General features: G+C 70.5%; 113 protein-coding genes and 1 pseudogene (2 of these 114 only partly in view). 54 read left to right on the forward strand and 60 right to left on the reverse strand.

Annotated features, from left to right (window positions below; genetic code table 11):
- The 4 genes from JNX00_RS18095 to JNX00_RS18110 form a co-directional block, all read left to right on the forward strand.
- Positions 1-825: the 3' end of a TRAP transporter large permease subunit gene (locus JNX00_RS18095; protein ID WP_204743080.1), read on the forward strand. Its footprint begins 1,179 nt before the window's first position; the window shows 825 of its 2,004 coding nt (coding positions 1,180-2,004); its start codon lies beyond the left edge, outside the window; the stop codon is at positions 823-825.
- A gap of 133 nt (positions 826-958) precedes the next feature.
- The gene (locus JNX00_RS18100; protein WP_204743081.1) at positions 959-1,840 is read left to right on the forward strand and encodes a PPK2 family polyphosphate kinase; all 882 of its coding nucleotides are present in this window, start codon (positions 959-961) and stop codon (positions 1,838-1,840) included.
- 22 nt (positions 1,841-1,862) lie between these two features.
- Complete coding sequence (gene icmF / locus JNX00_RS18105) at positions 1,863-5,156, forward strand: fused isobutyryl-CoA mutase/GTPase IcmF (RefSeq protein WP_204743082.1); 3,294 nt, start codon at positions 1,863-1,865, stop codon at positions 5,154-5,156.
- A gap of 13 nt (positions 5,157-5,169) precedes the next feature.
- Positions 5,170-6,063 (forward strand): diacylglycerol kinase family protein, encoded by an 894-nt coding sequence (locus JNX00_RS18110; protein ID WP_204743083.1) that lies wholly within the window; start codon positions 5,170-5,172, stop codon positions 6,061-6,063.
- Here JNX00_RS18110 and JNX00_RS18115 read toward each other — a convergent pair whose 3' ends face one another.
- Positions 6,064-7,338 carry a right-handed parallel beta-helix repeat-containing protein gene (locus JNX00_RS18115; protein WP_139146898.1) on the reverse strand — a complete coding sequence of 425 codons (1,275 nt, stop codon included), beginning with the start codon at positions 7,336-7,338 and terminating at the stop codon, positions 6,064-6,066.
- 125 nt (positions 7,339-7,463) lie between these two features.
- On the opposite strand from JNX00_RS18115, the gene rocF reads away from it, so the two are divergent.
- Positions 7,464-8,399, forward strand: coding sequence for an arginase (gene rocF / locus JNX00_RS18120; RefSeq protein WP_204743084.1), 936 nt, complete (start codon positions 7,464-7,466; stop codon positions 8,397-8,399).
- Between the two features lie 81 nt (positions 8,400-8,480).
- Here rocF and JNX00_RS18125 read toward each other — a convergent pair whose 3' ends face one another.
- Both JNX00_RS18125 and JNX00_RS18130 read right to left on the reverse strand, forming a co-directional pair.
- Positions 8,481-8,780 carry an antibiotic biosynthesis monooxygenase family protein gene (locus JNX00_RS18125; protein WP_070397117.1) on the reverse strand — a complete coding sequence of 100 codons (300 nt, stop codon included), beginning with the start codon at positions 8,778-8,780 and terminating at the stop codon, positions 8,481-8,483.
- Entirely contained in the window at positions 8,725-10,455 is a 1,731-nt protein-coding gene (locus JNX00_RS18130; protein WP_239478175.1) for a GMC family oxidoreductase N-terminal domain-containing protein, read from the reverse strand. Before JNX00_RS18130 ends, JNX00_RS18125 begins: the two co-directional genes overlap by 56 nt.
- Before the next feature lie 162 nt (positions 10,456-10,617).
- Here JNX00_RS18130 and JNX00_RS18135 point away from each other — a divergent pair, with 162 nt between their 5' ends.
- A complete protein-coding gene (locus JNX00_RS18135; RefSeq protein WP_204743085.1) occupies positions 10,618-11,475 on the forward strand; it encodes a 3-hydroxybutyryl-CoA dehydrogenase in 858 nt (285 codons plus the stop codon).
- A gap of 50 nt (positions 11,476-11,525) precedes the next feature.
- A complete protein-coding gene (gene gorA / locus JNX00_RS18140; RefSeq protein ID WP_204743086.1) occupies positions 11,526-12,929 on the forward strand; it encodes a glutathione-disulfide reductase in 1,404 nt (467 codons plus the stop codon).
- Between the two features lie 34 nt (positions 12,930-12,963).
- Here gorA and JNX00_RS18145 read toward each other — a convergent pair whose 3' ends face one another.
- The gene (locus JNX00_RS18145; protein ID WP_239478176.1) at positions 12,964-14,214 is read right to left on the reverse strand and encodes an MgtC/SapB family protein; all 1,251 of its coding nucleotides are present in this window, start codon (positions 14,212-14,214) and stop codon (positions 12,964-12,966) included.
- A 38-nt stretch (positions 14,215-14,252) separates the two neighbouring features.
- Between JNX00_RS18145 and JNX00_RS18150 the strand changes: the two genes are divergently transcribed.
- Genes JNX00_RS18150 through JNX00_RS18160 form a run of 3 tightly spaced genes read left to right on the forward strand, consistent with a single transcriptional unit; the run spans position 14,253 to position 18,518 of the window.
- Positions 14,253-15,761 carry an AMP nucleosidase gene (locus JNX00_RS18150; protein ID WP_070397113.1) on the forward strand — a complete coding sequence of 503 codons (1,509 nt, stop codon included), beginning with the start codon at positions 14,253-14,255 and terminating at the stop codon, positions 15,759-15,761.
- Positions 15,762-15,772: 11 nt separating this feature from the next.
- Positions 15,773-18,046 (forward strand): molybdopterin cofactor-binding domain-containing protein, encoded by a 2,274-nt coding sequence (locus tag JNX00_RS18155; RefSeq protein WP_204743088.1) that lies wholly within the window; start codon positions 15,773-15,775, stop codon positions 18,044-18,046.
- 10 nt (positions 18,047-18,056) lie between these two features.
- Complete coding sequence (locus JNX00_RS18160; protein ID WP_204743089.1) at positions 18,057-18,518, forward strand: (2Fe-2S)-binding protein; 462 nt, start codon at positions 18,057-18,059, stop codon at positions 18,516-18,518.
- Between the two features lies 1 nt (position 18,519).
- Here JNX00_RS18160 and purT read toward each other — a convergent pair whose 3' ends face one another.
- Both purT and asd read right to left on the reverse strand, forming a co-directional pair.
- Positions 18,520-19,725 (reverse strand): formate-dependent phosphoribosylglycinamide formyltransferase, encoded by a 1,206-nt coding sequence (gene purT, locus JNX00_RS18165; RefSeq protein WP_070397110.1) that lies wholly within the window; start codon positions 19,723-19,725, stop codon positions 18,520-18,522.
- A gap of 25 nt (positions 19,726-19,750) precedes the next feature.
- Positions 19,751-20,602 (reverse strand): archaetidylserine decarboxylase, encoded by an 852-nt coding sequence (gene asd, locus JNX00_RS18170; RefSeq protein ID WP_204743090.1) that lies wholly within the window; start codon positions 20,600-20,602, stop codon positions 19,751-19,753.
- A gap of 52 nt (positions 20,603-20,654) precedes the next feature.
- Here asd and JNX00_RS18175 point away from each other — a divergent pair, with 52 nt between their 5' ends.
- The 4 genes from JNX00_RS18175 to JNX00_RS18185 all read left to right on the forward strand — a co-directional run bounded on the left by JNX00_RS18175 (position 20,655) and on the right by JNX00_RS18185 (position 23,537).
- Positions 20,655-21,599: an ATP-binding cassette domain-containing protein gene (locus JNX00_RS18175; protein WP_204743091.1), complete on the forward strand. Its 945-nt coding sequence runs from the start codon at positions 20,655-20,657 to the stop codon at positions 21,597-21,599.
- Entirely contained in the window at positions 21,599-22,426 is an 828-nt protein-coding gene (locus JNX00_RS18180) for an ABC transporter permease (protein ID WP_070397107.1), read from the forward strand. Before JNX00_RS18175 ends, JNX00_RS18180 begins: the two co-directional genes overlap by 1 nt.
- A 186-nt stretch (positions 22,427-22,612) precedes the next feature.
- A complete protein-coding gene (locus tag JNX00_RS22515) occupies positions 22,613-22,741 on the forward strand; it encodes a hypothetical protein (protein WP_275564513.1) in 129 nt (42 codons plus the stop codon).
- Positions 22,742-22,751: 10 nt separating this feature from the next.
- Complete coding sequence (locus tag JNX00_RS18185; RefSeq protein ID WP_204743092.1) at positions 22,752-23,537, forward strand: hypothetical protein; 786 nt, start codon at positions 22,752-22,754, stop codon at positions 23,535-23,537.
- A gap of 26 nt (positions 23,538-23,563) precedes the next feature.
- Here JNX00_RS18185 and JNX00_RS18190 read toward each other — a convergent pair whose 3' ends face one another.
- From JNX00_RS18190 to JNX00_RS18205, 4 genes are all read right to left on the reverse strand, one after another.
- Complete coding sequence (locus JNX00_RS18190; RefSeq protein WP_204743093.1) at positions 23,564-23,821, reverse strand: hypothetical protein; 258 nt, start codon at positions 23,819-23,821, stop codon at positions 23,564-23,566.
- 270 nt (positions 23,822-24,091) lie between these two features.
- Positions 24,092-25,216 (reverse strand): YbdK family carboxylate-amine ligase, encoded by a 1,125-nt coding sequence (locus JNX00_RS18195; RefSeq protein WP_070397104.1) that lies wholly within the window; start codon positions 25,214-25,216, stop codon positions 24,092-24,094.
- A gap of 3 nt (positions 25,217-25,219) precedes the next feature.
- Entirely contained in the window at positions 25,220-26,410 is a 1,191-nt protein-coding gene (locus JNX00_RS18200) for a cation:proton antiporter (protein WP_204743094.1), read from the reverse strand.
- Between the two features lie 123 nt (positions 26,411-26,533).
- Positions 26,534-27,418 carry an SAM-dependent methyltransferase gene (locus JNX00_RS18205; protein ID WP_204743095.1) on the reverse strand — a complete coding sequence of 295 codons (885 nt, stop codon included), beginning with the start codon at positions 27,416-27,418 and terminating at the stop codon, positions 26,534-26,536.
- A gap of 47 nt (positions 27,419-27,465) precedes the next feature.
- Between JNX00_RS18205 and JNX00_RS18210 the strand changes: the two genes are divergently transcribed.
- The 3 genes from JNX00_RS18210 (at position 27,466) to JNX00_RS18220 (ending at position 29,584) form a co-directional block, all read left to right on the forward strand.
- Positions 27,466-28,500 (forward strand): serine/threonine protein kinase, encoded by a 1,035-nt coding sequence (locus tag JNX00_RS18210; RefSeq protein ID WP_204743096.1) that lies wholly within the window; start codon positions 27,466-27,468, stop codon positions 28,498-28,500.
- Positions 28,501-28,648: 148 nt separating this feature from the next.
- Positions 28,649-29,098 (forward strand): MarR family transcriptional regulator, encoded by a 450-nt coding sequence (locus JNX00_RS18215; RefSeq protein ID WP_204743097.1) that lies wholly within the window; start codon positions 28,649-28,651, stop codon positions 29,096-29,098.
- Between the two features lie 57 nt (positions 29,099-29,155).
- A complete protein-coding gene (locus tag JNX00_RS18220; RefSeq protein WP_070397100.1) occupies positions 29,156-29,584 on the forward strand; it encodes an organic hydroperoxide resistance protein in 429 nt (142 codons plus the stop codon).
- A 73-nt stretch (positions 29,585-29,657) separates the two neighbouring features.
- Here JNX00_RS18220 and JNX00_RS22520 read toward each other — a convergent pair.
- The 6 genes and pseudogenes from JNX00_RS22520 to JNX00_RS18250 all read right to left on the reverse strand — a co-directional run.
- Positions 29,658-29,993, reverse strand: a pseudogene (locus JNX00_RS22520) (hypothetical protein); the annotation flags it as partial.
- Between the two features lie 52 nt (positions 29,994-30,045).
- On the reverse strand, positions 30,046-31,908 hold the full coding sequence (gene htpG, locus JNX00_RS18230) for a molecular chaperone HtpG (RefSeq protein WP_070397098.1): 1,863 nt from the start codon (positions 31,906-31,908) through the stop codon (positions 30,046-30,048).
- A 105-nt stretch (positions 31,909-32,013) separates the two neighbouring features.
- Positions 32,014-33,255, reverse strand: a complete 1,242-nt coding sequence (locus JNX00_RS18235; RefSeq protein ID WP_204743098.1) for an alpha/beta hydrolase — start codon at positions 33,253-33,255, stop codon at positions 32,014-32,016.
- 52 nt (positions 33,256-33,307) lie between these two features.
- Positions 33,308-34,336, reverse strand: a complete 1,029-nt coding sequence (locus JNX00_RS18240; RefSeq protein ID WP_239478177.1) for a pseudouridine synthase — start codon at positions 34,334-34,336, stop codon at positions 33,308-33,310.
- Between the two features lie 79 nt (positions 34,337-34,415).
- Positions 34,416-34,814 carry a hypothetical protein gene (locus tag JNX00_RS18245; protein ID WP_070397096.1) on the reverse strand — a complete coding sequence of 133 codons (399 nt, stop codon included), beginning with the start codon at positions 34,812-34,814 and terminating at the stop codon, positions 34,416-34,418.
- Positions 34,815-34,942: 128 nt separating this feature from the next.
- The gene (locus JNX00_RS18250) at positions 34,943-35,662 is read right to left on the reverse strand and encodes a Crp/Fnr family transcriptional regulator (protein ID WP_204743099.1); all 720 of its coding nucleotides are present in this window, start codon (positions 35,660-35,662) and stop codon (positions 34,943-34,945) included.
- Between the two features lie 138 nt (positions 35,663-35,800).
- Between JNX00_RS18250 and JNX00_RS18255 the strand changes: the two genes are divergently transcribed.
- The 9 genes from JNX00_RS18255 to JNX00_RS18295 all read left to right on the forward strand — a co-directional run bounded on the left by JNX00_RS18255 (position 35,801) and on the right by JNX00_RS18295 (position 46,510).
- Complete coding sequence (locus JNX00_RS18255) at positions 35,801-37,747, forward strand: AMP-binding protein (protein WP_204743100.1); 1,947 nt, start codon at positions 35,801-35,803, stop codon at positions 37,745-37,747.
- A gap of 11 nt (positions 37,748-37,758) precedes the next feature.
- Positions 37,759-38,616, forward strand: coding sequence for an ABC transporter ATP-binding protein (locus tag JNX00_RS18260; RefSeq protein ID WP_070401343.1), 858 nt, complete (start codon positions 37,759-37,761; stop codon positions 38,614-38,616).
- Between the two features lie 16 nt (positions 38,617-38,632).
- A complete protein-coding gene (locus JNX00_RS18265; RefSeq protein WP_070401342.1) occupies positions 38,633-39,562 on the forward strand; it encodes a branched-chain amino acid ABC transporter permease in 930 nt (309 codons plus the stop codon).
- Positions 39,563-39,572: 10 nt separating this feature from the next.
- A complete protein-coding gene (locus tag JNX00_RS18270; protein WP_070400678.1) occupies positions 39,573-40,649 on the forward strand; it encodes a branched-chain amino acid ABC transporter permease in 1,077 nt (358 codons plus the stop codon).
- Positions 40,650-40,712: 63 nt separating this feature from the next.
- Positions 40,713-42,044 (forward strand): ABC transporter substrate-binding protein, encoded by a 1,332-nt coding sequence (locus JNX00_RS18275; RefSeq protein WP_070400679.1) that lies wholly within the window; start codon positions 40,713-40,715, stop codon positions 42,042-42,044.
- An 82-nt stretch (positions 42,045-42,126) separates the two neighbouring features.
- Complete coding sequence (locus JNX00_RS18280) at positions 42,127-42,939, forward strand: ABC transporter ATP-binding protein (RefSeq protein WP_070400680.1); 813 nt, start codon at positions 42,127-42,129, stop codon at positions 42,937-42,939.
- Positions 42,939-44,195 (forward strand): AMP-binding protein, encoded by a 1,257-nt coding sequence (locus JNX00_RS18285; RefSeq protein WP_070400681.1) that lies wholly within the window; start codon positions 42,939-42,941, stop codon positions 44,193-44,195. The genes JNX00_RS18280 and JNX00_RS18285 overlap by 1 nt, the downstream gene beginning before the upstream one ends.
- Positions 44,196-44,309: 114 nt before the next feature.
- A complete protein-coding gene (locus tag JNX00_RS18290) occupies positions 44,310-45,296 on the forward strand; it encodes a tripartite tricarboxylate transporter substrate-binding protein (protein ID WP_070400682.1) in 987 nt (328 codons plus the stop codon).
- A gap of 224 nt (positions 45,297-45,520) precedes the next feature.
- Complete coding sequence (locus JNX00_RS18295) at positions 45,521-46,510, forward strand: tripartite tricarboxylate transporter substrate binding protein (protein ID WP_070400683.1); 990 nt, start codon at positions 45,521-45,523, stop codon at positions 46,508-46,510.
- A gap of 15 nt (positions 46,511-46,525) precedes the next feature.
- Here JNX00_RS18295 and JNX00_RS18300 read toward each other — a convergent pair whose 3' ends face one another.
- Entirely contained in the window at positions 46,526-46,852 is a 327-nt protein-coding gene (locus JNX00_RS18300) for a DUF1840 domain-containing protein (RefSeq protein ID WP_070400684.1), read from the reverse strand.
- A gap of 135 nt (positions 46,853-46,987) precedes the next feature.
- Between JNX00_RS18300 and JNX00_RS18305 the strand changes: the two genes are divergently transcribed.
- The 6 genes from JNX00_RS18305 to JNX00_RS18330 are packed head-to-tail and all read left to right on the forward strand — an operon-like array spanning position 46,988 to position 53,955.
- Entirely contained in the window at positions 46,988-49,351 is a 2,364-nt protein-coding gene (locus tag JNX00_RS18305) for a bifunctional salicylyl-CoA 5-hydroxylase/oxidoreductase (protein WP_070400685.1), read from the forward strand.
- A gap of 14 nt (positions 49,352-49,365) precedes the next feature.
- The gene (locus tag JNX00_RS18310) at positions 49,366-49,854 is read left to right on the forward strand and encodes a MarR family transcriptional regulator (protein WP_070400745.1); all 489 of its coding nucleotides are present in this window, start codon (positions 49,366-49,368) and stop codon (positions 49,852-49,854) included.
- Complete coding sequence (locus JNX00_RS18315) at positions 49,851-50,702, forward strand: enoyl-CoA hydratase family protein (protein ID WP_204743101.1); 852 nt, start codon at positions 49,851-49,853, stop codon at positions 50,700-50,702. Before JNX00_RS18310 ends, JNX00_RS18315 begins: the two co-directional genes overlap by 4 nt.
- Before the next feature lie 4 nt (positions 50,703-50,706).
- Positions 50,707-51,903, forward strand: coding sequence for an acyl-CoA dehydrogenase family protein (locus JNX00_RS18320; RefSeq protein WP_175442881.1), 1,197 nt, complete (start codon positions 50,707-50,709; stop codon positions 51,901-51,903).
- A 14-nt stretch (positions 51,904-51,917) separates the two neighbouring features.
- Positions 51,918-53,537: an AMP-binding protein gene (locus JNX00_RS18325; RefSeq protein WP_070400687.1), complete on the forward strand. Its 1,620-nt coding sequence runs from the start codon at positions 51,918-51,920 to the stop codon at positions 53,535-53,537.
- A 4-nt stretch (positions 53,538-53,541) separates the two neighbouring features.
- A complete protein-coding gene (locus JNX00_RS18330; protein ID WP_070400688.1) occupies positions 53,542-53,955 on the forward strand; it encodes a RidA family protein in 414 nt (137 codons plus the stop codon).
- A gap of 14 nt (positions 53,956-53,969) precedes the next feature.
- On the opposite strand, the gene JNX00_RS18335 is transcribed toward JNX00_RS18330, so the two are convergent.
- The 4 genes from JNX00_RS18335 to JNX00_RS18350 form a co-directional block, all read right to left on the reverse strand.
- A complete protein-coding gene (locus JNX00_RS18335; protein ID WP_204743102.1) occupies positions 53,970-55,148 on the reverse strand; it encodes an ATP-binding protein in 1,179 nt (392 codons plus the stop codon).
- Between the two features lie 133 nt (positions 55,149-55,281).
- Positions 55,282-56,445 (reverse strand): ABC transporter substrate-binding protein, encoded by a 1,164-nt coding sequence (locus JNX00_RS18340; protein WP_070400690.1) that lies wholly within the window; start codon positions 56,443-56,445, stop codon positions 55,282-55,284.
- A 151-nt stretch (positions 56,446-56,596) separates the two neighbouring features.
- Complete coding sequence (locus JNX00_RS18345; protein WP_239478178.1) at positions 56,597-58,738, reverse strand: TonB-dependent receptor; 2,142 nt, start codon at positions 58,736-58,738, stop codon at positions 56,597-56,599.
- Entirely contained in the window at positions 58,735-58,890 is a 156-nt protein-coding gene (locus tag JNX00_RS18350; protein WP_175442883.1) for a hypothetical protein, read from the reverse strand. Before JNX00_RS18350 ends, JNX00_RS18345 begins: the two co-directional genes overlap by 4 nt.
- Positions 58,891-59,194: 304 nt before the next feature.
- Between JNX00_RS18350 and thiD the strand changes: the two genes are divergently transcribed.
- Together thiD and JNX00_RS18360 are read left to right on the forward strand one after the other, a co-directional pair.
- Positions 59,195-60,001 (forward strand): bifunctional hydroxymethylpyrimidine kinase/phosphomethylpyrimidine kinase, encoded by an 807-nt coding sequence (gene thiD, locus JNX00_RS18355; protein ID WP_070400692.1) that lies wholly within the window; start codon positions 59,195-59,197, stop codon positions 59,999-60,001.
- An 84-nt stretch (positions 60,002-60,085) separates the two neighbouring features.
- Positions 60,086-60,586, forward strand: a complete 501-nt coding sequence (locus JNX00_RS18360; RefSeq protein ID WP_070400693.1) for a Dps family protein — start codon at positions 60,086-60,088, stop codon at positions 60,584-60,586.
- On the opposite strand, the gene JNX00_RS18365 is transcribed toward JNX00_RS18360, so the two are convergent.
- The gene (locus JNX00_RS18365) at positions 60,534-61,478 is read right to left on the reverse strand and encodes a DMT family transporter (RefSeq protein ID WP_083293307.1); all 945 of its coding nucleotides are present in this window, start codon (positions 61,476-61,478) and stop codon (positions 60,534-60,536) included. The genes JNX00_RS18360 and JNX00_RS18365 overlap by 53 nt on opposite strands.
- A 74-nt stretch (positions 61,479-61,552) precedes the next feature.
- Between JNX00_RS18365 and JNX00_RS18370 the strand changes: the two genes are divergently transcribed.
- From JNX00_RS18370 to JNX00_RS18440, 15 genes are all read left to right on the forward strand, one after another.
- Positions 61,553-62,416, forward strand: coding sequence for a LysR substrate-binding domain-containing protein (locus tag JNX00_RS18370; protein ID WP_070400695.1), 864 nt, complete (start codon positions 61,553-61,555; stop codon positions 62,414-62,416).
- A gap of 64 nt (positions 62,417-62,480) precedes the next feature.
- Positions 62,481-64,445, forward strand: coding sequence for an alkaline phosphatase family protein (locus JNX00_RS18375; protein WP_204743103.1), 1,965 nt, complete (start codon positions 62,481-62,483; stop codon positions 64,443-64,445).
- 94 nt (positions 64,446-64,539) lie between these two features.
- Complete coding sequence (locus tag JNX00_RS18380) at positions 64,540-64,896, forward strand: hypothetical protein (protein ID WP_116959933.1); 357 nt, start codon at positions 64,540-64,542, stop codon at positions 64,894-64,896.
- A gap of 109 nt (positions 64,897-65,005) precedes the next feature.
- The gene (locus tag JNX00_RS18385; protein WP_204743104.1) at positions 65,006-65,758 is read left to right on the forward strand and encodes a hypothetical protein; all 753 of its coding nucleotides are present in this window, start codon (positions 65,006-65,008) and stop codon (positions 65,756-65,758) included.
- 144 nt (positions 65,759-65,902) lie between these two features.
- The gene (locus tag JNX00_RS18390; protein WP_139147112.1) at positions 65,903-66,589 is read left to right on the forward strand and encodes a hypothetical protein; all 687 of its coding nucleotides are present in this window, start codon (positions 65,903-65,905) and stop codon (positions 66,587-66,589) included.
- 25 nt (positions 66,590-66,614) lie between these two features.
- Positions 66,615-67,244, forward strand: a complete 630-nt coding sequence (locus JNX00_RS18395) for a hypothetical protein (protein WP_204743105.1) — start codon at positions 66,615-66,617, stop codon at positions 67,242-67,244.
- A 191-nt stretch (positions 67,245-67,435) separates the two neighbouring features.
- A complete protein-coding gene (locus JNX00_RS18400; protein WP_204743106.1) occupies positions 67,436-67,744 on the forward strand; it encodes a flagellar hook-basal body complex protein FliE in 309 nt (102 codons plus the stop codon).
- A gap of 7 nt (positions 67,745-67,751) precedes the next feature.
- Positions 67,752-68,621, forward strand: coding sequence for a FliM/FliN family flagellar motor C-terminal domain-containing protein (locus tag JNX00_RS18405; protein WP_070400702.1), 870 nt, complete (start codon positions 67,752-67,754; stop codon positions 68,619-68,621).
- Between the two features lie 2 nt (positions 68,622-68,623).
- Positions 68,624-69,019 carry a FliM/FliN family flagellar motor switch protein gene (locus tag JNX00_RS18410; RefSeq protein ID WP_204743107.1) on the forward strand — a complete coding sequence of 132 codons (396 nt, stop codon included), beginning with the start codon at positions 68,624-68,626 and terminating at the stop codon, positions 69,017-69,019.
- Between the two features lie 5 nt (positions 69,020-69,024).
- Positions 69,025-69,819 (forward strand): flagellar type III secretion system pore protein FliP, encoded by a 795-nt coding sequence (fliP, locus tag JNX00_RS18415; protein ID WP_204745097.1) that lies wholly within the window; start codon positions 69,025-69,027, stop codon positions 69,817-69,819.
- A gap of 10 nt (positions 69,820-69,829) precedes the next feature.
- Positions 69,830-70,099 carry a flagellar biosynthesis protein FliQ gene (fliQ, locus tag JNX00_RS18420; RefSeq protein WP_070400704.1) on the forward strand — a complete coding sequence of 90 codons (270 nt, stop codon included), beginning with the start codon at positions 69,830-69,832 and terminating at the stop codon, positions 70,097-70,099.
- A gap of 15 nt (positions 70,100-70,114) precedes the next feature.
- Positions 70,115-70,885, forward strand: coding sequence for a flagellar biosynthetic protein FliR (fliR, locus tag JNX00_RS18425; protein ID WP_204743108.1), 771 nt, complete (start codon positions 70,115-70,117; stop codon positions 70,883-70,885).
- Between the two features lie 3 nt (positions 70,886-70,888).
- Positions 70,889-72,028 (forward strand): flagellar type III secretion system protein FlhB, encoded by a 1,140-nt coding sequence (locus tag JNX00_RS18430; protein WP_204743109.1) that lies wholly within the window; start codon positions 70,889-70,891, stop codon positions 72,026-72,028.
- The gene (locus tag JNX00_RS18435; RefSeq protein ID WP_204743110.1) at positions 72,025-74,112 is read left to right on the forward strand and encodes a flagellar biosynthesis protein FlhA; all 2,088 of its coding nucleotides are present in this window, start codon (positions 72,025-72,027) and stop codon (positions 74,110-74,112) included. The genes JNX00_RS18430 and JNX00_RS18435 overlap by 4 nt, the downstream gene beginning before the upstream one ends.
- A 45-nt stretch (positions 74,113-74,157) precedes the next feature.
- The gene (locus JNX00_RS18440; RefSeq protein ID WP_204743111.1) at positions 74,158-75,711 is read left to right on the forward strand and encodes a methyl-accepting chemotaxis protein; all 1,554 of its coding nucleotides are present in this window, start codon (positions 74,158-74,160) and stop codon (positions 75,709-75,711) included.
- Between the two features lie 75 nt (positions 75,712-75,786).
- Here the strand turns inward: JNX00_RS18440 and JNX00_RS18445 are convergent, their stop codons facing one another.
- From JNX00_RS18445 to flgB, 14 genes are all read right to left on the reverse strand, one after another.
- Entirely contained in the window at positions 75,787-76,785 is a 999-nt protein-coding gene (locus JNX00_RS18445; protein ID WP_204743112.1) for a hypothetical protein, read from the reverse strand.
- A gap of 123 nt (positions 76,786-76,908) precedes the next feature.
- The gene (locus JNX00_RS18450; RefSeq protein WP_204743113.1) at positions 76,909-77,802 is read right to left on the reverse strand and encodes a flagellin; all 894 of its coding nucleotides are present in this window, start codon (positions 77,800-77,802) and stop codon (positions 76,909-76,911) included.
- 123 nt (positions 77,803-77,925) lie between these two features.
- A complete protein-coding gene (locus JNX00_RS18455) occupies positions 77,926-78,987 on the reverse strand; it encodes a hypothetical protein (RefSeq protein ID WP_204743114.1) in 1,062 nt (353 codons plus the stop codon).
- Positions 78,988-79,006: 19 nt separating this feature from the next.
- Entirely contained in the window at positions 79,007-79,918 is a 912-nt protein-coding gene (locus JNX00_RS18460; RefSeq protein WP_204743115.1) for a flagellar hook-associated protein 3, read from the reverse strand.
- A 16-nt stretch (positions 79,919-79,934) separates the two neighbouring features.
- Positions 79,935-81,308 (reverse strand): flagellar hook-associated protein FlgK, encoded by a 1,374-nt coding sequence (flgK, locus tag JNX00_RS18465; protein ID WP_204743116.1) that lies wholly within the window; start codon positions 81,306-81,308, stop codon positions 79,935-79,937.
- On the reverse strand, positions 81,305-81,685 hold the full coding sequence (locus tag JNX00_RS18470; protein ID WP_204743117.1) for a rod-binding protein: 381 nt from the start codon (positions 81,683-81,685) through the stop codon (positions 81,305-81,307). Before JNX00_RS18470 ends, flgK begins: the two co-directional genes overlap by 4 nt.
- A gap of 105 nt (positions 81,686-81,790) precedes the next feature.
- Positions 81,791-82,936 (reverse strand): flagellar basal body P-ring protein FlgI, encoded by a 1,146-nt coding sequence (locus JNX00_RS18475; RefSeq protein WP_204743118.1) that lies wholly within the window; start codon positions 82,934-82,936, stop codon positions 81,791-81,793.
- A gap of 13 nt (positions 82,937-82,949) precedes the next feature.
- The gene (gene flgH, locus JNX00_RS18480) at positions 82,950-83,603 is read right to left on the reverse strand and encodes a flagellar basal body L-ring protein FlgH (RefSeq protein WP_204743119.1); all 654 of its coding nucleotides are present in this window, start codon (positions 83,601-83,603) and stop codon (positions 82,950-82,952) included.
- Positions 83,603-84,391, reverse strand: coding sequence for a flagellar basal-body rod protein FlgG (gene flgG / locus JNX00_RS18485; protein ID WP_204743121.1), 789 nt, complete (start codon positions 84,389-84,391; stop codon positions 83,603-83,605). Before flgG ends, flgH begins: the two co-directional genes overlap by 1 nt.
- A gap of 34 nt (positions 84,392-84,425) precedes the next feature.
- Positions 84,426-85,157 carry a flagellar basal-body rod protein FlgF gene (gene flgF, locus JNX00_RS18490; RefSeq protein WP_204743123.1) on the reverse strand — a complete coding sequence of 244 codons (732 nt, stop codon included), beginning with the start codon at positions 85,155-85,157 and terminating at the stop codon, positions 84,426-84,428.
- 12 nt (positions 85,158-85,169) lie between these two features.
- A complete protein-coding gene (locus JNX00_RS18495) occupies positions 85,170-86,363 on the reverse strand; it encodes a flagellar hook-basal body complex protein (RefSeq protein WP_204743125.1) in 1,194 nt (397 codons plus the stop codon).
- An 11-nt stretch (positions 86,364-86,374) separates the two neighbouring features.
- The gene (locus JNX00_RS18500; RefSeq protein WP_204743127.1) at positions 86,375-87,052 is read right to left on the reverse strand and encodes a flagellar hook capping FlgD N-terminal domain-containing protein; all 678 of its coding nucleotides are present in this window, start codon (positions 87,050-87,052) and stop codon (positions 86,375-86,377) included.
- Between the two features lie 2 nt (positions 87,053-87,054).
- On the reverse strand, positions 87,055-87,465 hold the full coding sequence (gene flgC / locus JNX00_RS18505; protein ID WP_204743129.1) for a flagellar basal body rod protein FlgC: 411 nt from the start codon (positions 87,463-87,465) through the stop codon (positions 87,055-87,057).
- Positions 87,466-87,467: 2 nt separating this feature from the next.
- A complete protein-coding gene (gene flgB, locus JNX00_RS18510) occupies positions 87,468-87,833 on the reverse strand; it encodes a flagellar basal body rod protein FlgB (protein ID WP_204743131.1) in 366 nt (121 codons plus the stop codon).
- A 241-nt stretch (positions 87,834-88,074) separates the two neighbouring features.
- Here flgB and flgA point away from each other — a divergent pair, with 241 nt between their 5' ends.
- Positions 88,075-88,521: a flagellar basal body P-ring formation chaperone FlgA gene (gene flgA, locus JNX00_RS18515; protein ID WP_204743134.1), complete on the forward strand. Its 447-nt coding sequence runs from the start codon at positions 88,075-88,077 to the stop codon at positions 88,519-88,521.
- Positions 88,522-88,525: 4 nt separating this feature from the next.
- Here the strand turns inward: flgA and JNX00_RS18520 are convergent, their stop codons facing one another.
- The 16 genes from JNX00_RS18520 to fliF form a co-directional block, all read right to left on the reverse strand.
- Complete coding sequence (locus JNX00_RS18520) at positions 88,526-89,284, reverse strand: glucosaminidase domain-containing protein (RefSeq protein ID WP_204743136.1); 759 nt, start codon at positions 89,282-89,284, stop codon at positions 88,526-88,528.
- Positions 89,271-89,699, reverse strand: coding sequence for a flagellar export chaperone FlgN (flgN, locus tag JNX00_RS18525; RefSeq protein WP_204743137.1), 429 nt, complete (start codon positions 89,697-89,699; stop codon positions 89,271-89,273). Before flgN ends, JNX00_RS18520 begins: the two co-directional genes overlap by 14 nt.
- Positions 89,696-89,965: a flagellar biosynthesis anti-sigma factor FlgM gene (locus tag JNX00_RS18530; RefSeq protein ID WP_204743139.1), complete on the reverse strand. Its 270-nt coding sequence runs from the start codon at positions 89,963-89,965 to the stop codon at positions 89,696-89,698. The genes flgN and JNX00_RS18530 overlap by 4 nt, the downstream gene beginning before the upstream one ends.
- Before the next feature lie 44 nt (positions 89,966-90,009).
- A complete protein-coding gene (locus tag JNX00_RS18535; RefSeq protein ID WP_204743142.1) occupies positions 90,010-91,035 on the reverse strand; it encodes a flagellar motor protein MotB in 1,026 nt (341 codons plus the stop codon).
- Positions 91,028-91,900 (reverse strand): flagellar motor stator protein MotA, encoded by an 873-nt coding sequence (gene motA, locus JNX00_RS18540; RefSeq protein ID WP_116959889.1) that lies wholly within the window; start codon positions 91,898-91,900, stop codon positions 91,028-91,030. The genes JNX00_RS18535 and motA overlap by 8 nt, the downstream gene beginning before the upstream one ends.
- 28 nt (positions 91,901-91,928) lie before the next feature.
- Entirely contained in the window at positions 91,929-92,621 is a 693-nt protein-coding gene (gene fliA, locus JNX00_RS18545; protein WP_204743144.1) for an RNA polymerase sigma factor FliA, read from the reverse strand.
- A 32-nt stretch (positions 92,622-92,653) separates the two neighbouring features.
- Complete coding sequence (locus JNX00_RS18550; RefSeq protein WP_204743146.1) at positions 92,654-93,103, reverse strand: flagellar basal body protein; 450 nt, start codon at positions 93,101-93,103, stop codon at positions 92,654-92,656.
- Positions 93,104-93,126: 23 nt separating this feature from the next.
- Positions 93,127-94,191 (reverse strand): flagellar hook-length control protein FliK, encoded by a 1,065-nt coding sequence (locus JNX00_RS18555; RefSeq protein ID WP_204743148.1) that lies wholly within the window; start codon positions 94,189-94,191, stop codon positions 93,127-93,129.
- 13 nt (positions 94,192-94,204) lie between these two features.
- Positions 94,205-94,504 (reverse strand): hypothetical protein, encoded by a 300-nt coding sequence (locus tag JNX00_RS18560; RefSeq protein WP_204743149.1) that lies wholly within the window; start codon positions 94,502-94,504, stop codon positions 94,205-94,207.
- Positions 94,491-94,877 (reverse strand): flagellar export chaperone FliS, encoded by a 387-nt coding sequence (fliS, locus tag JNX00_RS18565; protein WP_204743151.1) that lies wholly within the window; start codon positions 94,875-94,877, stop codon positions 94,491-94,493. The genes JNX00_RS18560 and fliS overlap by 14 nt, the downstream gene beginning before the upstream one ends.
- Positions 94,878-94,908: 31 nt before the next feature.
- Positions 94,909-96,267, reverse strand: a complete 1,359-nt coding sequence (fliD, locus tag JNX00_RS18570; RefSeq protein ID WP_204743153.1) for a flagellar filament capping protein FliD — start codon at positions 96,265-96,267, stop codon at positions 94,909-94,911.
- Positions 96,268-96,375: 108 nt separating this feature from the next.
- Complete coding sequence (gene fliJ / locus JNX00_RS18575) at positions 96,376-96,819, reverse strand: flagellar export protein FliJ (RefSeq protein WP_204743155.1); 444 nt, start codon at positions 96,817-96,819, stop codon at positions 96,376-96,378.
- Positions 96,816-98,123, reverse strand: coding sequence for a flagellar protein export ATPase FliI (fliI, locus tag JNX00_RS18580; protein WP_116959881.1), 1,308 nt, complete (start codon positions 98,121-98,123; stop codon positions 96,816-96,818). The genes fliJ and fliI overlap by 4 nt, the downstream gene beginning before the upstream one ends.
- Positions 98,120-98,848 (reverse strand): flagellar assembly protein FliH, encoded by a 729-nt coding sequence (gene fliH / locus JNX00_RS18585; RefSeq protein ID WP_204743157.1) that lies wholly within the window; start codon positions 98,846-98,848, stop codon positions 98,120-98,122. The genes fliI and fliH overlap by 4 nt, the downstream gene beginning before the upstream one ends.
- Positions 98,845-99,828, reverse strand: a complete 984-nt coding sequence (locus tag JNX00_RS18590; protein WP_337179167.1) for a FliG C-terminal domain-containing protein — start codon at positions 99,826-99,828, stop codon at positions 98,845-98,847. The genes fliH and JNX00_RS18590 overlap by 4 nt, the downstream gene beginning before the upstream one ends.
- Positions 99,829-99,850: 22 nt before the next feature.
- Positions 99,851-101,545, reverse strand: coding sequence for a flagellar basal-body MS-ring/collar protein FliF (gene fliF, locus JNX00_RS18595; protein WP_204743161.1), 1,695 nt, complete (start codon positions 101,543-101,545; stop codon positions 99,851-99,853).
- Between the two features lie 322 nt (positions 101,546-101,867).
- Between fliF and JNX00_RS18600 the strand changes: the two genes are divergently transcribed.
- Positions 101,868-102,194 (forward strand): hypothetical protein, encoded by a 327-nt coding sequence (locus tag JNX00_RS18600; protein WP_204743163.1) that lies wholly within the window; start codon positions 101,868-101,870, stop codon positions 102,192-102,194.
- A gap of 32 nt (positions 102,195-102,226) precedes the next feature.
- On the opposite strand, the gene JNX00_RS18605 is transcribed toward JNX00_RS18600, so the two are convergent.
- The 8 genes from JNX00_RS18605 to JNX00_RS18640 are packed head-to-tail and all read right to left on the reverse strand — an operon-like array spanning position 102,227 to position 108,954.
- Positions 102,227-102,907: a hypothetical protein gene (locus JNX00_RS18605; RefSeq protein WP_204743165.1), complete on the reverse strand. Its 681-nt coding sequence runs from the start codon at positions 102,905-102,907 to the stop codon at positions 102,227-102,229.
- A 16-nt stretch (positions 102,908-102,923) separates the two neighbouring features.
- Positions 102,924-103,616 carry an EthD family reductase gene (locus JNX00_RS18610; protein ID WP_204743167.1) on the reverse strand — a complete coding sequence of 231 codons (693 nt, stop codon included), beginning with the start codon at positions 103,614-103,616 and terminating at the stop codon, positions 102,924-102,926.
- Between the two features lie 12 nt (positions 103,617-103,628).
- Positions 103,629-104,678, reverse strand: coding sequence for an SDR family oxidoreductase (locus tag JNX00_RS18615; protein ID WP_204743169.1), 1,050 nt, complete (start codon positions 104,676-104,678; stop codon positions 103,629-103,631).
- A gap of 2 nt (positions 104,679-104,680) precedes the next feature.
- Positions 104,681-105,187, reverse strand: coding sequence for a nuclear transport factor 2 family protein (locus JNX00_RS18620; RefSeq protein ID WP_204743171.1), 507 nt, complete (start codon positions 105,185-105,187; stop codon positions 104,681-104,683).
- On the reverse strand, positions 105,187-106,047 hold the full coding sequence (locus tag JNX00_RS18625) for an IclR family transcriptional regulator (protein ID WP_204743173.1): 861 nt from the start codon (positions 106,045-106,047) through the stop codon (positions 105,187-105,189). Before JNX00_RS18625 ends, JNX00_RS18620 begins: the two co-directional genes overlap by 1 nt.
- A gap of 54 nt (positions 106,048-106,101) precedes the next feature.
- Positions 106,102-107,382, reverse strand: a complete 1,281-nt coding sequence (locus tag JNX00_RS18630) for a TRAP transporter large permease subunit (RefSeq protein ID WP_204743175.1) — start codon at positions 107,380-107,382, stop codon at positions 106,102-106,104.
- Positions 107,379-107,927 carry a TRAP transporter small permease gene (locus JNX00_RS18635; RefSeq protein ID WP_204743177.1) on the reverse strand — a complete coding sequence of 183 codons (549 nt, stop codon included), beginning with the start codon at positions 107,925-107,927 and terminating at the stop codon, positions 107,379-107,381. Before JNX00_RS18635 ends, JNX00_RS18630 begins: the two co-directional genes overlap by 4 nt.
- A gap of 16 nt (positions 107,928-107,943) precedes the next feature.
- Complete coding sequence (locus tag JNX00_RS18640) at positions 107,944-108,954, reverse strand: TRAP transporter substrate-binding protein (protein WP_204743179.1); 1,011 nt, start codon at positions 108,952-108,954, stop codon at positions 107,944-107,946.
- 216 nt (positions 108,955-109,170) lie between these two features.
- Between JNX00_RS18640 and JNX00_RS18645 the strand changes: the two genes are divergently transcribed.
- The 3 genes in view from JNX00_RS18645 to JNX00_RS18655 are tightly spaced (at most 36 nt apart) and all read left to right on the forward strand, a layout consistent with a single transcriptional unit that may run on beyond the window.
- Positions 109,171-110,001: an SDR family oxidoreductase gene (locus JNX00_RS18645; protein ID WP_204743181.1), complete on the forward strand. Its 831-nt coding sequence runs from the start codon at positions 109,171-109,173 to the stop codon at positions 109,999-110,001.
- 36 nt (positions 110,002-110,037) lie between these two features.
- The gene (locus JNX00_RS18650) at positions 110,038-110,436 is read left to right on the forward strand and encodes a cupin domain-containing protein (RefSeq protein ID WP_204743183.1); all 399 of its coding nucleotides are present in this window, start codon (positions 110,038-110,040) and stop codon (positions 110,434-110,436) included.
- Positions 110,433-110,809 carry the beginning of an FAD-dependent oxidoreductase gene (locus JNX00_RS18655; protein ID WP_204743185.1) on the forward strand. 1,342 nt of this gene lie beyond the right edge of the window, so only the first 377 of its 1,719 coding nucleotides appear in the window; it begins with the start codon at positions 110,433-110,435; the stop codon falls past the right edge of the window. Before JNX00_RS18650 ends, JNX00_RS18655 begins: the two co-directional genes overlap by 4 nt.

The raw sequence follows: 110,809 nt of genomic DNA on the forward strand, positions 1-110,809 counted from the left end.
GGCCTCGCCGAGCCTTCGGCGACGCCGGCTGGCGCGGCTGACGGCACCTCGGGCGCCGACGCCGCTCAGGGCGGCGCGGGCAGTGGCTACTGGATCGGCGTGGCCGTGGGAGCGCTCGCGCTCGCCGTGTTCTACGCGCTGTTCAGCTACGCCAGGGTCGAGATCTTCAAGATGCTGCTCGCCAGCTTCTTCCCGCTGATGGTGCTCATCCTGGCCGTTCTCGGCTCCATCGTGTTCGGCCTGGCGACGCCCACCGAAGCGGCCGCTGTCGGCGCCTTCGGCGGTGTTCTCCTGGCGGCCGCCTATCGGCAGCTCACTTTCAGCGTGGTCAAGGAAAGCGTCTTCCTCACGGCCAAGACGAGTGCGATGGTGTGCTGGCTGTTCGTGGGCTCGGCCATCTTCTCGGCCGCCTTCGCGCTGCTGGGCGGACAGGAGCTGGTCGAGCAATGGGTGCTGGGCATGAACCTGTCCAAGACAGAGTTCCTGATCCTGTCGCAGGTGATCATCTTCATCCTGGGCTGGCCGCTCGAATGGACCGAGATCATCGTGATCTTCATGCCCATCTTCATCCCGCTGCTGGACAACTTCGGTGTCGACCCGCTGTTCTTCGGCCTTCTGGTGGCGCTGAACCTGCAGACCGCCTTCCTGAGCCCACCGGTGGCCATGAGCGCGTTCTACCTGAAGGGCGTCGCGCCGAAGCACGTGACGCTGAATCAGATCTTCGCCGGCATGATTCCCTTCATGGGCATACAGATCATCGCCATCGTTCTGCTGTATCTGTTCCCCGGGATCGGCCTGTGGCTGCCCTCGGTGCTCTACAACTGACCACCGCTCATCCCGCACAGGGGCGCTTCGGCGCCCCTTTTTTTCTGGTTTGCCGCTACCATTGACGTTTACGTTAACGTCAATTCGACCAAGCCCGGTTAGGATACCCGTCGCGCCCCCGCCAAGACCCGCCATGCCCAGCCCCAGCGACCTCCGTCTGCCCTTCCCCGCGTCGGTGCTGCGCGCGCCCAAGGGCTCGGCCTGGCACCGCTGGCAGATCGACCCGGAGACCGCGCGGCCCCAGGTCTCGCTCAAGTCGCTCGATCCCGCCGAGAAGCCCTTTTCGGGCGGTGACAAGGCCGCCGACAAGGCCGCGGTGGAACGGCTGGCCGACGAGATCGACCAGTTGCAGAACGTGTTCCACCCCGACGCGCGCTACAAGCTGCTGGTGGTGCTGCAGGGCACCGACACCGCCGGCAAGGACGGCACCGTGCGCGGCGTGTTCGGCCGCACCAGCCCGCTGGGCGTGCGCACCGTGGGCTGGAAGGCGCCCAGCGAGGCCGAGCGCGCGCACGACTACCTCTGGCGCATCCACCAAGCCATGCCCGGCAACGGCGAGATCGTGGTCTTCAACCGCAGCCACTACGAGGACGTGCTGGTGCCCGTGGTCAATGGCTGGATCGACAAGGCCCAGACCCAGCAGCGCTACGCGCACATCAACGACTTCGAGCGCCTGCTGGCCGAGACCGGCACCGTGGTGCTGAAATTCATGCTGCACATCGGCTTCGACGAACAGCGCCAGCGCCTGCAGGACCGCATCGACGACCCCGAGAAGCACTGGAAGTTCAGCCTGGGCGACCTCGAGGTGCGCAAGCAGTGGGGCGCGTACCAGAAGGCCTACGAGGACTTTCTGGAAGTCACCAGCACGCCCTGGGCGCCCTGGACCGTGGTGCCCGCCAACAGCAAGACCCACCGCAACCTGATGGTCGCCACCATCGTGCGCGACACCCTGCAGCGACTGGCGCTGCGCTTCCCGCCCGACGACCCCGCGCTGAAAAATCTGCGCGTCGAATGAATCCACCCCAGAGAGACGAGCCATGACCCAGCTGAGCGCCGACTACCAGGCCCTGACCCAGTACCGCCCCAAGCACAAGGTGCGCTTCGTCACCGCGGCCAGCCTGTTCGACGGGCACGACGCGGCCATCAACATCATGCGGCGCATCCTGCAGGGCATGGGCGCCGAGGTGATCCACCTCGGACACAACCGCAGCGTGGACGAGGTGGTCACCGCCGCGCTGCAGGAAGACGTGCAGGGCATCGCCATCAGCAGCTACCAGGGCGGACACGTCGAGTACTTCAAGTACATGGTGGACCTGCTCAAGCAGCGCGGCGGCGCGCACATCCAGGTCTTCGGCGGTGGCGGCGGCGTGATCGTGCCGAGCGAAATCCAGGAACTGCAGGCCTACGGCGTGGCGCGCATCTACAGCCCCGAGGACGGCCAGCGCATGGGCCTGCAGGGCATGATCGGCGAGATGGTCATGCGCTGCGACCACGACCTCTCATCGCACGCGCCCAAAGCCTTGAAGGCCATCCAGGGCCATGGCGAGATGCACTGGCGCGCGCTGGCCCAGCTCATCACCGTGATCGAGAACGGCCAGGCCGATGCCGCGCTGGTGCAGGCCGTGCGCGAGGCCGCCGCGCAGGTGAAGGCGCCGGTGCTCGGCATCACGGGCACCGGCGGCGCGGGCAAGTCCTCGCTCACCGACGAACTCATCCGCCGCCTGCGCCTGGACCAGGGCGACGCCGCGCGCGCGGCCGTCATCAGCATCGACCCCTCGCGGCGCAAGAGCGGCGGCGCTCTGCTGGGCGACCGCATCCGCATGAACGCCATCGCGCCGTGGCAGAACGGTCCACGCGTCTTCATGCGCTCCCTGGCCACGCGCGACTTCGGCAGCGAGATCAGCGCCGCCCTGCCCGACGTGATCGCCGCCTGCAAGGCCGCGGGCTTCGACCTCGTGATCGTGGAGACCTCAGGCATCGGCCAGGGCGACGCGGCCATCGTGCCGCACGTGGATGTGCCGCTGTACGTGATGACGCCCGAGTTCGGCGCCGCCAGCCAGCTCGAGAAGATCGACATGCTGGACTTCGCCGAGTTCGTGGCCATCAACAAGTTCGACCGCAAGGGCGCGGCCGATGCCTTGCGCGACGTCGCCAAGCAGGTGCAGCGCAACAAGGAGGCCTGGGGCAAACGAGCGGACGAGATGCCCGTCTTCGGCACCATGGCCGCGCGCTTCAACGACGACGGCGTGACCGCGCTGTACCAGGCGCTCAAGCCCCGCCTGGCCGGGCTGGGCCTGGCGCTGAAGGAGGGCAGCCTGCCCGTGGTGGACGTGCGCCACAGCACCAACCAGACCCCCGTGGTGCCGCCCGCGCGCACGCGCTACCTGGCCGAGATCGCCGACACCGTGCGCGGCTACAAGAAGTCCGTGCGCGAACAGGCGCGCCTGGCACGCGAGATCCAGCAGCTGCAGGCCACGGCGGGCATGCTGCGCAAGGACAAGCCCGAGCGCGCCCGCGCCGCCGAAGCGGTGATCGACCTGGCCCAGGTGCGCGAACTCGACCAGGACCCGGGCGCGCGCAAGCTGCTGGCGCAGTGGCCCGACATGCAGAAGGCCTACGCGGGCGACGAGTACGTGGTGAAGATCCGCGACAAGGAGATCCGCACGGCGCTCACCACCAAAAGCCTGTCGGGCACAGTGATTCGCAAGGTCGCGCTGCCGCCTTACGAAGACCACGGCGAACTGCTCAAGTGGCTGATGCTGGAGAACGTGCCCGGCAGCTTCCCCTACACCGCCGGCACCTTCGCCTTCAAGCGCGAAGGGGAGGACCCCACGCGCATGTTCGCCGGCGAGGGCGACCCCTTCCGCACCAACCGGCGCTTCCGGCTGCTGTCCGAAGGCATGCCGGCCAAGCGCCTGTCCACCGCCTTCGACTCGGTCACGCTCTACGGCAACGACCCCGACCCGCGCCCGGACATCTACGGCAAGGTCGGCAACTCGGGCGTGAGCATCGCCACGCTGGACGACATGAAGGTGCTCTACGGCGGCTTCGACCTCTGCCACCCGGCCACCTCCGTGTCCATGACCATCAACGGCCCGGCCCCCACCATCCTGGCCATGTTCATGAACACGGCGATCGACCAGAACCTGGAGAAGTTCCAGGCCGACAACGGCCGCGAGCCCACCGCCACCGAGGCCGCCAAGATCCGCGAATGGGTGCTGGCCAATGTGCGCGGCACGGTGCAGGCCGACATCCTGAAGGAAGACCAGGGCCAGAACACCTGCATCTTCAGCACCGAGTTCAGCCTCAAGGTCATGGGCGACATCGCCAGCTACTTCGTGCACCACGACGTGCGCAACTTCTACTCGGTGTCCATCAGCGGCTACCACATCGCCGAGGCCGGGGCCAACCCGATCAGCCAGCTCGCCTTCACGCTATCGAACGGCTTCACCTTCGTGGAGGCCTACCTCGCGCGCGGCATGCACATCGACGACTTCGCGCCCAACCTGAGCTTCTTCTTCAGCAACGGCATGGACCCCGAGTACACCGTGATGGGCCGCGTGGCGAGGCGCATCTGGGCCGTGGCCATGCGCGACAAGTACGGCGCCAACGAGCGCAGCCAGAAGCTCAAGTACCACATCCAGACCAGCGGGCGCAGCCTGCACGCGCAGGAAATCCAGTTCAACGACATCCGCACCACCCTGCAGGCGCTGATCGCCATCTACGACAACTGCAACAGCCTGCACACCAACGCGTTCGACGAGGCCATCACCACGCCCACCGAAGACTCGGTGCGCCGCGCCATGGCGATCCAGCTCATCATCAACCGCGAGTGGGGTCTGGCCAAGAACGAGAACCCCAGCCAGGGCAGCTTCATCATCGAGGAGCTGACCGAACTGGTGGAGGAGGCGGTGCTGGCCGAGTTCGAGCGCATCGCCGAGCGCGGCGGCGTGCTCGGGGCCATGGAGACCGGCTACCAGCGCGGCCGCATCCAGGACGAGTCGATGCACTACGAGATGCTCAAGCACACCGGCGAGCTGCCCATCATCGGCGTGAACACCTTCCGCAACCCGCACGGCGACCCGATCCCGCAGTCGCTGGAGCTGGCGCGCTCCACCGAAGACGAAAAGCAAAGCCAGCTCAAGCGCTTGCAGGACTTCCACGCGCGCCACGCGGCCGAGTCGCCCGCGATGCTGGCGCGCCTCAAGCGCGCCGTGATCGAGAACAGCAACGTGTTCGAGGTGCTGATGGACGCGGTGCGCTGCTGTTCGCTGGGTCAGATCACCAACGCGCTGTTCGAGGTGGGCGGCCAGTACCGGCGCAACATGTGACGGCGCCGCCTCCGTGCGCGCCGTCCTCTTCAACCCCGCCGCCCGCGCCGGTCGGGCCTCGGCCCTGCTGCCCGGGCTGCGCCGCGCCCTGCCCGCCGACGTGGCCCTGCACGTGCCCGACAGCGCCGAGGCGGCGCTCGCCGTGCTGCACGCCCTGCCCCCCGGCAGCCGCGTGGTGGCCGTGGGCGGCGATGGCACCCTGCACCGCTGGCTGCCCGCGCTCATCGCGCGCGACCACGAGCTGGGCCTGGTGCCCCTGGGCAGCGGCAACGACGTGGCGCGCGCGCTCGGCCTGGGGCGGGAGGCGCCGCTGGCCTGGCTGTCGCACGCGCTCAACGCCCCGCCCAGCTTCATGGACCTCGGCCTGGCCCTCTGGCACGACGGCCAGGGCCGCCCGCACGAGACACCTTTCATCTCCAGCCTGAGCGCGGGCTTCGACGCCGCCGTGGCGCGCCGTGCCATCGACGGCCCGCCCCACCTGCGCGGCCTGCCGCGTTACCTCTGGGCCACGCTGCGCGAGCTCGCGGCCCTGCGCACCTGGGCGCTGGACATCACCGTGGACGGCGAGCACCTGCACAGCGGCCCCGCCCTGTTCGCGGCCAGCCTGAACACGCCCAGCTTCGGTGGCGGCATGCCCGCCACGCCGGGCGCGCGCACGCACGACGGCCTGCTCAACCTGTTGCTGGCCGGGCCTTTCACACGCGGCGGCGCGCTGCGCATGCTGCCGCGCCTGCTGCGCGGCCGCCACCTGGGCCACCCCCGCATCCACACCCAGGCCTTCGAGGCCCTGCTGATCCTGGCCCGGGGCGACCTGCCGCTGGCCGCCGATGGCGAATGGCTGGGCTTGGCCCGCTCCGTCCAGGTGGTGGTGCGACCCTCGGCGCTGCGCGTGGTGCGCAAGGGCTGATCAGGGCGCCGACTGCAGGGCCCCGGCCACCCGGCTTGCGCCGGTGATGGCGCGCAGCACGAAGGGGCTGGGCGTGTCGTTCACATAGGCCGCGTCCGGCACGCCCGACAGGCCGATGCGGGCCTGCAGCGTGGCGTTGGGCCAGAAGTTCGGCGCACCCACGTTGCTGGCGCCGGGGATGTTGGCCGCCGTGTCGAAGACGTTCTGGCTCTGGCCCACGCTGCCGCTGGAGAAGCCGCCGGCGATCAGCGTGGGGCTGCCCGTGCCCGCGAACAGGTTGGCGGTGAGGCTCACGGTGCTGGCGCCGCTGGCCACGTACAGGTAGCCGCCGCCCGATCGCGTGCTCACCAGGGTGTTGTGCACCAGCTGCAGCGAGCGCGAGGGGTTGGTGTAGCCCTCGAAGCCATAGGCGACGAGGTAGGCGTTGTCGGCGTTCGGGCCCTTCTGCATGAGGTTGCCGCGCAGGACGACCTGGCCACCGTTCGGGAAGTCGGTCTGGTAGCTGGCGGTGCCGCTGGGGCCATCCATGAAGTAGCTGTTCTCGATCAGGTTGTCGCGCGCGCGGCTCTTCAGGTTGTGCCCGATGCGGGCCTGGCGGAAGAAGCTGGCGCGCACCACCAGGCGGTCGATCTGGTTGACGTAGAGGTTGTGCGTGTAGCCGTCGCCGCGCCCGTTGCCCGCGAACTCGGTGTAGCTGATATCGATGCTGCCGTTGCCCGGGTTGGCCAGCAGGCCGTTCTCGTTGTCGTAGAAGCCGCTGTTGAGGATGCGCAAGGTGCCGCTGGTGTGCTCGGCGCGGATGCCGGCGCCGTTCTGGTCGGGCACGGTGGCGTTGTGGAAGGAAATGCCGTCCACCGTGACGTTGGCGCCACCGATGACCCAGATGCCCTTGCCGCGCGCGTTCTGGCCGTCGGCGTACATGCGCGCGGGGCCGCCCGCGCCGCAGATGGTCAGGTTGCCGGCCGTCCATTGCGCGACGGCGGCCGAGCCGCGGTAGTCGCCCGCGCTGATGCGGATGGTGTCGCCCGACTGGGCGGCGGCCGCGGCGGCGGCGGGCGAGGCATAGGTTTTGCCAGGGCCCACCTCAAGCACGCGGCCGGCCGGGCTGGCGCAGGCATTGCCCAGGCCAGGGCCCGCGCCCGGGGGCAAAGGCGTCACGCTGGAGGGCGGCAGAGGAGAAGACGGGGACTGGCCGGGGCCATCGGAGCCACCGCCACCGCCGCAAGCGGCCAGGCCGGCGAGCAGCGCGGGAATGCACAAGAGACGAAGGAGCATACGGGCGCGGGGCCGGGCGGTGGCCCGGCGCAGGAGATGGGACGGGGGAGTATCCGGTGTCGGATGGCCCCCTGCGCCCCGCGCAGGGTAGCGATTCGTAACAGTCGCGCGGAGAATGCCGAGCCATGCAAGCCCCCATCACGCTCATCGGCGCGCCCACCGACATCGGCGCTGGCGCGCGCGGCGCGTCCATGGGCCCCGAGGCCCTGCGCGTGGCCGGCCTCGTGGCCGTTCTGCAGGCCCAGGGCCTCAGGGTGCACGACCGCGGCAACCTGTCCGGCCCGGCCAACCCCTGGCGTCCGCCACAAGGCGGCTACCGTCACATCGAGGAGGTGGCGGCCTGGAACCAGAGCCTGCACGGCGCCGTGCTGGACGAGCTGCGCGCCGGCCACCTGCCCATCGTGCTGGGCGGCGACCACTGCCTGGGCCTGGGCTCTATCAGCGCGGTGGCCCGGCATTGCCGCGAAAGACACAAAAAGTTGCGTGTGCTGTGGCTGGACGCGCACGCCGACTTCAACACCGCCGGCCTCACGCCCAGCGGCAACCTGCACGGCATGCCGGTGGCCCTGCTGTGTGGCCTGGGCCCGCCCGAACTCACGGGCATCGGCGGCCACACGCCCGCGATCCGCCCGCAGGACATCCGCCAGATCGGCATCCGCAGCGTGGACGCGGGCGAGAAACGCCTGGTGCACGAGCACGGGCTGGAGGTGTTCGACATGCGCACCATCGACGAGATGGGCATGCGCCGCACCATGGAGCTGGCGCTGGCCGGCGTCGACGGCGACACCCACCTGCACGTGAGTTTTGACGTCGATTTCCTGGACCCGGAGATCGCGCCCGGCGTGGGCACCACGGTGCGCGGCGGCCCCACCTACCGCGAGGCGCAGCTGTGCATGGAAATGATCGCGGACACCGGCCGGCTGGCCTCGCTCGACGTGATGGAGCTGAACCCGGCGCTGGACGTGCGCAACCGCACGGCCGAACTGGCGGTGGATCTCGTGGAAAGCCTGTTCGGCAAGTCCACCCTCATGAGAAAGCAAGCACCGGCGCGCGTGACTTGATCGAGGATGCCGCGGAACCGGCTCTGCCGGGCCGCGGCATCGCCCCCTGGGGGGAGACGCGCGCAGCGCGGCGCAGGGGGGTCAACTCTTGCCCACCAGCTCCAGGTGCTCCACCACCGGCGGCTGCGCGAAGAACGGCCCGACGATGGCGCGCCATTCGGCGAAGGCCGGCGAGCCGCGGAAGCCTACGGTGTGGTCCTCCAGCGTGTCCCAGTAGATCATCAGCAGGTAGCGGCCCGGGCTTTCGATGCTGCGGTTGACCTTGAAGCCCTGGAAGCCCTTGGCCGTCGAGATGACGGTGCTCGCGCCGCGCAGGATGGCTTCCTCAAACGCCGAGGCCTTTGAGGGGTCGATGCGGATGTCCGCGTGTTCCAGGATCATGGGCTGTCTCCGTTGTTGACTCGGCCGCGGCGCGGCGCGCGGCGCGGATCATATCCACCGCCTTCTCGGCGATCATGATCACGGGGGCATTGGTGTTGCCGCTGACGATGCGCGGCATCACCGAGGCGTCGACCACGCGCAGGCCGCGCACGCCGTGCACGCGCAGCTGCGGGTCCACCACGGCGCCCTCGCCCGGTCCCCCGCTCGACCCACCCATCGGCCCCATCCGACAGGTGCCCACGGGGTGGTAAATGGTGTCGGCGTGGCCGCGCACGAACTGTTCGATCTGCGCCTCGCTCCGTGCATCGGCCGAGGCCCGCGACTCCACACCGCCGAAGCGAGCCAGCGCGGGCTGGTTCAGCAGTTGCCGCATGCGCTGGAAGCCGCGCACCAGGCGTGCGGTGTCGTCCGGGTCGCTCAGGAAGGCCGGGTCGATCAGCGGCATCACCTGCGGGTCGCGGCTGGCCAGGCGCAGCGTGCCCCGGCTCTTGGGGCGCAACAGGCACACATGGCACGAGTAGCCGTGACCGAACACCGTCTTGCGCCCATGGTCCACCAGCTTGCCGATGACGAAGTGCAGCTGCAGGTCGGGAATGGCCTCGTCGGGCGAGCTGCGGATGAAGCCGCCCGCCTCGGCGAAGTTGGTCGTGAGCAAGCCGGTGCGCGTGCGCCGCCACTCGACGATGCCGCGCAGCGCCGCCAGCGCGCCCCGCAGCGACAGGCCGAACAGCTCGGTCGCGCGCGGCGCGCTGACCACCTGCACCACGTCCACGTGGTCGTGCAGGTGGGCGCCCACGTCGGGCAGGTGGTGCGCCACGCGGATGCCCCGTTCGCGCAGGTGATCGCCCGGCCCGATGCCCGAGAGCATGAGCAGCTGCGGCGAGCCGAAGGCGCCGGCGCTGAGCACCACCTCGCCACCGTCGCGGCAGCGCGCCAACTGCAGGGGGCCGCGCCCGCCGCTGGCACGGTACTCCACGGCCACGGCGCGCGGCGACTGGCCGGCCTCCTCGTCCAGCACCACGCGGCAGACCAGCGCGTCGGTGATGACCGTGAGGTTGGGCCGGCCCAGGTGCGGCGTGAGATAGGCCTTGGCCGCGCTGAAGCGCTCGCCGTGCTGGTGCGTGACCTGGTAGTGGCCGATGCCTTCCTGTTCGGCGCCGTTGAAGTCGGCGTTGATCGGGTAGCCCGCCTCGCGCCCGGCCGCGATGAAGTGCGGCACGAAGGGGTTGGGGCTGGTGAGGTCGCGCACGTTCAGCGGGCCGCCGGTGCCGTGGAAGGGGTCGGCGCCGCGCTCGTTGTGCTCGGCGCGCTTGAAGATCGGCAGCACGTCGGACCAGGCCCAGCCCGGGTTGCCCGCGGCGGCCCAGGCGTCGTAGTCGCTGGGGTGGCCGCGCGCGTAGATCATGGCATTCACCGAACTGGAGCCGCCCAGCACCTTGCCGCGCGGCTGGTAGCCGCGCCGCCCGTTCAGGCCGGGCTGGGGCACGGTCTCGTAGCACCAGTTGGCCTGCCCGTTCTTGGCCAGCACCGCCAGCCCGGCGGGGCAGTGGATGAGCACGCTGCGGTCGGGCGGCCCGGCCTCGATGAGGGCCACGCGCAGAGCCGGGTCCTCGCTGAGCCGGCCGGCCAGCACGCAGCCGGCCGATCCGCCGCCCACGATGATCACGTCGTACATGCTGTCTCCTGCATTGCCGCCGGGACCCGGGTGGGTACGCGACAATCGGCGGCCAAGGTAGCAGGCGCCCCCTTCGCGGTGTAGGCAGGCCTGCCTAGCCAAGACGCCCGCGCCACGCGGGTTTCCCCTGATCCCCACCCCTTTCTCTCCGAGGTTCTTCGCATGAGCAGCAACAGCATCCAGACGGTCGGCATCATCGGCTCGGGCACCATGGGCAACGGCATCGCCCAGGCCTGCGCCACCAGCGGCATCCGCGTGGTGATGGTCGACATCGCGCAGGCCGCGCTGGACAAAGGCCTGGCCACCGTGGCCGCCAGCCTGGACCGGCTGATCAAGAAGGAGAAGCTGACGGCCGAAGGCAAGGCCCAGGCGCTGTCGCTCATCCGGGCCAGCACGAACTACGAGGACCTCAAGGGCGCGCAGCTCGTGATCGAGGCCGCCACCGAGAACGAAGGCCTCAAGCTCAAGATCCTGCAGCAGCTCGACGCGCTGCTCGCGCCCGAGGTGATCGTCGCCACCAACACCAGTTCGATCAGCATCACCCAACTGGCCGCCGCCACGAAGCGCGCCGACCGCTTCATCGGCATGCACTTCTTCAACCCCGTGCCCATGATGGCGCTGGTGGAGATCATCCGCGGCCTGCAGACCAGCGACGCCACGCACGCCACGGTGAAGGCCCTGGCCGAGGCCCTGGGCAAAACGCCCATCACGGTGAAGAACGCGCCGGGCTTCGTGGTCAACCGCATCCTGGTGCCCATGATCAACGAAGCCTTCTTCGTGCTGGCCGAAGGACTGGCCACAGCCGAGGACATCGACGCCGGCATGAAGCTGGGCACCAACCAGCCCATCGGTCCGTTGGCGCTGGCCGACATGATCGGCCTGGACGTGTGCCTGGCGGTCATGAACGTCTACGTCGAGGAATACAACGACAGCAAGTACCGCCCCTGCCCGCTGCTCAAGGAAATGGTGGCCGCGGGCTACCTGGGGCGCAAGACGGGGCGCGGGGTGTACACGTACTGACGATGGCCCGGCGCGCGCCGGGCCTTTGATGGCGGCCTACCATCACCCCCATGAGCGCATACGACTTCGATCTCTTCGTCATTGGCGGTGGCAGCGGCGGCGTGCGCGCCGCCCGCATGGCCGCGCAGCGCGGCCAGCGCGTGGCCCTGGCCGAGGTGCTGGGCACCGACGGCCTGGGCGGCACCTGCGTCAACGTGGGCTGCATACCCAAGAAGCTGTACAGCTACGCCGCGCACTACCACGAAGCCTTCGAGGAAGCGGCCGGCTTCGGCTGGCGCGTCGGAGAAGCCCATTTCGACTGGGCCACGCTGAAGGCCAACCGGGCCAAGGAGATCGCGCGCCTGAACGGCGTCTACGCCAACCTGCTCAGCGGCTCCGGCGTCACGCGGCTCGACGGCTTCGCGCGCCTGGCCGGCGACCATGAGATCGAACTCGCCACGCTGCACGCCGACGGCTCACCGGGCCACCAGCGCTTCAGCGCCGCCCACATCCTGATCGCCACCGGCGGCACGCCCCACGTGCCGCACTTCAGCGGGCGCGAGCACGTGATCACCAGCAACGAGGTGTTCGACCTCGACCCCTTCCCGCGGCGCCTGCTCATCGTCGGCGGCGGCTACATCGCCTGCGAGTTCGCCTCCATCTTCAACGGCCTGGGCGCGCGGGTGACGCAGCTCTACCGCGGCGAGCAGGTGCTGCGCGGCTTCGACGACGAGATCCGCCACTTCGCGGCGGGCGAGATGGCCAAGGCCGGCGTGGACCTGCGCCTCAACGCCGGCGTGGTGGACATCCGCAAGACCCCCGACGGCCTGGTGGTGCGCTGCGAGGACGGCAATACCTTCACCGTGGACGCCGCGCTCTACGCCACCGGCCGGGTCCCCAACACCCAGGGGCTCGGGCTGGACACCGCGGGCGTGGCCCAGGGCGCCAAGGGCGAGGTGCTCGTCAACGGGCGCTACCAGACCAACGTGCCGCACATCCGCGCCATCGGCGACGTGACCGACCGCGTACAGCTCACGCCCGTGGCGCTGGGCGAGGCCATGGTGGTGGTGGACGACATCTGCGGCCCCGCGCCCGGCAAGGCCGCGCGCGAGATGAGCTACGACTTCGTGCCCACCGCCGTCTTCACGCACCCCAGCATCGGCACCGTGGGCCTCACAGAAGCCCAGGCGCGCGAGCGCTTTGGCGATGTCACCGTCTTCCGCAGCGAATTCAAGGCCTTGAAGCACACCCTGTCGGGCCGCACCGAGCGCACGCTGATGAAGCTGGTGGTGGACACCCAGAGCGACCGCGTGGTCGGCCTGCACATGGTCGGCGCCGAAGCGGGCGAGATCGTGCAGGGCTTCGCCGTCGCGCTCAAGGCCGGCGCCACCAAGGCGGTGTTCGACAGCACCATCGGCATCCACCCGACGGCGGCCGAGGAGTTCGTCACCATGCGCGAGCCGGTGCGCCGCTGAGCGGACGGCGGGACTCGCGTCCCCCTCGGCCCCCTCAGCCCCACCAGGCCAGCAGGGCCACGCCCAGCAGCGTGTGCAGCCACAGCCCCGGCGCCAGCCAGCGCAGGTAGGCCCAGCCGCCCGATGCGAACGCAGTGACCGACTTGCTGCCCGCGTGCACCAGCAGCACCAGCATCAACGCGCGCCGAGACCCTTCAGCGGGCGCCGCGTCGCTGAACACCGCCGCCACCGAGGCGTGCAGATCGGCCAGGGCGCCCACCACGGCGCCGGCCATCAAGCCCGCCTGGCCCAGCCAGGTCTGCAGACCGTGCACCAGGGCCTGCACGGCCGCCAGCAGCACCGCCACGGCCAGCGCGCCACCCAGGCTGAACATGCGGTCGTCGCGCGCGCTCGGTAAGGCCTCGGTGCGCGGGGTGGCGCCCGTCACCACCACGTCCTTGACCTCGCCACGCACGAGCCACCAGCCCCAGGCCAGCGCCAGCGTGGCGGCCACCAGCACAGGCAGCCACAGCACCGGCAGCCAGGCCGGGCGCACGGCGGCCGCCACCAGCAGCAGCTGCAACTGCGTCGACACGCAAGACAGCAGGCCACCGCCGGCCATGGCGCGCGCGGGGGCGCTGCCCTCGCGCGCCGCCAGGCCCATGCTGGCGATGGTGGCGGTGCTCGACACGAAGCCCGAGGCCAGCGCCGACAGCGCCACCGCGTGCCGCGTGGCCAGCAACCGGCGCGCCAGGTGGGCCGCCGACTGCAGGGTCAGCAGCAGGGCCAGCAAGGTGCCGATGGTGCGCGGGTTGAGCGCCTCGCCCCACAGCGGCCGATCGGGCAGCAGGGGCAGGCCCAACAGCACCAGCGCCACCAGCAATAGGCCGTCGCGCAGCTCGGCCGCCCGCAGCCAGTGGTTGACGAAACGGTGGGCGCGATCGCGCACCGCCAGCACCACGGTCAAGCCCACGGCCAGGCCCGCCGCCAGCGCGGCGCTGTGCGCGCTCAACACGCCGACCAGGTAGGTCAGCAGCAAGGCCACTTCGGTGGTCACGCCGGGGTCCTCGGAACGGTCCTTCAGGTAGGCCACCAGGCCCAGGCCCGCGACGAAGGCCGCGCCCGCCACCACAATGCCGCTGAGCCCGGTGAGCGCCGCGGCGGCGCCCGTGACGCAGGTGAGCGCAAAACTGCGCAGGCCGGCCAGGGCGCGCGTCGGCCCCGCGCCCTTGCGCCGCTCGCGCTCGATGCCCACCAGCAGGCCGCAGCCCAGCGCCACGGCCAGGGTGGCGGCCGCGTGGGACAAATCGGGGGAGTTCAGGCCGTTCACTTCACAATAGCCGCATGCAAAAAACGCCCGAATTTACCGCCCCCCAGCGCTTCGACGACCCGGACGCCGCGCTGGACCAGGTGCGCCGCATCTACCAGCACAGCGTCGAGTTCCTGCGCCAGGCCTTGCACGACTACGTCGGCGGCGCCGATTTCCACGGCGTGCGCGTGCGCGCCTGCTACCCCTACGCGCGGCTGGTGAGCCACAGCAACCTGCGCCTGGGCGAAGGCGCCGACGAACTCGGCCGCCAGCGCCTGAGCTACGGCTTCGTGGCCGGCCCGGGCCGCTACGAAACCACCCTCACCCGCCCCGACCTGTACGGCGACTACTACCGCGAGCAGTTCCGCCTGCTGCTGGCCAACCACGGCGGCGAGATCGAGATCGGCACCAGCACCCAGCCCATCCCGATCCATTTCTCGTTCGCCGAGCACGACCATGTGGAGGGCCAGATGGGCGCCACGCGGCGCGCCTTCATGCGCGACGTCTTCGACCTGCCCGACCTCACGGCCATGGACGACGGCATCGCCAACGGTACGCACCAGCCCGGCCCGGGCGAGGCACAGCCGCTGGCGCTGTTCACCGCACCGCGCGTGGACTACTCGCTGCAGCGCATGCGCCACTACACCGGCACCTCGCCCGACTGGTTCCAGAACTTCGTGCTGTTCACCAACTACCAGTTCTACATCGACGAATTCATCAAGCTCGGCCACGCCGAGATGGACAAGCCCGACAGCCCGTACGTGGCCTTCGTCGAGCCGGGCAACGTGGTCACGCGGCGCAAGGGCCTGCAGGCGCGGCCCGGCGACGAGCTGGGCCACGCGCCGCCGCGCCTGCCGCAGATGCCCGGCTACCACCTGGTGCGCGAGGACCGCAGCGGCATCACGATGGTCAACATCGGCGTCGGCCCGGCCAACGCCAAGAACATCACCGACCACATCGCCGTGCTGCGACCGCACGCCTGGCTGATGCTGGGCCATTGCGCCGGCCTGCGCACCACGCAGCAGCTGGGCGACTACGTGCTGGCCCACGCCTACGTGCGCGAGGACCACGTGCTCGATGAAGAGTTGCCGCTGTGGGTGCCCATTCCCGCGCTGGCCGAGATCCAGCTCGCGCTGGAGGCCGCGGTGGCCGACGTGACCGGCGTGCCGCCGGCCGAGCTCAAGCGCATCATGCGCACGGGCACGGTGGCCAGCACCGACAACCGCAACTGGGAACTGCTGCCCGACAACATGCCGCAGCGGCGCTTTTCGCAGTCGCGTGCGGTGGCGCTGGACATGGAATCGGCCACCATCGCGGCCAACGGCTTTCGCTTCCGCGTGCCCTACGGCACCCTGCTGTGCGTGAGCGACAAGCCGCTGCACGGCGAGATCAAGCTGCCCGGCATGGCCAACCACTTCTACCGCGAGCGCGTGGACCAGCACCTGCGCATCGGCATCCGCGCGGTGGAGCTGCTGCGCGCGGGCGGCGTGGACCAACTGCACAGCCGCAAGCTCAGGAGCTTCGCGGAGGTGGCCTTCCAGTAAGGAGAAGCCGCATGGCGAGCACCCGACGCAAGTTCGTCCTCGGCACCCTGGGCATCGCCGGCGCCCTGGTGGTGGGCTGGGGCCTGATGCCACCGCGCCAGCGCCTCACCACGGCGCAGCCGCTGCCCACGGCCGAGGGCGAGGTGGCCTTCAACGGCTGGGTCCGGATCGCGCGCGACGGCACGGTCACCGTGGCGCTGGCCAAGAGCGAGATGGGCCAGGGCGTGGTCACCTCGTTGTGCATGCTGCTGGCCGAGGAGCTGGACGCCGACTGGTCGCGCGTGCGCTGGCAGCAGTCCCCCATCGACGGCATCTACAACAACATCGCCAGCGTGGTCGATGGCCTGCCGGTGCACCCCGACACCGACAACCTCGCCGTCGACGCCGTGCGCTGGCTCACCGCCAAGGCCATGCGCGAGATCGGCGTGATGATGACCGGCGGCTCGTCCAGCGTGAAGGACCTGTGGCTGCCCATGCGCCAGGCCGGCGCGTCCGCGCGCCAGATGCTGGTGGCCGCCGCCGCCGCGCAATGGGGCGTTGCCGCGGCCGACTGCGGCACCGAGAACGGCGAGGTGATCGCGCCCGACGGCCGCCGCCTGGGCTACGGCGCCCTGGCCGCCGCGGCGGCTCAGCTGGCGCTGCCGCGCGACCCGCCACTCAAGGCACCCGAGCGCTTCAAGCGCATCGGCCAGCCCACGCGCCGCCTGGACACGCCCGCCAAGATCGATGGCAGCGCGCGCTTCGGCATCGACGCCCTGCCCGATGGCCTTCTGTACGCCAGCGTGCGCCTGTGCCCCACCCTGGGCGGTCGCGCGCACAGCCACGACGACGCCGCGGCGCGCGCGGTGCGCGGCGTCAAGGCCGTGCTGGCCGTGGAACCCCTGCGCGGCGGTACCGGCGGCGTGGCGGTGATCGCCGACCACCCCTGGCGCGCCCGCCAGGCGGCCGACAAGCTGGACGTGAACTGGGACCACGGCGCGCTCGCCAGCTTCTCCAGCGCGCAGGCCATCGAGGGTTTCGCCGCCGCCGCGCGCACCGAAAGGGGCTTCGCCTTCTACGAAACCGGCGAGGTGGACGCCGCGCTCGCGGGCGCCACGACGCGCATCGAGGCCGAGTACCGCGCGCCCTACCTGGCCCATGAGGCCCTGGAGCCCATCAACTGCACCGTGCTGTTCGAGGGCAACAAGGCCACGGTGTGGGTGTCCACCCAGGTGCCCGGGCTGGCGCGCCAGGCCGCGGCCGGGGCCCTGGGCCTGCCCGACGAGGCCGTGGCCGTGCAGGTGCTGATGCTGGGCGGCGGCTTCGGCCGCCGGCTGGAGGTGGACTTCATCGCCCAGGCCGCCGCCATCGCCAAGGCGGTGCCGGGGCATCCGGTGCAGACGATGTGGAGCCGCGAGCAGGACATCCGCCACGACCTGTACCGCCCGGCCTGCGCGGCGCGCTTCGAGGCCGGCTTCGACGCCGACCAGCGGCTCGTCGCCTGGAAGAACACCAGCGCGGGCCAGGCCATCGTGCCGCAGGTGCTCACGCGCGCCTTCGGCCTGCCCGGCGGCGGGCCCGACAAGACCACCAGCGAGGGCGCCTTCGACCAGGCCTACGAATGGCCGGCCGCGCGCATCGCGCACGTCAAGGTGGACGCGCCGCTGCAGGTCGGCTTCTGGCGCTCCGTGGGGCATTCGCACCAGGCCTTCTTCAAGGAGGGCTTCGTCGACGAGTGCGCGCACGCGGCGGGCCAGGACCCGCTGGCCTTTCGCGAATCGCTGTTGCGCCGGCACCCGAAACAGCTGGCCGTGCTGCGGGCCGCCGCCCACGCCGCGGGCTGGGGCACGCCCTCGCCGCCCGCGCCGGACGGCGCCAAGACCGCGCGCGGGCTGGCGCTGCACGATTCTTTCGGCTCCACGGTCGCGCAGGTGGCCGAGGTCTCGCTCGGCCCCGACAAGGCCATCCGCGTGCACCGCGTGTGGTGCGCCATCGATTGCGGCTTCGCCGTCAACCCGGCCGGCATCCGCCAGCAGCTGGAGGGCGGCGTGGTGTTCGGCCTGTCGGCCGCGCTGCACGGCGGCGTGGAGATCGTCGACGGCCAGGTGCAACAGAGCAACTTCCACGACCAGCCCATCCTGCGCCTGAACGAGGCGCCGCGCGTGGACTGCCTGATCCTGCCGGGCGACGGCCACCCCGAGGGTGTGGGCGAGCCCGGTGTGCCGCCGATCGCGCCCGCCGTGGCCAACGCGCTGTTCGCGCTCACCGGGCAGCGCCTGCGCAGCCTGCCCCTGACACTTGCCTGAGGAACCGACCATGACCACCACGCTCAAGGTCAACGGCCGCGAGGTCAGCGTCGATGCCGACGCCGACACGCCGCTGCTGTGGGTGCTGCGCGCCGACCTGAAACTCACCGGCACCAAGTTCGGCTGCGGCATGGCCCTGTGCGGCGCCTGCACGGTGCACGCCGACGGGCAGCCCATCCGCGCCTGCGTCACGCCGGTCTCCGCGGTCGCGGGGCAGGCCATCACCACCATCGAAGGCATCACCGGCCCCGAGATCGCCGCCCTGCGCGCGGTCTGGACGGCGGTGGACGTGGTGCAGTGTGGTTACTGCCAGGGCGGCCAGCTCATGAGCGCCTGCGCGCTGCTCAAGAGCAACCCCCGGCCCGACGAGGCCGCCATCGACGCGGCCATGAGCGGCAACCTGTGCCGCTGCGGCACCTACCAGCGCATCAAGGAAGCGGTGGCGCTCGCGGCGCAGCAGGTCAAGGGCTGAGTCAGGCGGCCCGGTGCGGCTTCACCGTCGAGGCCGCGAGCTTGGCGTTCTCGCGCGCGCGCTGCACGTCGGCCTCGCGCGCCAGCGCGACACCCATGCGCCGCTTCTGAAAGCTCTCGGGCTTGCCGAACAGGCGCAGCTCGGTGCCCGGCACGCGCAAGGCCTCGTCCACGCCGTCGAAGGCGATGCCCTGGGCCTCCACGCCGCCGTAGATGACGGCGCTGGCGCCCGGGCTCTTGAGCGCGGTGTCCACCGGCAACCCCAGGATGGCGCGCGCGTGCAGCTCGAACTCGTTCTGCCACTGCGTGACCATGGTCACCATACCGGTGTCGTGCGGGCGTGGGCTGACCTCGCTGAACCACACCTGGTCGCCGGCCACGAACAGCTCCACGCCGAACAGGCCCTGGCCGCCCAGGTTGTCGGTGATGGCCTTGGCGATCTCGCGGCTCTTGCGCAGGGCCTCGGCGCTCATGGGGTGCGGCTGCCAGCTCTCGACGTAGTCGCCGCCCACCTGCACATGCCCGATGGGCTCGCAGAAATGCGTCTCGGCCTGGCCGCCAGCGCCCAGCGCGCGCACCGTGAGCAGGGTGATCTCGTAGTCGAAGCGGATGAAACCCTCGACGATGACCCGCCCGTGGCTCACCCGGCCGCCGGCCATGGCGAAGTCCCAGGCCTTCTGCACGTCGGCAGGGCCGTCGATCTTGCTCTGGCCCTTGCCGCTGCTGCTCATCACGGGCTTGACGATGCAGGGGTAGCCGATGCCGCTGTCGATGGCCGCCTGCAGCTCCTGCAGCGAATCGCAGAACTGGTAGGGGCTGGTCGGCAGGCGCAGCGTCTCGGCCGCCAGGCGGCGGATGCCCTCGCGGTCCATGGTGAGCCGGGCGGCGCGCGCGGTGGGGATCACGCGCACCACGCCCGCGGCCTCGAGTTCCTGCAGCATGGGCGTGGCGATGGCCTCGATCTCGGGCACCACCAGGTGCGGGCGCTCGCGCTCGATCAGCGCCTTGAGCTGGGCCGGGTCGCTCATGGCGATGGTGTGCGCGCGGTGCGCCACCTGATGGCCGGGCGCGTTCTCGTAGCGGTCGACCGCGATGGTCTCCACGCCCAGGCGCTGCAGGGCGATCAGCACCTCCTTGCCGAGTTCGCCGCTGCCCAGCAGCATGACTTTGGTGGCCGAGGGCGACAGCGGCGTGCCGAGCGTGGTCATGGTGATGTCCTGAGAAAAGAAGAATTCAGCGGGCGGCGCCCATGGCCTCGCCCAGGCGCACGGGCCGCGCGGCGGTCCAGTCGGGGCTGAAGGCGATGGTGTCCGGCGGCCACAGCAGCACCACCGTGGAGCCGAGCAGGAAGCGGCCCATCTCGGCGCCTTTGTCCAGCCGCAGCGGCGTGTCGTCGTAGCGCCATTCGCGCACGGTGCCCGGACGCGGCGGGTTGACCACCCCATGCCAGGTGGTGGCCATGCTGCCCACGATGGTGGCGCCCACCAGCACCAGCGCGAAGGGCACGGTGCGCTCGCCCACGGGCATATCGAACAGGCAGACCACGCGCTCGTTGCGCGCGAACAGGCCCGGCACGCCCGCGGCCGTGGCCGGGTTCACCGAGAACAGTTCGCCCGGCACGTGCAGCATGCGCCGCAGCGTGGCCGCCGCCGGCATGTGGATGCGGTGGTAGTCGCGCGGGCTCAGGTAGATGGTGGCGAAGCTGCCACCCTGGAAGGCCTGGGCCAGCGCCGCGTCGCCGCCCAGCAGCGCGCGCGTGTCGTAGTGGTGGCCCTTGGCCTGGAAGATGCGGTCGCCTTCGATGCGGCCCAGTTGGCTGATCGCCCCGTCCACCGGGCAGACGAAGGCCGCGTCGGCCAGCGGGCGCGCGCCGGGTTTCAGGGCACGCGTGAAGAACGCGTTGAAGGTGTCGTAGGCGGTGGGATCGGGGTTCGCCGCCTCGGCCATGTTCACCTGGTAGCGCGCGATGAAGTGGCGGATGGCCCACTGGGTGAGCGCGCCGGCGCGCGCGCCGGCGAAGGCGCCCGCCAGGCGGGTGAGCGCCCCCTTGGGCAAAAGGTATTGGAGTTGGACGGCCAGCGACATGGGTGGCGGATTGTAAAAGTGGAACCCGTGGGGGTTTGAGGCGGCAGGCACAATGCCTCGGATGAGCACACCCCTGTTCGAAGCCGCCGAGCTGGTCAAACGCTACGGCGAGAACACGGTGGTCAACGGCGTGAGCTTCGCCATCCACCCTGGCGAATGCCTTGGCGTGATCGGCCCCAACGGCGCCGGCAAGACCACCACCATCCGCATGTGTCTGGGCCTCACCGCGCCGGATAGCGGGCGCATCCACGCCTTTGGCAAGGACATGCCGCGCGACGCCATGGCCATCAAGGCGCAGCTCGGCGTGGTGGCCCAGATGGACACGCTGGACCCGGACTTCAACTGCGCGGAGAACCTGCTGGTCTATGGCCGCTACTTCGGCCTGAAGGACGCCGTCATCCGTGAGCGCATCCCGCGCCTGCTGGAGTTCGCCGCGCTCACGCACAAGGCCACGGCCCGTCCGGGCGAACTGTCGGGCGGCATGAAGCGCCGGCTGAGCCTGGCGCGCGCGCTGGTGAACGACCCGCGCCTGCTGATGCTCGACGAGCCCACCACCGGCCTGGACCCGCAGGCCCGCCACCTGATGTGGGAGCGCCTGCAGGTGCTGCTGCAGCAGGGCAAGAGCATCCTGCTCACCACGCACTTCATGGACGAGGCCGAACGCCTGTGCTCGCGCCTGCTGGTGCTGGACCACGGCCGCAAGATCGCTGAAGGCCGGCCGCGCGCGCTCATCGCCGAGCACCTGGAGCCCGACGTGGTGGAGGTCTACGGCCCCGGCGCGCTGGACCTCGCCCAGCGCGAGGAACACGCCCCGCTGCGCGCCCTGGCCGCGCGCGTGGAGGTGAGCGGCGAGACCGTGTTCTTCTACACCGCGCAGGCGCAGCCGCTGCTGGCCGCGCTGGGCGAGCACCACCAGCTGCGCACGCTGCACCGGCCCGCCAACCTCGAGGACCTGTTCCTCAAGCTCACCGGACGACAAATCAGGGAAGACGGCTGATGACCACGACCACCCTCACCCCCATGAATCCCTGGGCCCCGCCGCGCCTGTCCTGGCGCTGGTGGCCGGTGTTCCTGCGCAACCTGCTGGTCTGGCGCAAGCTGGCCCTGCCCAGCGTGGTGGCCAACATCGCCGAACCGCTGATCTGGCTGGTGGCCTTCGGCTATGGCCTGGGCGCGCTGGTGGGCACGGTGAACATGGGCACGCCCGGCGGCTCCGTGGCCGTGCCCTACATCCTGTTCCTGGCCAGCGGCAGCATCTGCATGAGCGCCATGAACGCGGCCACCTTCGAGGCGCTGTACTCGGCCTTCTCGCGCATGCACGTGCAAAAGACCTGGGACGGCATCATGAACGCGCCCGTGCGCCTCGACGACGTGGTGCTGGCCGAGATGCTGTGGGCCGGCTTCAAGTCGCTGTTCACCGTGTCCGTGATCCTGCTGGTGATGCTGGGCCTGGGCATCACGCACTCGCCCAAGCTGCTGGTGGCCTGGCCGGTGCTGGGCCTTGTGGGCATCACCTTCTCTTGCATCGCGCTGGTGTTCAACGCGCTGGCCAAGGGCTACGACTTCTTCAGTTACTACTTCACGCTGGTGATCACGCCCATGATGTTCCTCTCGGGCGTGTTCTTCCCGCGCGAGCAGCTGCCGGCGCCGGTGCTGCTGTTCTCCGACCTGTTGCCGCTGACGCACGCGGTGCAGCTGGTGCGCCCGCTGTTCCTGGACCAATGGCCCACGGACGCGGCGCTGCACCTGCTCGTCCTGGTGGTCTACGCCATCGGAACGTTCTGGCTCGCGCTGGCCCTCACGCGCAAGCGCTTCGCGCGCTGAGGGCACAGCCCGGGGGCCCGTGGCCCAACGCCGGCATCGCCCGCCGGCCTGCTGGCCGGCACGCTTCGGCCCTGACCGGCACCGCATCGTCCCGCTGACCTACGCCTTGGCGCATAGGCCTTTTCGGGCCGAACCGAAGCGAGGGTGTCGCCACCCATGGGGGCTTCACTTCCTTTGGAGTCCTCCATGCCAGGTTCTTGCCCGTTTGGAACGCAATCGATCAACGGACGCTGCACGGGCGAGCTGCAGCTGCCCGGCCACCGCGAATCCGTGGGCCTGCCATGGGCCGGCAACGGCCACCTCAGCCGAGCCTGAGCCAGGTCCCATGCGACACCTTCGTGCAGTCCTCGGCGCCTGGGCCCTGATCGGCCTGGTCGCCTGCGGGGGCAACGGCGCCATCGACGGCGCGGCCGCCCCCGACTCGCCACCCGCGCCGTCCACCGGCGCGGCGCCCGTGCACGCACTGGCCGGCGCCTGGACGGACAGCCGCGGCGGCGGCCAGCTCTTCGTCGCCGCCGACGGCCAGGCCTATGGCCTGCTGCGCGGCAGCGACACGAACCGCCTCCTGCGCGGCACGCTCACGGCCCAGCACGGCCTGGTGTCGCCCAGTGGCTTCGACGCGGTGGATATGCAGTTGCCCGACGCGCTCCAGCGCTGGTCCTTGACGGGCAGCTACCAGCCCCAGTCGCAGCTGCTGCTGGCATCGGACAGCGGGGCGCCGGTGGTGAGCGCCGTGTACGACCCGCGCTCCGCGCATGGCGCCGACCTGGCGGCGCTCGCGGGCACCTATGAGGTCACCCTCTACGGCAATGGTCGGCCCACCATCACCTACTTGGCGACCCTGGGCGACAGCGGCGGCATCGATCTGGCCGGCTGGCAAGACGGCCAGGAGCAGTGCCGGCTCCGTGGTGCGCTGACGGCGGCCTCACCGGCCGTCAACATTCTGAATGCCCGCCTGCTCGCTACCGGGGCGGGCTGCCAGTTCCCCGATGGCACGGGCATTCAGGGGCTGGCGCAATACGACGCCGACCACGCCCTGCTGGTCCTGTTCGGCATGAGCGGGAGCGGCGACGGGGCCCTCGTGCTCTACGCGAACCGGATCAGGGCCTGAGCGCGGGCACGCCCTGGGCCTTGGGGTCAATGGACCTGGTGCAGCCCCGGCTGGGCATCGAGGTAGGCCTCGGAGCCGCTGTCCATGAACGCTTCCTGGTCGATCGCGGCGTCGAACTCGCGGGTCGTGGTGTCGAACAGCTTGGGGATCAGCGGCTTGTCCAGCGGGCGGCAGACTCGGCCGCGCAGGCCACGCAGCGGCTGGCTGCTCTCCATGGCGTTGATCACGGCCTCCGGGTCCAGCATCAGGACGAAGGGGTTGGTGCGGTTGGCGAACGAGTTCATGGCGGGCTTCCTGAGAGATACAGATGAGACAGCGGGCGTGTCCTTGGAAACAAACTGTATCGATGCCCTCCCGGGGCGTTAAGTCGGCGCCTCACCATCCCGCGTGTAGGAAGTTCCCCGACAGCTGTCGGGAATCCCCCCGCAGGCAATTCGTGATGCACATCACGCACCGGGCCATGAGCGGTCGCCCTTTGCGCCTGAGCGGCGCTCCACCCGGCGCCCCACCGTGCGGCCCGTCACGGTTTCCCGGCGCGGTCGGCCGGGCGCCATTCAAGGCCCGTGGCGCAGCGCCTCCACGCTGGCGCGCACCACCGCCTCCACGCTGCGGCTGTCCCGGTAGCGGTTGCGCAGGAAGCTCGCGTGGTTGCCGGCGTGGGCGGCCGTGCGCTCGATTTCGTCGAGCGCGGCCAGGCTGTTGAGCGCCAGCGCGTGCGGCGTGAGCTCGCGCAGCGTGGCCAGCACGTCCTCGCGGATGCTGATCTGCTCGCGTGTCTTGGGGTTGACCATCATGCCGTCGAGGCCGAAACGGCAGGCCTGGAAACGGTTGTAGGTGTAGACGAGGTAGTCGTCTTCCTCGGGTGGTGGCTCGTTGCGCTCCAGCAGGTGGCGGCACAGGGCCTGCAGGTAGCAGGCCAGCGCGGCCGCGCGCTCCACCGTCAGGGGCGTGTCGCACACGCGCAGTTCGATGGTCCCGTACTCGGGCTTGGGCCGGATGTCCCAGTAAAAGTCCTTCATGGACTTGACCACGCCCGTGCTCTCCATCTTGGTGAAGTAGACGTTGGCGAACTCGTCCCACTTGAGCACGAAGGGCGCGCGCCCGCTCAGGGGGAAGGCGAACACCGAATTCAGGCGCGCCGAATCGAACAGCGTGTCCACGCCCTGGGAGAACGGCGAGGACGCCGACAGCGCGATGAAGTGCGGCACGTAGCGGTTGAGCGAATGCAGCAGGAACAGCGCCTCGTCGGGCGAGGCGCAGCCGATGTGCACATGCTGACCGAACACGGTGAACTGCTTGGCGAGGTAGCCGTACAGGCCCGAGAGCTGGTGGAAGCGTGGCTTGGAGAAGATGCGCTGCTCAAACCAGCGCTGGAAGGGGTGGGTGCCGCCGCCCGCCAGCTCGATGTTGAGCCGGTCGCCCGCGGCCACCAGCGTGTCGCGGATCTGCTGCAGCTGCTGCAGCAAGGGCCCGTGCTGGGTGTGGATGCCGGTGGCGATCTCGATCATGCTCTGCGTCATCTCGGGCGTGACCACGCCCGGGAAGGGCTTGCGCGCGAGCAGGTCCAGCAGGTCGTTGGCGCTGCTGGAGAGGTCGTGGTCGTAGCTGTTGACGAGCTGCAGCTCCAGCTCCACGCCCATGGTCAGCGAGTCGGAGGCCTTGAAGGTTTCCAATGGCATGGCTTATTCCTTCGTGACGTGGGTCTCGCGCGCGGCCATCAGGGCGCGCTGCGTGACGATGGGGCCCAGCAATTCCTGCAGCAGCATCATGCCGGCCATGGCCGCGAGCACCTGCACCGCGGGCTCGAAGCCATAGAGCCGCGTTTCTTCGATGAGCAGGATCGCGAAGGCCGACATGGGCGTGAGCGCCAGGCCCGTGAGCAGGCCCTTGCGCTCGGAAATGCCCGACAGCCGCGCCGCCGAGACGTTGCAGAACACCTTGACGGCGGTGCGGACCAGGATCAGGGCCAGGCCCATGATGAAGGTGGTGGGCACGTCGGTCCAGGTCAGCAGCGAGGCGATGTAGACGAACAGGAACACTGAGAGCAAGTCGCCCGCGGTGCCGAAGTCGCGCTGCGCGCTGGTGAGGTGCACGCGACGCTCGCGCGCCACGATGCCGAAGGTCAGCGCCGCCAGCAGCGGCGACAGCTTGAGCCCGTAGGCGGCGGTGGTCAGCAGCAGCACGGCCAGCGCAAACACCACGGTCACGCCGTGCCCGTGCGTATTGCGCAGCCGCAGCAGCCAGGGAATGGCCACGCCCAGCACCGCGCCCACGGCAATCGACGTGCCCACCACGTGGATGCTGCCGAAGGCCGCGAGCGCGAAATCGCCCGAGGTGGACAGCGTCCAGTAACCCACCACGAGCTTGAGCGCCAGCACCGCCATCAGGCAGTTGATGGCGCACAGGTGCAGCACGCGCTCGGTGGCCTGGCCCGAACTGCGCAGCTCGTGCGCCACGCGCAACACGCCCGCGGGCGAGGCCGCCATCGACACCGCGGCGATGATGAGGCGCTGGTCGGTGGGCAGCGCGAACCAGCCGGTGGCCCAGTACACCGCGCCGAAGGTGGCCAGCGATTCGACCACCCCCAGCAGCAGCACCCAGAAGTTGTGGCGGAACCAGCGCAGGTTGATGCGGTAACCGAGTTCGAACAGCACCAGCGACAGCGCCACCGTGGCCAGGAAGGGCAGGCCCGCGATGTCGGGCGTGAGGCCGGGCAGGTTGATCAGGCTGGCCAGCAGGCCCACGGCCACATAGCTGGTCACGCGCGGCAGTTGCCAGCGCTCATTGAGCCACTCGGCGAGGAACCAGGCCAGCAGCAGCACCAGGGGCCAGGCGATGGCCTGCAGCAGGAAGGCGATGTCGGAAGGAATCACGGAAAGGCTCTCCTCGGTGACGCCGTCGGACCGGCGCCGGCGCGGGCCGGTCGTCGTCGGGCGCCGTGACCCCGAGTGGGGGCCATCGGTTCATGGACTGGCGGCCCGTGGGGCCGCCGCGGCTCAGACCGCGAATCGGGTCTGCATGGCTTGCAGGCCGAACTGATCAAGCACCTGCAGCAATCGCTGGCGCGCGCGCTCCTGGCGGCCGTGGCGATCGTCGGCCATTCTACGGGCCAGGATGAGTTCGTTTTTCATGGAATGCTCCCATCCGACGAGCTCGGTGACGGTCACGTCGTAGCCATGCGCTTCCAGGCGCAGGCAACGCAACACGTTGGTGATCTGGCTGCCGAACTCGCGCGTGTGCAGCGGGTGGCGCCACAGCTCCGCCAGCGGCGTCTGTTTGAGCGCGAAGGCCTTGTGCTGGCGCATCACGCCCGCCACCTCGGCCTGGCAACAGGGCACCAGCACCAGATACTGCGCTTCGCGCGCCAAAGCGAAATCGATCGCGTCGTCGGTGGCTGTGTCACAGGCGTGCAGCGCCGTCACCACGTCCACGCGCGCGGGCAACTCGCTGTGTTGCATGGCCTGCTGCACCGTCGCGGCCAGGAAGCGCATGCGCTCGAAGCCCAGGCGTTGCGCCAGCACCTGCGAGCGCTCCACCAGCTCCGCGCGCGCCTCCACGCCGATGACTGAGCCCTGGCCGCGCGGCTTGAGCACCAGGTCGTACAGGATGAAGCCCAGGTAGGACTTGCCCGCGCCATGGTCGGCCAGCACCACGTCGCCGCGCTCGGCCAGCACCTGCGCCAGCAGGGGCTCAATGAACTGCACCAGGTGGTAGACCTGCTTGAGTTTGCGCCGCGTGTCCTGGTTCAGCCGCCCCTCGCGCGTGAGGATGTGCAACTCCTTGAGCAGCTCGATCGACTGCTCCGGCCGCAGCTCGGGCAGTTGCGCGTGAAGGTCTTGCGCCGGCTTGGGCCGCGCGGCGGAACGGGAAACGGAAGGCATGCGGCGATGATAGGTGAGCGCCGCGAACCGACCCTGGACAATCGCGCATGACCATGCCGACCCCGCACCCCTTCGACACCCTCACCCCCGACGCCGTGCTCGACGCGCTCGATGCCGTCGGCCTGCGCGGCGATGGCCGCCTGACCACGCTCAACAGCTTCGAGAACCGCGTCTACCAGGCGCACCTGGAGCGGCCGGTGGACGGCCACGAGGTGGTGGTGCTCAAGTTCTACCGGCCGGGCCGCTGGAGCGACGCGCAGATCGCCGAGGAGCACGCCTTCGCGGCCGAGCTGGCCGCCGCCGAGGTACCGGCCGTGGCGCCGCTGGCCGCCGACGGCGCCACCCTGCACCACCACGCGGGCTTCGCCTGGGGCGCCTGGCCACGCCGCGGCGGGCGCCGGCCCGAGCTCGACGACCTCGAGGTGCTGGAGTGGATCGGCCGCTTCCTCGCGCGGCTGCACACCGTGGGCGCCGCGCGCCCTTTCGCGCACCGACCCGCGCTCGACAGCGCCAGCTTCGCGCGCGAGCCACGCGACTGGCTGCTGGAGCACGAAATGATCGCCCCCGAGGTGCGGCGCGAATGGTGCGCCGCGCTCGACGAGGCGCTCACGCTCATCGAGGCCCATCCCGTGCTGCGCGCCGGCGGCGACAGCGACCCGCAGGGCATCGCACGCCTGCGCCTGCACGGCGACTGCCACCCGGGCAACGTGCTCTGGACACCCGAAGGCCTGCCCGGCGCGGGCCCGCACTTCGTGGACCTGGACGACGCCCGCCTGGGCCCGGCCGTGCAGGACCTGTGGATGCTGCTGTCCGGCGACCGGCGCCAGCAGACCCTGCAGCTGTCCGCCCTGCTCGACGGCTACGAGCAGTTCCGCCCCTTCGACCGGCGCGAACTGGCGCTCATCGAGGCCCTGCGCACCCTGCGGCTGGTGCACTACAACGCCTGGATCGCGCGCCGCTGGGACGACCCGGCCTTCCCGATCAACTTCCCCTGGTTCGGCGGCCGCGACCACTGGCGCGGCCAGGTCGACCTGCTGCGCGAACAGATCGAGGCCATGCAGCAAGCGCCGCTGCAGGCCTGATGCCGGCCCCGCCGGGGCACACCCTCAGGGGTTAACACCAAAGCACTCGCATAAGCTCGGCCGCGCCGCGCGCGAAAGGCCCTGCTCTGGCAGTTGTCTTTTACTCAATTGAATTGCACACAATCTAAATTCAACCCACACTCTCGCCATGGCATCGACGCCCCCCTCCACCAGCGACCTGCTCAAGCTCGACCACCAGCTGTGTTTCGCGCTGTACTCGGCTTCGCTGGCCATGACCAAGCTGTACAAGCCCTGGCTGGACGAGCTGGGCCTGACCTACCCGCAGTACCTGGCCATGCTGGCGCTGTGGGAAGAGGACAGCCTGAGCGTCTCCGCCCTAGGCGAGCGCCTCACCCTCGATTCCGGCACGCTCACCCCGCTGCTCAAGCGCCTGGAAGCCATCGGCCTGGTCGCCCGGCTGCGCGACACGCAGGACGAACGTCGCGTGCTGGTTCGCCTCACCACCGCCGGCCGCCGGCTCAAGGCCCGCGCCGCGCGCATCCCCTCGTGCGTGCTGCAGGCCGCGCAATGCACCGTGCAGGAAGCCATCGCCCTCACGCGCGACGTGCGGCAGCTGCGCGACCGGCTCAGCGCCTGACCCCACCCCCCATCCATTCCACCCGCTGTCACCAGCACCCACCCAGGAGAAACCACCATGCCCACCACGCTCGACAAAGTCGTCTACACCGCGCGCGCCCACACCACCGGTGGCCGCGAAGGCACGTCCCGCTCCGACGATGGCCTGCTCGAGGTCAAGCTCGCGCCGCCCAAGGCCATGGGCGGCGCCGGCAACGGCACCAACCCCGAGCAGATGTTCGCCGCGGGCTATTCGGCCTGCTTCATGGGCGCCATGAAGCACGTGGCGGGCATGAAGAAGATCGCCGTGCCGGCCAACGCCGCCATCGACGCCGAGGTCGACATCGGCCCCATTCCGCAGGGCTTCGGCATCGCCGTGCGCATGACCATCCACCTGCCCGGCATGGACCGCGCCGTGGCCGAGGACCTGGTGAACACCGCGCACCAGGTCTGCCCCTACTCCAACGCCACGCGCGGCAACATCCCGGTCACGCTGACCGTGGCGTGAGCCCGTCCCCGCACCCATGAAAAAACCCGCCGGGCCCGGCGGGTTTTTTGTGGGCGCGCCAACCTCAGCGGTTGGGCCTGTTCGGGTCGTAGATCGTGGTGCCCGTGCCCACGCCGACACCCGCGCGCACGCCGCTGTTGCCGATCTCGGTGCTGGCGCCCACGCCCACGCCCGCGTTCACGCGGCCGCCCTGGTCCACGCCGACACCCACACCCACCGGCCCCACGCCCGCGCCCACGCCCAGGCTCACGCCGCTGTTGCTGGCACCCACACCGATGGTCACCGGCCCCACGGGGATGCCGAAACCCACGCCCACGCTGGCGCAGCCCCCCAGCAGGGCGGCAAGGGACAAGGCGGCAAGCGTGCGGGAGAGGCGGACGGTCACGGTGGGCTTTCGATCGGGAGACATGCGATTGTGAACCCGGCGCCGGCGCAAAGTGCCCCGCCCCGGCACCCGTTCGTCACACCAGCAGGGCATTGACGCGCCGAACGTAGGCCGCCGGGTCTTCGGGCAGGCCGCCCTCGGCCAGCAGGGCCTGGTCGAACAGCACGTGCGCGAGGTCGTCGAAACGCTCGTTGCCCTCCAGCTTCTTCACCAGCGGGTGGCCCGCGTTCACCTCCAGGATGGGCTTGACCTCGGGCGCCTTCTGGCCCGCCTGCTTGAGCAGGCGCGCGAGCTGCATGGAGTAGTCACCGTCCTCCACCACCAGACACGCCGGCGAATCCACCAGGCGCGAGGTCGCGCGCACGTCTTTCACGCGGTCCTTGAGCGCTTCCTTGAGCTTCTCCAGCACGGGCTTGAAACCTTCGGCGGCGGCTTCGGCGGCCTGCTTCTCGGCCTCGTCCTGCAGGTCGCCCAGGTCCACCGCGCCCTTGGCCACGCTCTGCAGCGGCGTGCCGTCGAACTCGGGCAGGAAAGACAGCGCCCACTCGTCCACGCGATCGGCCATCAGCAGCACCTCGATGCCCTTCTGGCGGAACACCTCCAGCTGCGGGCTGTTGCGCGCGGCGGCGATGGAGTCGGCGGTGATGTAGTAGATGGCCTTCTGGCCTTCTTTCATGCGCGACTTGTAGTCGGCCAGCGAGCCCGGCTCGGCCTGCGTGCTGCTGGCAAAGCGCAGCAGCTTGGCCAGCTTGTCGCGGTTGGTGAAGTCCTCGCCCAGGCCCTCCTTGAGCACGGCGCCGAACTCGGCGTAGAACGCCGCGTACTTCTCCGCATCCTTGCTCAGCTCGTCGAGCATGCCCAGCACGCGGCGGGTATTGCCCTCGCGGATGGCTTTCACGTCGCGGCTTTCCTGCAGCAGCTCGCGGCTCACGTTGAGCGGCAGGTCGCTCGAATCGACCACGCCCTTGACCCAGCGCAGGTAAGCGGGCATCAGCGCCTCGGCCTCGTCCATGATGAAGACGCGCCGCACGTAAAGCTTGATGCCGGCCTTGCGGTCGCGGTTCCACAGGTCCTGCGGCGCCTTGGCCGGCAGGTAGAGCAGCTGCGTGTACTCGGTGCTGCCCTCCACGCGGTGGTGGCTCCAGCTCAACGGGGCCTCGCTGTCGTAGCTCAGGTTCTTGTAGAACTCGACGTACTGCTCATCGGTGATGTCCTTCTTCGGCCGCGCCCACAGCGCGTTGGCCGAGTTCACCGTGGTCCATTCGTCCTTGAGGCGGTACTCGCCTTTTTCGGCGTCCCACTCCTCTTCCTGCATGCGGATGGGCAAGCTGATGTGGTCGCTGTACTTGCCGACGATGGACTTGAGCTTCCAGTGGTTGAGGTACTCCGTCTTGTCCTCGCGCAGGTGCAGGATCACGCTGGTGCCGCGCGCGGCGCGCTCGATGGCCTCGACCTCGAAGTCGCCGCTGCCGCCACTGGTCCAGCGAACGCCCTCGCTGGCCGGCAGGCCCGCTCGCCGGCTCTCCACGACGATCTTGTCGGCCACGATGAAGCCCGAATAGAAGCCCACGCCGAACTGGCCGATGAGCTGGGCGTCGGACTTCTGATCGCCCGTGAGCCGGCTCATGAAGTCGCGCGTGCCGCTTTTGGCGATGGTGCCCAGGTGGTCGATCGCCTCCGGCGCGCTCATGCCGATGCCGTTGTCGGTGATGGTGAGGGTGCGCGCGTCCTTGTCGAAGGCGATGCGGACCTCCAGCTCGGGCGCGTCCTCGTACAGGGCGCTGTTGTTCAGCGCCTCGAAGCGCAGCTTGTCGCAGGCATCGGAGGCGTTCGAGACCAGCTCGCGCAGGAAGATGTCGGGATTGGAGTACAGCGAGTGCGTGACGAGGTGCAGCAGCTGGGCCACCTCGGCCTGGAAGGAATGGGTCTGTTTGCTCATGGCGGGAATGATGAGGGAAACGGAAAACGCTCGCCGGCAGCGCACCGGCGCGCACCGAGCGCCGCGCAACTGGGGGCGGTGGAAGGGCTTTTCAAGCCCCCCGTCTCAAGCGGCCGACAACGCTGGCGCGGCGCTCAGCCACTGCCGCAGCTGCTCGGCCACCGGCGGGCTGGACAACAGGTCGAGGTGCCCGGTGCGGTACACCACGCGCAGGCTGCCGCGCGCGAAGGCCAGGCGGCGCGCGGGCTCGTCGTGTTCACCCAGGGCGCTGCGCAGGGGAACCAGGCCGTCGCCCACCAGGCGCTCCGCCAGCAGGCCCCGGCGCGGTGCCAGGCAGGCCGCCACGCCAAAGCAGGCCACGCCGTCGGGCAAAGGCAGCGGTTCATCCATGCGCCCCTCATCCGGGTGCCGCAGGTGGCCATACCGCAGGTCGACGATGCCCGCGCTGCGCAGGCGACCCAGTCGCGCCAGCGGAGCGGAAAACGGCGAGGAGCCGAGCAGCAGATCCGCGCCGTGTCCCGCCCGCTCCAGAGGGGCACCGTGGTGCGGTGTCCCCAGGAACACCAGGTGCTTGAGCAGGTCGGGCCAGCGGTATCCCGCGCGGCGTGCCTCGTGCACCGCGCTTCGCGCCACCAGTCCGCCCATGCTGTGGCCCACGATGGTGATGCCCTGCACGGGCAGCGGCCACAGGGTCAGCACGCGTTCCAGCTGGTGCGCCAGTTCGCGGCCGTTGGCCGCGATGCGCAGGCCGCTGTTGTAGCGCAGGCGCAAAGGGGTGGCCCGCAGCGCCTCGCTCAGCACCTCGGTGTGGTCATGTCCGCCGCGCCGCCATTGCGTGTCGTTCATGCACAGGCCGTGCACCATCAGCAGCAGGTGGGGCCTGGCCCCCTGCAGCGCCCGATCGAACCGTTCGGCCTGCCGCGTGGGCAACACCCGCTCGCCCTGGCGCCACTCCATCGGCTGGGCGAGCGCGTTGCCCATGGCCGCGAGGCGGTCCCCGAGCACCCCGTTGATCGCCGCCACCACGGCCTCACGACCGGGCGAGTCCTGCCCGGCCTCGGTGGGGTCGTCAAACAAGGGCAGAACGCTGTGCAACACACCGTCGATGCCTGCGCCCACGCCGTGCGCGACCCCACGAATGGCCCCATAGACTCGCCCGGTGAGGCCGCCGGCACGCTCCGGCGCCTCGCCCGCCGGCAGGCCAATGCGTTGGCGCACGGCCTGGTGCACGCCCTCGGCAATGCCGACCACGCCGAGCGTGGCCTGCGTGGCCAGCTGGGCGGCGGCCCGCAGATCGCTGGGACGCAGGTGCCGCTGGCGGGGGGTTGGCGGTGGGGAGGCGGCCATGCCCCATTGTGGACAGGCCCCGGGGCGCACACCGGCCGGGGGACCGGCGGCGTCAGAACACTTCGTCGGGAAGCAGGTAGCGCCACTGCCCCTGGGGCAGCTGGCCCAGGGCCACGCGGCCGATGCGCACTCGCTTGAGGCCCACCACGTGCAGGCCCACCGCCTCGCACATGCGGCGGATCTGGCGCTTCTTGCCCTCGGTGAGCACAAAGCGCAGCTGCTCGGGGTTGAGCCAGTCCACGCCCGCGGGCCTGAGCGGCTGGCCATCGAGCGACAGGCCGTGGCGCAGCCGCGCCAGCCGTTCGGCGGGGAACACGGCCTGCACGTCCTGCTCGACCACGCCCGGCCCTTTCGGCCCGTGCGGCGCCCACACCACGCGCACCAGGTACTCCTTCTCCACCTCGCTGTCCTCGCCGATAAGGGCGCGGGCGACCCGCCCGTCCTGCGTGAGCACGAGCAGGCCGGTGGAGTCGATGTCGAGCCGGCCGGCCGGCGCCAGGCCCTTGAGCTGCGCGGGCGAGAAGCGGCGCGGGCTGCGGTCGTCCTTCCAGTGGGTCCTGGCGTTCAGCAGCACGACGGCGGCCTCGTGGCCGTCCTCGGGCTGGCCGCTCACATAGCCCACGGGCTTGTGCAGCAGGATGGTGACGCGCTCGCCCTGGGCCCTTTGCGCGGCGGGCAGCACCTCGATGCGGGCGCCGGGCCCCACCGCCTGTCCTATGGCGGCCACGGCGCCGTCCACGCTGACCCAGCCATTGGCGATCCACTCGTCGGCCTCGCGGCGCGAGCACAGGCCCAGCTCGGCCAGGCGCTTGTTGAGGCGCGTGCCGTCGCGGGGCGTGGCGGGCGCAGGAGGTGGGGCGGCGTCGCGGCGGGGCGCCTTGCCGGGCTCGCTGGCCCGGGGGGCCGTGGCGGTGGCCGCGGGCTGCACGGGCAGTTCGGGCCGCTGCGCGCTGCTCAGGGGGCGGGCGCGGGCCGGGCCGGGGGGCCGCACCGGCGGGCGGCGGGGCGCGCGCGGATCGGCCGGGGGCTTGGGAGCCGCGGGCTTGAGCTTGAGCGTTCGCTTGGGGGGATCGGATGCCATGGCAGCGATTGTCGCCAACCCCACCACCGACAAAAAAAGAAATCGCCCCGAAGGGCGATCTCCGTCGTCCGAGCCGCGGTCAGGCCTTGCCCTTGGCGGCCTTCAGGGCCCGTTCGTGCTCGGCCTTCGCGTCGGCCTTGCACACCTTCTGGGCGTCGCCGGTCTGGTCTTCGCACTTCTCCTTGGCGATGTCGTAGGCGCTGTCGGCCTTCGCCTTCTCGAGCTTGCGGGCGTTGTCCGGCGAAGCCTTGTACTGCTGCTCCAGGGCCGCCTTGTCGACGCGCTCCGTGCCCTTGGCTTCTTCCTGGCACACGTCCTTGGCGTTGTCCTTCATGGCATCACAGGCCTTCTTCGCGGTCTTGTAGTTCATCTCGATGCGCTCCTTGGCCGCGTCGTACTCCGCCTTGCTCATGGTCTGGGCGGTGGCGAAGGCGGACACGGCGCACAGGGCGACGGCGGTGGCGATTTTGACGTTCATGGCTGACCTCCTTGGGGTTGGGATGCGCCATGTTCCGCCGGAGCGCGGGCGCGCGGCGTAGGAAAGGTGCGCCGCGGCGTGTAGGAGAAGGACGGCCCCGGCCACGCCGGCCCGCGGCCGGGAAGCGCTCAGCCCAGATCGCCCGAGCGCAATGCCTGGAGGTCCAGCACGCGCAGCCCCCCGTACTCGATGCGGATCCACCCCTTCGCCTGCAGCGCGCCCAGGGCCTCGTTCACGCGCTGGCGCGACAGGCCCACCAGGTAGGCCAGTTCCTGCTGCGTGATGCGCAGGATGCCACCCACGTTGGGCGACAGCAGCGGGTGGAACAGGGCCGCCAGGTTGCGCGCCACGCGCAGGTCGGGACTGCCCAGGCGGTCCACCTCGCGCGCGGCGATGAACTGGCCCAGGCGCTCGTTGAGCTGGTGCATCACGAAGCGGTTGAAACCGATGGAATGGTCCAGCAACCAGTCAAAGGTCTCCACCGACAGGCCCGCGATCAGGCTCTTGCGCAAGGCCTGGATGTTGTAGCGGTACTGCTCGTGCTTGAGCACCGTGCCCTCGCCAAACCAGCCGCCGGGCGCCACCCCCGTGAAGGTGATCGCGGGGCCGCTGGAATCGTCGTTCGTCATCTTGAGCAGACCATCGACGAGGCCGAACCAGTAGGTCACTGGCCGCCCGATGCGGCAGACGTAGTCGCCGGCCTCGGCCTCCACCACCTGCAGCGCGTCCAGCGCGCGCTCGCGCGCCTCGCCCTGCAAGGGCGGCAACCAGGGAATGCCGGCGAGCTCGGCCTCGGTGGGGCGGCGTGCGCGCTCGCGGATGGCGCTGCGGCGGGCGGCAAGGTACATGGGGAAAGTCCTAGCAGGGTAGACCCTCAATTGTCGTCACACAGACAACATAACGTCAAACCCGGGCCTACCATGCGTTCCATACCCCCGCCCGGTGCCGCCAGCGAGCGCCCGCGTCGGGACCACAGGAGACGAGGCATGCAGACGACTTTTCCGCGGATGCTGCGGGACCACGCGACGCAGCGGCCCGACGCGCCCGCGATGCGAGAGAAGGCGTACGGGATCTGGCAGACGACGAGCTGGGGCGAGATGCTGCGGCTGGTGAGGTGTCTGGCGTGTGGTCTGCACGAGGCGGGCTTGAGGCGTGGGGAGCACCTGGTGGTGATCGGGGCGAACCGGCCGAGGCTGTACGCGACGATGCTGGCGGCGCAGTCGCTGGGGGCGATCGCGGTGCCGCTGTACCAGGACGCGGTGGCTGGGGAGTGCGTCTTTCCGATCAACAACGCCGAGGTGCGGTTGTGCGTGGTGGAAGACCAGGAGCAGGTGGACAAGATGCTGGAGATCCGGGGGCAGTGCCCGCAGCTCGAGCGCATCTGGTACGACGATGCGCGCGGGCTGAGGAACTACGAGCAGGCGGGGCTGCAAAGCCTGGACGCGCTGGTGGGCGCGGGCGAGGCGTTCGATCGGGCGCACCCTGGGTTCTTCGACGAGCAGGTCGAGCAGGGCCAGCCCGATGACGTGGCGGCGATGTTCTTCACCAGCGGCACGACGGGCAACCCCAAGGGGGTGGTGCACCTGCACCGCGGCCTGCTCGACCGCGCGGGGGCGGGCGCGCGCTTTGACAAGCTGGGCCCGAGCGACGAGGTGCTGGCCTACCTGCCGCCGGCGTGGATCGGGCAGAACATCTTCTCCTACGCGCAGTGGCTGGTCAGCGGCTACGTGGTCAACTGCCCGGAGAGCAGCGCCACGGTCAGCATCGACATGAAGGAGGTGGGGCCGACCTACTACTTCGCCCCGCCCCGGGTCTTCGAGGGCCTGCTGACCAGCGTGATGATCCGCATGGAAGACGCGGGCGCGCTCAAGCGCTGGCTCTTTCACAGCGCCATGGGGCTGGCGCGCCGCGTGGGCCCGGACCTCATGGACGGCAAGCCGGTGGGCGCGTGGGACCGGCTGAAGTACCGCCTAGGCGACTGGCTGGTCTACGGCCCGCTGCGCAACAACCTGGGCCTAAGCCGCGTGCGCGTGGCCTACACCGCGGGCGAGGCCATCGGGCCGGACCTCTTCAGCTTCTACCGCAGCATCGGGGTGAACCTGAAGCAGCTCTACGGCTCCACGGAGACGGCCGTCTTCGTGTGCCTGCAGCCCGACCACGAGGCCAGGGCCGACACGGTGGGGGTGCCCTGCGAGGGGGTGCAGATCAAGCTCAGCGAGACGGGCGAGATCCTGGTGCGCTCGCCCGGGCTGCTCAAGGAGTACCACAAGAACCCGCAGGCCACGGCCGAGGTGCTGGACGCCGAGGGCTGGTACCACACCAGCGACGCGGGCTTCATCGACGCGGCGGGGCACCTGAAGATCATCGACCGGGTCAAGGACGTGGGGCGCCTGAGCGGTGGCGCGCACGACGGCGCCATGTTCGCGCCCAAGTACGTGGAGAACAAGCTCAAGTTCTTCTCGCACATCAAGGAGGCGGTGGCCTTTGGCGACGGGCGAGATCGCGTGTGCGTGATGGTCAACATCGACTTCGAGGCCGTGGGCAACTGGGCCGAGCGGCGCAACTTGCCGTACACGGGCTACACCGACCTGGCGGCCAAGCCCGAGGTCTACGAGCTCATCGCGCAGTGCGTGGAGCAGGTCAACGCCGACCTCAGCCGAGACGAGCGGCTGGCGGGCAGCCAGATCAGCCGCTTCTTGGTGCTGCACAAGGAGCTCGACGCCGACGACGGCGAGCTCACGCGCACGAACAAGGTGCGCCGCGGCTTCATTGGCGAGAAGTACCAGGCGCTGGTGGAGGCGCTGTACGCGGGCAAGCGCGAGCAGTTCATCCAGACGCAGGTCAAGTTCGAGGACGGTCGCACGGGCTCGGTCAGCGCCACGCTGCAGATCCGAGACGCCAAGACCTTCGCCCCGGTGAAGGAGGCGGCATGAGGCAGATCGACATGGACCAAACGGGCGAGTCGGGCAGCGCCGGGGGCGCGGCCGCCAGCGCGGGCGCCAAGAAGATCGGCGAGGTGATCCTGGATGTGAAGAACATCAGCCTGCGCTTTGGCGGGGTCAAGGCGCTGACCGACATCAGCTTTGACGTGCGAGAGCACGAGGTGCGCGCCATCATCGGGCCCAACGGCGCGGGCAAGAGCTCCATGCTCAACTGCATCAACGGGGTGTACCAGCCGCAGGAGGGCTCGATCAGCTTTCGTGGCCAGACCTTCCGGCACATGAACAGTCGCCAGGTGGCCGAGATGGGGATCGCGCGCACCTTCCAGAACCTGGCGCTGTTCAAGGGCATGAGCGTGATCGACAACCTCATGAGCGGGCGCAACCTGCGCGTCAAGAGCGGCTTGCTCGCGCAGGCGTTTCGCCACCCGTTCGCGGGCCTGAAGTGGCTGGGCTCGGCGCAGCAGGAGGAGGAGCAGCACCGCGCCTTCGTCGAGAACATCATCGACTTCCTGGAGATCCAGGCCTACCGCAAGACGCCGGTGGGCACGCTCCCCTACGGGCTGCAAAAGCGCGTGGACCTGGGCCGCGCGCTGGCCATGCAGCCGCAGGTGCTGCTGCTCGATGAGCCCATGGCGGGCATGAACCTGGAGGAGAAGCAGGACATGAGCCGCTTCATCCTGGACGTCAACGACGAGTTCGGCACCACCATCGTGCTGATCGAGCACGACATGGGGGTGGTGATGGACATCTCCGATCGCGTGGTGGTGCTCGACTACGGAAAGAAGATCGGCGACGGCACCCCCGAAGAGGTGCGCGGCAACGAGGAGGTCATCCGCGCCTACCTCGGCACGAGCCACTGATGGAGCAGATGTAGCCATGGCCTTCTTCCTCGAATCGCTCTTCGGCGGCCTCATGGCCGGCATGCTGTACTCCCTGGTGGCGCTGGGCTTCGTGCTGATCTTCAAGGCCTCGGGGGTGTTCAACTTCGCGCAGGGCGCGATGGTGCTGTTCGCCGCGCTGGCGATGGCGCGCTTCTCGACCTGGGTGCCGCAGTGGATCGGCATCGAAAGCCTCATCCTGGCCAACGCCATCGCCTTCGTGCTGGCCGCCGCGCTGATGTGGGTGGTGGCCTGGCTGATCGAGCGCCTGGTGCTGCGCCACCTGGTCAACCAGGAGGGCGTGACGCTGCTCATGGCCACCCTGGGCATCACCTACTTCCTCGACGGCCTGGGCCAGACCCTGTTCGGCTCGAACATCTACGCCATCAACGTGGGCATGCCCAAGGACCCGGTCTTCCTCATGGAGAGCACCTTCCCCGGCGGCGTGCTCATCAACCTCGAAGACGTCTACGCCGCCTGCATCGCCGCGCTGCTGGTGGGCGCGCTCAGCCTGTTCTTCCAGAAGACCAGCACCGGGCGCGCGCTGCGCGCCGTGGCCGACGACCACCAGGCCGCCCAGTCCATCGGCATCGCGCTCAACCGCATCTGGGTCATCGTGTGGTTCGTCGCCGGCGTCACCGCCCTGGTCGCCGGCATCATCTGGGGCTCCAAGCTGGGCGTGCAGTTCTCGCTCACCACCCTGGCGCTGCGCGCGCTGCCCGTGGTCATCCTCGGCGGGCTGACCTCCGTGCCCGGCGCCATCATCGGCGGACTCATCATCGGCGTGGGCGAGAAGCTCTCCGAGGTCTACCTCGGCCCCTTCGTCGGCGGCGGCATCGAGATCTGGTTCGCCTACGTGCTCGCCCTCGTCTTCCTTCTCTTCCGACCCCAAGGGTTGTTCGGCGAGAAGATCATCGATCGCGTCTGAGGAGCTGACCATGTTCTATCGCGAAAACGGTCAGTTCAAGACCTCCTACCGCGCCGACCAGCAGATCTTCCCCATCGACCAGGACCGGTGGCTCGTGCTGGCCCTCATCGCACTGGCCTTCGTGGCGGTGCCGCTGCTGGCCAGCGACTACATGATGCGCGCGATCCTGATCCCCTTCCTGATCATGTCGCTGGCCGCGCTGGGCGTGAACATCCTGGTGGGCTACTGCGGCCAGATCTCGCTGGGCTCGGGCGCCTTCATGGCGGTGGGCGCCTACATGGCCTACAACTTCTTCGTGCGCATCCCCGGCATGCCGTTGGTGCCCGCCCTGCTGCTGGGCGGCCTGTGCGCCACGGTGTTCGGCGTGCTGTTCGGCCTGCCCAGCCTGCGCGTCAAGGGCCTGTACCTCGCTGTCGCCACGCTGGCCGCTCAGTTCTTCGCCGACTGGATGTTCCTGCGCGTGAAGTGGTTCGTGAACGACTCGCCCTCGGGTTCGGTGTCGGTCAACCACCTGCAGATCTTCGGCCTGCCGATCGAAAGCGCGGTGAGCAAGTACCTGTTCTGCCTGGCGGTGCTGGTCGTGCTGGCGCTGCTGGCCAAGAATCTGGTGCGCAGCGCCATCGGCCGCGAGTGGATGGCCATCCGCGACATGGACGTGGCCGCCGCGGTCATCGGCATCCGCCCGATGTACGCCAAGCTCACCGCTTTCGCGGTCTCCAGCTTCATCATCGGCGTGGCCGGTGGCCTGTGGGCCTTCGTCTACCTGGGCGCCTGGGAGCCCGCCGCCTTCGGCGTGGACCTGTCCTTCCGCCTGCTGTTCATGGTGATCATCGGCGGCCTGGGTTCCATCATGGGCGCCTTCTTCGGCGCGGCCTTCATCGTGGTGCTGCCCATCGTGCTCAACCAGGCGCTGCCCGCCCTCGGCGAACTGTTCGGCGTGAGCCTGTCCACCGCCGCCGTCTCGCATGTCGAGCTCATGGTCTTCGGTGGCCTGATCGTCTGGTTCCTGATCGTCGAGCCGCATGGACTGGCCAAGCTGTGGTCCATCGGCAAGCAGAAGCTGCGGCTGTGGCCCTTCCCCCACTGAACCCGCCCCGAAATTTCTTCCCCGTTTTTCGCCCGCGTCAACTTCATCCACAGGAGACAAACCATGAAGCTTCGCCATCTGGTCCTTGCCGTCGCCGCGCTGGCGTGCGGCGCAACTTCGCTGGTGGCCACCAGCGCCTTCGCCCAGGCCAAGGAGCAGTTCTTCCCGCTCCTGTCGTACCGCACCGGGCCCTACGCGCCCAACGGCACCCCCTGGGCCAACGGCAAGCAGGACTACCTCAAGCTCATCAACGCGCGCGATGGCGGCATCAACGGCGTCAAGCTCACGTTCGAGGAATGCGAGACCGGCTACGCCACCGACCGCGGCGTGGAGTGCTATGAGCGCCTCAAGAGCCGCCCAGGCGTGACCCTGTTCGACCCGCAGGCCACCGGCATCACCTTCGCGCTGACCGAGAAAGTCCCCACCGACAAGATCCCGCTGATCACGCTGGGCTACGGCCTGTCGGTCTCCCAGGACGGCAACGCCTTCAAGTGGAACTTCCCGCTCATGGGCAGCTACTGGACGGGCGCCGACATCCTGATCCAGCACATCGGCCAGAAGGAAGGCGGCCTGGACAAGCTCAAGGGCAAGAAGATCGCCCTGGTCTACCACGACTCGCCCTTCGGCAAGGAACCCATCCCCCTGCTTCAGGAACGCCAGCGCATGCACGGCTTCGACCTGCAGCTGATCCCCGTGACCGCGCCCGGCGTGGAGCAGAAAGCCGCCTGGCTGCAGGTGCGCCAAAGCCGCCCCGACTACGTGCTGCTGTGGGGCTGGGGCGTGATGAACTCCACCGCCCTCAAGGAAGCCCAGGCCACGGGCTACCCGCGCGAGAAGATGTACGGTGTGTGGTGGGCCGGCGCCGAACCCGACGTGAAGGACGTGGGCCAGGGCGCCAAGGGCTACAACGCGCTCGCGCTCAACACCTCGGGCCAGCAGCCCAAGGTGATCCAGGACATCCTCAAGCTGGTGCACGACAAGGGCCAGGGCACCGGTCCGAAGGACGAGGTGGGCTCGGTGCTGTACACGCGCGGCGTGATCATCCAGATGCTGGGCGTGGAAGCCGTTCGCCGCGCGCAGGAGCGCTTTGGCAAGGGCAAGGTCATGACGGGCGAGCAGGTGCGCTGGGGCCTGGAGAACCTGGCGCTGGACCAGAAGAAGCTCGACGCGCTGGGCTTCGCGGGCGTTATGCGCCCGCTGTCCACCTCGTGCAACGACCACATGGGCTCGACCTGGGCGCGCGTGCACACCTGGGACGGCGCCAAGTGGAACTTCAGCTCCGACTTCATGCAGGCCGATGAGCAGATCATCAAGCCCATGGTGAAGGCGGGCGCCGACAAGTACCTGGCCGACAAAAAGATGTCGCGCCGGGCTGCCTCGGACTGCGGTTCCTGATCCCTCCTGCGCCGCGCCTCGCGCGCGGCGCCATCTGCAAGGGCGGCGCGCTGCCCTTGCACATGGACACGAAGGAATCCCCATGAGCACCGACCCATCCATCGTCCTCAACGTCAACGGCATCGAGGTCATCTACAACCACGTGATCCTGGTGCTCAAGGGCGTCTCGCTGAGCGTGCGCGAGGGCCAGATCGCGGCCATCCTGGGCGGCAACGGCGCGGGCAAGACCACCACGCTGCGCGCCGTCTCCAACCTGCTCAAGGGCGAGCGCGGCGAGGTCACCAAGGGCAGCATCGAACTGCGCGGCGAGCGCATCGAGAACCTCTCGCCGGCCGACCTCGTGCAGCGCGGCGTGGTGCAGGTCATGGAGGGGCGCCACTGCTTCGCGCACCTCACCATCGAGGAGAATCTCATGACCGGCTCCTACACCCGAAAGGACCGCGCCGAGGTCGCGCGCAACCTGGAGAAGGTCTACACCTACTTCCCGCGCCTGAAGACGCGGCGCACCAGCCAGGCCGCCTACACCAGCGGGGGCGAGCAGCAGATGTGCGCCATCGGGCGCGCGCTCATGGCCAACCCCAGCGTGGTGCTGCTCGACGAGCCCAGCATGGGCCTGGCGCCGCAGATCGTGGAGGAGGTCTTCGAGATCGTGAAGGACCTCAACCACAAGGAGCGCGTGACCTTCCTGCTGGCCGAGCAAAACACCAACATGGCGCTGCGCTACGCCGACTACGGCTACATCATGGAGAGCGGGCGCATCGTCATGGACGGCCCCGCGCCCGAGCTGCGCAACAACGAGGACGTCAAGGAGTTCTACCTCGGCATGGGCGGCGGTGAACGCAAGAGCTTCAAGGACGTGAAGAGCTACAAGCGGAGGAAAAGGTGGCTGGCGTGATGAATCCGTTCTTCGATTCGCTGGAGACGCGCGCCCCCGCGCAACGAGAGGCCGAGCAGATGGCCGCGCTGGCGCGGCAGGTCGCGCACGCGCAGGCCCACAGCCCAGCCTTCGCCGAGATCCTGAGCGGCGTGGACGCGGCCGGCGTGAACAGCCGTGCCGCGCTGGCGAAGCTGCCGGTCACGCGCAAAAGCAGCCTGCTGGGACGCCAGCGCGCCCAGGTCGCCCGCGACCCTTTCGGCGGCTTCAGCGCCCTGGTGCGGGGACCGGCGATGACGCGCCTGTACGCGTCGCCCGGTCCGATCTACGAACCCGAGGGCGCCACGCGCGACTACTGGCGCACGGGCCGCGCCCTGTTCGCCGCGGGCTTTCGCGCGGGCGAACTGGTGCACAACGCCTTCAGCTACCACATGACACCGGGCGCCTTCATCCTGGAGTCGGGCGCGCACGCGGTGGGCTGCACCGTCTTTCCCGCCGGCACCGGCCAGACCGAACAGCAGCTGCAGGCCATGGCCGAGCTGCGGCCCGAGGGCTATACCGGCACGCCCAGCTTCCTGCGCATCCTGATCGAGAAGGCCGCCGAGACCGGCGCGGACCTCTCATCCCTGACGAAGGCGGTGGTGGGCGGAGAGGCCTGCCCGCCCAGCCTGACCGCCTGGTTCGCCGAACGCGGCGTGGCCGTGTACCAGACCTATGCCACCGCCGACCTCGGTCTGGTGGCCTATGAAACCGCCGCCCGCGAGGGCCTGGTGGTGGAGGAACAGGTGATCGTGGAGATCGTGCGTCCAGGCACGGACGATCCCGTGGCCGAAGGCGAGGTCGGTGAGCTGGTGGTCACCTCGCTCAACCCGGCCTACCCGCTGATCCGCTTCGGCACCGGCGACCTCTCGGCCATGCTGCCGGGCGCCTGCCCCACGGGCCGCACGGCGCCGCGCATCAAGGGCTGGATGGGCCGCGCCGACCAGACCACCAAGGTGCGCGGCATGTTCGTGCACCCCTCGCAGGTGGCCGACATCGCGCGCCGCTTCCCGCAGATCCGCAAGGCCCGCCTGGTGGTCAGCGGCGAGATGGCCAGCGACCAGCTCTGCCTGCGCGTGGAAGCCGAGCCGGGCGGCCAGGCTGCCGAGGCGCTGCGCGAAAGCATCGCCGCCGCCGTGCGCGATATCACCAAGCTGCGCGGCGAGGTGGAGCTGGTGGCGCCCGGCAGCCTGCCCAACGACGGCAAGGTGATCGAGGACGCCCGCAGCTACCGCTGAAGGGCGCCGGGACAGGGGTTTGTACGGGTGGGGGGCTACGTATTTCCCGCGATGGCCGCCCCCGTGGGCCCGCATAGCATGCGCGGGTCATTAACCTCCCTACAGGAGACAACCATGAAACAGCTCGTCACCCTGGCCCTGGGCACAACCCTGGCGGTGGGCGCGTTCGCCCAGGCCTTCCCCAGCAAACCCATCACCTTCGTGGTGCCCTTCGCCGCTGGCGGCCCGACCGACCTCGTGGCACGCCAGCTCGCCGAGGCCATGCGCAAGCCGCTGGGCAACAACGCCAACATCGTGGTCGAGAACACCGCCGGCGCCGGCGGCACCATCGCCGCGACCCGCGTGGCCCGCGCCCCCAAAGACGGCTACACCCTGCTCGTGTGGCACATCGGCATGGCCGCCACCGACAGCCTCTACAAGAAGAAGCAGTTCAGCGCGCTGGACGATTTCGAGTACCTGGGCGCCATCAACGACGTGCCCATGACGCTGCTGGGCTCCAACAAGCTCAATGCCAATACCTACCGCGACTTCGAGGCCTACATCCGCTCCAACGGCGGCAAGCTCAACCTGGCGCACGCCGGCCTGGGCTCGGCCTCGCACATCTGCGGCCTGATGTGGCAACACGCCGTCAAGCTGGACAAGTCCATGACCACCATTGCCTACCGCGGCACCGGCCCGGCCATGAACGACCTCATCGGCGGCCAGGTGGACGTGATGTGCGACCAGACCACCAACACCACCGCGCAGATCGAGGGCGGCCGCGTGAAGGCCTTCGCCGTGACCACGGCCAAGCCGCTGAGCAACCACCCCATCCTCAAGCACTACCCTTCGTTGCAGGAAATGGGCCTCAAGGGCTTCAACCTCACCATCTGGCACGGCATGTACGCCCCGAAAGGCACGCCGCCCGACGTGCTGAAAAAGCTCAATGACGCCCTCAAGGTCGCGCTCAAGGACCCCGAGTTCATCAAGCGCCAGGAAGAACTGGGCGCCATCGTGGTGACCGATGACCGCGTCACGCCCGAAGGCCACAAGAAGTTCGTGGCCAACGAGATCGCCAAGCTCAAGGTGGTGATCGACGCGGCCGGCCAGTACGCCGATTAATAGGGAAACACCCCCCGCGGCGCTTCGCGCCACCCCCCTGAAGGGGGCGACACCTGCGGCCCGGCAACGCCGGTTCCGCGGTGTCTCTGGGTTTTCACCCGTGCGCGCTGCGCGGGTGTCTCTGGGCTGACACCTGCGCTCGCCGGGTAGTAGTCCTCCGGTTGACTCCCCGACGCTGACCGGTAGGCTGACGGTCACCGACCGTTCAAGCAGGAGACCACCGCATGCGCCTCAGCCGCCGATCCCTCATTGCCCTCGCCACCGCCCTGGCCCTGCCCGCCGCCACGCTCGCGCAGGGTGCCTGGCCGAACAAGCCGGTGCGCATCGTCGTGCCCTTCGCGCCGGGCGGCACCACCGACATCCTGGCCCGCACCCTCGCGCCCGAGCTGAGCAAGGCCTTTGGCCAGAGCTTCGTGGTGGAGAACCGCGCGGGCGCGGGCGGCAACATCGGCGCCGAGGTGGTGGCCAAGTCGCCCGGTGACGGCTACACCCTCCTCATGGGCACCGTGGGCACGCACGGCATCAACAAGTCGCTCTACAGCAAGCTGCCCTACGACCCGCAGAAGGACTTCGTGCCCGTGACCCTGGTGGCCGGCGTGCCCAACGTGATGGTGATGGGCACCAAGCGCGCGCAGGAGCTCGGCATCCAGAGCGTGGCCGACTTCATCAAGGTCGCCAAGGCCCGGCCGGGGCGGCTGAACATGGCCTCCAGCGGCAATGGCACCTCCATCCACCTGGCCGGCGAGCTGTTCAAGTCGCGCACCGGCATTTTCATGACGCACATCCCCTACCGCGGCTCGGGCCCGGCACTGGCCGACCTGCTGGCCGGCGGCGTGGACGTGATGTTCGACAACCTGCCCTCGTCCATGGCGCACATCCAGGCCGGCAACCTCAAGGCCTTCGCCGTGACCAGCGCGGTGCGCTCGGCCGCCCTGCCCGACGTGCCCACGGTGGCCGAGGCGGGCAAGCTGCCGGGCTTCGAGGCCAGTTCCTGGTTCGGCCTGCTCGCGCCGGCCGGCACGCCGGCCGACACCGTGAACCGCCTGCAGCAGGAAACCGCCAAGGCCCTCAGCGCCCCGGCGGTGAAGGAACGCCTGCTGGCCCAGGGCGCCATCCCCAGCGGCAACACGCCTGCCGAGTTCGCGGCGCTGATCGACGCGGAAATCCGCAAGTGGGAGGCCGTGGTGAAGGCCTCGGGCGCGAAGGTGGATTGACGGCGGCGGGCGGCCTCACACCCCCCAGACCACCTCCACGCGCTCCTTCAGGGCGCGCTGCAGCATTTCGATGAAGGGCGTGCTGCGCATGCGCAGGCTCACGCTCTCGAACGTCGGCGGGACCTCGCCCTTGGCCTCGGCCTCGTCGCGCAGGCGCTTGTGCTCGGCTTCCTCGGCCAGCACCGCGGCGCGGATCGCGTCGATCGCGCGCGGCATGTCGTCAGGCAGCAGCACCCCAGGGCTGTCAGGGTCCTTGCCCAGGATCTCCAGCATGCGCTTGCCGTGCGCCGGCAGCATGACGAGATCGCCGGTCTCCCGGGATTTGAAGCGGTACACACTCATGTCGTTTCTCGAACGCGGAACGCCCGACCTTACTCCCTTGGGGGCGGCCACGCCAGTGCGCTGGTGTAACACGGCTTTCACTGCCAAGGGTTTACCCGGTTGTTCGCTGATGTTTCATGTCTAAACTAATTAAACATGAAAACGTCGCTGCAACGCATCCTGTGCATCGGTGGTGGCCCGGCAGGGCTGTACTTCGCGCTGTTGATGAAGCGGCGACAGCCCTCGCTGGAGGTCACGGTCGTCGAGCGCAACCGCCCCTTCGACACCTTCGGCTGGGGCGTGGTGCTGTCCGACCAGACCCTGGGCAATCTGCGCGCGGCCGACCCCGAAACGGCGCAGGAAATCGGCGACGCCTTCAACCACTGGGACGATATCGAGGTCTTCTACAAAGGCCGCAGCGTGCGCAGCGGCGGCCACGGCTTCTGCGGCATTGGCCGCAAGCGTCTGCTCAACGTGCTGCAGGCGCGCTGCCAGCAGCTCGGCGTGAAGCTGGTGTTCGAGACCGACGTCACCGACGACCAGGCCCTGGCCGCGTTGTACCGGGCCGATCTGGTCATCGCCAGCGACGGCCTCAACAGCCGCGTGCGCACGCGCTACGCCAGCACCTTCGAGCCCGACATCGACAACCGCCAGTGCCGCTTCGTGTGGCTCGGCACCAAGAAGACCTTCGACGCCTTCACCTTTGCCTTCGTCCAGACCGAGCACGGCTGGTTCCAGGCCCACGCCTACCAGTTCGACGCCGACACCTCCACCTTCATCGTGGAGACGCCCGAACACGTGTGGAAGGCGCACGGCATCGACCAGATGAGCCAGGAAGACGGCATCGCCTTCTGCGAGAAGCTCTTCGCGCCCTACCTCGACGGCCACCGCCTCATCAGCAACGCCGGCCACCTGCGCGGCTCGGCCATCTGGATCCGCTTCCCGCGCGTGATCTGCAAAACCTGGGTGCACTGGCAGGCCATCGAGGGCAGGAACACCCCCATCGTGCTGATGGGCGACGCCGCGCACACGGCGCACTTCTCCATCGGCAGCGGCACCAAGCTCGCGTTGGAGGACGCCATCGACCTGGCCACCGAGTTCGAGCGCCACCCCGAGGCCGACGTCGCCACGGTGCTGCAGGCCTACGAGGCCCGGCGCAGCGTGGAGGTGCTCAAGATCCAGAACGCCGCGCGCAATTCCACCGAGTGGTTCGAGCACGTGGACCGCTACACCGGCATGGAGATCGAGCAGTTCGCCTATTCGTTGCTCACGCGCAGCCAGCGCATCAGCCACGAGAACCTGCGCCTGCGCGACGCCCGCTGGCTGGAAGGCTACGAGAACTGGCTCGCGAATCGCGCCGGCAGCGCGGCCGCGAAACACCCCACGCCGCCCATGCTGCTGCCGCTGAAGGTGCGCGGCCTGTCATTGAAGAACCGCATCGTCGTGTCGCCCATGGCGCAGTACAAGGCGCAGGACGGCGTGGTGGGCGACTGGCACTTCGTTCACCTGGGCGCGCGCGCCGCCGGCGGCGCGGCGCTGGTGATGGTCGAGATGACCAGCCCCACGCCCGAGGGCCGCATCACCCCCGGTTGCCCCGGGCTGTGGAACGACGCGCAGCAGCGCGCCTTCGAGCGCATCGTTCGCTTCGCCCATGAAGAGGGCGACGGCGCGAAGATCGGCCTGCAACTCGGCCACAGCGGCCCCAAGGGCTCCACGCAACTGGGCTGGGAACAGATCGACGAGCCCCTGCCCAGCGACAACTGGCCACTGCTGTCGGCCAGCGCCCTGCCCTACGGCGAGCAGAACCAGGTGCCGCGCGCCATGACCCGCGCCGACATGGACGCCATGACCGCCGCCTTCGTCGACTCGACGCGGCGCGCCGCCGCCGCCGGTTTCGACTGGCTGGAGCTGCACTGCGCGCACGGCTACCTGCTCTCGGCCTTCATCTGTCCGCTCACCAACCAGCGCACCGACGCCTATGGCGGCTCGCTGGAGAACCGCTGCCGCTACCCGCTGGAAGTCTTCCAGGCCATGCGCGCCGCCTGGCCCGCCGACAGGCCCATGAGCGTGCGCATCTCGGCGCACGACTGGGCACCCGGTGGCAACACGCCGGACGACGCGGTGGCCATCGCGCGCCTGTTCAAGGCCGCTGGCTGCGATGTGATCGACGTCTCCTCGGGACAGACCACGCGCCAGGCCAGGCCGGTGTATGGCCGCATGTACCAGACACCGTTCGCCGACCGCGTGCGCAACGAGGTCGACATCCTGACCATGGCGGTGGGCGCCATCAGCGAGGCCGACCACGCCAACAGCATCGTGGCCGCGGGCCGCGCCGACCTGTGCGCCGTGGCCCGCCCGCACCTGGCCAACCCGGCCTGGACGCTGCACGAGGCCGCCAAGCTGCAGACCCGCGCCATCGATTGGCCCGCGCCCTACCTGAGCGGGCGCGACCAGCTCTACCGGGAGATCGCGCGCCAGCAAGCCATGAAGGCGCAAGAGGAAGAGGAGGCCAGCAAATGAACGCTCTCGAAAACCTGGACCTCGAGGCGCGCGCGCACAGCGAGCACGCGCATGAGCTGCGCCTGTGGTTGCGCCTGCTCACCTGCTCGCAGCTGATCGAGAAGCGCGTGCGTGCGGGGCTTCGGGAGCACTTCGACACCACGCTGCCGCGCTTCGACCTGATGGCGCAGCTCGAACGTCACCCGGACGGACTGAAGATGAAGGAGCTGTCGCACCGGCTCATGGTCACGGGCGGCAACGTCACCGGCATCACCGACCAGCTCGTGGCCGAGGGCCTGGTCGAGCGCACCGGCGTCGAGGGCGACCGCCGCGCCTTTCGCGTGCGCCTGACCGAGCGCGGCCGTCGCGCCTTCACCCAGATGGCCGAACAGCACGAGCACTGGATCGTGGAGGCCTTCGAGGGCCTGTCGCCGCGCGACCTCGAGCAGCTCTACAAGCTGCTGGGCAAGGTCAAGCAGCACCAGCTCGAACTCAACCAGCGCCTGACGGACGCCATCGAATGAAACACCCCATCCCCGACCACAACCCCATGCGCGGCCAGTACGCGCCGGCCCAGGCCTCGCCCCGGCACTTCGCCCTGTCCATCGCGGGCGGCGTGGCCACCGTCACGCTCAACCGCCCGGACCGCAAGAACCCGCTCACCTTCGACTCCTACGCCGAGCTGCGCGACTGGTTCCACGGCCTGCAACGCGCCACCGACGTGAAGGCGGTGGTGCTCACCGGTGCGGGCGGCAACTTCTGCTCCGGCGGCGACGTGCACGAGATCATCGGCCCACTGACGAAGATGACCATGCCCGAGCTGCTGGCCTTCACGCGCATGACGGGCGCGCTGGTGAGCGCCATGCGCGCCTGCCCGCAGCCCATCGTGGCCGCCATCGACGGCGTGTGCGCCGGCGCCGGCGCCATGATGGCCCTGGCCAGCGACCTGCGCCTGGGCACGGCGCGCGCCAGCACCGCCTTCCTGTTCACGCGCGTAGGCCTGGCCGGCGCCGACATGGGCGCCTGCGCCCTGCTGCCGCGCCTGATCGGCCAGGGCCGCGCCAGCGAGCTGCTGTTCACCGGCCGCGCCATGAAGGCCGACGAAGGCCTGGCCTGGGGTTTCTTCAATGCCCTGCACGAACCCGAGGCCCTGCCCGGGGCCGCGCTCAAGCTCGCGGCCTCGCTCGCCGAGGGCCCGACCTTCGCGCACGGCATGACCAAGACCATGCTGCACCAGGAATGGGCCATGACGCTGGACCAGGCCATCGAGGCCGAGGCCCAGGCCCAGGCCATCTGCATGCAGACGCAGGACTTCCGCCGCGCCTACGAGGCCTTCGCGGCGAAGCAGCGCCCGGTCTTCGAGGGAGACTGAGCCCATGGTCGCCTTCGACCGCCCCCATGGCATGACCCCGCCGCAGGCGCAGTGGGAACTGCCCTTTTTCGGCGAGCACCACCGCGCGCTCGCCCTGGGCCTGGCCGACTGGGCCGGCGCGCAACAGGTGGACGAATCCGACGACCGCCGCGCCTGCCGCGACTGGGTGCGCCGCCTGGGTGAGTCCGGCTGGCTGCGCTACTGCGTGCCCGCCGCGCACGGCGGCGCGCTCGACAAGCTCGACTCGCGCGCGCTCGTGGTCCTGCGCGAAACCCTGGCCTTCCACTCGCCGCTGGCCGACTTCGCCTTCGCCATGCAAGGCCTGGGCAGCGGCAGCATCACGCTCGGGGGCAGCGAGGCGCAGCGCGAACAGCGCCTGCGCGCCGTGGCCAGTGGCGCGCAGATCGCCGCCTTCGCGCTCAGCGAACCCGAGGCCGGCTCCGACGTGGCCGGCATGCGGACCCGCGCCCGCCCGGTGGACGGCGGCTGGGCGCTGGATGGCAGCAAGACCTGGATCAGCAACGGCGGCCTGGCCGACTTCTACGTGGTCTTCGCCAAGACCACGCCCGACGCCGGCGCGCGCGGCATCAGCGCCTTCGTCGTGCCGGCCGACGCGCCGGGCCTGGACACCACCGAGCACATCGACGTGATGGCCCCGCACCCGCTCGCCACCCTGCGCTTCAAGGACTGCCGCGTCGGCGCCGACGCGCTGGTGGGCGCAGTGGACGGGGGCTTCAAGCTGGCCATGCAGACGCTGGATATCTTCCGCGCCTCGGTGGCCGCCGCCGCACTGGGCATGGCACGCCGCGCCTTCGCCGAGGCGGTGGCCCACGCGAAGCGGCGCGAGATGTTCGGCCAGCACCTGGCCGACTTCCAGCTCACCCAGGCGCGCCTGGGTGAGATGAGCGCGCTGATCGACGCCGGCGCGATGCTCACCTACCGCGCCGCCTGGATGCGCGACGAAAGCGCTTCGCAAGGCGCCGGCACGCCGGCCTACACCGCCGCCGCCGCGGCCGCCAAGCTCACCGCCACCGAGAACGCGCAGCGCGTGATCGACATGGCCGTGCAGATGTTCGGCGGGCGCGGGGTGCGCGTGGGCGAGGTGGTGGAACACCTCTACCGAGACATCCGCTCGCTGCGCATCTACGAGGGCGCGAGCGAGGTGCAGCTCCTGATCCTCGGCAAGAACGCCCTGCGTTGAACCACGAGACACCGATGACATCCGCCCAGACCGACCGCTTCGTGCACGACCGGCTGCCCCCACCGGGGCAATGGCCCGAGCTGCGCTTCGACACGCCCGAGCTGCAGGCCATTCCCGCGCAGGTGAACCTGGTGCAGGCCCTGTTCGACCAGGCCTTCGCCCGGGGCCACGCCGAGCGCCCCTTCCTGCGCAGCGACGCCCGCACGCTGAGCTATGCGCAGGCGCGCGAGCAGGTCAACCGCATCGCCAACCTGCTGGTGCGCGAACACGGCCTGGTGCCCGGCAACCGCGTGCTGCTGCGCGGCGGCAACTCGGTGGCCATGGCGCTGGCCTGGCTGGCCGTGGTGCAGGCCGGGCTGGTGGTGGTCGCCACCATGCCGCTGCTGCGCGCCAAGGAGCTCCAGGGCATCATTCACAAGTCCCAGCCCGCGCTGCTGCTGTGCGACGCCGCGCTCACCGGCGAGCTCGAGGCTTGCGGCAGCGCGCTGCCGCTGCTGCGCTTCAACACCGACGCCGCCGACGGCCTCGAAGCGCTGGCCGCTCGCCAGCCCGCTCAGGCCACGCCCTGCCCCACCGCGGGCGAGGACATCGCGCTGCTGGCCTTCACCTCCGGCACCACGGGCGTGCCCAAGGCCGCCGTGCACACGCACCGCGACGTGCTCGCCGCCTGCGAGTGCTGGCCGCGCCACGTGCTGCGCGCCACGCCCGACGACGTGGTGGTGGGCTCACCGCCGCTGGCCTTCACCTTCGGCCTGGGCGGCCTGCTGATCTTCCCGATGTGGGCCGGCTGCTCGGTCTACTTCCCCTCGATCGCCTACACGCCCGAGGCCATGGTCAAGCTCATCGCCGACAAGGGCGCGACCATCTGCTACACCGCGCCCACCTTCTACCGGCAGATGGCGCCCTTCGCGCAGCAGCACGGCATCGGCCGGCTGCGCCTGTGCGTGAGCGCGGGCGAGGGCCTGCCCGATGCCACGCGCCAGCTGTGGAAACAGGCCAGCGGCATCGAGATGCTCGACGGCATCGGCGCCACCGAGATGTTCCACATCTTCATCTCGGCCGCGCCCGAGGCCGTGCGGCGCGGTGCCATCGGCACGGTGGTGCCGGGCTACACCGCGCGCATCGTGAACGACGCCGGCCAACCCGCGGCCGATGGCGAAATCGGCCGCCTGGCGGTGATCGGCCCCACCGGCTGCCGCTACCTCGATGAGCCGCGCCAGGCGCAGTACGTGCAAGGTGGCTGGAATTTCCCCGGCGACGCCTTCCAGCGCGACGCGGACGGCTACTACTTCTACCAGGCGCGCACCGACGACATGATCATCACGGCGGGCTACAACGTGGCCGGTCCCGAGGTCGAGTCCTCGCTGCTGGCGCACCCGGCCGTGGCCGAGTGCGGCGTCGTCGGGCGACCCGACGAGGAGCGCGGGCAGGTGATCGTGGCCTACGTGGTGCTCAAGCCCGGGCACGCGGGCGACGCGGCCATGGTCAAGGCGCTTCAGGACCACGCCAAGGCCAGCATGGCGCCCTACAAGTACCCGCGCGAGGTGGTCTTCGTCGAACGGCTGCCCCGCACCGAAACCGGCAAGCTGCAACGCTTCGCCCTTCGTCAAAACGCTTCCCCCGCCAAGGCCTGACACCATGCTGCAACACCTCCACCCCGACGGCTGGACGCCACCCAAGGGCTACGCCAACGGCATCGCCGCGCGCGGCACGCAGATCTTCGTCGGCGGCCAAATCGGCTGGAACAGCCAGCAGCGGTTCGAAAGCGACGACTTCATCGCACAGACGCGCCAGGCCCTGCAGAACGTGCACGACGTGCTGCGCAGCGGCGGCGCCGGTCCCGAACACATGGTGCGCATGACCTGGTACATCCTCGACCGCGACGAGTACAACGCCCGCCTGCGCGAGCTCGGCGAGGCCTACCGCGCGGTCATGGGCAAGCACTTCCCCGCCATGACCTGCGTGGAGGTGCGCCGGCTGGTCGAGGCGCGCGCCAAGGTGGAGATCGAGGTCACGGCCGTGCTGCCGGACCCGGTGGGCCAGGCCGGCTGAGCCAGGGCCGGGCCTCAGCCCTCGCGGGCGCTGTCCGCCAGGTCGGGGGGCAGCGTGAAGCTCACCCGGCAGCCCTGGCCGGGCGAGGACTCGCAGCGCACGATGCCGCCGTGGCGCTCGATGATGCGGCGCATCAGCGCCAGGCCCACGCCCATGCCCTCGTAGTCGAGCGAGTGGTGCTGGCGCTGGAACAGCGTGAACACCTTGTCGGCCGCGCGCCGGTCGAAACCCACGCCGTTGTCGTTCACGTAGAACAACCGCGTGCCATCAGTCGCTTCCTGCCAGCCCACCTCGATCCGGGGTTCTTGCACTGAGCGCGTGAACTTCAGCGCGTTGTCGAGCACATGCGAGAAGGCCTGCGCCAGCAGCATCGGGTCGCCGCGCACCACCGGCAGGTCCGGGTCGATGCGCCACGCCACACGGGCCGCGTGGGGATGGCGGTTCAAATGCACCAGCAGGCCCTGCACCAGCGGCCCCAGCGGCACGGCCTGCGCCTCCACGCGCACGCGCGACAGGCGGGTGAAATCCAGCAGGGCATCGAGCATGCCGCTCATGCCTTCGATGGCCTGCATCGCCGATTGGGTGTACTCCCGCTGCACCGGGTCGTCCACCTTCTCCGCGTGTTCTCGCATCAGCCGCAGGTAGCCCCGGGCGTGGCGCAGCGGCGAACGCAGGTCGTGCGACAGGATCTGCGCGAAGGCGTCCATGTCGCGCAGCGCCAGGCCCTGCGAGCGCGTGCGCGACTCCAGTTGCGCCTGCAGGTTCTCGGCGCGCGTGTAGGGCACCAGCGTCTCGCGGTCCTGCCAGCGAGACAGGTCGAGCACCATGGCGTCGAAGCCCAGGTACAGGCCGCTCGGATCGATCAAGGGCATACCGATGAGCAGGGCCGAGAAGCGCTCACCGGTATGGCGGTACAGGGCCAGCCGCAGTTCGCGCATCTGCCCCGTGTGCCGCAGGCCCTCGACGAACCCGTCCAGTGCCGCCACGCGCTCGTCGTGTTCGGAGATGCCCAGGAAGTGGGCCAGCGGCGTCATCGGATGGGCCTGGCCTTCGAACCACGCGTGCGCCGTGGTATTGGCGCTGTGCACCACCCCGTCGGCGGTGATCAGCAGCAGCGCGCAGGGCAACCGGTCGCCCGGGGGCAGCGGCCATTCGGCCACGGGTAACACGGACAACAAGGGACGGTTCGACACGGCAGGCACTCGCTCGGTGACAACTCGCCCTGGGGCGTGTTTGCCGCATCATGCAACGTTCGGCCAGACGGCACCAGCCCTGCCCCAGAAGGGACACCTGTCAATCCTGACGCCCCTTCCCCTGTCAGAACTGTCAGGTGCGCACGCGGCCGTCGCCGGTGAGCATCGACAGCTCGGAGAAGCGCGAGGCGACGTGGTTGTCGGCGCTCAGCGAGATGCTGAAACCGCCAAAGCTGGTGTCGCCGATGGCTTCGAGCCCGCTCACGAGCGTGCCCGCGCCGACGCGGCCGCCCGCGCGGCGCGCGCCTTCGGCCAGCAGGCGTGCGGCCAGAAAGCCTTCGAGGCTGGAGTAGTTGGGCTGCACCTTGTTGCCGCCGCGCGCGATCGCGTCGAGGAACTCGCGCGTGATGGGGCGCGCGGTGGAGAAGGGGTTGGGCACCACCTGCGAAATGGCCACGCCCGCGCCGTCCTTGCCGAGCGCATCGGCCAGGGCCTGCGTGCCGACGAAGGACACGTTGAAGAAGGTGCCGCCGAAGCCGGCCTTGCGCGCCTCGCGCACGAAGGCCGCGCAGGATGCGTAGGCACTGATCTGCACCACCGCCTGCGGCTTGGCCGCGACGATGGTGGCCACGGCCTGGGCGACGTCGACCGAGTTGCGCTCCACCGTGGCCGTCGCCTTGGGCTTGAGCTGGCGCTGCTGCAGCGCGAGCGTCACACCGTCCAGGCCGGCCTTGCCGTACGAGTCGTTCTGATGGAACACCGCGACATTGTTCAAGCCCAGGCCGGTCAGCTGGCGCACGATGAGCTCGGTCTCGTCGTTGTACGAGGCGCGCAGGTGGAAGGCCAGGCGGTTGAAGGGCTGGCGCAGGCCCATGGCGCCGGTGAAGGGCGCGATGAAAGGCGTGTCGGCCTTGGTGGCCAGCGGCAGCGCCGCCAGGCTCGTGGGCGTGCCGATGTAGCCGAACAACGCGGTGCAGCCACGCGAAAGCAGCTGGCGCGTGTTCTCGGCGCAGCGGTCGGGCTCGTAGCCGTCGTCGAGCTTCACGATCTCGACACGCTGGCCGTTCACGCCGCCTTGCTGGTTGAGGTGATCGAAGTACAGCTGCGCGCCCGCGTTGAACTGGATGCCCAGCTGGGCGGCCGGCCCACTGAACGCGGCCGACTGGCCCAGCACGATGCGGTTGCTCTGCGCCAGCAGGGCCGGCGCGGCCAGGCTGGCGGCCCCACCGAGGGCGGTGGCGGCAAAGGCGCGGCGGGTCAGGCCAGCGATGGGGACAGGGCGCGGCGGGGAACGCATCGGACGGGCCTCCTGGGCGGTTCGGCCAGCGGGCTGGCAGATACCCTATATCGGTATGCAGACCTCGCGCATGCTACCGATCGTTGGCACGCGAGCGCTCACGCTCACCGGCCCAGGGTGACCGTTGATCGCGCGATGGCGGGGTGTCGGCCTAGAAGCGCCGCGTGAGCTCGACGCCCGCCGACAGCGAGCGCCCCGCGCCCGGCTCGAAGAAGCGGCCATTGCCTTCGTTGACGATGACCGAGCCTGCGTGGCGGCGGTCCGTCAGGTTGTCCAGGCGCAGGAACTGGCGCCAGGTCCAGGGCCCCGTGGATTGTTCGAAGCGCGCGCCCAGCGCGAACAGGGTGTAGGCCTCGGCCGCGTCGGTGTTGAGGTCGTTCACGAACACGCGTCCACTGCGCCGGGCCTCCAGCGTGAACACGCCGCCCACGGGCGCGGCCCAGCGCGGCGTCCACGCCAGTTGCGCGAACACCTGTTGCGCCGGCAGGCCCGGCATGCGCCGGCCCGCGGGGATGGGGGTGGGCGGGTTCACGTTGGGGCACAGGGTCGCGGTGCAGGTGAGGAAGCCGTCGCGGTAGCGCGCGCTCATGGCGGTGTAGGCGCCCGTCAGCGCGAACTCGCCCAGGGCCCATTCACCGGCCAGCTCCAGGCCCTGGCGTTCGGTGCGGCCGGCGTTCTGGAAAGTCGAGCGCCCGCCGGTGTTGTTCTGCACCACGATCTCGTCGCGCGTGCGAATGTCGAACAGCGTGGCGTTCCACACGCCGTTGGCGTGGCGCCCACGCAAGCCGATCTCGGCGCTGGTGCTGCGCGCGGCGTTCAGGTCGGTGTTGAGGCCGGCGCCGCCGCCGCTGCGGTAGGCGGCCTCGTTGAGCGTGGGCGTTTCGAGCCCCCGCCCCACGCTGCCGAAGGCCTGCAGGTTCGGTGCGATGCGCCAGCGCGCGCCGACCACGGGCAGTGTGCCGCTGTAGCGCGCGCTGCCGCTGTCGTCGCCATTGGCGAGGAAGCGGTCGCTCGACTCGAAGTGCGTGCGCACACGGCGCACGCCGCCCTCGAGCGTCCAGTCCTCACGCGTCCACGCGGCGCGCAGATACGGATCCAGCGTGTCGGCGCGGTTGCTCTCGTCGCGGCGCAGGATGCCTTGCACGCCCAGGGTGGTGCCCACGAAGTTGTTGTAGCCACGGCGCGCGTCGCTCTGGCGGTCCATGGCCAGTCCCGCGCTCAGGTCCAGCGCACCGCCCTGCCAATCGGTTTTCAGGCGCCAGCGCGCGTTGAAGCCCCAGTAGTCGCGGTCCAGGTCGATCACCCCGCCCGAGCTGCCCGGCGCGGCCTGCGCGCCGGTGGGAATGGACTGGAACTGCACCACGCGGCGCTGGCCCGCGTAGCCCATGAGCTCGATGCGGTGCCCACCGCCCAGCGACTGGTCCCAGGCCAGGCCGGCCTGCGTCTGCGACACCGACTTGCGCGTGTTGAAGTTGATCGCGCTGGCATCGGTCTGCTCGGGGTCGGCGTCGAACTGCGCGCGCGACAGGCCCAGGGGGTCGTACGAAAAAGCGCTCTGGCGGTTGAACACCAGCGTGGTGCGGCCGCCCTCGTGCGCGCGCGACAGCTTGGCATTGGCCGTGCTGCGCCGCGCGGCCGATTGCGGCCGCTGGCCGTCGGTCTCGAAACGGCCCACGTCGAGCAGATAGGACCAGCCGGGTGAGGCCGCCGTGCCGGTCTGCCCCGCCACCTGCGTGGACAGGCGCCAGAGCCCATGGGGCCCGACGGCCAGGCCGGTCCGCCACTCGCCTGGGCGCGTGCCGTCCTGTGTGTAGAGCAGGATGGCGCCGCCGCTGGAGGCGCCGTACAGCGCGGCGAAGGGACCGCGAACCACCTCGATGCGGTCGGCGCTGCCCAGCGGGAAGTTGGCCGCCTGGCCCGATCCGTCGGGCGCGCTGGCGGGGATCCCATCGACGAACAAGCGCACGCCGCGCACGCCGAAGGTGGCGCGCGCCCCGTAGCCGCGGATCGACACCTGCAGGTCCTGCGCGTAGTTCTCGCGCTGGCGAATGACCAGCCCCGGCACACGCCCCAGGCCCTCGGACAGGTTGATCTGCAGTTGCCCGTCGCGCAGCTCGCTGCCATCGATCACGTCCACGCTGGCACTGCCCAGCCAGCGCTGCGCGGCACTGGCGTTGCCCGTGATCACCACGGGCGCGAGTGCACCGCCATCGGGGGCGGGCACCGCCTGGGCCAGCGCGCCACCGCACAAGCAGAGCCAGGCGCCCGGCACGGTTTGACGAAGCGCCCTCATGGCCGCTGCACGCTCGGTGGCGTAGCCAGGTACCAGGTGGCCAGGTTGTCGATTTCGGCACCGGTCAGGGGTTGGGCGATCACCGACATGGCGTCGTGCCATCGTTGGCCGCGACGTCGCTCCTGCCGGCCGTGCCATCGGCCTTGGGTCATGTGTCTCCTCGTTGGTGGAACCCGGTCGTGCCGGGCCGAACCATTGTGGGTGTGGTGTCCGCCGCGCCACAAGCGGCGGGGCAATACCCCACCCTCACCTACGCCCGTTGTGTGTCGAAACGGAACACCCTTCACCGCCGCGCGCCCGCGGACAGGCCGCGCCAGGCCGGCGATGCGCCCCGGAAGCCGCGGCGCCTCGGGCGAGACCGGGCTGGGGCGCCGTGACGACAGGCGAACCCGAACAGATGGAACAATCGGGCACGCCCGCTGCGGTCCCCTCGGACCCCGGGCAGGAACCTGCGACATGAACCTTCATCCCCCCCGCGTCCTCAGCATCGCCGGCAGCGACTCCGGCGGCGGTGCCGGCATCCAGGCCGACCTCAAGACCATGAGCGCGCTCGGCTGCTTCGGCATGACCGCCATCACCGCCATCACCGCGCAGAACACCCAGGGCGTGCGCGCCATCCAGGCCCTGCCCCCGGCGCTGCTCGAACAGCAGATCGACGCCGTGGTGGAGGACATCGGCGTGGACGCGGTGAAGATCGGCATGCTGCACGACCCCGAGGTGGTGCGCGCCGTGGCGCGCGCCATCGACCGCCACCGCCTGGAGCGCGTGGTGCTCGACCCGGTGATGGTGGCCACCAGCGGCGACCGCCTCATCGCCCAGGAAACCGTGGCCGTGCTGGTGGCCGAGCTGTTTCCGCGCGCCACCGTGATCACGCCCAACCTCGACGAAGCCGGCTGGTTCGTGGGCCACGCCATCCCCGACGCCGACGCCCTGGAAGGCGCCGCGCACGAGCTGCGCGCCATGGGCGCGCGCGGCGTGCTGCTCAAGGGCGGTCACCTGAGCGGCCCGGTGCTCACCGACCTGCTGCTCGACGGCTCGGGCGTCGCGCGCTGGAGCGGCGAGCGCATCGACACACCGAACACCCACGGCACCGGCTGCACCCTGTCCAGCGCCATCGCCTGCGGCCTGGCGCGCGGTGACACCCTGCGCGAGGCCGTGGCCGCCGCGCGCGAGTACGTGCGCGCGGCGCTGCGGGCCTCGGCCGGCTGGCGCCTGGGCCACGGCCACGGCCCGCTCGACCACGGCTGGGCCCAGCGGCGCTGAGCCGCGCTTGACCCCGGTCAACGTGGCGACACGCCAGCGGCGATAAGCTACGGCCGTCGTTCACCCTTACAGGAGCCCGCATCCATGAGCAAGAAGACCGCCAAACCCGTCATGGCCGTGAACATCGGCATCAGCGAGAAGGACCGCGCCGCCATCGCCAAGGGCCTGAGCCACCTGCTGGCCGACACCTACACGCTGTACCTGACCACGCACAACTTCCACTGGAACGTGACCGGCCCCATGTTCAACAGCCTGCACGCGATGTTCATGCAGCAGTACACCGAGCTGTGGAACGCGGTGGACCCGATCGCCGAGCGCATCCGCTCGCTGGGCCATGTGGCGCCCGGCAGCTACGCCGAGTTCGCCAAGCTCAGCTCGCTGCCCGACGCGCCGTCCGCGCCGCCCAAGGCGCTGGAGATGGTGGCCATCCTGGCCAAGGGCCACGAGGGCGCGGCGCGCACCGCGCGCGCCATGTTCGACCTGGTCGACAAGGCCAACGACGAGCCCACCGCCGACCTGCTGGTGCAGCGCCTCACCGTGCACGAGCAGACCGCGTGGATGCTGCGCGCCCTTCTGGAAGAGTGAGGTCCGTGGCGCCGCCCGCGCCGCCGCGCGCGGGGCGGCTGCCCCACCACAGGGCCAGCGCCATCAGCGCCACGCCCACCAGCTGCCCCGGTGCGAGCCAGCGTCCATAGACCAGGGCGTCGCACACCAGCGTGGCGCCGGGGTAGACAAACTGCAGCAAGGCGGTGCGCGAGGTGGTCAGCCGGGCCATGCCGCCATAGATGAGCACATAGGCCAGCCCCGTGTGCACCACGCCCAGCGCCGCCAGCCAGCCCCAGGCCGGGCCCCAGGCGGGCCAGCCCGCCACCAGCACCCAGGGCCACAAGGCCAGCGCGCCCACGGCGCACTGCCACCAGGCCAGGGCCAGCGGCGGCACCGGCGTGCGCGCGCGCAGCAGCAGGCCCACCACCGTCTGGCCCACCACGGCCACCAGGCACAGGCCCACGCCGGCCATCGACACCGCGGCCCCGACCCCACCCACCAGGCCCGTGGCCAGCGACAGCCCCAGCAGGGCCAGCAGCGCGGCGGCCAGGCGGGCGCGCGGCAAGGGCTCGCCCAGCCACCAGGCGCCGGCCACCATCAGGCACAGCGGCTGCACGTGAAAGACCACCGTGGCCAGACCCACCGACAGGCGCTGGATGGCCGCGAAGAACACCACCCAGCTCAGCACCACCAGGCCGGCGGCGAGCGCCACGCGCCCCACCGTGCCGGCCGGCAGGCGCCACAGCGGCGCCCGCCGCGCGGCCCAGGCCCACAGCGTGAGCGCCAGCAGCCCGAAGGCGCAGCGGAACCAGGCGGCCGAGGCCGGGTCACTGCCCGACTCCAGCAGGAACACGCCCAGCGTGCCCAGGATGAGGCCGCCCGCGGCCATGCGCCAGGCGGCCAAGCGTTCCGTGTGTTCAGGGGCGTCCATGCCCGCACTGTGGGCTCCAGACAATTTTTCGAGAAGCGGATAATTCGCATGACTTTCATTCGATAACCAGATTCATGCGCGCCGACGACCTGCAGATCGACTGGCTCAAGTGTTTCGTCGCCGTGGTCGACGCGGGCTCGCTTTCGGCCGCCGCGCCCGAGGTGAGCCGCTCGCAGTCGGCGGTGAGCATGCAACTGCAGAAACTGGAGCGCGCGGTGGGCCGGCCGCTGCTGCTGCGCGGACCGCGCCGGCTCGAGCTCACGCCCGATGGCCAGGCCCTGCTGGGTTACGCGCGCCGCCTGCTCGACCTGCACGCCGAGGCCCGCGCCGCCCTGCGCCCCGACACCCTGATGGGCCGCGTGCACCTGGGTGTGCCAGACGACTACGCCGCGCGCTACCTCACCCCCGTGCTCAAGCGCTTCGCCGCGCGGCACGCGGCGGTGGAGATCGAACTCGATTGCGAGCAATCGACCCGGCTGATCCCCCGCGTGGCCCGCGGCGAACTGGACCTCGCCCTGGTCTCGCGCGACCACGCGCAGCGCGGCAGCCTGCTGTTCCACGAACCGCTGGTGTGGGTGGGCTCTCCGCAGTTCGACGTCTGGCGCCGCGACCCCCTGCCAATCGCGGTGTACGAGGACAGCAGCCTGGCGCGCAAGCACGCCCTGACCACGCTGTCGCTGCAGGGCCGCCGGCACCGGGTCGTGTACCACAGCTCCAGCCTGGCGGGCCAGATCGCGGCGGTGGAGAGCGGCCTGGCGGTGGCCGTGCTCACGCAGTGCAGCGCGCCACCGCACCTGCAGGTGCTGGGCCCCGAACACGGGCTGGGGCCGCTCGCGCCCATGGCCGTGGCGGCCTACCGCAGCCGCGCCTCGCGCGGCTCGCCCGCGGTGGACGCGCTGCACCGCGTGCTGGTGCAGACGCTGCGGCAGGCGGCGTGAGCCGGCGCCCCTGCCGCTGGCGCGCCGCGGCCGGCTTCACACAGGCCCGCCACAATGTCCGCGCATGACCGAGGCTTCACCCGATTCCCTGCCGCCCGTGCTCGCGGGACCCGTGCTGCGCCGCGTGCAGGCGCGGCGCATCGCCTGGTGGCTGGCCTGCAGCCAGGCCCCCGCGCGCGTGCGCCTCACCCTCCTGCCGGAGGATGGCCCCCCCACCACCCACAGCCCCGCCGTGCACACCCTGCGCGCCGGCGAGCGCCTGGCGATCCTACTGGTCGATCTCGAACTCGACGCCGATCTGGTGCCCGGCGCCTGGACCGGCTACCGCTTTGAGTTCGGCCACGCCGACGGCACCTGGACCGCGCTCGACGACCCCGCCCTCAGCTACCCCGGCCGCGACACCCCGGGCCTGCGCTTCGCGCCCGAGGTGCGCGCGCTGCTGCATGGCTCCTGTCGCAAGCCCCACCACGCGGGCGGCGGCGACGGCCTGGCGCGCGCCGACGCGCACCTCGATCAGCTGCTGAGCGGGGCGGTCAGCGAGACCACGCCGTGGCCCTCCGCCCTCGTGCTCAGCGGCGACCAGGTCTATTGCGACGACGTGGCCGGCCCCATGCTGCGCGCCATCCACGGCCTCATGCGGCGCCTGGGCCTGCGCGAAGAGGCCATCGCCGGCGCCGACGGCAGCGCGGTGCGCTGCACCAGCGACCTGCTTGCCCACCCCGACACCTACTACCGGCGCGAGCGGCTGCTGCCCCGAACGCCCAAGAGCGAGCGGCTGATCGACCTGGTGTTCGAGGGCGTGAAGAAGCCCATCTTCACCACCGACAACGCGCACAACCACCTCATCACCCTGGGCGAGGTGCTGGCCATGTACCTGCTGGCCTGGTCGCCCCTGCCCTGGCAGGGCCTGGATCTGTCGCCACCGCCCGGACTGGACGAAGAGAACGCCGAACGCTACGCGAGCGAATCGCGCGCCATCGCGGGTTTCCAGCAAGGCCTGGCCGCCGCACGGCGTGCGCTCGCCCACCTGCCCGTGGCCATGGTCTTCGACGACCACGACGTCACCGACGACTGGAACCTCAGCCGCGAGTGGGAGGACGTCGCCTACGGCCACCCCTTCTCGCGCCGCGTCATCGGCAATGCGCTCGTCGCCTATCTGCTCAACCAGGCCTGGGGCAACCGGCCCGAGGCCTTCGGTGGCGACACACTCCTGCAGCAGACGCAGGCCGCGCTCGACGAGCCCGGCGGTGAGGCGCACGAGGCGCTCATCGAGCGCTTGCTGCACTGGCGCGACTGGCACTACGTGTGGCCCACCACGCCGCCGCTGATGGTGCTGGACAGCCGCACCCACCGCTGGCGGTCCGAGGTCTCGCCGCGCCGGCCCTCGGGTCTGATGGACTGGGAAGCCCTCACCGATCTGCAGCAGGCCCTGCGCGGCCACCCCGCCGTGCTGCTGGTGGCCTCGGCCCCCATCTTCGGCGTCAAGCTCATCGAAACGGTGCAACGGGTCTTCAGCTTCTTCGGCCACCCGCTGCTGGTGGACGCCGAGAACTGGATGTCGCACCCCGGCGCGGCCAGCGCCATGCTCAACATCTTCCGCCACCCGAAGACCCCCCAGACCTTCGTGGTGCTGTCGGGCGACGTGCACTACTCCTTCGTCTACGACGTGCAACTGCGCCCGCGCGGGCGGCGCCAGACCATGGACCACCCGGGCCCGCACATCTGGCAGATCTGCAGCAGCGGCTTGCGCAACAGCTTCCCCGATGGCCTGCTCGACAAGCTCGACCACCTCAACCGCTGGTTGTTCTCGCCGCGCTCGCCACTCAACCGCTTCACGCGGCGCCGGCACATGAAGGTCACGCCGCGCAAGCCAGAGGGCACACCACACGGCCGGCGCCTGCTCAATGGCAGCGGCATCGGCCTGGTGTGCTTCGACGAACACGGCGCGCCGGTGCGCATCCGCCAACTGCTCTGCGACGGCCGCGACGTGGATTTCGTGCCGCGCGAAGCGGAGGCGCGCGAGGACTGATCCCCCGCGGGCGCCCCTCCGCCGATCCGCCCGGCGCGCCCCGTGATCCCCTTCACAGGACACCGACCGCCCACTGCGCTAAGGTCGATGGGCCATGGAAAACGCTTTCGAGAAGCTCGTCGCCGTCTGCGAGCGCATGCGCCACCTGACCGGCACGCTGGAGACCATCCGCAACCTGCTGATGGCCGACGTGATGACCAGCAGCGGCGACACCCGCGCCGCCATGGGCGACACCCAGGAAACCGCGCGCGGCCTGTTCATCCACGCCATGGGCCTGCGCCAGCGCGCCGGCACCGACCTCGAGGCCACGGTGCAGCTCATCGCCGCCGACACCGACCCCCAGCACGCCGCCCAACGCCAGGAATGGCTGCAGCTCTGCCGCGACCTCGCGGGCACGCTGCAGGGCATCGATGGCGTGCTCACCGAGCTCGAACAACACTTCCGCCGCTGAACCGTGCACCATTCGCCGTTTTGGTGAATAATGATTTGCATGTGCATATATCCGCGAACCATAAATTCGGCCGGCGTCGCCGCGCGTGCGCGGCGCCCGGGAGGCGGTCATGCACGGTGAATGGAAGGAGCCGGCCCGCGCGCTGGCCTGGGCCGTGGAGCAGCTGCGCCCACCCCGCGTGCCGCTGGAACGCCTCTCCATGCACCTCAGCACCCGCCCGCACGACGCCAGCGGCGAGGTGGTCCAGGGGCGCGGCATGCCCGACACCGGGGCGCCGCGCGGGGACCGCCAGAGCGTGCTGCGCCTATACGCCGAGGCCGTGCTCTTCCTGGTGGTGGAGCTGCGCGCCGAGCCTTCGCGGCGCCTGCCCGGCCGGGTCCAGCTCTCGCTGCCCGACCTGGACGCGCGCGGCGCCGCGGTTCTGGGCAACGCCGCCTGGGTGGTGGCGCGCCGCGCCGTCGCCCACCACGGCCAGCTGTGCGGCACCGTGGCGCCCGCCCCCGGTGAAGCCGATGGTGGCGCCCGCCCGCTGGAGCCCGGCGGCCCCACCATCCGGCTCGACCTGCAGCGCCTGCTGGCCTTCGAGGAACTGGGTGCGCGCATCGAGCGCGCCGCCACCGAGGGCGATCCGCAGGAGCTGCATTGGCGCTACGAGCGCAGCCGCCTGCAGGACGTGTTCCGCCGCTATCCCTGCCCGCCCGAACTGTTCGAGCAGCTGTGGACCGCCTACCGCAGCTTCGTGGACGGCCTGGGCCCGGTCGCCAGCTTCGAGCAGTTCTACACCGCCCGCATGTGCGCGGGCGGCTTCCTCGAGATGCGGGCCAACAGCGCCTTCGGCCTGCTAGAGCCCCTGCGCGCCTGAGGCCGGCGCGCCGCGCCGCTCGTCCGCCAGCGGCCTGGCCGCGGCGTCGGCGCTCACTAACTCACTTTGTTGAAAGTAAACTCCGCGAAGTGGGAAGTCCACAAGACCCGAGCCGCCCGGGGCCACACCCCGGCGAGACGAGACATGAACGCAACCGCCCTCAAGCGACCCTTGGTCGATCTGTCCCGGCCACGCGCCCAGCGGCCCATGATGGGGCTGGACATCGAGGAATGGCGCGGCGAGAACAACCTGTCCAAGCACGACGCGCAGTACGCGCTGGGGTTCCGCAACTCCAACCACTACAACAAGATGTGCGCCCTGCCCCTGCTGCCCGAGGCGCTGGAGCTGCTCATCCGCCTGTACGAGGAAATCCCGCGCGAGCGGGGCTGGGCGCGCTACTCCATCAAGGAACTGTTCCACCTCATGTACGACCCGGCGCTGGCGCCCTTTCTTGGCACCGAGCTGGAAACCTGGGCGCGCGTGGACCTGGGCACACGCTTCGCCAAGATCTTCGGCCGCTCTTCGGCGCGCCAGTACCAGTGGCTGTCCGACGACCGCCGCCGCAACGACACCGACCTGCCCGCCTACGCCGTGATCGAGTGCATCCTGAGCAAGCTCAAGCAGGTGGACGATCCGCGCGAGGTGCTCGAGCGCGTGGCGAAGAAGGTCTGGGCCCTGCGCGGCGTGGACCTCGACACCGAATTCCGCATCCCCACGCCCGAGCACCCGCCCACGCGCGAGAAGACCGGACGCAAACCCGGTGTGAAATCGAAGAAGGCCGCCGCCCCGGCGGCCCCCGCCGCGCGCCAGGCCGCGGCCCGCCGGGCCTGAGCGCCCCACGACAACGGAGACGCGCATGGTGGCCAAGCAACGCGACATGGTGCAGCTGTCCTTCCTGGCCCACACGCGCGACGTGCCCGAGCGCATCCGCCTGCGAGACTGCGGCCTGGGCTTCGCGGGCCAGAGCAGCGAACGCTCGGCCGGACTCATCACCGGGGTCTACGGCGCCAGCGCCAAGCAGGCGGCGCTGGTGGCCGCCGCGCGCTGGACGCAGGAGCACCAGCGCGCGGCCGGACTCAACCGCGTGCTCATGGTCGACCTGAACTACCGCGTGGACAACTTCCACCTCACGCGCGAACAGGCGCGCCGCGACACGGTGCAGGAGACCGGCTGGATCCATTTCGACCGCATCGGCGCCGCCCTACGCGACGAGCTGCGCGACCAGTGGGTGGAGTGGATCGTGCGCGACACCGGCACGCGCCGCGCCGCCGTGGCCGACGACTCCCTGGTCGATCTGGCGCTGAAGTTCCCCGACTGCGTGGCCAAGACCTTCCAGCACGAGAAGGCCGTGCGCTGCATCGTGCACCCGGTCAACCCGGCCATCGACCCTTCGATCGTGCTCTGGGCCGCCACCCTGCGCTACGACAAGAAGCGCTTCGAGGACGCGAGCGTGCGCTTCTTGCCGCACGTCCAGATCCAGCTCTGAGCCCGCGCCGGGCGTCGGCGCCGCGCCGCACGGCCGTCGCCGTCAGGCGCCTGCGTCCCACCGTTCATCCCACCGGCACCGCTGGCGCGTGGCCGTTCGCTTGACGCGTCATCCGTCCATATTACGATTCGCGGCAATACATTTCCACAAATCACAAATAAACCTTCCAGGGGCCCCAATTGAACCCGTCGATGCTCTCCTCCATTCAGGCCAGCCTGCAGCAGATGCAGGCCGCGCAGGCCCAACTCACCGAGGTGCTGCCGTCGGGCGCCGCCCAGGGGCCGTCCTTCACCCAGCACGTGGGCGGCCTGCTGCGGGCCGCGGACGACAAGGGCCACGCCGCGCAGGCCGCCGTCGGTGCGGTGGAGAGCGGCCGCAGCAACGACCTGGTCGGCGCCATGCTCAAGAGCCAGGAAGCCAGCCTCAACTTCAACATGATGATGCAGGTGCGCAACAAGGTCGTCGGCGCCTTCGACGAGCTCATGAAGCTGCCGATCTGAGCGCCGCATGGGCCACGTCTCGCACATCCTCCCACCGGCCGCGGGCGCGCGCCTGTCCGCGCTCGACCCCTGCGAACTCGGCCGTCCCATCCACGCCCTCGACTCGCTGTTCCAGCTCACCCAGCAGGACCTGGACCACGGCCTGGCCACCGCCTTCCCCGGTCGCGTGGGCGCACCGGTGCGCTTGGGCGGCGTGTCGCACGGCCGGTCCACCCCCATCGAAACGCCGCTGCGCTGGGCCAGCTACCACAGCCACCTGGGCCGCAGCGCCTTCGCCATCGAACGCTCCGCCCTCACCGCCCTGCTGGCGCGCCGCTACGGCTCCAGCGACTGGGCGCTCGGCGCGCGCTGCGTGCCGGCGCTGGAGACCGCCACCGAGCAGCGCCTGGCCGCCCAGCTCGGCCAGGTGCTCACCGAAGCGCTGGTGCACCGCATCGGCGGCGGGTCCGCGGCCGACGGCGATCCCTCCCCGCGGCTCGAACAGAACCTGTCCAGCGCGCGCTGCCCCATCAGCGGGCCGGTGATGTTCCTGTGGGCGCAGGTGCTCGCGGGCGCCGAGCCCCTGGGCCTGGTGGTGTTCGCCCTCGACAGCGACACCCTGGCCGCCGCGCTGCGCCAGCTCGCCCCCGCGCGCCGCCAGGGCGCGGCCCGCCCGGCCGACAGCGCCGCCCTGCGCCGCGCGCTGCCGCTGCGCCTGGACGTGCGCCTCGCCCAGAAGACCTTGCCCCTGGGCGAGCTGCTCGGCCTGCGGCCCGGCGACGTGCTCCCCATCCCGCTGGAAAGTGCCACCGTGCGCATCCAGGACAAGCCCGTGCTCAAGGCCCTGGTGGTCGAGCACAAGGGCCGCCTGTGCCTGACCCAACTGCAGGAAGTCTGACCATGTCCATTGATTCCCCCGCCCTCGACGCCCTGAGCGCCGCGCCCGGCGGCGACGACGCCTTCGCCGCCGTGATGCAGGAGATGGCCGGCGCCGGCCAGGCCGAGACGGCGCCACCCGCGCCGGCCGCGGCGGCGGCCCTGGGCCTGGGGCGGCTCATGCGCCGCATCCCCGTCACGCTCACGCTGGAACTCGGCTCGGCCGAGGTCTCGCTGGAAGACGTGGCCCAGCTGCGCCCCGACAGCGTGGTCGAGCTCGACGTGCTCGCCGGCGAACCGCTCACCATGAAGATCAACGGTGTGGCCATCGGCAAGGCCGAGGTGGTGGTCAGCGGCGAGAACTACGGCCTCAAGGTCCTCGAAGTGAGCGGCCTGGACCTGGACAGCTTCGCGCCATGAGCCCCATCGCCCGCCCGCGCGGCGCGGCGCGGCTGGCGCTCGCCGCCGGCAGCGCCGCGCTCGCTTTCGCCGCCCTCGCCTGGCCCGAGGGCGCGCTGGCGCAGGCGGCGAACACGGCGGGCGGCGGCCTGCAGGTCTTCAGCAGCACGACCCACGGCAACACCACCGACTACACCGTCCGCACGCAGATCCTGATCGTCATGACCCTGCTGGGCCTGCTGCCCGCCATGGTCCTGATGATGACCAGCTTCACGCGCTTCATCATCGTGCTCTCACTGCTGCGCCAGGCCCTGGGCCTGCAGCAGGGCCTGCCGGCGCGCGTGCTCACCGGCATTGCGCTCATACTCACCCTGCTGGTGATGCGCCCCGTGGGCGATCGCATCTGGACGGAGGCCATGCTGCCCTACGACCAGGGCAGCATCGGCCTGCAGGAAGCGCTGAACCGGGCCGAGGCGCCGCTCTCGCGCTTCATGCTCGCGCAGACCAGCCAGGCCTCGTTGCAGCAGATCGCCACGCTCTCGGGGGCGCCCGAGGTAAGCGACCCGGCCCAACACCCCTTCACCGTCAAGCTCGCCGCCTTCGTGCTGAGCGAGCTCAAGACGGCGTTCATGATCGGCTGCATGCTCTTCATCCCCTTCCTGGTCGTCGACCTGGTGGTGTCCTCGGTGCTGATGGCCATGGGCATGATGATGCTGTCGCCGCTGGTGATCTCGCTGCCGCTCAAGCTGCTGCTCTTCGTGCTGGTGGACGGCTGGACCCTCACCGTGAACACGCTGGTGACCAGCGTGCGCGCGATCTAGGGGCGATGCGATGACACCCGAGATCGCCGTCGAACTGGTGGCCGAGTGCCTGAAGCTGGTGGTGCTGATCGTCACCGTGCTGATCACGCCCAGCCTGGTCGTGGGCGTGCTGGTGAGCCTGTTCCAGGCCGCCACGCAGATCAACGAACAGACCCTGAGCTTCCTGCCCCGCCTGCTGGTCACGCTGGCGGCCATCATCGTCATGGGCACCTGGCTCACCAGCAAGCTCATGGACTACGCGCGCGCCATCTTCGAGCGCGCGGCTCAGCTGGCGCTCTGAGTCCGGGCGCCGCGCATGGAACCCGTCTTCGGCCAACTGCTCGCCACGCTCATGGCGCTGTGGTGGCCCTTCGTCCGGGTGCTGGCCGTCCTCAGCTTCATGCCCGTGATCGGCGACAACCTGGTGCCCGTCACCGTGCGCGTGCTGCTGGCGCTGGCGCTGGCCGTGGTGCTGTTGCCGGTGGCCGCGCCGCCGCAGCCGGTCTCGCCGTTCTCGCTGCTGGGCATCGTCATCACCGTCGAACAGGTGGCCATCGGCCTGATCATCGGCCTCGGCTTCCAGATGGTCATGGCCGTGTTCGGGCTGCTGGGCTACATGGCCTCCAGCCAGATGGGCCTGGCCATGGCGCAGATGAACGATCCCATGAGCGGCGCCTCCTCCGACGTGGTGAGCGGGCTCATCTACGTGCTCACCATCCTGATCTTCTTCGCCGTCGACGGCCACCTGGTTTTCAACGGCGTCGTGGGCGCCAGCTTTCGCGCCTGGCCGGTGGGCGCGGGCATCCCCGCGCAGGCCCTGGCGGTGCTGCCGCTTCAGGTGGGCTGGGTGTTCTCGGCCGCGCTGCTGCTCGCGCTGCCGGTGATCTTCTCGGCCCTGGTGGTGCAGATCGGCTTCGGCTTCCTCAACCGCGTGGCGCCCACCTTCAACCTGTTCTCCCTGGGCTTTTCGCTCATCATCGTCTTCGGCCTGTTCGTTCTCGCGGGCATGCTGCGGCTCATCCCCCAGCAATACGTTCAGCTCACCACCCGGGTGCTGGAAATGCTGGAACAGCTCATGCGAGGCTGAACGGTGTCCCAGGACCAGACCGGCGACAAGACGGAAGCGGCCACGCCGCAGAAGCTGCGCAAGGCGCGCGAGCAGGGGCAGGTCGCGCGCTCCAAGGACCTGGCCACCGCCGTGGGCCTGGTGGTCTGCCTGCAGGCCATCGTGCTGCTGGCGCCGGGCTACCTGGCCGATTTCCGCCGCCTGTTCGCGCTCGGCTTCGTGGTGGCCGATGGCGACGGCGCGCTCGACAACCTGTTCTCGCACGCCTTCGTTCCGGTGACGCTGCTGCTGGCCAAGATGCTGCTGCCGCTGTTCATCATCCCGCTGTGCGTGCTGATCGCCTCGCTGTTTCCCGGCGGCTGGGTGCTGAGCGCCCAGAACCTGATGCCCAAGCTGGAGCGGCTCAATCCCTTGGGCTACTTCCAGCGCATCACCAAGCCCAAGCACCTGGCCGACTTCGCCACCACCGCGCTCAAGGCCTTCACGCTGTTCGGCGTGCTGTACTGGGTCATGAGCGGCAGCCTCGGCGGTTTCCTTCGCCTGAGCGCGCTGCCGCTGGGCGAGGCCTTGCCGCAGGCCTTCTCGCTGGCGCAGGCGGCCGTGTTCTCGCTGGTGGCGGTGTTCGTGCTCTACGCGCTCATCGACGTGCCCGTGCAGCGCCTGGTCTATCTGCGCGAGCAGCGCATGAGCAAGCGCGACATCAAGGAAGAACACAAGACCACCGAGGGCCGGCCCGAGGTGAAACAGCGCATCCGCCAGATCCAGCAGCAGATCGCGCGCCGCGGCGTGCGCAAGACCGTTCCTACGGCCGACGTCGTGATCGTCAACCCCGAGCACTACGCCGTCGCCATCAAGTACGACACCCACAAGGCCGACGCGCCCTACGTGGTGGCCAAGGGCCTGGACGAAATGGCGCTGTACATCCGCCGCATCGCCGAGGAGGCCGGCGTCGAGGTGCTGCGCGTGCCGCCGCTGGCGCGCGCCGTGTACCACACCAGCCAGGTGCGCCAGCAGATCCCCGCCGCGCTGTACCAGGCGGTGGCCGTGGTGCTGCGCCACGTGCTCGCCCTCAAGGCGTTCCGCCAGGGCCAGCGCCGCAGCGAACCCCACCTGCCCCATGACCTCGACGTGCCCGCCCACCTGAGCGGCGACGGACCGACATGAACCCCATGAACACCCTGTTCAACGACCTGAAACAACTGCGCGTGGCCGCGCCGCTGCTGCTCATGGCCCTGCTGGCCATGATCATCCTGCCGCTGCCGCCGCTGCTGCTGGACGTGCTGTTCACCTTCAACATCGTGCTCGCGATGATTGTTCTGCTGGTGGCCGTGAACGTGCGCCGCCCGCTGGACTTCTCGCTCTTCCCCACGGTCATCCTGGGCGCCACGCTGCTGCGCCTGATGCTCAACGTGGCCTCCACGCGCGTGGTGCTGCTGCGCGGCCACGAAGGCACCGACGCCGCCGGTTCGGTGATCGAGGCCTTCGGCCACGTCGTCATCGGCGGTAACTTCGTCGTCGGCATCGTGGTGTTCGTCATCCTGATGATCATCAACTTCCTGGTGGTCACCAAGGGCGCCGAGCGCATCTCCGAGGTGTCGGCGCGCTTCACGCTGGACGCCCTGCCCGGCAAGCAGATGGCGATCGACGCCGACCTCAACGCCGGCCTCATCAACCAGGAGGGCGCGCAGACCCGCCGCAAGGAAGTGTCGGCCGAGGCGGACTTCTATGGCGCCATGGACGGGGCCTCCAAGTTCGTCAAGGGTGATGCCATCGCCGGCATCCTGATCCTCATCCTCAACATGGTTGGCGGCGTGCTCATCGGCGCGCTCATGCACGACCTGAGCCTGGGCGAGTCCTTCAAGCTCTATGCCCTGCTCACCATCGGCGACGGCCTGGCCGCGCAGATCCCGGCGCTGCTGCTGTCGGCCGCGGCCGCCATCATCGTCACGCGCGTCAGCGACGCGGGCGACATCGAGAAGCAGGTGGGCCAGCAGTTGCTGGCTTCGCCCAATGTGCTGTACGGCGTGGCCGGCCTGCTCCTGGTGCTGGGCCTGGTGCCCGGCATGCCGACGCTGATGTTCCTGGCCTTCGCGGGTGTGCTGGGCTACGTGGCCTGGCGGCTCGGCCAGCGCCAGGCCGTGGCGCCACCGCCCAAGCCCGATGCGCTGCAGGCCGCGCTGGTCACCGAGGCCGCGCCCGACATCGACTGGAAGAGCCTGCCCGTGGTGGACCCGCTGGCCGTGGCCGTGGGCTACAAGCTGGTGGGCCTGGTGGACCCGTCGCAGGGCGCAGCGCTGACCAAGCGCCTGAAGGGCGTGCGCCAGACGCTCAGCGAGTCACTGGGCGTCGTGCTGCCGCCCATCCGCACGCGCGACGAGCTGGGCCTCAAACCGACGCACTACCAGGTGCTGCTGCACGGCAGCGTGATGGCCTCGGCCGAGGTCTTTCCCGAGCGGCTCATGGCCATTCCCTCGCCCCAGGTCTATGGCGAGATCGACGGCATCCCCGGCGCCGATCCCTCGTTCCAGATGCCCGTGGTGTGGATCGAGGCGGCGCACAAGGCGCACGCCCTGGGCATGGGCTACCAGGTGGTGGACGTGCCCACCGTCGTCGCCACGCATGTGACCAAGCTGATCCGCGAAAACCTGCCCGAGCTGTTCCAGCATGAGGACGTGCCCGCCCTGCTGGAGCGCTGCGCCGCGCAGGCCCCCAAGCTCGCGGCCGCGCTGGAGAAGGCCTACAGCCCCAGCCTGCTGCTCAAGGTGCTGCGCACCCTGTTGCAGGAGGGCGTGTCGCTCAAGGACATCGTTCCCCTGGCCACCACGCTGCTGGAGAACGCCGAACTCACCAAAGACCCGATCCTGCTCGCCGCCGAGGCCCGCCTGACCCTGCGCCGCCAGATCGTGGCCCAGGCCTGCGGCCAGACCGGCGAGGTCAAGGCCTTCAGCCTGGGCAGCCCCCTGGAGGACCTGCTGATGCGCGCGCTGAGCCAGGCCACGCAGGGCGGCAAGGCGGCGCTGGACAACTTCCCCATCGAGCCCAACCTGCTCACCCAGCTGCAATCGCACCTGCCGCTGGCGCGCGAGCAGATGAAGCAGATGGCCGCGGCCCCGGTGCTGATGGTGCTGCCGCAGCTGCGCCCCGTGATGGCGCGCTACGCGCGGCTGTTCGCGCCCGGCCTCCACGTCCTTTCATACAACGAAATGCCAGACAGCCGAAGCGTGGTGGTCGTGGGCTCAATTGGTTGAGCCCGCAACCGATATACATCTTTCTCAACCCGAAACCGGATTTCCATGTTCAAGAACATCAACATCGGCCCCCGCCTCACGATCGGCTTCGCCACCGTGCTGGCCCTGCTGGTCGGCACCACCGTGCTGGCCTGGGTGGGTCTCAACTCCGCCCTGCGCGCCACCGAGGACATTGTCTCGGTGCAGCAGCGCCTCAACCTGACCACGGAATGGGCCGCGCAGACCACCTTGAACGTGAACCGCGTGATGGCGCAGGCCATGTCACGCAACGACCCGCGCGTGGTCCAGCACTTCGAGCCCCTGATGGCCCAGTCGTCCAAGGACGTCGCCGAGCTGCAGAAGGGGCTGGAGGAGCGCATCACCAGCGAACAGGGCAAGGCCCTGCTCGCCGCCATCAATGAGAAGCGCAACGCCTACCTGGCGGTGCGCAAGCGCTTCTTCGACGCGCTGCAGATGGAGGACTACGCCGGCGCGCAGGACATCCTGGACAAGGAGCTGCCGCCCGCCGTCGAGGCCTACAGCGCCGAGCAGCAGAAAATGATCAGCGGTCAGCGCGCGCTGATGGAGCAGACCGCCACCAGCTCGCGCGCCGCGGTCACGCGCCAGATCACGCTGCTGGCCGCCCTGGCGGTGTGCGCCGTCGCGCTGGCCGCCTTCGTGGCCTGGGCCATCACGCGCTCGGTCACCGAGCCGCTGAAGGAGGCCCTAAGCGCCACCGACGCCGTGGCCGAAGGCGACCTGACCCGCGAAGTGCAGGTGGACCGCCAAGACGAACTCGGCCGCCTGCTCGGCGGGCTCTCGCGCATGCGCGAATCGCTGGTGAAGACCGTGGGCCAGGTGCGCGCCGCCACCGACAGCATCAACACCGCGTCGGCCGAGATCGCCTCGGGCAACCAGGACCTCTCGAGCCGCACCGAGCAGACCGCCAGCAATCTGCAGGAGACCGCGGCCAGCATGGAGCAGCTCACCAGCACCGTGCGCCAGAGCGCCGACGCCGCGCGCCAGGCCAACCAGCTCGCCAGCACGGCCGCCGAGATCGCCCAGCGCGGCGGCAGCGTGGTAACCCAGGTGGTGAGCACCATGGACGACATCAACCAGGCCTCGCGCAAGATCAACGACATCATCGGCGTCATCGACGGCATCGCCTTCCAGACCAACATCCTGGCCCTCAACGCCGCCGTGGAAGCGGCGCGCGCGGGCGAACAGGGCCGCGGCTTCGCCGTGGTGGCCGGCGAGGTGCGCAACCTCGCACAGCGCAGCGCCGAGGCAGCGAAGGAAATCAAGGCGCTGATCGGCGCCAGCGTGGACAAGGTGGAGGCCGGCAGCCAGCTCGTGGCCAACGCGGGCGACACCATGCAGCAGATCATGGGCTCGGTGCAGCGCGTGACGGACATCATCGGCGAGATCTCGGCCGCCGCCGGTGAGCAAAGCGACGGCATCGGCCAGGTCAACACCGCCGTCAGCCACCTGGACCAGATGACGCAGCAGAACGCCGCGCTGGTGGAGCAGAGCACCGCCGCCGCGCAAAGCCTGCGCGACCAGGCCACGCGGCTGGCGGAGGTGGTGCAGGTGTTTCGCCTGCGCAGCCCGGCCGCCTGAGCGGGCGCGGCCGCACCCGGCGGGGGGCGGCCTTTCGCGCGGGCCAGCGGATGGGTGGAAAACCCCGCCCGGGGCTCAGGCCGGGCCGGGCGGCGACGCCGCCGGCTCCATGCCCACCGGCCAGATCTGCATCAGCGCCGTGGTGAATTCGGCCCCCACCTGCAGCAGCGCCGAGGACACCGGCCCCGGCCGGTAGCCCATGCCGCTGGCGGGCACCGCCGTCAGTGGCGCGCCCAGCTGCACCACGGCCGGCGCCGCGCCCGCGCGGCCCATGGCCGCCACGATGTCGGGCAGCACCACGCGCAGCAGCTCCAGGTGCTCGGGCTGGCGCGGCAGTACCGCCAGGGCCAGGCGCGACTGGCGCCAGCACAACTGCAGCAGCACCTGCCCGCCACCCGGCAGGCCCAGTTCCAGTTCCAGGCCGGCTTCGGTCTGCGGCGGGTGCGCGGCCAGCGCCTCCTCGCGCGCCCAGGGGCGGCGCGCGGCCACGCGCAGCGCCACCGCCAGGCTGCCCAGCGAGTACAGGTGGAACACCCAGTGCGGCACCGGCTCGGACGCCGCGCGCAGGACCACGCCCTCGCCCGGCGGCGCCGCCGGGGGCAGGCGCGCGGGGCCTTCCATGAGGGCCAGGCTGCGCAGGCCCAGTTCCATGTGGCGCGAGGACAGGATGGCGCGCCACGCCGCCGCGAGTTCGGCGGCGGACGGCAACCGCCACTGGTGCAGGCGCTGCGCGGCCTGGTCCGGGCGCATCGCGGCCACGTCCTCCGGCTGCGCGGCGGTGTCCGCGCGCGCCGGCACCGGCGGGCGCAGCACCCACTCCAGTTCCAGCGCGGGCTCGGTGGCGCGCACCTGCATCCAGAGCATGTCGCCCAGTCGCAGGTGGCGCGACCAGCCCGCGCCATCGGCCAGGCGCCAGCGGCGGCCCTGGTCCTCGCTCAGCAGCACGCCGTCGCCGTCGTGCCCGTCGAAGCGCATGCGCAGGCGCTGGCCCACCTCGGGTGGTGCCGGGCGCACGGGCGCTTCCGGCGCGCGGGCGCTGAGGGCGGGGGCGGCGTGGACGCGCTCGAGGTTCATGGGTCAGGCCAGGCAAGGAACGGCCGACGCCGCTCCACGGACTCGGAGGGGTGAAGACAAAAGGCCAGCCGGGTCGCGGCTGGCCTTGCTGTGCGAAGGCCGCGGAGGCGGCCCCTGCGGCGCTTACTGCACCAGCGACATGACCAGCTGCGACATGCTGCTGCTGGAGCGCAGCATCGAGGTGCTGGCCTGCATGAGCATCTGGTTCTTGGTCATGTTGGCGGTCTCGCTGGCGTAGTCCACGTCCATGATGCGGCCCTTGGACTGCTCGGTCTGCATGCGCATGTTGCCGAGGTTGTTGAAGACGCTTTCCAGGCGGTTGCTGGCGGCGCCCATCTGGGCGCGCAGCGCGCCGATGGTGTCCAGCGAGTCACCAATGGTGTCGATGATGGTGTTGGCGGCGGCCGAGGTGGCGATTTCGGTGCCCGGGGCGGCCGGGTCGGCGCCGGCGGCATAGGAAGCGGCCAGGCCGTCGAGGGCCGTGGTCAGGTCGCCCAGCGCCGTGGACACGTCGACTTCCATCGTCTCGCCCGTCGAGGCGCCGATCTGGAAGGTCACGGCGGCGGACAGCTTGCCGCCCGTGCCGTCGGTGGTGGTGCCGCTGGAGAAGGAGCGCTCGCCGGCGAAAGCCGTGTTCTTGATGATGTTGCCCAGTTCCTCGCCGAGCTGGTCGTATTCGGCCTGCAGGGCGTCGCGGTCTTCCTGGGTGGAGCTGCCGTTGGCGGCTTCGGTGGCCAGGTCCTTCATGCGCGTCAGGATGTTGCTCATCTCTTTCAGGCCGCCTTCGGCGGTCTGCATCATCGAGATGCCGTTCTGCGTGTTGCGCATGGCCACGGTGATGCCGCGCGCCTGCGCGTTCATGCGGGTGGCGATCTGCAGGCCGGCGGCGTCGTCCATCGCCGAGTTGATGCGGTAGCCGGTGCCCAGACGGGTCAGCGAATTGCTCAGGGACTTCTGGACGCCGCCGAGGGCGTTCTGGGTGCTCAGCGAAGCGGCGTTGGTGTGCAGACTCAGCATGGTGGATTTCTCCTGTGGGCTGTTGGTCGGGTCCGTCGGGTATCGACGTCCTCCCCCTTACTGAGCGACCGCCGCGCGGAGAACCTTAAGCGCGACACCGAAAATTCTTGGCGCGCCGCGCGCTCAGCCCAGCAGCGAACGCACGCGCTCGCGGCTGATGCCCGCCACCGTCGGGGCCACGGCCTCGAAGCGCGCGTAGCCGGCCTCGGCCAGGCGCCGCGCGAAGCCGTCGGCCAGGGCGCGCGCGCGCTCGGGCGTGGTGACCGCGGCGCCGCCGACCGGGGCCAGGCCCTGCTGCTGTTCGACGAGCAGGGCCTGCGCGCGCTGCTGCGCGCCGGCCACGGCGGCGATGCCCGCGGTCACGCGGCCCAGGGCCTCGCGCAGCGCGGCAGGCTCGGCGCCCGGTGCCTCGAACACGGCCTCGCCCAGTGCCGGGGGCAGCACCGGTGTGCGCACGGGCTGGGCCTGGCCATCGGGAAAGCGGCGGCCTTCGCCCTTGATGAGGATGCGGTCCTGAAAGCGCGGCCACTCGGCCTCGGGCACGCTGAACACGGGCTCGCCCGCGCCGTCGGCGCGCACGCGGATGCCCACGGGCGCCAGCGCCTGGTCGAGCCGGCGCAGGTTGGCCGAGACCGGCAGTTCGGGGTCGACGGTGGCGGTGAGCGGTGCGGGCGCGTTGCCCGTGACCACGGTGAGCACCTCGCGCGCGCCCGCGCTGAGCGCGGCGCGGGACAGGCCCCGCACGCGGAAGTCCTGGCGCGCATGGCCGGGCTCGCCGACGCGCAGTTGCGCGTCGAGCGCGCCGGCGGTGGCGCGCTCGCGCTGTGACCAGCCGGCCTTCAGGCCGGCGCGCAGGACGTCGGCGGCGGCCGCGCTGGCGCCGGGCTGGGCCGGGTCGGCACCGAGCTGGGCCGCGTAGTGCTGGCGCAGGGCCTGCAGGCCCTGCTGCAGGCGGTCGAGAAAGACACCCGCCAATTGCGCGCCGGCCACGCCGCTCTGGCGCGTGGGGTCGAAGTCCTTGAGCCCGCGCGTGAGCGGCGCGCGGGGTGCCGGCGAGCCACCCGGCGCCAGGCGGTCGTCGGCCGGACCCGCCGCCGCGCGGGGCGCGGCGCCCGGACCAACGCCCCGGGTGTCGGGGTCGAGGCGGTGGGCTGGCGCGCCCGGCAGGGAGGGAGCGATCTGCATGCGGCTGGTGTCGTCCCGTTCAGATCACGTCGAACAGGGAGAACGCCGTGATCTTGGCGTAGGCCTTCTGCGTGGCCTGCAGCGAGGTGTTGTAGGCCTGCAGCTTCACGGTGGCGTCGCCGTAGTCGAGCTGGCCGAGCGTGAGCGCGGCCTGGCGGTTGGAGAGGCTGATGTTGGCGTGCGCGCCGTCCAGGTTGTTCAGCAGGGCCTGCTGGCCCCCGAGGCGCGCAATGCGCTCGCCCAGGCGGTCGAAGGTGGCGTCGGCCAGGTCGGTGGTGGCGACCAGGCGCCCGCGCACGCCCGGGTCGCTCAGGTTCACGCCGGGGGCGCTCAGGTCCACGATGGTGAGATCGAGCTGGTTGAGCATCGCGGCCAGGTCGTCGAGCGAGGTATTGGCGGGCTGCGTGATGCCCTCGCCCACCACCACCATCTGCTGCTGCGTATTGCCGGTGAAGGTGTAGCGCGCGCCGGGCGCGGCGGCGGGATCGAAGCTGATGGTGGGAGACAGGCTGGCCGTGCCGGAGAACAGGTAGCGCCCCTCCTGGTCGCGCGTGTTCGCGAACGCCAGCACGCTGTCGCGCAGCGACTCGAGCGATCCCGAGACGGCGTTCACATCGGCGCTGCTGTTGGAGCCGTCGGCGGCGAACAGCAGCAGGTCCTGCAGTTGCAGCATGTCGTTGCTGATGCTGTCCAGGATGGATTCGCTCTGGCGCTGGCGCGACATGAGGGAACCCACGTTGTCGCGGTACTGCCTGAGGGCGGCCTCCTCGCGGTCCAGCCGCGCCAGGCGCACGCTGGAGATCGGGTCGTCGGACGGCAGCAGCACACGCTGGCCGTAGGCCATCTGCGTGAGCACCTTTTCGACGCGCGCCGTGGCCGCCTGCAGCGAGGTGCTCATGGTGATGTGGAACTGGTTGCTGGCGATGCGCATGTCCGGCTCCCTTGGCTCAGCGCAGCGACCCGATGACCGCGTCGAACAGCTCGCCCGCGACCTGGATCACCTTCATGTTGGCGGTGTACATCTGCTGGTACTGCACGAGGTTGATGGCTTCCTCGTCGGTGTTGACGCTGCTGGTGGACGCCCAGCTCTGCTGCGCCTGGTCGCGCACGGTCTTGGCCGTTTCGAACGAGGCCTGGGACTGCTGGCTGCGAATGCCGATGCCGCCGAGCAGCTGGGTGTAGACGTCGCCCATGCGCACCGTGCCCAGGCCGGCGATGGGCACCGACTGGTTCTGCAGGCCGATGATCGCCAGCAGGTTGTCGCTGTTGCCCGCCTGCAGCGGATCGCTGGAGAACGCCAGTTCATCGCCCGTGACGCCCGGGCGCACCGAGAGCAGACCGTTGGCGCCGTTGAAGACGAACAGGTCGGTACCGGGCGAACCGTCGGGCGCGAAGCCCGCCGCCAGCTGGCCGTTCACCCGGGTGGCCAGCTCCTCGGCCAGCGAGGCAATCGAGGCCACCGTGGGCATGAGCACGCCGTCCTCGAACTCGTAAAGGCCACCGAGCTGGCCCGCCAGGCCCTCGGTGCGTACCTTGAACGACTCCTTGGCGAAGGCCACCTCGATGGCCTGCGATCCGTCGAGCTGGTTCACGAGCTCCATGCGGCCCGCCACCCCGCCCGCCACGAGCGGCACGCCGGACTTGAGCGAGACGCTGCGCGAACCGTCGGGCTGGTCCACCACCGACAGGCCCACCAGCTGGGACAGCTCGTCGATGCGCAGGTCGCGCTCGTCGACCAGGGCCGAGGGGTTGACGTTGATCGACTCGGCGGCGGTGATCTCGCCGTTGAGCCGGGCGATTTGTTCCGCCAGGTTGTTGATCTGCGTGACCGAAGCCCCGCGCTGCTGGCCGATCGAGAGGCGTTGGTTGAGCAGCACCTGGTTGAGGCCGTTGAAGCGCTGCGCGAGCGCCTCGGCCTCGGTGATGATCTGCTGGCGCAGCGGCGCCGAGTTCGGGTCCACGCTGGCGGCGTTGAGCGCGCCGAAGAAGGCGTCCAGGCCCTTGTTGAGGCTGGAGCCCTCGCCCGACATCACCTGCTCGATCTGCTTCAGGTAGGGCTGCACGGTCTCGTGGCGGCCCAGCTCGGACGCGGCCGACCAGAGCTGGTGGCTCTTGTAGCCGTCGCTGAAGCGGATGAGCGAGGGCACGCGCACGCCATTGCCGCTGCCGGCCGCGCCGGCCGCCGTGGGCCCCACGGCCGAGAACAGCGCGCCCTGGCGGGTGAAGCCGGGCGTCATCGCGTTGGCGACGTTGTGGCTGGTGGTGTTCAGGGCGGCCTGCGCGGCCATCGCGCCGCTCAGGGCGATCTGCTGGATCTTCATGGTGTGGGCCCGGTGGCGTCGGCGGGCGAAGCGCCCGCGCCTTGCCCTGACAGGGCGACCGGATCGGCGCCGGACTTAAGCGGCACGGGCATGGCGGGCGGCAGGAGCTGGCGCAGGATCACGTCGGCGATGCCGAAGGCGCGCTGGCGCGCCATGGCGTCGGCCACCTGCGTGTCGGCGATGTCCAGCATGTCCTGGTGGATGCGGTCCTTGAAGGGGCTGTCCTCACCCGCCAGGGCCTGCGTGGCCTGGCGCATCTGCTTGAGCATCTGGCCAACGAAGAAGGCCTCGAACTTGATGGCCGCGTCCTCGGCGCGTGCGCGCACCGCGGCGTCGCTGGAGGCCGGGGATTCGTGTGAGGTGATTCGCAGCTCCATCTCAATCGCCCAGGTCGAACCGTGAGACACCGCGGAACCGGCTTGGCCGGGCCGCAGGTGTCGCCCCATTGAGGGGGTCGCGCGAAGCGCGGCGGGGGTGCGTCTTCATATAACGATGAGCTCGCCATCGATGGCGCCGGCCTGATCGAGCGCCTGCAGGATCGCCATGATGTCGTCGGGCGAGGCGCCCGTGCGGTTGATGGTGTCGATGATGTCCTGCAGCTTGCTGCCCGGCGCCCAGTTGAACATGCGGCCCCGGTCCTGCTCGGCCACCACGCTGGACTGCGGCAGCACCACCGTTTCGCCGCGGCCGAACGGCGCCGGCTGGCTGGCCACGGGCTGCTCGCCGATGATGACCTTCAGGTTACCGTGCGCCACCGCGGCCGGGCGCACGCGCACGCCGTCGGCGATGACCACCGTGCCGGTGCGCGAGTTGAAGACCACGCGCGGCAGCTCCTGCCCCACCTGCACGCCGAGCTTCTGCAGCTCGGCCACGAAGGCCACGCGCTGCGTCGGGTTGGCCGGGGCCACCACCTCCACGCTGGTGGCGTCGCGCGTGCTGGCGATCTCGCCGTAGCGGCCATTGATGGTGCGAACGATGTTGGTGGCGGTCTGGAAGTGCGGGCGGCGCAGGCTCAGGGTGACGGTCTCGCGCGTGTCGAAATCGGTGGGAATCTCGCGCTCCACCGTGGCGCCGCTCGGCACGCGGCCGGCCGTGGGCGTGTTCACGGTCACGCTGGAGCCGCTCTGGCCCTGGGCCGAGAAGCCGCCCACCACCACGTTGCCCTGCGCCAGCGCGTACACCTCGCCGTCGGCCGCCATCAGCGGCGTGAGCAGCAGCACGCCACCGCGCAGGCTCTTGGCGTCGCCCATGGAGGAGACGGTGATGTCGATGGTCTGGCCCTTGCGGTAGCCCGGCGGAAAGGTGGCGCTCACCATCACCGTGGCCACGTTCTTCAGGCGCGGGTCGTTGCGCTCGGGCAGGGTGACGCCGAACTGGCGCAGCATGTTGGCCACCGACTGGCCCTGGAAGCGGATCTGGCTGCTGTCGCCCGAACCCTGCAGGCCGACCACCAGGCCATAGCCGATGAGCTGGTTTTCGCGCATGCCCTCCACCTGCACCAGGTGGCCCAGCGGCGTGGTGCGCGCGGCGTCGGCGCTGGCCTTCTGCGCGACGGCGGGCGCCGCCGCGAGCAGCGAGAGGGCGGTCAGCAGGCCGGCGAGGCCCTGGTGCAGGGTGCGGGAGTTCATGCTGATGGCCCGATCAGAAAGGCATCCAGGGGCTGTTGAAGAAGCGCGTGAGCCAGCCCGGCGAGTTGGCATCGGCCAGGGTGCCGCTGCCCGAGTAGGCGATGCGCGCGTTGGCGATGCGCTGCGAGGACACGCGGTTGGCGGCGTCGATGTCCTGGCCGCGCACGTAGCCGCTCAGGCGGATGAATTCCTCGCCCTGGTTGAGCCACAGGCTTTTTTCGCCGGCGATGCGCAGCAAGCCGTTGGGCAGCACTTCCACCACCACGGCGGTGATGGCACCGCTCAGCGCGTTCTGCTGCGTGCTGCTGGCGTTGCCGTCGAAGGCGCGGTCCGCGCTCAGGCCGATGGGGGGCGTCACGTCCTTGCCGTCGATGCGCAGGGCGCCGATGCCGGCGCTGCTGCCCTTGTCGATCTGCGTGCCCGAGCGCTTGCTGGCCTGGGTGGTCTCCAGCAGCATCACGGTGATCACGTCGCCCACGCGGCGCGCGCGCGTGTCGGCCACCAGCGAGCCCGGTGCCTGCGGCGTGAACACGCCGCCGGAACGCGCCAGGCTCGGCGCCACCCGCACCACCGGCGCGGGATCGTCGGCCAGCGCCGGCGCGCGCGGCGGCGCGACGGCGGCGCAACCGGCCAGCAAGGCCGCGAGCAGCCCCAGCGCGGCGCGCATCAGCGCACCGCCTGCGCCAGGTTCTGCAGCATGCCGTCGGCCGCGCTCAGCACCTTGGTGCTCATCTCGTAGGTGCGCTGGGCGGTGATCATGTCCACCATCTCCTCCACCACCTGCACGTTGGAGCCTTCCAGCGCGCCCTGCTTGATGGCCCCCAGGGCCTCCTCGCCCGCGATGCCTTCGGTGGGCACGCCGCTGGCGGCGGTCTCCTGGTACAGGTTGTCGCCCAGGGCCAGCAGGCCGGCCGGGTTGACGAAGCCGGCGAGCGTGATCTGGCCGATCTCCTGCGGCGCGGTGTCGCCGGGCAGGCTGACGCTGACGGTGCCGTTCTCGCCGATGGTGATGGACTTGGCGTTGGCCGGCAGCGTGATGTCGGGCACCAGCGGATAGCCCTGCGCGGTCATCAGGCGGCCCTCGGGGCTGCGCTGCAGCTGGCCCGCGCGCGTGTAGGCGGTCTCGCCGCCGGGCAGTTCCACCTGCAGGAAGCCCTGGCCCTGGATGGCGATGTCCAGCGGCTGACCCGTGGTCTGCAGGCTGCCGGTGGTGAACACCTTCTGCGTGCCGGCCACGCGCACGCCATTGCCCAGCTGCACGCCCACGGGCGTGTTCATGCCCTCGGCCTGCGCGGCGCCGGGCTGGCGCTCCACCTGGTAGAACAGGTCCTCGAACACCACGCGGTCGCGCTTGAAGCCGGTGGTGTTGACGTTGGCCAGGTTGTTGGCGATGGCCTGGAGCTTGGCGTCCTGCGCCTGCACGCCGGTCTTGGCGGTCCACATGGCTGCGTTCATGGTCGGTTCCTCGTGTGCGTGATGGGGAGAGGGCTCAGCCGCGCACCAGGCGGTCGCCGGCCTGGGCCATGCGCTCGGCGGCGCCGTAGAGCTTCATCTGGATCTCGAAGTCGCGGCTGGTGGCCATGGTGGCCACCATCTCCTCGACGGCCGAGACGTTGCTGCCTTCCAGGTAGCCGGCCTTGACCTGCACGGTCTCGTCCAGGGGCAGGGCGCCGGCCTGCGGGTCGCGCGGCACCAGCAGGCCGGCCTCGTTCTTCACCAGCGCGCCCGGCTCGGGCTTCACCAGCTTCAGGCGGTCCACCGGCTGCATCTCGGCCTGGCCCGGCGGCAACACCGACACCGTGCCGTCGGCACCGATCTGCACGCTCGCCGAGGGCGGCAGCACGATGGGGCCGCCATCGCCCAGCAGCGGGCGGCCGTTCACCGACAGCATGCCCTCGGCGTCGATGGCGATGCCGCCGGCACGGGTATAGGCCTCGCCGCCCTCATGGCGCACGGCCAGATAGCCCTCGCCGGTGATCGCCACGTCGAGCTCGCGCCCGGTCTGGCGGATCGGCCCCGCGCGTTCGCTGACACCGTTGGCGCTGAGTTCGCTCATGTGGCGCGCGTCGTAGCCATAGCCCGGCGTGCGCATCGCGGTGGCGAAGCTCTTGTCGGCGCGAAAGCCCGGCGTGTCGGCGTTGGCCAGGTTGTTGGCTCGCACCTGCTGCTCGCGCAGCGAGCGCTCGGCGCCGCTCATGACGGTGTAGATCAGGGCGTCCATGGCTCAGTCCGCTCAGATCGCTTGCATCAAGGACTGCATGATCTGGTTCTGCGTCTGGAACACCTTGGTGTTGGCCTGGTAGTTGCGTTGCGAGGTCATGAGGCTCACCAGCTCCGAGGTCATCTCCACGTTGGACTGCTCCAGCGCGCCGGCCACGAGCGAGCCGGCCTGGCCCACGCCCGGCGCGTCGTACAGCGGCTCGCCGCTGGCGTTGGTCACGGTCCAGCTGGTGTCGCTCACGTTGGCCAGCGCGTCCTCGTTGGGAAAGTTGGCCAGGGCCACCGTGCCCACGCGCTGGCGCAGGCCGTTGCTGTACTGGGCCAGCACCGCGCCGTCCTCGTCGATGCTCACCGACAGGAAGGCGCCCGAGGAGTTGCCGTCGGCGTCGTTCACCGTGGTGGTGGTCTGGCCCGCGTACTGGGTGGTGCCGGCGTAGTTCAGGTCCAGCGTGATCGGGTCCACCGTGGCCGGCAGCGGCAGGGCCTTGGCCACCGGGCCGGTGGGCAGGGTCAGGCGGCCATCGGTGCCGAACTGCAGCACGGTCTCGGTGCCGGCGGCCAGCGGCGCGCCGTCGAAGCCGTAGTGCACGGTCACCTCGTTCGGACCGGTCTTCACGAAGTACTGCGTGAGCGTGTGCTGCGAGCCCAGCGAGTCGTAGATCACCGAGACGTTCGAGCCGTTGTAGCTCAGGGGCTCAGTCGGGTCGAAGACCGCCACGGTGGGCGCGGTCCAGTCGGCCGAGAGGTTGGCCACGTAGTCCAGGCGCGAGCTGGACACCGCGGGCAGCTGTTCCTTGCTGACGCGAATGTCGCCCATGGGACCCAGCACGTCGGAGCCCGGCACCACGCCATAGCCCTGCAGGCGGCGGCCGAAGCTGTCGGTGACGTAGCCCTCGCGGTCGGCGGTGAAGATGCCCACGCGCGTGAACAGGGTCTGGCCCGACGGCTCCTTCACCGCGAAGAAGCCCTTGCCCTTGATGGCCACGTCCATGCCGCGGCCGGTGTTGAGCGTGCCGCCACCGATGCCGATGGACTGCGTGCGCGAGGCCGCTTCCACGCCCATGGGCGAGGTGTCCGCGTACATGGACGCGAAGTTGGTGCGGCTGGATTTGAAGCCGTAGGTGCCCGCGTTGGCGATGTTGTTCGAAATGGTCTCGAGCTCGGCGTTGATGGCCTTCACGCCGGACAGGGCGATTTCCATGCTCATGCTGCGTTCCTTTATCCGTTGGAAGAAGTGGTCTCGCGACCGAAGAAGCCGGTGATCTCGGCCGGGGTGACCTCGCCGACGCCGCTCACGTTCATCTGCACGCCCCCCGTGGGCGAAAGGCGGATGCCCGAGAGCACGCCGCGCACGTCGACACCCGGCGCCGGGACACCCTCGCCAGCGTCGACCGCGATCGAGTAGCGGCCTTCGGGCAGGCCCAGCGCGGCCGGGTCGATGCGGAAATCCACCGTGCCGGCGGCGCGCGGCCCCAGCTCGACGCGGTGCTTGCGGCCATCGGCCGCGGTGAGCACCACGGCCGTGGTCTGGCTGGACGCGTCGAGCGTGAACGAGCCAGAAACACTATTTCCTTCGATATCTATCCGCGAAGTTCGAACAGCAACGGTGTGGCCAACCTGGCCACCCAGGCTCAGCACCTGCAGGCTGTCGAGCATGGCGGCGGTGCCGTTGTTCTGGCTCACCAGGGTCTGCAGCGCCTCGGTCTGCGAGAGCGTGGCGAGCTGCGAGACGAACTCGCTCGGGTCCTTGGGCTCCAGCGGGTCCTGGTTGCGCACCTGCGCCACCAGCAGGCGGATGAACATGTCCTGCGGCACCGACATGCCGTTCTTCGCCACGCCATCGCCCGAGGCAGTGGCGCTGCCGGCGGCGCCGGTGTTCATGGTGGTGTCGAGCATGGTCAGGACTCCCCGAGCCGCAGCACGGCCATCTGCATCGCGCGGGTGCGCGTGAGCACCTCCACGCTGGTCTCGAAAGCGCGCGAGGCCGACATCATGTCGGTCATCTCGGCCACCGGGTTCACGTTGGGGTAGAAGACGTCGCCGTCGGCGTTGGCCAGCGGGTGCTCGGGCTCGTGCACCTTGCGCACAGGTTCGTCGCTCTCCACGACGTCGAGCACCTGCACCTTGGCGCCGTTGCCCGTTCCCTCTTCCATCAGGGCGGCGAAGACGGGTTTGCGCGCGCGGTAGACGCCGTCCTCGGAACCGGCGGCGGACTGCGCGTTGGCCAGGTTGCTGGCGATGGTGTTCAGGCGCACGGTCTGGGCGTTCATGCCCGAGCCGGCGATGGCGGCGATGCTGTCGAAGGACATGCTCACTGCCCCTGAATGGCCTGCGCGAGGCCCTTGAGCTTCATCTGCAGGAAGGTCAGGCTGGCCTGGAAGCCGGTGGCGTTTTGCGCGAATGCGGCCTGCTCCACGCCCAGCTCCACCGTGTTGTGGTCGCCCGAAGGGTGGTGCGGCACGCGGTACTGCAAGTCGCCGCTGTCGAGGTCGAGCGCGAGGCCATCGTCGCGCGCGGCCAGGGCAGCGTCGTAGCGCGCGCTGAAATCGAAGTCGCGCGCCTGGTAGCCCGGCGTGTTCACGTTGGCGAGGTTAGCTGCGATGATCTCGGCCCGCTGACCGCGCAGCTGCAAGGCCTGTGCGTGTCCGCTGATGACCTGTCCGAAGTGAATTGCCATGAGCCGTCCTCTTTCCTTGCTGTTGTGCGCGGCGATCCTGTGTTCGCCATCAATCGCGTTCTGCGCCAATAATATTCCGCAAATTGTAAAAACCGTGACCGCGCACTGGCTCGAACACGCCGATGGGCGGGGCTGGCGCGGCGCCCAAGTGGACGTGAGCGTGGTTTCCGCGCCGGAACACGAACCAAAGTGTGACCAGCCGCCCGAGGTGGTGGTGGTCGATGGCCGGTACCCCAGCCGAATGAAATTGGTGTTGCGCTGCGGCGAGCGCTGGCGCGAGCCGGTGGTGGCGCGCGCCCGGCTGCGCGCCGAGGTGCTGGTGGCCGCGCGCGACATCGGGGCCGGCGCCGCACTGACCGAAGCGGACCTGCGGTACGAGGCGCGCGACCTCAGTGCCACGCCCGAGGCGATCGGCTCGCTGGACGCGATTGCGGGCCTCGTGCCGCGGCGCGCCCTGCGCGAGGGCACGCTGCTGCAGGCCAAGCTGCTGCACGAGCCGGTGCTGGTGCGGCGCGGCCGGCCGGTGCGCATCGTGGCGCGGCACGGCGGCGCCATCGCGGTGGAGAGCGCGGGCGAAAGCCTGGGCCAGGGCAAGCGCGGCGACGCGGTGCGCGTGCGCAACCTGGCCTCGGGCCGCGTGATCGAGGCGCGCGTGGTGGGCCCCGACGAAGTGGAGCCGGTGAAGTAGCGCCTCACCGCGCGCCCTGGATCTGCCGCGCCACGGCGGCGAGCTTGTCGGCGTAGGCCGGGTCGGTGGCGTAGCCGCCGCGCGCCAGCGCGTCGGCGAAGGCGCGCGGATCACCACCCGCGCCCAGGGCGCCCCGGTAGCGCGGGCTGTTGAGCAACAGCTCGGCGTAGTCACCAAAGGCCTGCTCCAGGTCCTCGTAGTGGCGGAAGGGCTGCGTGGTCTTCACCGCCGCGCCGCCCTCGAATTCGGTGGTCGGTGCCTCGGCGGCCGCCCCGCGCCAGCCGCCGCCGGCCTTGATGCCGAACAGGTTGTGCAGGATCTGGCCGTCGGCCGCGCGCAGCGGGCGCCGGCCCCAGCCCGATTCGAGCGCCGCGTGCGCGGCCACCAGTTCGGGCGCCACGCCCAGGCGCGCGGCGGTGCGCTGCGCCAGCGGCGCGATGCGGTCGAGGAAAGCCCGCTGCTCCTCGCGGCTGGCGCCGTCGGGGACGCCTTCGGGCGCGCTGCCCGGCTCGGGTGACAAGGCGGGCGCGGCCAGGGAGCGCCGCCAGGCCGCCTGCGGCGACAGCCCGCCCAGCGCTGCGCCGCTGCCGCTCTCGATGAAGCGCTGCACCTCCTGCCGCACCGAACCGCCAAGCGCGTCCGCGCCGATGGGTGCGCCCATGTGCGCGCCGAAACCGGCGCCGGCACCGCCCGCCGCCGCGCGCACCGGCAGCGGCGGCGCCGCGAAGGCCCCCGGGGTGGAGGGAAACTCAGGCAGGCGCATAGGTGCCGGGGGCGCCGTCGTTGAGCACGCGGGCCATGATGTCCTGCTGGCCCACCACGAGTTCGCAGTTGCGCACGTTCAAGCGCTTGCATTCGCCCACCAGCGCCTGCAGCTCGCGCATCTGCTCGCGCAGCAGGTCGGCCGCCTTGGCGGGCAGGCGCAGTGCCAGGGATTCGTGGGCGTCGCGCGTGGCGCCACCGCTGAGGCGCTGCACCAGGCGCTGGCGCTGCGAGCACAGCGCGTCCAGGCGTTCCGTGAGCGCGGTGATGCGTTCGGCCGACACGCGCACGCGCTCGCTGTCGTGCTTCAGCGCGGCGTCGAAATGCGCCTGCAGCAGAGCGCGCATGCGCGCGAAGCCGTCGCGCTCCTGGCGCAGGCCGTCGAGCAGGGCCATGGCGTCGGCGGCGGCGATCACCGGCCTTCCCCGTGGTAGCGCTGGATCAGCGCGGCCAGCTTGCCGGCGTCGAAGCGCAGCTCGCCGCGCTGGTAGGCCTCGCGCAGCTGCGCCACGCGGGCCTCGTCGATCTCGGGCATCTCGCGCAGCGCCTGCATGGCCGGACCCAGCACGCCGGACTGCAGCGCGGCCGGCGTGGCCTCGGCCGCGCCGGTGGCCTCGGCGGCCGGCTGCGGTGCGCGCACCGGCGCCAGGGGGGCTGCGTTGTGGGAGGTGTTGACTCTCATTTGATCGCCTCGTGTGCTTCGTGTCCGCATGCCGCGCTCCCGGTTCAGCGCGTGAGGGTGGGCTCGGCCGACGGCGCCAGCGCGCGATCGAAGCCGGGCAGTTGGCGGCCCGCGGCCACCACCGATTCGCGCAGCGCGGCGAGCGCGTCGCGCGCGGGCGCCTGGGCCCGCAAACCGGGCAGCAGGGGCTCGGCCTGCGCGGGCTGGCCGAACATGGCCGTCATCAAGCGCGCCTGCTCCAGCGTCAGCACCATGATCTCGATGCGCCGGTTCACGCTGGCCAGGGGTTCGTCGGGCCGCACCGGCGCGCGCTCGGCCATGCCCACCACCTGCAGCACCGAGGCCTCGGGCGTGCCGCCGCGCAGCAGGTGCGCGCGCGCGGCGCCGGCGCGGTCGCTGGACAAGCGCGAATTCGAGGGGCCGAAGGGGTCGTTGCGCGCGTAGGCCGCGGCATCGGTGTGGCCCACGACCAGCATCGGGTTCTGGATCTTCGCGAACAGCGGGCCCATGCGGTCCAGCAGGGCCGCGAAGCGGGGCGTGGGCGTGGCGCTGCCGAGCTGGAACATGCCCTCGTTGTCGGTGTCGTGCAGCATGATGCGCAGCCCGTGCGGCGTGACGAAGGTCTGCAGGTTGGCGCTCAGGCCGGCCTCCAGGCTCAGGCGCGCCAGCAGCGCCGCCAGCTCGGCCATCTGCTCGGGGGTGTCGTAGCGCGCGCGCAGCGGCGTCGGGTTCATCAGGCCGGGCACGGTGCGAACCTCGTCCGGGCCTTCGCCCTGCCCCTTGCGCGGCATGGGCTTGCGGTCGATCAGGCTGCCGCGCGGGCCGCCCTCGGCGGGGATCTTGGCGCCGGAGATCTCGGCCATCACCGCGCCGCCGCCGCTTTCCAGCGCGCGCGTGGCCTCTTCCTTGTCGCGCGCCGCCAGCACCCACAGCACCAGGAACAGGCACATCAGGGCGAGCGTGAAGTCGGCGAAGGCCACCTTCCAGCTGCCGCCGTGGGCCTCTTCCTCGTGGCGGCGCGAGACGCGCTTGACGATGGTGCCGTGCTCGGCTCCGTGGGCTTTAGACACCAGGGCTCTCCTCCAGCTGGTTGACCCAGGATTCGAGCTGCGCGAAGCTGGGTTTGATGTTGAGCTGGATGAGGCGGCGACCGGCGTCGATGGACACCAGCTCGGGCTTGCCCGAGAGGTGCGTCACCAGCACCACCTTCACCGCCTCCATGTTGCTCATCTCTTCCTTCACGAGCTGCTTCATCATGTTGCTGATGGGGTCGAGCACCGCGTAGCACAGGAAGATGCCGATGAAGGTACCCACCATGGCGGCCGCGACCTTGGCCGCGATCTCGCCCGCGCCAGCGCCCGCGCTGACCGAGTTCATGGCCATCACGATGCCCAGCACCGCGGCCAGGATGCCGAAGCCCGGCATGGCCTCGCCCACCTTGTGCAGCGACTTGGCGGGCTGCGAGAGCTCCTCGTGGATGGCCTCCAGTTCCTGCTCCAGCACGCCTTCCAGCTCGTGCGCCGAGATCTTGCCCATGGCCATGACGCGGAAGTTGTCGACGATGAAGTGCAGCAGCTTTGGCTCCTCCAGCACCATGGGGTAGCGCTGGAACAGCGGGCTCTCGTGCGGCTGCTCCACGTGCGCGTCCAGGGCCTTCAGGCCGTTCTTCGCGGTCTGCAGCAGTTCGTACATCAGCAGCATGAGCTGGCGCTGGAACTCGTCGCCGCGCTTGCGCCGCGCCACCACCTTGCGCAACTGCACGCCCATCTCGGCCAGCACGTGGCGCGGGTTGCCGATGACGATGGCCCCCGCGCCAGCGCCGGCGATGATGAGCAGCTCGACGGGTTCCCAGACCACGCCCAGGTCGCCCCCCGCGAGCAGGAAGCCGCCGAAGACGCAGAGGAACACGATGAAGACGCCAAGGAAGAACTGCATGGTGGTGGCCGGTGGGGTGGTTCGGGGGTCAGTCGGGCGAGAGCGCGCCGCGCAACTTGTGCAGTGCGCTTTTGTTGATCTGGCAGACGCGGGCCTCGGTCAGGCCCATGACGGCGCCGATCTCCTTGAGGCTGAGCTCGGCTTCGTAATAGAGCTGCACCACGTGCTGCTCCTTCGGGTTCAGGCAGGCCAGGGCCTGCTCCAGCGAGCGGCGCTGGATCAGCTCGGCCTCGGGCGTGCGCGCGGCCGAGGGCGTGAGCATCAGCTCCTCTATCACTTCGTCGAAGCTGGCCAGGGTCTCGGCGTTGGTGTGCTGCTCGTAGGCCAGGTAGTCCTCGGCGCTCACGCCCAGGTGCTGCATCACCTCGGCCTCGGAGGGTTCGTGGCCGAGGCGGCGGCGCAGCTCGCGGATGCCGTCGCGCAGGCGGTGGCCTTCCTGGCGCACGCTGCGCGGGCGCCAGTCCTGGCGGCGCAGCTCGTCGAGAATGGCGCCGCGCACGCGCTGCGCGGCGTAGCCGGGGAAACGTTCGTCGGGCTCGCCGTAGCGGCGCAAGGCCTCCAGCAGGCCCATCAGGCCGATCTGCAGCATGTCCTCGCGGTCCATGGCGCCACCCGCCTGCGAGGCGAGCTGGGCCACCGCGCGGCGCACCAGCGGCGTGTGCTCGACGAGCCAGCGCTGCTCCGCCGCGGCGGAGCTCTCCGCCGCAGCCAGGCTGTTCATCTCGCCGTATCCGCTGTGCACCGGGGCCTCGCCTATTCGATGACCAGACGGCCGACCATCACTTCCGTGAAAGGCGACTCGCGCGATTCGCGCTCGAAGCTCTCGCCGTAGGCCTGCTGCAGGAAGTCGGTGAGTTCGGCGATGCTGAGCATGCTGGCGCGCTCCAGCGTGAGCTCGGACAGCGAGGCCACGGCCACGCTGCGCAGCTTGGGCAGCTGCTGCTTGGTGACGACCTCGGCCTTGACCGGGGTTTTGAACACCAGGTCCACGGCCATGTAGTTGCTCAGCGGCCCGCCCTCGCGCGCGCGCAGCATGACGATGACCTTGTCAAGCGAGACGTAGCGGTACTCGCGCGTGTCGACCACGGGCGCGGCCGTCTCGCTGGCGGGCGGACCCATGAAGTGCCAGGCGGCCAGGCCGCTGCCGGCGCCCAGCAGCACGAAGGCGCCGGCGGCCAGGGAAATCCAGATCTTCTTGCTCATGTCGAAAGCTCGTTCGGTGGGGGTCAGGCCAGCGTGAAGGCCTGGCCGGCGCGGTGTTCGCTGCGCAGGGCCTGGCCGGGTTCGGCCTCCTCGCGGGCGGGCTGGCCCTGGCGCGGCTGGCCGCGCGCATCGGCCTGCGCGCCGCCTTCGTGCACCTGCACCTGCACCTGCACGCCCTGGCCCTGGCGCTGGCCCAGGTCCTGGCGCAGGCCTTCGCCCATGTGCTGGAGCTGGCGCGCCACCTCGGGGCTGGAGGCCGTGAGCTGCACCTGCAGCTGCGCGCCTTCCTGGCGCACCACGATCTCGATGCGGCCGAGCGCGGGCGGATCGAGGCGGATGCGCGCCTGATCGACACCCTGCGTGGCCTGCCACTGCAGCCGATCGCCCAGGGCCTGCGCCAGCGGGCGCTGCCAGAGCTCGCTGCGCGCGGGGTCCAGGCGAACGACCGGTTCGATGGCCTCGCCCCCCGAAGGACCCGCGTTCGCGTGGAATGCGGCCGCGAAGGCGTCCGGCGAGGCGGGCGCGGTCTCGCGCGCACGGGGCACGGCCAGCGCCAGGGCAAGCTCGGGCGGCAGGGCGCGCGCCGCGGCGGCATCGGCGGGCGAACGCGCGGGCGACACGGCCGTCGCGGGCGCGCCGCCGGCCGCATCGGCGGGCGAGGCGGCGGCCAGGGCCTGGGGCGGCCAGGGGCCGGCATCGGCGCCCGCCGGGCGGGCGCTGGCCACGGGCCCGGCCAGGGCATGGGGAGCCAGTGGGTGGCGGGCGTCGCCGGCCGCATCGGCATCCCGCCAGGGGGCCGCGCCCTCGTCCTCGCCCTGGGCTTGGCGCGCGGCGGCGCCCAGCAGGCGCGAGAACGGCTGCGTGAACGGCAGCGCGGGCGCCTGTTGCGAGTCCAGCGCCATCAGCCAGGGTGACAAGGCGGCGTCCAGCGCCTCGCGGCCGTCGGGGGGTTCTCCGTCGGCGGCCGGCGCCTGGTCCAGCACCTGGGCGAACAGCGGCCGGGGGCCGTCGGACAGTCCGGGGGCCAGCACGGCCTCGGCCACCGGGGTAACGGGTGCGGTGGCGCCGAGCGCAAAGGTGGCGTTCATGGCGTTCTCCTTGTCATTCGGCGGCGAAGGCGTAGGCGTCGCGGCCGCCGCGGTGCGCGCACAGGTCGAGCAGTTGCGCCTGCACCGCGTCGTGTTCGCGCCGCACCAGGGCCAGCGCGCGCTGGTGCGCCGCCTGCAGCAGCGCGCAGGCCGAGCGGGTGCCGGCGTCGAGCGGGCGGGCACCGGCCAGGCCGATCAGCAGCGTGCCGATCTCGCGGTCGAGCGCGCTCAGCGCGGCGACGTCGCCGGCCTGGGTGCGCTCGTGCAGGCGGCGCGCCAGATCGAGCGCGTGGGCGCGTTCATCCGCGGGCATCGTGCACCCCTTCCCAGCCTTCGCGCACGGTGCCCAGCAGGCGCGCGGTTTCGTCGATCAGCGCCACGTCCATGCGGATGCCGGCCTCGTTCACGCGGCGCGCGCAATAGTCGTACAGCTCGGCGAGCTGGCCCACCACCTCGCCGCCGGCGTCGGTGTCCAGCGCGCTGGACAGGCCATTGAGCATGGCGACGCAACGGTTCAGGCTGTTGGCCTTGGCCTCGAAACGCGCGTGCTCGATGTGCGCCCGGGCCCGGGCCAGCTCGTCGAGCAAGCCGTTCATCAGGATCAGCACCAGCTCCAGCGGCGAGGCCTTCGCCGTCTGGGCACCCAGGTCAACGGCCTGGTAGCTCTGGTATGCGTCGTAGCTCAATGGGTTCCTCTTGTCGGTGTGCCACCCGGGCTCAGGCGGCGCCGAGCTGGCCGAACAGCCCGGAGGTCTGGTTCATCTGGCCCAGCACGGTCTGCAACTGGCTGAACTGCAGCAGGTAGCGCTCGTAGTTCACGTTGAACAGCTCGTCCAGGCGGTCGCGGCGCTGGGTCAGGTCTTTCTGCTGCACCTGCACGTTGTCCAACCGGCGCGCGAGCTGGCCCGTGCCGGATTTCGTCCAGATCTCCAGGTGATCGGTCACCGCGCCCAGCACGCCCGAGCGCTTGCCCAGCGCGGCGGAGCCGAACACCGTGTCCAGCGCCTCGGGGTTGGCGGTCAGCGTCTTCTGCAGCCGCGCCGTGTCCAGCGTGAGCTGGCCCTGGCGGTCGGCGCTGATGCCCAGGTCGCTGATGCGCAGGCCGCCAAAGTCCTGGCGGATCAGGTCGTTGAGGCGGTTGCGCAGGTTGCGCACGCCCGCGTCGGTGGAGAAGGCCCCGCGCGAGGCGGCGTCCTCGCTGGTTTTCGTGAGGTTGTTGAGCTCGGTCTGCAGCGCGTTGTAGGCGGTGACGAACTTGCGCAGGCTCTCTTCGGTACCGGCCTTGTCGGCCGCCACGTCGAGCTGAAGCGGCGCCCCGCCGGCGCTGTGCGCCTGGGTGAAGGTGACCGACACGCCGGCGATGCCGGTGTAGCTGTTGCTGCCTTGCTGGACGCGCAGGCCGCTGCCCTGTTCGCCCAGCCAGATGACGGCGTCGCGCGCGGCGGCCAGCTGCGTGGGCGCGCTCCCCAGCGAGGTCTTGAGCGCGCTGTCGGGCAGGCCGGAGGCGTCGATGGTGATCGCGCCGTCCTCTCCGCCCAGGCCGGACGACAGGATCAGCTGCGGGCCCGAGGCGGTGTTGGCCACCTGGGCGGTCACCTTGCCCTCGTTGCCGCTGGCCTGGTTGATGGCCCGCGCAATCTCGGTGGCGTTGAGGTTGCCATCGCCGTCCTGGTCGGCCGCCAGCAGGTTGACGTTGAAGGCCGAACCGTCGGCGCGCTGCACCACCAGCGGACCGCCCAGCGCCACCGGCACCGCGGGCAGGTCGGCGTAGGCGATCTGGTGCGTGGAGGCCAGTTGCTCGACGAAGAAGCTGTAGGAGCCGGGCTGCGCGCTGGCGCTGGCGGTGGCGGTGGCGCCGGCACCGGCGCTCAGCGTGGCGCTGTTCTTCTTCAGGCCACCCGCGACGCTGCTCAGGCCGCTCAAGGCGGTGGTGAAGCCGGACAGGGCCGAGCGCAGCTTCTCCAGCCCCGCCTGCGTGGCCTTGGCGACCTGGGACTCGCGGTCGATCTGCTGCTGCGGTCCTTGCACCAGCAGGGTGGCCAGCTGGGTCGCGGTGGTGGTGGGATCGAATTCCATCGTGTTACTCCAGGGGTCGCGGGCGGTCCGGAACGCCGCCTCCGAAGCCCAGGGCGACCGGGGCGGGGCATTTCTGAAGCTCGCGGCGCGACTTTTTCGGTGGCGGCCTCACGCGCGTCCCCTCATCCACACGGTCTGGGCGATGTCGTCGGTGCGCTTGCGCTCGGCCACCTGAAGCGCGCGCTCACCTTCGTCCACGCGACGCCCGTGCAGCTGCGCCACCGCCTCGCGGCGGCGGAAGGCCTCGTGCAGCGCGAGCCGGGTCTGGTCCATGCGCGACTCGTGCTCGGCCAGGGCGTGGCGGTGGCGGTCGGCCAGGTCGAGCACGCTGAGCTTGTAGGCGCCCCGGTTGCTGGCCAGCGCCGGCGACAGCCGGGGCGAGGCCGTGGGCGCGGCGCCGGAGGCGCCGGCCTCGTCCAGCAGGCCGCCCAGGCGCTCGATGCTGGCGACGAAACGCTGGCGCGTGCGCTCCTGCTCGGCCAGCACGGCGCCCACGCGGTCCTGCTCGCGCTCGCGCAGCCGCACCACCTGTTCCAGCGCGCGCAAATTCATTCGACGATCTCCATCAGGCGGCGCAGGCAGTCGTCCAGCGGCGCCGACTCCTGCGTGCCCTGGTGAAGAAAGGCCTCGATGCGCGGCCACAGGTCCACGGCGCGGTCGCTCAGGGGGTCCGCGCCGGGCACGTAGGCGCCCAGCGGCAGCAGTTCGCGCACCTGCTGGTAGCGCGCCAGCAGGGCCTTCACCTCGCGCGCCACGCGCTGCTGGTCGGCGCCGGCCACCAGGCCCATGCAGCGGCTGATGGACTGGCCGATGTCGATGGCCGGGTAGTGCCCGCGCTCGGCCAGCGCGCGCGAGAGCACGATGTGGCCGTCCAGGATGGCGCGCGCGGTGTCCACCACCGGGTCCTGCTGGTCGTCGCCCTCGGCGAGCACGGTGTAGATGGCGCTCATGGAGCCCTCGCCGCTGCCGTTGCCCGCGCTTTCCACCAGCTGCGGCAGGGCGCTGAACACCGAGGGCGGGTAGCCGCGCGTGGCCGGTGGCTCGCCGAGCGACAGCGCCACCTCGCGCTGCGCCATGGCGTAGCGGGTGAGCGAGTCCACCAGCAGCAGCACGTGGCGGCCCTGGTCGCGGTAGTGCGCGGCGATGGTGTGGCACAGCTCGGTGGCGCGCAGGCGCATCAGCGGCGACTCGTCCGCCGGCGCCACCACCACCACGGCGCGGCGCAGGCCGGCCTCGCCGAGCGAGAGGTCGATGAACTCGCGCACCTCGCGGCTGCGCTCGCCGATCAGGCCGACCACGATCACGTCGGCCACGGTCTGGCGCGTGATCAGGCCCAGCAGCACGCTCTTGCCCACGCCGGAGCCGGCCATCAGACCCACGCGCTGCCCACGGCCCAGCGTGAGCAGGCCGTTGATGGCGCGCACACCGACGTCGATGGCGCCCTCCACCGGGCGCTTGCGCAGCGGGTCCACCCAGGGCGGCGCGCTGGGCAGCAGGTGCTCGCCCGCCAGGCGGCCGCGCCCGTCCATGGGCTCGCCCAGCCCATTGACCACGCGGCCCAGCCAGGCCTCGCCGATGAGCAGGTGGCCGTTGCCGGGCAGGGGCCAGACGCGCGCGCCGGCGGCCAGGCCCTCGGTGCGCTTGAAGGCCATGAGCTGCGCAGCCTCGTCCTTGAAGCCCACCACCTGGGCCTCGATGTCGGCGCCCAGGGCCGACTCGATGCGACAGCGCTGGCCCACGTGCAGGCGCACGCCGCGCGCCTGCAGCAGCGGGCCGGTGGCGCCCACCAGCCGGCCGGTGGGCGTCGACACCGACACCTCGGGCACGGCGATGCGGCGCAGCTGTTCGGCGATCACGCGGCGGCCCCGCTCAAGGGCGCCTCGGCCGGCGCGGACTCTTCCGCCCCGAGCAGTTGCGCGGCCACCTGGCCCATGCAGGCCTGCAGGCGCTGACGGCAGCCGGCGTCGGCCTCGAAGCCGGCCACCTGGACGCGGCACTCGCCGGCCTCCAGCGCGGGATCGGCGATCAGGTTCCAGCCGCGCGTGTCGGCGCCTTCGATGGCCTGGATCGCGCGCAGGTCCTCGTTGTTCAGGAACACCTCCACGGCGCTGACGGCCGGCGGCATGCTCTGCAGGGTCTCTTCGACGAGCTTGAGGATCTGCGTGGGGTTGAGCGTGAGCTCGGCGCGGATCACCTGGCGCGCCACGCGCTCCACCAGCTCCACCATCTCGCGGCGCAGCGCGGCCTGGTAGTCGGCCTGCACCTGGCGCAGGGCCTCGGTGGCGGCCTGCATCGGCGCGGCCACGCGCTGCCAGCGCGCGAGCAACTGCGCCTCGCTCTCGGCGCGGCCCAGCGCCTCGCCGCGCTCGCGCCCCTGCGCCTCGCCGATGGCGCGGCCCTCGACCAGGCCCTTGTCGAAACCTTCCTCGTGGCCGCGCGCCAGGCCGCGCGCATGGCCGTCGGCCAGCGCGGCCTGCAAGGCCTCGGGCGCGCCCTGGGCGGCCAGCGCCTGGGCGATCTCGCGATCGGCCAGCGGCGGGAATCGATGGCTGCGGTAAGCGCTCGTTGCCGTGCTGCTCATTCGACCGTCGCCTCGGTGTACAGCTGCACCTCGATCGCGCCAGCGTCGGCCAGCGCCTTGACCTCGCGCATGATGGCGGCGCGCGCATCTTCCACGCGACGCGCGGCCACCGGCCCGGTGCGGCGGATCGCGTCCTGGAAGGTCTTGACCTGGCGCTGCGGCATGCAGCCCAGGATGGCGCGGCGCACGTCGCTGTCGCCGCCCTTGAGCGCGATGGCCCACTCGTCCATGGGCACCGCCTCGATGATGCGCAGCAGCACCTCCTCGCTCTGGCGCGAGAGGATGAAGAAGTCGTACATGCTGCGCTCGATCTGACCGGCCACGCCGGGGTCGCGCTCGCGCAGCTGCTCCACCATGCGGGCCTTGTCGCCCGGCAGGCGGTTCAGGATCTCGGCCGCCTGCTTCACGCCCTCGATGGTGGCGCTCTGCGTCTCCAGGCTCTGCAGGCAGGCGTCGGCCAGCACCTCCACCTCCTGCAGCAGGCGGTGCTCCACGTGGCCGAGCTGGGCCACGCGCACGATGAGCTCGTCGCGCCCGTCCTCGGGCAGGCTGGCAATGACCTCGCTGGCCATGGCCGGCGGCAGGAAGGCCAGGAACACGGCCTGCATGTGCACGTGCTCCTGCGCGATGCGGTCGGCCACCCAGCGCGGCGAGGCCCACTGCAGGCGCGCCATCTTCGGGCGGATGGCGTCGCCATAGATGCGCGTGAGCACGCTGCTGCTGATGCTGCTGCCCAGCGCCAGGTCGAGCGAGTTTTTCAGGAAGGTGCGCGAGGCGCCGTGCAGGCCGCTCTGCTCGCGGTAGTCGTCGAAAAAGCGCTGCAGCGCGCTGCGCGCGGTATCGACCTTGATGCCGCTCATGGCGGACATGGCCTGCGTCACCGCCAGCAGTTCCTCGCGCTCCAGGCAGCGCAGCACGGCGGCGGCGGGTGCCTCGCCCATGCTCAGCAGCACGATCGCGGCCTGCTCGATCGCGGTCATGGCGCCGTCCTCGGCGCCGGCTTCAGGCGGGTTGGTGGCCATTCTTCTGCACCCATTGTTTGACGACCTCGGCCACGCGCTCGGGCTCCTTGGTCGCGAGGTCCTTCAAGTGATCGACCAGCACATCCACCGGGGAGCCCGGCGGCGGCAGGTTGTAGTTCTCCAGCAGCGAGCCCATGGAGTCGCGCTGGCCCGCGGGCCGTTCGGGCTGCGGCAGCGCGGCCACGGCGGCCGATCCGGCGGGCAGGGCCCCGGCCGGCGCCGCGGCGCCCTCGCCGCCGCGCGGGCCCAGCTCCAGCAGCTCGGACGTGCCCACCTCGCGCGGCGCCGCGGCCTCGCGCGTGAAGCGGCGGATCAGCGGGCGCGCGATCAGCAGGTAGGCCAGCAGCGCGCCGAGCGCGCTCAGGCCCCAGCCCGCCATCGTGAACACCGACTGCGGCTCGGCGTACCAGGCCACGGCCTGCGGCGGCGCCGGGAAGGCCATGGCCGAGACCACCAGCTGGTCACCGCGCGCGGTGTCGATGCCCAGGCCGCCGCGCAGCACCTGCTCCATGCGCGCGATCTCGGCCGGCGCCCAGGCGCTCGCGCCGGCGGGCGCGGCGGCGTTGTTCAGCACCACCGCGACGCTGATTTTTTTCACCTGGCCGCGCGCGCGCTCGATGGTGGTGACGCTGCGGTCATAGGCGTACTGGCGCGTGGCCGCGTTGCGCTCGGCGGTGCTGGGCGGCTCGCCCTCGGCTGGCGGGGGGTTGGCCGGGCGGTTGCTCAGCGAGCCCGGGATGCCCAGGGCCTGCGGCTGGCGGCTGAGTTCCTCGCGCGAAGCCTCGCTGGTGATGCGCGGATCGCCCTCGTAGCGCTCCTGCGTTTCCTTCACGCTGTCCTGGTGCAGCTCGACCGAGGCGCTGACGTTGTAGTTGTTGGCGCCCAGCACCGGCTGCAGCAGCTGGTGGGCGTTGCGCAGCAGGGTGTCCTGCGCTTTGCGCTGCGCCTCGTTCGCGAAGCCGGTGGAGTCCAGGCCGGCCTTGATGTCGACCCGGCTGGACAGCAGGCGTCCGGCCTGGTCGACCACGGTCACGCGGTCGGGCGCGAGGTTGGACACGCTGCCCGAGACCAGCTTGATGATGGAGGCGATCTGCTCGGCCTCCAGCTCGCGGCCCGGGTGCAGGTGCAAGGCCACCGAGGCCGAGCTGGCCTGCGTGGCGTTGAGCACGAAGGTCGAGGAACGCGCGATCGACAGGTGCACGCGCGCGCTCTTGACCGGCTCCAGCGCGGTGATGCTCTGCACCAGCTCGCCCTCCAGGCCGCGGCGAAAGCGCACGTCCTGCACGAACTGCGTCACGCCCAGCGGGTCGCTCTTGTCCATGAGCTCCAGGCCCTCGGGCAGGCGGGCCACCACGCCGCGCGCGGCCAGCAGCATGCGCGCGCGGCCCAGGTTCGACGCCGACACCAGCACCTGCCCCGTTTCGGGGTGCAGGCGGTAGGCGATGCCTTCGGCGTCGAGCACCGACATCATGTCGGCGGCGGGCACGCTCTCGCGCGCACCGAACACCGGCCGGTAGTTCGACTGGTTCTGCCAGACGAACATCATGACCAGCGCGGTGATGGCGATCGCGAGGAACACGACCGGCAGCAGCTTGGCCACCGCTTCGGAACGCAGGGCCGAGGCGATGCGGGCGGGCGGGGGCAGCCGTTGCAACAAGGGGGTGATGGCGCTCATTTGTTTTTCACTTTGCGTTTGTAACGATACGCGAAGTTCAAATACCAAAGCATGTCCATCCCAGGCCATGGCCGGCGTCGGGCGCCACGCGGTTAGCGAATGGGGATGAGCGGTGGCCACGCGCTGGACAGGAACCGAAAAGCGTTAGCGGGCGCGTTGCAAGACGGCGAAACGCCCCCGGGGGCGCTGCGAGCGTGACGGAATCCTCATCGCGCGGGGCTTCTTCGCACGCCCTGTCAAAAGTGACAGGGCGTGCGATGAAGGGACTTCAGGCGGGGGTCGAAACACGGGACAGACCCTTCGTGCCCTCAAGGACGCGACCATGTACCTGGACCTCGACATGACCACCCTGCCCGCCACCCACGGCATGCGCCCCACCGCCTTCGGCATTCCGCCCATCGAGACCCTGGAGATGCTTCAGCGCCTGGAGGCCGAGGTGGCGATGAGCAACCTGAACGAGATGCGCCTGATCGAACAGCAGCACCCGGACTGGTTCGAGAGGTACGAGACCTTGCAAGTCGAGCACTGCAGCGGGGAAGAGTTGCAGACCCTGCTGGCCAGCGCCCCCAACGCCTACGCCAAGGGCCTGGTCACGGGCGCGCTGAAGGTGCGGCTGGAAATGGCGGCGGTGTCGGGCCTGCCGTTCTGACGCGCGGCTGGCGCGCCAGGCGCCAGCCCCGTTCAGGCCATGTCGAGCGGCGTGGCCGATTGCGCGAGCGTGTACGTGCCGTGCAGCGCGCCGGACACGGCCCCGAGCGACACCAGACCGTCGGGCGCCAACTGCGAGGCTGCCAGGGCGCCCAGCGCCGCCGGGTCGTAAGCGACCACCACCAGCACCCAGTCGGCCACGGCGTCGCCGCCGCGGATCTTCTGTTCGCGCGTCGCCTCGATCGGCGGCGCCTCGTGGCGCAGCAGGTGCATGCCCACGATGCCCGGCGCCGCCACGGCCTCGCCCGCCATCACCGCGATGGCGCCACGCAGGCGCGCGTCCTGCCCCGGCGCGGGCGACAGGCGGATGGTGAGCGCGTGCCGCGCCACGGCCGCACCACGGCTTTCGAGCACGTGGCACTGGCTGCGCACCATGTGGCGATGGTGCGGCATCAGGCGCGTGGACCAGGGCGTGGGCGCGTTGAGCCGCTCAAGATAGGGCGCGGAGGACAGCACCGCGTGGTCGCGCAACTCGTACATCACGAAGATGCCCTCGCCACCGTCGGCGCTGGTCCAGCGCGAGGCGCGCAGGAAACCCGGGATGCCGAGCCGTTCGGGAAAGTGCTCGTGCGCGTGCCAGTGCTGGAAATCGTCCAGCCGCTCGGGCGCCATGTCCCACCACATGGCCAAGGCCGCTCGTCCAAGAACCGACATGCGCGATCTCCTCTGTTCAGACGATGTGGACTTCGTCGATGCGGTAGACCGCGATCGGCGCGAGCAGCGGGTCGCCATGGACCAGGCGCTGCCCGGCCGGCGAGGCCAGGCCCGCGCGCAGCGACTCGGCATCGTCGAACCACAGCTCGCTGAAGGCCTCGACCGCATCCGCGCTGCCGGCCGGCACGCCCGCTTGCACGGGGTGGCTGCGGTCCACCACGAAGTTCTGCACCTGCCGGCGCGCACCGGGCACGGCCGCACCGGCCGGCCCCGACCCGCTCAGCCAGCGCTCGTGCAGGCCCTCGGCCGGCACGCCGGCGCGGCGTGTGGACAGCCAGGCCAGCTTGGCCCCGTGCTGGCCCCGCGCCAGGGTCTCGCTGCCGAACAGCCGCTCGGAGCGCAGCACCAGGATGGTGATGCCGCCCTGGAACAGCGGGATGTCGGCCTTGCACAGCGCGTACTCAGGAGAGGCGTCGGACGCCTCCATCGCGGCGATGCTGTCGAAGGACAGCTGCGAGATGCCGTCGATGGTCTGCACCGGCACGTCGCGCGCTTCCAGGAAGCGCTCGGCGATGTGGTTCTGCCGGTAGGTGCCCAGGCCCGGCAGGCGCGCGGCGAGCGCGCCGTGCACACGGATCCAGTGCTCGCGGAACCGCGCCTCGCTCAGGCCTTCGCGCCGGTTGATGAGCGCGCTTCGATAGATCGTCATGCGGGTCCTTGTCTAAGGAATCAGGCGCTGCGCGCGCAACTCGTCGAAGCGACCCCTCAGGGCGGTCTCGGAGTCGACGCAGCCGCTGAAGCCGGCGCGGCGGATCTTGCCGAGCTCGAACAGCACGTCGTTGGAGAAGGCGGTCTTGAACATGTAGTCGGCCCATTGCCAATCGACCAGCGCGTGCAGGTCGGGCTGGCGCAGGCCCTCGCGTTCGGCGATGCGCTGCCACAGCGGCGCCAGTTCCGTGGCCACCTGCGACAGCGGCACCGGCAGCGGCTCGCCCACGGCCAGGCCGAAGTGCTCGGCCACCACGGGCCAGCTGTTGCGCCAGCGGCCGGGATCGCCGTTGGCGATGTTGAAGATCTGGTTGGCGGCCGTCTCGCTGGTGGCGGCCCAGGCGCTGGCGGCGGCGATCTGTTCCACGTCGGCCAGGTGGTGCAGCGCGTTCCACGAGGCCGCAGGTCCCGGAAAACGCAGCGGCAGCCCCAGCTCGCGCGACAGCGTCGCCAGCACGCCGATGGCCATCACCAGGTTCATGGGCGCGCGCTCGGAGAAGCCGGTGACGTAGGGCGGGATCAGGTGCGACCAGGTCCAGCCCGCGGCGTCGGCGCGCTCGGCCAGGTGGTCCTGCTGCGCGTAATAGAAGTTGGGGCCCAGGTGGCGCGGGTCGGTCTCGCGCGCCGGGGTCTTGATGGCGCCCCACTGCAGGCCGTAGTACTTGCCGCCCGTCACCAGCACGAAGCGCCGCAGCGCGCCGGACTGGGCTTCGCCCAGGTCGATGGCGTGGCGCAGCATGGCCAGGTTGGGCGGGATTTCTTCGGTGCGCGTGGGCCGGTGCTGGTAGGCCGCGTAGAACACATGCGTGACGGGCGCCAGTTGGGCCGCGGCGGCACGCACCGAAGCGGGGTCGAGCAGATCGACCGCGAGGCCCTGGGCGCCGTCGGGCGCCGAACCGCCGCGCGTGGCGCAGGTGACGCGCCAGCCGCTGGCGCTGGCGAGGTGGCGGGCAATGGCGCCACCGATCACGCCGGACGAGCCGACGACGAGTGCGTGTTTCACGTTCAATGGTCCAGCCAGTCCGGCGAGGCGCGCCGCAGCGCACGGGTGTCGGGGAAAGTGCCGCCGGTGGGCAAGGGATCGATGCGCAGGCGCGTGAGCCGCAGGAAGTCCATCTTCCATTGGCCGTTCTCGCGCAGGTAGGCCTCTTCGTAGTGGCCCCAGCCGACGAAGCCTCGGGCCTCGGGCGCCTCTTTCAGGCGGATGGGCTGCGGCCACTCCAGGTGGTCCTGCATGGCCCACACGGCGCGCGCGCGATCGGGCGACAGGAACACGATCTCGGGCGTGTGGCAGTGGTGCACGGACACCGCCTCGGCCAGGCGCGCGGACACGCCGGCCACGAAGGCGTCCGCGTCCGCGCCGTCGGGCGCGGAGCCGAAGCCCTCGAAGCGCGCGCCGGCGCTGAACAGACCGCGCAGCCGGGCCCATTGCTTGGTGTCGATGTAGCGGCAATACCGCGCCTTCAGGGACCGGTTGTCCTCCAGGGCCTCAAGCTTGTCTCGCACGTCCATCACGTGGGGGTTTCCTTCTTCTTTTTCGATGCGGCCCGGCCGCGCGCGGTGGGCCCGGGTTGCGTTACCGGTTCGGGGGTGGCGTCTGAGGGCACCGCCCCGCCCTCGCCGGGCTTGTTCTGGGCAATCGTGTCGGTGATGCGCTGGGCGGTCTCCACGATCGCGCGGCGCAGGCGCTCGAAATCGGTGTCGTCCCAGCGGCTCTCAGCCACCACAAAAGTGATGCTGCCCAGCACCTTGCCCTCGGGGTCGAAGATCGGTGCCGAAATGCCACCGGTGCCCGCCACCATCTCGGCGCGCGTGATGGCGTAGCCCTGGCGCGCCAGCTGCGCCATGTGGGTGCGGAACTCGGCCCAGTTGCTGCCCAGGCCGGCGGCGCGGATCTCGGCCGCGTGGTGCAGCGCCATGTTGCGCAGCTGGTAGGGCGAGAGGTGCGCCAGGATGATCTTGGCCATGGCGCCGCGGAACAGCGACATGGGCCGGCCACGCTCGAAATGCCGCGGGATGGACGCGTCGGGCCAGGCGATGTCCACGCACATGATGCTGTCGCGGTAGAAGCTGGCCAGCATCATGTTGAGCTTGCGCCGCCCGGCCACCTCGTGCATGAGCTTGCTGCTGGCGGTGAGCAGCGGATCGCTGATGCGCATGAGGCGGTCGAGTTCGATGATGCGCGGCCCCAGCACGTACACGCCGCCTGCCATGGACGCCAGCAGGCCGGCGTCGCACAAGGTGCCGAGGTAGCGGTAGGTGGTGGCGCGAGAAGTGCCGAGCGCCTCGACGATGTCGTCGAGGTGGGCGCTGATGCGGCCCTCCTGGAAGCAGTCCAGGATGCTCAGGCCTTTGGCGAAGCTGCTGTTCACGGTGTGCTCAGGTTCGGTTCGGGTTGAGGGCGGCGAGGCCGGGACGCGACTGCCTCATCCGCCGAACCAGCGCGCCGGCACCGTGACGATCCACGGACAGAGCACGAGGAGGAGGAGCAGTCCGAACTGGGCGAGCAGAAAGGGCAGCGCACCACGGGTGATGCGGTCCATGGACATGCGCCCCACGCCGGCCACGACGTTGAGCACTGTACCAACGGGTGGCGTGATCAGGCCGATGGAGGCGTTCATGATGAAGAGCACACCGAAGTACACCGGGTCGATGCCGGCGGCAACCACCACCGGCATGAGCACGGGGGTGAGGATCAGAATGGTGGGCGCCATGTCCATGGCGGTGCCGACGGCCATCACCAGCAGCATGATGGCCAGCAGCAGCAGCACCGGGTGCTCCATGAGCGGCTCCAGCAGGCGCGTGATCTCGCCGGGAATGTTGGCCACGGTGATGAGCCAGGCCGAGACCATGGCGGCGGCGATGAGGAACATCACCACGGCCGTGGTCTTGGCCGCCGAGACGAACAGGCGGTAGAGCGCGCGCAGGCTGAGCTCGCGGTAGACCACCGTGGCCACGAAGAGCGAGTAGACCGCCGCCACGGCCGCGGCTTCGGTCGGCGTGAATACGCCCATCTTCAGGCCCACCAGGACGATGGCCGGCAGCGCCAGCGCCCACAGCGAGTCGCGCAGGGCGCGCAACTGCTCCGCGCGCGAGGCGCGGGGGGGCAGCTCGGTCTGCTCACGCCGGCTGACCCAGGCCCAGGTGGCGGCCACCGCCACGCCCATCAACAGGCCGGGCACGATGCCGGCCATGAAGAGCTTGCCGATCGACACGTTGCCGGCGACACCGAAGATGATGAAGGCGATGGAAGGCGGGATGACCGGCGCGATGACGCTGGAGGCCGCGATGAGGCCACCAGCGCGGGCCGGGTCATGGCCGGCGCGCGCCATCATGGGCAGCAGCAGCGCCGACAAGGCCGCGGCGTCGGCCACAGCAGACCCCGACAGCGCCGCCATCAGGCAGGCGGCGATCACCGTGACGTAGCCCAGGCCGCCGCGCTTGTGGCCCACCAGGGTCATGGCCAGGTTGACGATGCGCTGCGACAGGCCGCCCACGTTCATGATCTCGCCGGCCAGCATGAACAGCGGCACGGCCAGCAGCGGGAAGCTGTCGGCCCCGTTGACCACGTTCTGCGCCAGGATCTGCGCGTCAAACATGTCCTGGTGCCACATGAGCGCAACACCAGAGACCAGCAGGGAATAGGCGATCGGGATGCCGATGGCCATGGCGGCCAGCAGCGCGCCAAGGAAGATGACGACGGTCATCGGAAAGACTCCGGGGAAGCGGTCGGGTGGGCGTGAGGCTCTTCCTCGGACTCGCGCACCATCACGGTCTCGGCGTCGCTGAGGCGCCCGCCGAGCAGGCGGACCAGCGCGTAGCCCAGCAGCACGATGGCCGACACGCCGAAGACGATGCCCGAGGCGTAGAAGACCGCCACCGGAATGCCGCTCACAGGCGCGGACACGTCCAGGTTGAGCTGCGCCTGGGTCCAGCTACCGGACAGCAGCAGCCAGGACACGTACAGCATGACCACCTGAGCGGCGCCGAAGCAGACCAGCCGGGCCCGGCGCGGCAGCAGCAGGACGACCATATCCGTGCCCAAATGCGAGCGCTCGTTCAACGCCACGATGGCGCCAAGAAAGGTAAGCCAGACGAAGAGCCAGCGCGACAGCTCCTCGGAGATCAGGATGCCCGAGTTGAAGCCGTAGCGCAGCACCACGTTGCCGAACACAAGCACGAGGATGGCCGCCAGCAGCCCGGCGTTTAGCACGTCGAGCAGGCGGCAGTACAGGTCGATCAGGCGCTTCATTCGGGCCCCGCGGTGGTCAGTGCACCGTCTCGTGGATCTTTTTCATCTCGGCGCGGTAGAGCTCCACCAGCGCCGGGTCGTAGGTGGCGGCGAACTTGTCGGCCACGGGCTTGGTGGTCTCGCGCATCTTGGCGATGGTTTCCTTGGGCACCTCGTTGATCTGCATGCCCTTGGCCAGCAGGGCCTGGCGGTCCTTGGCGGCCACCTCGCGGCTGAGCGCGCGGTGGTAGGCGCCGGCTTCGCGGGCGGCATCGCGCAGGATCTTCTGCTCGTCGGGCGTCAGGCGGTCCCAGAACTTCTTGCTCACCAACACGGGGTTGGCGGTGTACACGTGGTTGGTCACGCTCATGTACTTCTGCACCTCGTAGAACTTGCTGGTCAGCACGATGCTGTAGGGGTTCTCCTGGGCGTCGAGCGCGCGCGATTCGAGCGCGCCGTAGAGCTCGCCGAAGGCCATGGGCACGGGGTTGGTGCCGAGCGCCGAGAACGACTCGAGGAACAGGGGGTTGCCCATCACGCGGATCTTCAGGCCCTTGACGTCGTCGGGGCTGGTCACGGGCTTGCGGCTGTTGGTGACGTTGCGAAAACCGGTCTCCCAGTAGTCCAGGCCGACCAGGCCTTTGTCTTCCAGCTTCTTCAGCATGGTCTGGCCGAAGGGGCCTTGCAGCAAGGCATCCACCTGCTTGGCGCTGCTGAAGGAGAACGGCGTGTCGATGAGGCTCATCTCCTTGACCAGCGAGGCCACGGAGGTGGTGGCCGGCGCGAACATTTCCTGCACGCCCCCCTGAAGCGCGCCCACCTGCTGCGCCTCGCTGCCGAGCACGGAGGCGCCGTACTCGCGCACCTTCATCTTGCCGCCGCTCTTGCTGGCCACCAGCTCGGCGAACTTCTCGGCGCCCAGGGCGATGGGGTGGCCCGGCTGCACCAGGTGGCCGAACTTGATCACGCGGTCGCGCACGTCTTGCGCCAGTGCGCTGGCGGACGCCGCCACCAGGGTGGCGACGAGGGCGAGATGACGAAGCTTCATGGGGGAGTCTCCTGTGTCTGGGGGGGAATGGGGTGAGCGGGGCGCCGGCCCGCCTGGCGGGCCTGAACGGGGTCGAAGGATAGTCCCGGCTGGGCCGGCGGATTCTAGTGATTTTCCCGAATAAGGACAAAAATCAAAAGTCGCATATGATGGTATTTATCTCTTTTTGAGATTCACTTTCATTCAAGCCTGGCCGGTGCCGGGAAGGGAGCCCCCATGAACGACAGCACGGACGCGCCCACGGAGCGCTACCGTCTCGATGGCCGCGTCGCGGTCGTGACCGGTGCCGCTGGCGGCATCGGCGCCGCCATCGCCGAGCGGCTCGCCGCGCTGGGCGCCCGCGTGGCGCTGCTCGACCTGCCGCGCACGGCGAGCGAGCTGGAGCGGCAGCGCCAGGCCCTGCCCACGCGTGGCCTGGCCGGCGTCTGCGACATCGCCGACCCCGACTCGGTGGCGGCCGCGGCGGACCTGGTGCACACGCAGCTCGGCGGTTGCGACATCCTGGTGAACAACGCGGGCGTGCTGGGCCGGCACGCCGCGCTCGAGGGCGTGAGCCTGGAGGACTGGGACCATCTGATGCACATCAACCTGCGCGGTCCCTTCCTGTGCACGCGCGCCTTCGGCGCGCACATGCTGGCACGCGGGCGCGGCAGCATCGTCAACATCGGCTCCATCGCGGCCGGCAAGCCCAACGCCTCGCCGGCCTACAGCGTGAGCAAGGCCGGCGTGCTGGCGCTCACGCGTCACACCGCCGTGGAGTGGGGGCCGCGCGGCATCCGAACCAACGCGGTCAGCCCCGGCTTCATCCGCACGCCGTTGTCGGCCGTGCACTACGCCAACGACGCGCTGCTGCAGTCGCGCACCCGCCTGGTCCCGGTGCGCCGGCTCGGCGCCACGCACGACATCGCCGACGCGGTGGCCTACCTGGCCAGCGATGCCGCCGGCTTCGTCAATGGCCAGGACCTGGTCGTCGACGGCGGCTTCCTCGAGACCCCGCTCATGCATGCGCAGCCCCAGGCCGACCAATACGGCGGCCACGGCCACTGAGCCCTTTTCGCAAACACACAAAGAAAGGTGAACACCATGGCCACTACCCCCGGCCTCGCCGGCGAGCAAGCGCTCGCCCCCCTGGACTCGCGCTACGTCGACGTCAGCGCGCTGCCCTGGAAGCCCACGCCCACGCCGGGCATCGACATGAAAGTGCTGATGGAGGACACGCAAAGCGGTCTGCTCACCGCCCTGTTCCGCTGGCAACCCGGCACTGCGCTGCCGCTGCACGAGCACGTGGAGATCGAGCAGACCTATGTGCTGTCTGGCAGCATCGTCGACGACGAAGGCGAGGTGCGCGAGGGCGACTACGTCTGGCGCCCCAAGGGCAATCGGCACGTCGCACGCTCCCCGGGCGGCGCGCTCGTGCTGTCCTTTTTCCTCAAGCCCAACAAGTTCTTGCTGGGCGAGCTGGCGGGCAAGGAACTGAAGTGAGCCAGGGCGGGAGCGATCGCAGCGTCGACGCCGTGGTGGTCGGCTCGGGCGCTGGTGGCCTGGCCGCGGCGGTCACCGCCGCGCGGCTCGGCCTGCAGGTGCTGGTGCTCGAAAAGGATTCGCTCTATGGCGGCACCACCGCGCGCTCGGGCGGCGTGCTCTGGGTGCCCTGCCACGGACTGGGCGACGGATCGAACGGCCCCGACTCGCCCGAGGCGGCGCGCCGCTACCTGCAGGGCGAATGCGGCGCGGCCTTCGACGCCGACAAGGTGGACGCCCTCCTGCGCCACGGCCCGCGCATGGTGGACTTCTTCACGCGCCAGACCGAGGTCGCCTTCGTCAACCTGCCCGAGTTCCCCGACTACCACCCCGA

This window comes from Hydrogenophaga sp. YM1, from assembly GCF_016903055.1.
Lineage (GTDB): Bacteria > Pseudomonadota > Gammaproteobacteria > Burkholderiales > Burkholderiaceae_C > Hydrogenophaga > Hydrogenophaga borbori.

Bases quoted from the DNA above. Each gene is read 5' to 3' on its own strand.
- JNX00_RS18100 (WP_204743081.1), top strand. From the start codon at position 959: ATGCCCAGCCCCAGCGACCTCCGTCTGCCCTTCCCCGCGTCGGTGCTG.
- icmF (WP_204743082.1), top strand. From the start codon at position 1,863: ATGACCCAGCTGAGCGCCGACTACCAGGCCCTGACCCAGTACCGCCCC.
- JNX00_RS18115 (WP_139146898.1), bottom strand. From the start codon at position 7,338: ATGCTCCTTCGTCTCTTGTGCATTCCCGCGCTGCTCGCCGGCCTGGCC.
- rocF (WP_204743084.1), top strand. From the start codon at position 7,464: ATGCAAGCCCCCATCACGCTCATCGGCGCGCCCACCGACATCGGCGCT.
- JNX00_RS18125 (WP_070397117.1), bottom strand. From the start codon at position 8,780: ATGATCCTGGAACACGCGGACATCCGCATCGACCCCTCAAAGGCCTCG.
- JNX00_RS18130 (WP_239478175.1), bottom strand. From the start codon at position 10,455: ATGTACGACGTGATCATCGTGGGCGGCGGATCGGCCGGCTGCGTGCTG.
- JNX00_RS18135 (WP_204743085.1), top strand. From the start codon at position 10,618: ATGAGCAGCAACAGCATCCAGACGGTCGGCATCATCGGCTCGGGCACC.
- gorA (WP_204743086.1), top strand. From the start codon at position 11,526: ATGAGCGCATACGACTTCGATCTCTTCGTCATTGGCGGTGGCAGCGGC.
- JNX00_RS18150 (WP_070397113.1), top strand. From the start codon at position 14,253: ATGCAAAAAACGCCCGAATTTACCGCCCCCCAGCGCTTCGACGACCCG.
- JNX00_RS18155 (WP_204743088.1), top strand. From the start codon at position 15,773: ATGGCGAGCACCCGACGCAAGTTCGTCCTCGGCACCCTGGGCATCGCC.
- JNX00_RS18160 (WP_204743089.1), top strand. From the start codon at position 18,057: ATGACCACCACGCTCAAGGTCAACGGCCGCGAGGTCAGCGTCGATGCC.
- purT (WP_070397110.1), bottom strand. From the start codon at position 19,725: ATGACCACGCTCGGCACGCCGCTGTCGCCCTCGGCCACCAAAGTCATG.
- asd (WP_204743090.1), bottom strand. From the start codon at position 20,602: ATGTCGCTGGCCGTCCAACTCCAATACCTTTTGCCCAAGGGGGCGCTC.
- JNX00_RS18175 (WP_204743091.1), top strand. From the start codon at position 20,655: ATGCCTCGGATGAGCACACCCCTGTTCGAAGCCGCCGAGCTGGTCAAA.
- JNX00_RS18180 (WP_070397107.1), top strand. From the start codon at position 21,599: ATGACCACGACCACCCTCACCCCCATGAATCCCTGGGCCCCGCCGCGC.
- JNX00_RS22515 (WP_275564513.1), top strand. From the start codon at position 22,613: ATGCCAGGTTCTTGCCCGTTTGGAACGCAATCGATCAACGGACGCTGC.
- JNX00_RS18185 (WP_204743092.1), top strand. From the start codon at position 22,752: ATGCGACACCTTCGTGCAGTCCTCGGCGCCTGGGCCCTGATCGGCCTG.
- JNX00_RS18190 (WP_204743093.1), bottom strand. From the start codon at position 23,821: ATGAACTCGTTCGCCAACCGCACCAACCCCTTCGTCCTGATGCTGGAC.
- JNX00_RS18195 (WP_070397104.1), bottom strand. From the start codon at position 25,216: ATGCCATTGGAAACCTTCAAGGCCTCCGACTCGCTGACCATGGGCGTG.
- JNX00_RS18205 (WP_204743095.1), bottom strand. From the start codon at position 27,418: ATGCCTTCCGTTTCCCGTTCCGCCGCGCGGCCCAAGCCGGCGCAAGAC.
- JNX00_RS18210 (WP_204743096.1), top strand. From the start codon at position 27,466: ATGACCATGCCGACCCCGCACCCCTTCGACACCCTCACCCCCGACGCC.
- JNX00_RS18215 (WP_204743097.1), top strand. From the start codon at position 28,649: ATGGCATCGACGCCCCCCTCCACCAGCGACCTGCTCAAGCTCGACCAC.
- JNX00_RS18220 (WP_070397100.1), top strand. From the start codon at position 29,156: ATGCCCACCACGCTCGACAAAGTCGTCTACACCGCGCGCGCCCACACC.
- htpG (WP_070397098.1), bottom strand. From the start codon at position 31,908: ATGAGCAAACAGACCCATTCCTTCCAGGCCGAGGTGGCCCAGCTGCTG.
- JNX00_RS18235 (WP_204743098.1), bottom strand. From the start codon at position 33,255: ATGGCCGCCTCCCCACCGCCAACCCCCCGCCAGCGGCACCTGCGTCCC.
- JNX00_RS18240 (WP_239478177.1), bottom strand. From the start codon at position 34,336: ATGGCATCCGATCCCCCCAAGCGAACGCTCAAGCTCAAGCCCGCGGCT.
- JNX00_RS18245 (WP_070397096.1), bottom strand. From the start codon at position 34,814: ATGAACGTCAAAATCGCCACCGCCGTCGCCCTGTGCGCCGTGTCCGCC.
- JNX00_RS18250 (WP_204743099.1), bottom strand. From the start codon at position 35,662: ATGTACCTTGCCGCCCGCCGCAGCGCCATCCGCGAGCGCGCACGCCGC.
- JNX00_RS18255 (WP_204743100.1), top strand. From the start codon at position 35,801: ATGCAGACGACTTTTCCGCGGATGCTGCGGGACCACGCGACGCAGCGG.
- JNX00_RS18260 (WP_070401343.1), top strand. From the start codon at position 37,759: ATGGACCAAACGGGCGAGTCGGGCAGCGCCGGGGGCGCGGCCGCCAGC.
- JNX00_RS18265 (WP_070401342.1), top strand. From the start codon at position 38,633: ATGGCCTTCTTCCTCGAATCGCTCTTCGGCGGCCTCATGGCCGGCATG.
- JNX00_RS18270 (WP_070400678.1), top strand. From the start codon at position 39,573: ATGTTCTATCGCGAAAACGGTCAGTTCAAGACCTCCTACCGCGCCGAC.
- JNX00_RS18275 (WP_070400679.1), top strand. From the start codon at position 40,713: ATGAAGCTTCGCCATCTGGTCCTTGCCGTCGCCGCGCTGGCGTGCGGC.
- JNX00_RS18280 (WP_070400680.1), top strand. From the start codon at position 42,127: ATGAGCACCGACCCATCCATCGTCCTCAACGTCAACGGCATCGAGGTC.
- JNX00_RS18285 (WP_070400681.1), top strand. From the start codon at position 42,939: ATGAATCCGTTCTTCGATTCGCTGGAGACGCGCGCCCCCGCGCAACGA.
- JNX00_RS18290 (WP_070400682.1), top strand. From the start codon at position 44,310: ATGAAACAGCTCGTCACCCTGGCCCTGGGCACAACCCTGGCGGTGGGC.
- JNX00_RS18295 (WP_070400683.1), top strand. From the start codon at position 45,521: ATGCGCCTCAGCCGCCGATCCCTCATTGCCCTCGCCACCGCCCTGGCC.
- JNX00_RS18300 (WP_070400684.1), bottom strand. From the start codon at position 46,852: ATGAGTGTGTACCGCTTCAAATCCCGGGAGACCGGCGATCTCGTCATG.
- JNX00_RS18305 (WP_070400685.1), top strand. From the start codon at position 46,988: ATGAAAACGTCGCTGCAACGCATCCTGTGCATCGGTGGTGGCCCGGCA.
- JNX00_RS18315 (WP_204743101.1), top strand. From the start codon at position 49,851: ATGAAACACCCCATCCCCGACCACAACCCCATGCGCGGCCAGTACGCG.
- JNX00_RS18320 (WP_175442881.1), top strand. From the start codon at position 50,707: ATGGTCGCCTTCGACCGCCCCCATGGCATGACCCCGCCGCAGGCGCAG.
- JNX00_RS18325 (WP_070400687.1), top strand. From the start codon at position 51,918: ATGACATCCGCCCAGACCGACCGCTTCGTGCACGACCGGCTGCCCCCA.
- JNX00_RS18330 (WP_070400688.1), top strand. From the start codon at position 53,542: ATGCTGCAACACCTCCACCCCGACGGCTGGACGCCACCCAAGGGCTAC.
- JNX00_RS18340 (WP_070400690.1), bottom strand. From the start codon at position 56,445: ATGCGTTCCCCGCCGCGCCCTGTCCCCATCGCTGGCCTGACCCGCCGC.
- JNX00_RS18345 (WP_239478178.1), bottom strand. From the start codon at position 58,738: ATGAGGGCGCTTCGTCAAACCGTGCCGGGCGCCTGGCTCTGCTTGTGC.
- JNX00_RS18350 (WP_175442883.1), bottom strand. From the start codon at position 58,890: ATGACCCAAGGCCGATGGCACGGCCGGCAGGAGCGACGTCGCGGCCAA.
- thiD (WP_070400692.1), top strand. From the start codon at position 59,195: ATGAACCTTCATCCCCCCCGCGTCCTCAGCATCGCCGGCAGCGACTCC.
- JNX00_RS18360 (WP_070400693.1), top strand. From the start codon at position 60,086: ATGAGCAAGAAGACCGCCAAACCCGTCATGGCCGTGAACATCGGCATC.
- JNX00_RS18365 (WP_083293307.1), bottom strand. From the start codon at position 61,478: ATGGACGCCCCTGAACACACGGAACGCTTGGCCGCCTGGCGCATGGCC.
- JNX00_RS18370 (WP_070400695.1), top strand. From the start codon at position 61,553: ATGCGCGCCGACGACCTGCAGATCGACTGGCTCAAGTGTTTCGTCGCC.
- JNX00_RS18375 (WP_204743103.1), top strand. From the start codon at position 62,481: ATGACCGAGGCTTCACCCGATTCCCTGCCGCCCGTGCTCGCGGGACCC.
- JNX00_RS18380 (WP_116959933.1), top strand. From the start codon at position 64,540: ATGGAAAACGCTTTCGAGAAGCTCGTCGCCGTCTGCGAGCGCATGCGC.
- JNX00_RS18385 (WP_204743104.1), top strand. From the start codon at position 65,006: ATGCACGGTGAATGGAAGGAGCCGGCCCGCGCGCTGGCCTGGGCCGTG.
- JNX00_RS18390 (WP_139147112.1), top strand. From the start codon at position 65,903: ATGAACGCAACCGCCCTCAAGCGACCCTTGGTCGATCTGTCCCGGCCA.
- JNX00_RS18395 (WP_204743105.1), top strand. From the start codon at position 66,615: ATGGTGGCCAAGCAACGCGACATGGTGCAGCTGTCCTTCCTGGCCCAC.
- JNX00_RS18400 (WP_204743106.1), top strand. From the start codon at position 67,436: ATGCTCTCCTCCATTCAGGCCAGCCTGCAGCAGATGCAGGCCGCGCAG.
- JNX00_RS18405 (WP_070400702.1), top strand. From the start codon at position 67,752: ATGGGCCACGTCTCGCACATCCTCCCACCGGCCGCGGGCGCGCGCCTG.
- JNX00_RS18410 (WP_204743107.1), top strand. From the start codon at position 68,624: ATGTCCATTGATTCCCCCGCCCTCGACGCCCTGAGCGCCGCGCCCGGC.
- fliQ (WP_070400704.1), top strand. From the start codon at position 69,830: ATGACACCCGAGATCGCCGTCGAACTGGTGGCCGAGTGCCTGAAGCTG.
- fliR (WP_204743108.1), top strand. From the start codon at position 70,115: ATGGAACCCGTCTTCGGCCAACTGCTCGCCACGCTCATGGCGCTGTGG.
- JNX00_RS18435 (WP_204743110.1), top strand. From the start codon at position 72,025: ATGAACCCCATGAACACCCTGTTCAACGACCTGAAACAACTGCGCGTG.
- JNX00_RS18440 (WP_204743111.1), top strand. From the start codon at position 74,158: ATGTTCAAGAACATCAACATCGGCCCCCGCCTCACGATCGGCTTCGCC.
- JNX00_RS18445 (WP_204743112.1), bottom strand. From the start codon at position 76,785: ATGAACCTCGAGCGCGTCCACGCCGCCCCCGCCCTCAGCGCCCGCGCG.
- JNX00_RS18450 (WP_204743113.1), bottom strand. From the start codon at position 77,802: ATGCTGAGTCTGCACACCAACGCCGCTTCGCTGAGCACCCAGAACGCC.
- JNX00_RS18455 (WP_204743114.1), bottom strand. From the start codon at position 78,987: ATGCAGATCGCTCCCTCCCTGCCGGGCGCGCCAGCCCACCGCCTCGAC.
- JNX00_RS18460 (WP_204743115.1), bottom strand. From the start codon at position 79,918: ATGCGCATCGCCAGCAACCAGTTCCACATCACCATGAGCACCTCGCTG.
- flgK (WP_204743116.1), bottom strand. From the start codon at position 81,308: ATGAAGATCCAGCAGATCGCCCTGAGCGGCGCGATGGCCGCGCAGGCC.
- JNX00_RS18470 (WP_204743117.1), bottom strand. From the start codon at position 81,685: ATGGAGCTGCGAATCACCTCACACGAATCCCCGGCCTCCAGCGACGCC.
- JNX00_RS18475 (WP_204743118.1), bottom strand. From the start codon at position 82,936: ATGAACTCCCGCACCCTGCACCAGGGCCTCGCCGGCCTGCTGACCGCC.
- flgH (WP_204743119.1), bottom strand. From the start codon at position 83,603: ATGCGCGCCGCGCTGGGGCTGCTCGCGGCCTTGCTGGCCGGTTGCGCC.
- flgG (WP_204743121.1), bottom strand. From the start codon at position 84,391: ATGAACGCAGCCATGTGGACCGCCAAGACCGGCGTGCAGGCGCAGGAC.
- flgF (WP_204743123.1), bottom strand. From the start codon at position 85,157: ATGGACGCCCTGATCTACACCGTCATGAGCGGCGCCGAGCGCTCGCTG.
- JNX00_RS18495 (WP_204743125.1), bottom strand. From the start codon at position 86,363: ATGAGCATGGAAATCGCCCTGTCCGGCGTGAAGGCCATCAACGCCGAG.
- JNX00_RS18500 (WP_204743127.1), bottom strand. From the start codon at position 87,052: ATGCTCGACACCACCATGAACACCGGCGCCGCCGGCAGCGCCACTGCC.
- flgC (WP_204743129.1), bottom strand. From the start codon at position 87,465: ATGTCCTTCGACAGCATCGCCGCCATCGCCGGCTCGGGCATGAACGCC.
- flgB (WP_204743131.1), bottom strand. From the start codon at position 87,833: ATGGCAATTCACTTCGGACAGGTCATCAGCGGACACGCACAGGCCTTG.
- flgA (WP_204743134.1), top strand. From the start codon at position 88,075: ATGAAATTGGTGTTGCGCTGCGGCGAGCGCTGGCGCGAGCCGGTGGTG.
- JNX00_RS18520 (WP_204743136.1), bottom strand. From the start codon at position 89,284: ATGCGCCTGCCTGAGTTTCCCTCCACCCCGGGGGCCTTCGCGGCGCCG.
- JNX00_RS18530 (WP_204743139.1), bottom strand. From the start codon at position 89,965: ATGAGAGTCAACACCTCCCACAACGCAGCCCCCCTGGCGCCGGTGCGC.
- motA (WP_116959889.1), bottom strand. From the start codon at position 91,900: ATGCAGTTCTTCCTTGGCGTCTTCATCGTGTTCCTCTGCGTCTTCGGC.
- fliA (WP_204743144.1), bottom strand. From the start codon at position 92,621: ATGAACAGCCTGGCTGCGGCGGAGAGCTCCGCCGCGGCGGAGCAGCGC.
- JNX00_RS18550 (WP_204743146.1), bottom strand. From the start codon at position 93,103: ATGAGCAAGAAGATCTGGATTTCCCTGGCCGCCGGCGCCTTCGTGCTG.
- JNX00_RS18555 (WP_204743148.1), bottom strand. From the start codon at position 94,191: ATGAACGCCACCTTTGCGCTCGGCGCCACCGCACCCGTTACCCCGGTG.
- JNX00_RS18560 (WP_204743149.1), bottom strand. From the start codon at position 94,504: ATGCCCGCGGATGAACGCGCCCACGCGCTCGATCTGGCGCGCCGCCTG.
- fliD (WP_204743153.1), bottom strand. From the start codon at position 96,267: ATGGAATTCGATCCCACCACCACCGCGACCCAGCTGGCCACCCTGCTG.
- fliJ (WP_204743155.1), bottom strand. From the start codon at position 96,819: ATGAATTTGCGCGCGCTGGAACAGGTGGTGCGGCTGCGCGAGCGCGAG.
- fliH (WP_204743157.1), bottom strand. From the start codon at position 98,848: ATGAGCAGCACGGCAACGAGCGCTTACCGCAGCCATCGATTCCCGCCG.
- JNX00_RS18590 (WP_337179167.1), bottom strand. From the start codon at position 99,828: ATGACCGCGATCGAGCAGGCCGCGATCGTGCTGCTGAGCATGGGCGAG.
- fliF (WP_204743161.1), bottom strand. From the start codon at position 101,545: ATGAGCGCCATCACCCCCTTGTTGCAACGGCTGCCCCCGCCCGCCCGC.
- JNX00_RS18600 (WP_204743163.1), top strand. From the start codon at position 101,868: ATGTACCTGGACCTCGACATGACCACCCTGCCCGCCACCCACGGCATG.
- JNX00_RS18605 (WP_204743165.1), bottom strand. From the start codon at position 102,907: ATGTCGGTTCTTGGACGAGCGGCCTTGGCCATGTGGTGGGACATGGCG.
- JNX00_RS18610 (WP_204743167.1), bottom strand. From the start codon at position 103,616: ATGACGATCTATCGAAGCGCGCTCATCAACCGGCGCGAAGGCCTGAGC.
- JNX00_RS18620 (WP_204743171.1), bottom strand. From the start codon at position 105,187: ATGGACGTGCGAGACAAGCTTGAGGCCCTGGAGGACAACCGGTCCCTG.
- JNX00_RS18630 (WP_204743175.1), bottom strand. From the start codon at position 107,382: ATGACCGTCGTCATCTTCCTTGGCGCGCTGCTGGCCGCCATGGCCATC.
- JNX00_RS18635 (WP_204743177.1), bottom strand. From the start codon at position 107,927: ATGAAGCGCCTGATCGACCTGTACTGCCGCCTGCTCGACGTGCTAAAC.
- JNX00_RS18640 (WP_204743179.1), bottom strand. From the start codon at position 108,954: ATGAAGCTTCGTCATCTCGCCCTCGTCGCCACCCTGGTGGCGGCGTCC.
- JNX00_RS18645 (WP_204743181.1), top strand. From the start codon at position 109,171: ATGAACGACAGCACGGACGCGCCCACGGAGCGCTACCGTCTCGATGGC.
- JNX00_RS18650 (WP_204743183.1), top strand. From the start codon at position 110,038: ATGGCCACTACCCCCGGCCTCGCCGGCGAGCAAGCGCTCGCCCCCCTG.